The sequence below is a fragment of the Anaerosporobacter mobilis DSM 15930 genome (genome assembly GCF_900142955.1).
Classification (GTDB): domain Bacteria; phylum Bacillota; class Clostridia; order Lachnospirales; family Lachnospiraceae; genus Anaerosporobacter; species Anaerosporobacter mobilis.
The window spans coordinates 57,672-173,014 of record NZ_FRCP01000014.1 but is presented as its reverse complement, the minus strand read 5'-3'; the positions used below and the strand labels follow the sequence as shown (position 1 = coordinate 173,014).

Annotated in this window: 111 protein-coding genes, 1 tRNA gene, 1 riboswitch and 1 other annotated feature (2 of these 114 cut by a window edge); of the genes, 12 read left to right on the top strand and 100 right to left on the bottom strand. The window is 35.0% G+C overall.

Annotation, left to right across the window (positions count from 1 at the left end; all coding sequences use genetic code 11):
* From BUB90_RS14405 to srtB, 10 genes are all read right to left on the bottom strand, one after another.
* Positions 1-753, bottom strand: partial view of an adenylosuccinate synthase gene (locus BUB90_RS14405; RefSeq protein ID WP_073288972.1) — the 5' portion only. The gene continues 525 nt to the left of window position 1, outside the view; the window shows 753 of its 1,278 coding nt (coding positions 1-753); it begins with the start codon at positions 751-753; the stop codon falls past the left edge of the window.
* 405 nt (positions 754-1,158) lie between these two features.
* A complete protein-coding gene (locus BUB90_RS14400) occupies positions 1,159-2,046 on the bottom strand; it encodes a LysR family transcriptional regulator (protein WP_073288970.1) in 888 nt (295 codons plus the stop codon).
* 199 nt (positions 2,047-2,245) lie between these two features.
* Entirely contained in the window at positions 2,246-3,256 is a 1,011-nt protein-coding gene (ilvC, locus tag BUB90_RS14395) for a ketol-acid reductoisomerase (protein ID WP_073288968.1), read from the bottom strand.
* 133 nt (positions 3,257-3,389) lie between these two features.
* A complete protein-coding gene (ilvN, locus tag BUB90_RS14390) occupies positions 3,390-3,893 on the bottom strand; it encodes an acetolactate synthase small subunit (RefSeq protein ID WP_073288966.1) in 504 nt (167 codons plus the stop codon).
* A 420-nt stretch (positions 3,894-4,313) separates the two neighbouring features.
* Positions 4,314-5,048 (bottom strand): hypothetical protein, encoded by a 735-nt coding sequence (locus tag BUB90_RS14385; RefSeq protein ID WP_073288963.1) that lies wholly within the window; start codon positions 5,046-5,048, stop codon positions 4,314-4,316.
* A gap of 132 nt (positions 5,049-5,180) precedes the next feature.
* A complete protein-coding gene (locus BUB90_RS14380; RefSeq protein WP_073288961.1) occupies positions 5,181-5,828 on the bottom strand; it encodes a hypothetical protein in 648 nt (215 codons plus the stop codon).
* Positions 5,816-7,234, bottom strand: coding sequence for a sensor histidine kinase (locus BUB90_RS14375; RefSeq protein ID WP_073288958.1), 1,419 nt, complete (start codon positions 7,232-7,234; stop codon positions 5,816-5,818). Before BUB90_RS14375 ends, BUB90_RS14380 begins: the two co-directional genes overlap by 13 nt.
* Positions 7,231-7,887 (bottom strand): response regulator transcription factor, encoded by a 657-nt coding sequence (locus BUB90_RS14370; protein WP_073288956.1) that lies wholly within the window; start codon positions 7,885-7,887, stop codon positions 7,231-7,233. Before BUB90_RS14370 ends, BUB90_RS14375 begins: the two co-directional genes overlap by 4 nt.
* A 308-nt stretch (positions 7,888-8,195) precedes the next feature.
* The gene (locus BUB90_RS14365) at positions 8,196-13,133 is read right to left on the bottom strand and encodes an MSCRAMM family protein (RefSeq protein WP_073288954.1); all 4,938 of its coding nucleotides are present in this window, start codon (positions 13,131-13,133) and stop codon (positions 8,196-8,198) included.
* 40 nt (positions 13,134-13,173) lie between these two features.
* Entirely contained in the window at positions 13,174-13,893 is a 720-nt protein-coding gene (gene srtB / locus BUB90_RS14360) for a class B sortase (protein WP_278277298.1), read from the bottom strand.
* A gap of 350 nt (positions 13,894-14,243) precedes the next feature.
* Between srtB and BUB90_RS14355 the strand changes: the two genes are divergently transcribed.
* The gene (locus BUB90_RS14355; protein ID WP_073288949.1) at positions 14,244-15,689 is read left to right on the top strand and encodes a helix-turn-helix domain-containing protein; all 1,446 of its coding nucleotides are present in this window, start codon (positions 14,244-14,246) and stop codon (positions 15,687-15,689) included.
* Between the two features lie 85 nt (positions 15,690-15,774).
* Here BUB90_RS14355 and secD read toward each other — a convergent pair whose 3' ends face one another.
* The 4 genes from secD to BUB90_RS14335 form a co-directional block, all read right to left on the bottom strand.
* Complete coding sequence (secD, locus tag BUB90_RS14350) at positions 15,775-17,910, bottom strand: protein translocase subunit SecD (protein ID WP_073288947.1); 2,136 nt, start codon at positions 17,908-17,910, stop codon at positions 15,775-15,777.
* Between the two features lie 156 nt (positions 17,911-18,066).
* Complete coding sequence (gene scfB, locus BUB90_RS14345; RefSeq protein ID WP_073288945.1) at positions 18,067-19,458, bottom strand: thioether cross-link-forming SCIFF peptide maturase; 1,392 nt, start codon at positions 19,456-19,458, stop codon at positions 18,067-18,069.
* Positions 19,459-19,619: 161 nt separating this feature from the next.
* A complete protein-coding gene (scfA, locus tag BUB90_RS14340; protein WP_073288943.1) occupies positions 19,620-19,763 on the bottom strand; it encodes a six-cysteine ranthipeptide SCIFF in 144 nt (47 codons plus the stop codon).
* A 71-nt stretch (positions 19,764-19,834) separates the two neighbouring features.
* Positions 19,835-20,209: a TIGR04086 family membrane protein gene (locus BUB90_RS14335; protein WP_073288940.1), complete on the bottom strand. Its 375-nt coding sequence runs from the start codon at positions 20,207-20,209 to the stop codon at positions 19,835-19,837.
* 254 nt (positions 20,210-20,463) lie between these two features.
* Between BUB90_RS14335 and BUB90_RS14330 the strand changes: the two genes are divergently transcribed.
* Entirely contained in the window at positions 20,464-21,330 is an 867-nt protein-coding gene (locus BUB90_RS14330; RefSeq protein WP_073288938.1) for a PHP domain-containing protein, read from the top strand.
* Between the two features lie 244 nt (positions 21,331-21,574).
* Here the strand turns inward: BUB90_RS14330 and BUB90_RS14325 are convergent, their stop codons facing one another.
* The 9 genes from BUB90_RS14325 to BUB90_RS23555 form a co-directional block, all read right to left on the bottom strand.
* Positions 21,575-23,563, bottom strand: coding sequence for an ABC transporter permease (locus tag BUB90_RS14325; protein WP_073288936.1), 1,989 nt, complete (start codon positions 23,561-23,563; stop codon positions 21,575-21,577).
* Positions 23,556-24,323, bottom strand: a complete 768-nt coding sequence (locus BUB90_RS14320) for an ABC transporter ATP-binding protein (RefSeq protein ID WP_073288934.1) — start codon at positions 24,321-24,323, stop codon at positions 23,556-23,558. The genes BUB90_RS14325 and BUB90_RS14320 overlap by 8 nt, the downstream gene beginning before the upstream one ends.
* A gap of 169 nt (positions 24,324-24,492) precedes the next feature.
* Positions 24,493-25,020: a GNAT family N-acetyltransferase gene (locus tag BUB90_RS14315; protein WP_139241774.1), complete on the bottom strand. Its 528-nt coding sequence runs from the start codon at positions 25,018-25,020 to the stop codon at positions 24,493-24,495.
* A 222-nt stretch (positions 25,021-25,242) separates the two neighbouring features.
* On the bottom strand, positions 25,243-26,124 hold the full coding sequence (locus tag BUB90_RS14310) for a sensor histidine kinase (RefSeq protein ID WP_170865503.1): 882 nt from the start codon (positions 26,122-26,124) through the stop codon (positions 25,243-25,245).
* Between the two features lie 454 nt (positions 26,125-26,578).
* Complete coding sequence (locus BUB90_RS14305; RefSeq protein ID WP_073288928.1) at positions 26,579-27,253, bottom strand: response regulator transcription factor; 675 nt, start codon at positions 27,251-27,253, stop codon at positions 26,579-26,581.
* A 6-nt stretch (positions 27,254-27,259) separates the two neighbouring features.
* Positions 27,260-28,180, bottom strand: a complete 921-nt coding sequence (locus tag BUB90_RS14300; RefSeq protein WP_073288925.1) for a sugar phosphate nucleotidyltransferase — start codon at positions 28,178-28,180, stop codon at positions 27,260-27,262.
* A gap of 228 nt (positions 28,181-28,408) precedes the next feature.
* Entirely contained in the window at positions 28,409-28,726 is a 318-nt protein-coding gene (gene yajC / locus BUB90_RS14295) for a preprotein translocase subunit YajC (RefSeq protein WP_073288923.1), read from the bottom strand.
* A 52-nt stretch (positions 28,727-28,778) separates the two neighbouring features.
* A complete protein-coding gene (gene tgt / locus BUB90_RS14290) occupies positions 28,779-29,915 on the bottom strand; it encodes a tRNA guanosine(34) transglycosylase Tgt (RefSeq protein WP_073288920.1) in 1,137 nt (378 codons plus the stop codon).
* A gap of 319 nt (positions 29,916-30,234) precedes the next feature.
* Complete coding sequence (locus tag BUB90_RS23555; protein ID WP_073288917.1) at positions 30,235-31,824, bottom strand: L,D-transpeptidase family protein; 1,590 nt, start codon at positions 31,822-31,824, stop codon at positions 30,235-30,237.
* 518 nt (positions 31,825-32,342) lie between these two features.
* Here BUB90_RS23555 and BUB90_RS14280 point away from each other — a divergent pair.
* Positions 32,343-32,951, top strand: coding sequence for a DedA family protein (locus BUB90_RS14280; RefSeq protein WP_073288916.1), 609 nt, complete (start codon positions 32,343-32,345; stop codon positions 32,949-32,951).
* Positions 32,952-33,093: 142 nt separating this feature from the next.
* Here BUB90_RS14280 and BUB90_RS14275 read toward each other — a convergent pair whose 3' ends face one another.
* From BUB90_RS14275 to BUB90_RS14265, 3 genes are all read right to left on the bottom strand, one after another.
* Positions 33,094-34,032, bottom strand: a complete 939-nt coding sequence (locus BUB90_RS14275; protein WP_073288914.1) for a hypothetical protein — start codon at positions 34,030-34,032, stop codon at positions 33,094-33,096.
* A 189-nt stretch (positions 34,033-34,221) separates the two neighbouring features.
* Positions 34,222-34,968 carry a tRNA pseudouridine(38-40) synthase TruA gene (truA, locus tag BUB90_RS14270; RefSeq protein ID WP_073288912.1) on the bottom strand — a complete coding sequence of 249 codons (747 nt, stop codon included), beginning with the start codon at positions 34,966-34,968 and terminating at the stop codon, positions 34,222-34,224.
* Positions 34,969-35,152: 184 nt separating this feature from the next.
* A complete protein-coding gene (locus BUB90_RS14265; protein WP_073288910.1) occupies positions 35,153-35,707 on the bottom strand; it encodes a manganese efflux pump in 555 nt (184 codons plus the stop codon).
* A gap of 155 nt (positions 35,708-35,862) precedes the next feature.
* Between BUB90_RS14265 and BUB90_RS14260 the strand changes: the two genes are divergently transcribed.
* Positions 35,863-38,502 (top strand): calcium-translocating P-type ATPase, SERCA-type, encoded by a 2,640-nt coding sequence (locus tag BUB90_RS14260; RefSeq protein ID WP_073288908.1) that lies wholly within the window; start codon positions 35,863-35,865, stop codon positions 38,500-38,502.
* A 108-nt stretch (positions 38,503-38,610) separates the two neighbouring features.
* Positions 38,611-38,943: a hypothetical protein gene (locus BUB90_RS14255; protein ID WP_073288905.1), complete on the top strand. Its 333-nt coding sequence runs from the start codon at positions 38,611-38,613 to the stop codon at positions 38,941-38,943.
* Between the two features lie 130 nt (positions 38,944-39,073).
* Here BUB90_RS14255 and BUB90_RS14250 read toward each other — a convergent pair whose 3' ends face one another.
* From BUB90_RS14250 to BUB90_RS14210, 9 genes are all read right to left on the bottom strand, one after another.
* Positions 39,074-40,075: a siderophore ABC transporter substrate-binding protein gene (locus BUB90_RS14250; RefSeq protein ID WP_073289076.1), complete on the bottom strand. Its 1,002-nt coding sequence runs from the start codon at positions 40,073-40,075 to the stop codon at positions 39,074-39,076.
* Between the two features lie 165 nt (positions 40,076-40,240).
* On the bottom strand, positions 40,241-40,999 hold the full coding sequence (locus tag BUB90_RS14245; protein ID WP_073288903.1) for an iron ABC transporter ATP-binding protein: 759 nt from the start codon (positions 40,997-40,999) through the stop codon (positions 40,241-40,243).
* A gap of 18 nt (positions 41,000-41,017) precedes the next feature.
* Positions 41,018-41,995 (bottom strand): iron chelate uptake ABC transporter family permease subunit, encoded by a 978-nt coding sequence (locus BUB90_RS14240; RefSeq protein WP_170865502.1) that lies wholly within the window; start codon positions 41,993-41,995, stop codon positions 41,018-41,020.
* On the bottom strand, positions 41,985-42,965 hold the full coding sequence (locus BUB90_RS14235) for an ABC transporter permease (protein WP_242952549.1): 981 nt from the start codon (positions 42,963-42,965) through the stop codon (positions 41,985-41,987). Before BUB90_RS14235 ends, BUB90_RS14240 begins: the two co-directional genes overlap by 11 nt.
* Positions 42,966-43,184: 219 nt before the next feature.
* Positions 43,185-44,102, bottom strand: coding sequence for an orotidine-5'-phosphate decarboxylase (pyrF, locus tag BUB90_RS14230; protein WP_073288901.1), 918 nt, complete (start codon positions 44,100-44,102; stop codon positions 43,185-43,187).
* Between the two features lie 24 nt (positions 44,103-44,126).
* On the bottom strand, positions 44,127-45,401 hold the full coding sequence (locus tag BUB90_RS14225; protein WP_073288899.1) for a dihydroorotase: 1,275 nt from the start codon (positions 45,399-45,401) through the stop codon (positions 44,127-44,129).
* A gap of 29 nt (positions 45,402-45,430) precedes the next feature.
* The gene (locus tag BUB90_RS14220; RefSeq protein ID WP_073288897.1) at positions 45,431-45,829 is read right to left on the bottom strand and encodes an NUDIX domain-containing protein; all 399 of its coding nucleotides are present in this window, start codon (positions 45,827-45,829) and stop codon (positions 45,431-45,433) included.
* A 132-nt stretch (positions 45,830-45,961) separates the two neighbouring features.
* Complete coding sequence (locus BUB90_RS14215; RefSeq protein ID WP_073288895.1) at positions 45,962-46,534, bottom strand: GNAT family N-acetyltransferase; 573 nt, start codon at positions 46,532-46,534, stop codon at positions 45,962-45,964.
* 24 nt (positions 46,535-46,558) lie between these two features.
* A complete protein-coding gene (locus BUB90_RS14210; protein ID WP_073288894.1) occupies positions 46,559-47,995 on the bottom strand; it encodes a M14 family metallopeptidase in 1,437 nt (478 codons plus the stop codon).
* A gap of 266 nt (positions 47,996-48,261) precedes the next feature.
* On the opposite strand from BUB90_RS14210, the gene BUB90_RS14205 reads away from it, so the two are divergent.
* Positions 48,262-49,326, top strand: coding sequence for an Ig-like domain-containing protein (locus BUB90_RS14205; RefSeq protein ID WP_073288891.1), 1,065 nt, complete (start codon positions 48,262-48,264; stop codon positions 49,324-49,326).
* A gap of 252 nt (positions 49,327-49,578) precedes the next feature.
* Entirely contained in the window at positions 49,579-49,761 is a 183-nt protein-coding gene (locus tag BUB90_RS14200; RefSeq protein WP_073288888.1) for a hypothetical protein, read from the top strand.
* A gap of 157 nt (positions 49,762-49,918) precedes the next feature.
* Here the strand turns inward: BUB90_RS14200 and BUB90_RS14195 are convergent, their stop codons facing one another.
* The 5 genes from BUB90_RS14195 to lepB form a co-directional block, all read right to left on the bottom strand.
* Positions 49,919-52,522 (bottom strand): ABC transporter permease, encoded by a 2,604-nt coding sequence (locus BUB90_RS14195; RefSeq protein ID WP_073288886.1) that lies wholly within the window; start codon positions 52,520-52,522, stop codon positions 49,919-49,921.
* The gene (locus BUB90_RS14190) at positions 52,510-53,196 is read right to left on the bottom strand and encodes an ABC transporter ATP-binding protein (protein WP_073288884.1); all 687 of its coding nucleotides are present in this window, start codon (positions 53,194-53,196) and stop codon (positions 52,510-52,512) included. Before BUB90_RS14190 ends, BUB90_RS14195 begins: the two co-directional genes overlap by 13 nt.
* A 100-nt stretch (positions 53,197-53,296) precedes the next feature.
* Positions 53,297-54,196 carry a sensor histidine kinase gene (locus BUB90_RS14185; protein WP_073289069.1) on the bottom strand — a complete coding sequence of 300 codons (900 nt, stop codon included), beginning with the start codon at positions 54,194-54,196 and terminating at the stop codon, positions 53,297-53,299.
* Positions 54,197-54,242: 46 nt separating this feature from the next.
* Entirely contained in the window at positions 54,243-54,917 is a 675-nt protein-coding gene (locus BUB90_RS14180; protein ID WP_073288882.1) for a response regulator transcription factor, read from the bottom strand.
* Between the two features lie 314 nt (positions 54,918-55,231).
* A complete protein-coding gene (gene lepB, locus BUB90_RS14175; protein WP_330393799.1) occupies positions 55,232-55,933 on the bottom strand; it encodes a signal peptidase I in 702 nt (233 codons plus the stop codon).
* Positions 55,934-56,249: 316 nt separating this feature from the next.
* Here lepB and BUB90_RS14170 point away from each other — a divergent pair, with 316 nt between their 5' ends.
* The gene (locus tag BUB90_RS14170; RefSeq protein WP_073288880.1) at positions 56,250-56,921 is read left to right on the top strand and encodes a class I SAM-dependent methyltransferase; all 672 of its coding nucleotides are present in this window, start codon (positions 56,250-56,252) and stop codon (positions 56,919-56,921) included.
* A gap of 83 nt (positions 56,922-57,004) precedes the next feature.
* Here the strand turns inward: BUB90_RS14170 and BUB90_RS14165 are convergent, their stop codons facing one another.
* The 26 genes from BUB90_RS14165 to rsgA all read right to left on the bottom strand — a co-directional run bounded on the left by BUB90_RS14165 (position 57,005) and on the right by rsgA (position 85,271).
* The gene (locus tag BUB90_RS14165; protein ID WP_073288878.1) at positions 57,005-57,883 is read right to left on the bottom strand and encodes an SPL family radical SAM protein; all 879 of its coding nucleotides are present in this window, start codon (positions 57,881-57,883) and stop codon (positions 57,005-57,007) included.
* Between the two features lie 137 nt (positions 57,884-58,020).
* Positions 58,021-58,287, bottom strand: coding sequence for a cysteine-rich small domain-containing protein (locus tag BUB90_RS14160; protein WP_073288876.1), 267 nt, complete (start codon positions 58,285-58,287; stop codon positions 58,021-58,023).
* 63 nt (positions 58,288-58,350) lie between these two features.
* On the bottom strand, positions 58,351-59,088 hold the full coding sequence (locus BUB90_RS14155; RefSeq protein ID WP_242952548.1) for an epoxyqueuosine reductase: 738 nt from the start codon (positions 59,086-59,088) through the stop codon (positions 58,351-58,353).
* Positions 59,089-59,213: 125 nt separating this feature from the next.
* Entirely contained in the window at positions 59,214-60,524 is a 1,311-nt protein-coding gene (gene aroA / locus BUB90_RS14150) for a 3-phosphoshikimate 1-carboxyvinyltransferase (RefSeq protein ID WP_242952547.1), read from the bottom strand.
* A gap of 368 nt (positions 60,525-60,892) precedes the next feature.
* Entirely contained in the window at positions 60,893-65,593 is a 4,701-nt protein-coding gene (locus BUB90_RS14145) for a galactose-binding domain-containing protein (protein ID WP_073288873.1), read from the bottom strand.
* 163 nt (positions 65,594-65,756) lie between these two features.
* Positions 65,757-66,269, bottom strand: a complete 513-nt coding sequence (locus BUB90_RS14140; RefSeq protein ID WP_073288871.1) for a ferritin — start codon at positions 66,267-66,269, stop codon at positions 65,757-65,759.
* Positions 66,270-66,327: 58 nt separating this feature from the next.
* Positions 66,328-66,717, bottom strand: a complete 390-nt coding sequence (locus tag BUB90_RS14135; protein WP_073288869.1) for a desulfoferrodoxin family protein — start codon at positions 66,715-66,717, stop codon at positions 66,328-66,330.
* Positions 66,718-66,942: 225 nt separating this feature from the next.
* Positions 66,943-68,880, bottom strand: a complete 1,938-nt coding sequence (gene baiCD / locus BUB90_RS14130) for a bile acid Fe-S flavoenzyme BaiCD (protein ID WP_073288867.1) — start codon at positions 68,878-68,880, stop codon at positions 66,943-66,945.
* Positions 68,881-69,188: 308 nt separating this feature from the next.
* Complete coding sequence (locus BUB90_RS14125) at positions 69,189-69,770, bottom strand: TetR/AcrR family transcriptional regulator (protein WP_073288865.1); 582 nt, start codon at positions 69,768-69,770, stop codon at positions 69,189-69,191.
* Between the two features lie 259 nt (positions 69,771-70,029).
* The gene (gene ribH, locus BUB90_RS14120) at positions 70,030-70,497 is read right to left on the bottom strand and encodes a 6,7-dimethyl-8-ribityllumazine synthase (RefSeq protein ID WP_073288863.1); all 468 of its coding nucleotides are present in this window, start codon (positions 70,495-70,497) and stop codon (positions 70,030-70,032) included.
* Positions 70,497-71,708: a bifunctional 3,4-dihydroxy-2-butanone-4-phosphate synthase/GTP cyclohydrolase II gene (locus tag BUB90_RS14115; RefSeq protein WP_073288861.1), complete on the bottom strand. Its 1,212-nt coding sequence runs from the start codon at positions 71,706-71,708 to the stop codon at positions 70,497-70,499. The genes ribH and BUB90_RS14115 overlap by 1 nt, the downstream gene beginning before the upstream one ends.
* A gap of 9 nt (positions 71,709-71,717) precedes the next feature.
* Entirely contained in the window at positions 71,718-72,359 is a 642-nt protein-coding gene (gene ribE, locus BUB90_RS14110) for a riboflavin synthase (protein WP_073288859.1), read from the bottom strand.
* On the bottom strand, positions 72,341-73,456 hold the full coding sequence (gene ribD / locus BUB90_RS14105; RefSeq protein WP_073288856.1) for a bifunctional diaminohydroxyphosphoribosylaminopyrimidine deaminase/5-amino-6-(5-phosphoribosylamino)uracil reductase RibD: 1,116 nt from the start codon (positions 73,454-73,456) through the stop codon (positions 72,341-72,343). The genes ribE and ribD overlap by 19 nt, the downstream gene beginning before the upstream one ends.
* Positions 73,457-73,607: 151 nt before the next feature.
* Positions 73,608-73,722: riboswitch (FMN riboswitch) on the bottom strand.
* Positions 73,723-73,812: 90 nt separating this feature from the next.
* Entirely contained in the window at positions 73,813-74,574 is a 762-nt protein-coding gene (locus tag BUB90_RS14100) for an aminoglycoside adenylyltransferase domain-containing protein (RefSeq protein WP_242952546.1), read from the bottom strand.
* A gap of 67 nt (positions 74,575-74,641) precedes the next feature.
* Positions 74,642-75,403: a nucleoside phosphorylase gene (locus BUB90_RS14095; protein ID WP_073288854.1), complete on the bottom strand. Its 762-nt coding sequence runs from the start codon at positions 75,401-75,403 to the stop codon at positions 74,642-74,644.
* A gap of 56 nt (positions 75,404-75,459) precedes the next feature.
* Positions 75,460-75,981, bottom strand: coding sequence for a GNAT family N-acetyltransferase (locus BUB90_RS14090; RefSeq protein WP_073288852.1), 522 nt, complete (start codon positions 75,979-75,981; stop codon positions 75,460-75,462).
* A gap of 78 nt (positions 75,982-76,059) precedes the next feature.
* Positions 76,060-76,650 carry a DJ-1/PfpI family protein gene (locus BUB90_RS14085; RefSeq protein WP_073288849.1) on the bottom strand — a complete coding sequence of 197 codons (591 nt, stop codon included), beginning with the start codon at positions 76,648-76,650 and terminating at the stop codon, positions 76,060-76,062.
* Positions 76,651-76,766: 116 nt separating this feature from the next.
* On the bottom strand, positions 76,767-77,198 hold the full coding sequence (locus BUB90_RS14080; RefSeq protein ID WP_073288847.1) for a DUF3788 domain-containing protein: 432 nt from the start codon (positions 77,196-77,198) through the stop codon (positions 76,767-76,769).
* Positions 77,199-77,976: 778 nt separating this feature from the next.
* Positions 77,977-78,375 carry a hypothetical protein gene (locus tag BUB90_RS14070; RefSeq protein WP_073288845.1) on the bottom strand — a complete coding sequence of 133 codons (399 nt, stop codon included), beginning with the start codon at positions 78,373-78,375 and terminating at the stop codon, positions 77,977-77,979.
* 147 nt (positions 78,376-78,522) lie between these two features.
* On the bottom strand, positions 78,523-78,858 hold the full coding sequence (locus BUB90_RS14065) for a hypothetical protein (protein ID WP_073288843.1): 336 nt from the start codon (positions 78,856-78,858) through the stop codon (positions 78,523-78,525).
* 225 nt (positions 78,859-79,083) lie between these two features.
* Positions 79,084-79,632 carry a GNAT family N-acetyltransferase gene (locus BUB90_RS14060; RefSeq protein WP_073288841.1) on the bottom strand — a complete coding sequence of 183 codons (549 nt, stop codon included), beginning with the start codon at positions 79,630-79,632 and terminating at the stop codon, positions 79,084-79,086.
* A 152-nt stretch (positions 79,633-79,784) separates the two neighbouring features.
* Complete coding sequence (locus tag BUB90_RS14055; RefSeq protein ID WP_073288839.1) at positions 79,785-80,657, bottom strand: damage-control phosphatase ARMT1 family protein; 873 nt, start codon at positions 80,655-80,657, stop codon at positions 79,785-79,787.
* Between the two features lie 150 nt (positions 80,658-80,807).
* On the bottom strand, positions 80,808-81,758 hold the full coding sequence (locus BUB90_RS14050; protein WP_073288837.1) for a hypothetical protein: 951 nt from the start codon (positions 81,756-81,758) through the stop codon (positions 80,808-80,810).
* Positions 81,759-81,977: 219 nt separating this feature from the next.
* Complete coding sequence (locus tag BUB90_RS14045) at positions 81,978-82,481, bottom strand: CHAP domain-containing protein (protein ID WP_170865501.1); 504 nt, start codon at positions 82,479-82,481, stop codon at positions 81,978-81,980.
* A 750-nt stretch (positions 82,482-83,231) separates the two neighbouring features.
* On the bottom strand, positions 83,232-84,215 hold the full coding sequence (locus BUB90_RS14040) for a phosphotransferase enzyme family protein (RefSeq protein ID WP_073288833.1): 984 nt from the start codon (positions 84,213-84,215) through the stop codon (positions 83,232-83,234).
* 66 nt (positions 84,216-84,281) lie between these two features.
* Positions 84,282-85,271, bottom strand: a complete 990-nt coding sequence (gene rsgA / locus BUB90_RS14035; protein WP_073288831.1) for a ribosome small subunit-dependent GTPase A — start codon at positions 85,269-85,271, stop codon at positions 84,282-84,284.
* A gap of 928 nt (positions 85,272-86,199) precedes the next feature.
* Between rsgA and BUB90_RS14030 the strand changes: the two genes are divergently transcribed.
* Both BUB90_RS14030 and BUB90_RS14025 read left to right on the top strand, forming a co-directional pair.
* Complete coding sequence (locus tag BUB90_RS14030; protein WP_073288829.1) at positions 86,200-86,385, top strand: hypothetical protein; 186 nt, start codon at positions 86,200-86,202, stop codon at positions 86,383-86,385.
* Positions 86,360-86,923, top strand: a complete 564-nt coding sequence (locus tag BUB90_RS14025) for a tyrosine-type recombinase/integrase (protein ID WP_073288827.1) — start codon at positions 86,360-86,362, stop codon at positions 86,921-86,923. The genes BUB90_RS14030 and BUB90_RS14025 overlap by 26 nt, the downstream gene beginning before the upstream one ends.
* Before the next feature lie 27 nt (positions 86,924-86,950).
* Here BUB90_RS14025 and BUB90_RS14020 read toward each other — a convergent pair.
* The 27 genes from BUB90_RS14020 to BUB90_RS13890 form a co-directional block, all read right to left on the bottom strand.
* Positions 86,951-87,022 (bottom strand) — tRNA-Gly (locus tag BUB90_RS14020).
* A gap of 120 nt (positions 87,023-87,142) precedes the next feature.
* Positions 87,143-87,811 carry a rhomboid family intramembrane serine protease gene (locus BUB90_RS14015; RefSeq protein ID WP_073288825.1) on the bottom strand — a complete coding sequence of 223 codons (669 nt, stop codon included), beginning with the start codon at positions 87,809-87,811 and terminating at the stop codon, positions 87,143-87,145.
* A gap of 265 nt (positions 87,812-88,076) precedes the next feature.
* Positions 88,077-88,457, bottom strand: a complete 381-nt coding sequence (locus BUB90_RS14010) for a YbaN family protein (protein WP_073288823.1) — start codon at positions 88,455-88,457, stop codon at positions 88,077-88,079.
* A 130-nt stretch (positions 88,458-88,587) separates the two neighbouring features.
* Complete coding sequence (locus BUB90_RS14005) at positions 88,588-89,922, bottom strand: CoA-disulfide reductase (protein WP_073288820.1); 1,335 nt, start codon at positions 89,920-89,922, stop codon at positions 88,588-88,590.
* Positions 89,923-89,954: 32 nt separating this feature from the next.
* On the bottom strand, positions 89,955-91,307 hold the full coding sequence (locus BUB90_RS14000) for a cation:dicarboxylate symporter family transporter (protein ID WP_073288818.1): 1,353 nt from the start codon (positions 91,305-91,307) through the stop codon (positions 89,955-89,957).
* 270 nt (positions 91,308-91,577) lie between these two features.
* Entirely contained in the window at positions 91,578-92,132 is a 555-nt protein-coding gene (locus BUB90_RS13995; RefSeq protein ID WP_073288815.1) for a DUF3592 domain-containing protein, read from the bottom strand.
* 58 nt (positions 92,133-92,190) lie between these two features.
* Positions 92,191-92,622, bottom strand: coding sequence for a DUF6608 family protein (locus BUB90_RS13990; RefSeq protein WP_073288813.1), 432 nt, complete (start codon positions 92,620-92,622; stop codon positions 92,191-92,193).
* Entirely contained in the window at positions 92,609-93,073 is a 465-nt protein-coding gene (locus BUB90_RS13985) for a LytTR family DNA-binding domain-containing protein (protein ID WP_073288810.1), read from the bottom strand. The genes BUB90_RS13990 and BUB90_RS13985 overlap by 14 nt, the downstream gene beginning before the upstream one ends.
* 17 nt (positions 93,074-93,090) lie before the next feature.
* On the bottom strand, positions 93,091-94,143 hold the full coding sequence (locus BUB90_RS13980; RefSeq protein ID WP_073288808.1) for an alpha/beta hydrolase: 1,053 nt from the start codon (positions 94,141-94,143) through the stop codon (positions 93,091-93,093).
* A gap of 179 nt (positions 94,144-94,322) precedes the next feature.
* Positions 94,323-95,798, bottom strand: coding sequence for a permease prefix domain 1-containing protein (locus BUB90_RS13975; protein ID WP_073288805.1), 1,476 nt, complete (start codon positions 95,796-95,798; stop codon positions 94,323-94,325).
* Positions 95,791-96,123 carry a PadR family transcriptional regulator gene (locus BUB90_RS13970; RefSeq protein ID WP_073289057.1) on the bottom strand — a complete coding sequence of 111 codons (333 nt, stop codon included), beginning with the start codon at positions 96,121-96,123 and terminating at the stop codon, positions 95,791-95,793. Before BUB90_RS13970 ends, BUB90_RS13975 begins: the two co-directional genes overlap by 8 nt.
* A 271-nt stretch (positions 96,124-96,394) precedes the next feature.
* The gene (locus BUB90_RS13965) at positions 96,395-97,012 is read right to left on the bottom strand and encodes a DedA family protein (protein ID WP_073288803.1); all 618 of its coding nucleotides are present in this window, start codon (positions 97,010-97,012) and stop codon (positions 96,395-96,397) included.
* 103 nt (positions 97,013-97,115) lie between these two features.
* Complete coding sequence (locus tag BUB90_RS13960) at positions 97,116-97,661, bottom strand: hydrolase (protein WP_073288801.1); 546 nt, start codon at positions 97,659-97,661, stop codon at positions 97,116-97,118.
* Positions 97,662-97,942: 281 nt separating this feature from the next.
* Positions 97,943-99,697 (bottom strand): threonine--tRNA ligase, encoded by a 1,755-nt coding sequence (thrS, locus tag BUB90_RS13955; RefSeq protein WP_073288799.1) that lies wholly within the window; start codon positions 99,695-99,697, stop codon positions 97,943-97,945.
* 107 nt (positions 99,698-99,804) lie between these two features.
* Positions 99,805-100,024: a binding site (T-box leader), on the bottom strand.
* A gap of 72 nt (positions 100,025-100,096) precedes the next feature.
* A complete protein-coding gene (locus BUB90_RS13950) occupies positions 100,097-100,306 on the bottom strand; it encodes a hypothetical protein (protein ID WP_073288796.1) in 210 nt (69 codons plus the stop codon).
* Positions 100,307-100,435: 129 nt separating this feature from the next.
* Positions 100,436-100,966: a GNAT family N-acetyltransferase gene (locus tag BUB90_RS13945; protein ID WP_084139272.1), complete on the bottom strand. Its 531-nt coding sequence runs from the start codon at positions 100,964-100,966 to the stop codon at positions 100,436-100,438.
* A gap of 19 nt (positions 100,967-100,985) precedes the next feature.
* Positions 100,986-101,513 carry a GNAT family N-acetyltransferase gene (locus BUB90_RS13940; protein ID WP_170865500.1) on the bottom strand — a complete coding sequence of 176 codons (528 nt, stop codon included), beginning with the start codon at positions 101,511-101,513 and terminating at the stop codon, positions 100,986-100,988.
* Between the two features lie 8 nt (positions 101,514-101,521).
* Entirely contained in the window at positions 101,522-102,100 is a 579-nt protein-coding gene (locus BUB90_RS13935; RefSeq protein WP_073288792.1) for a histidine phosphatase family protein, read from the bottom strand.
* A 4-nt stretch (positions 102,101-102,104) separates the two neighbouring features.
* Positions 102,105-102,545: an NUDIX hydrolase gene (locus BUB90_RS13930; protein ID WP_073288790.1), complete on the bottom strand. Its 441-nt coding sequence runs from the start codon at positions 102,543-102,545 to the stop codon at positions 102,105-102,107.
* Between the two features lie 113 nt (positions 102,546-102,658).
* Positions 102,659-103,189: a hypothetical protein gene (locus BUB90_RS13925; protein ID WP_073288787.1), complete on the bottom strand. Its 531-nt coding sequence runs from the start codon at positions 103,187-103,189 to the stop codon at positions 102,659-102,661.
* Between the two features lie 20 nt (positions 103,190-103,209).
* Entirely contained in the window at positions 103,210-103,785 is a 576-nt protein-coding gene (locus tag BUB90_RS13920) for a MerR family transcriptional regulator (RefSeq protein ID WP_073288785.1), read from the bottom strand.
* Positions 103,763-104,731 (bottom strand): ABC transporter transmembrane domain-containing protein, encoded by a 969-nt coding sequence (locus BUB90_RS13915; RefSeq protein WP_073288783.1) that lies wholly within the window; start codon positions 104,729-104,731, stop codon positions 103,763-103,765. Before BUB90_RS13915 ends, BUB90_RS13920 begins: the two co-directional genes overlap by 23 nt.
* Positions 104,703-105,359, bottom strand: coding sequence for an ATP-binding cassette domain-containing protein (locus tag BUB90_RS13910; RefSeq protein WP_073288781.1), 657 nt, complete (start codon positions 105,357-105,359; stop codon positions 104,703-104,705). The genes BUB90_RS13915 and BUB90_RS13910 overlap by 29 nt, the downstream gene beginning before the upstream one ends.
* Position 105,360: 1 nt before the next feature.
* On the bottom strand, positions 105,361-106,296 hold the full coding sequence (locus BUB90_RS13905) for an ABC transporter transmembrane domain-containing protein (RefSeq protein WP_073288779.1): 936 nt from the start codon (positions 106,294-106,296) through the stop codon (positions 105,361-105,363).
* A gap of 147 nt (positions 106,297-106,443) precedes the next feature.
* On the bottom strand, positions 106,444-107,478 hold the full coding sequence (locus BUB90_RS13900) for a M20/M25/M40 family metallo-hydrolase (RefSeq protein ID WP_073288778.1): 1,035 nt from the start codon (positions 107,476-107,478) through the stop codon (positions 106,444-106,446).
* A gap of 37 nt (positions 107,479-107,515) precedes the next feature.
* Positions 107,516-107,767, bottom strand: a complete 252-nt coding sequence (locus BUB90_RS13895) for a kinase to dihydroxyacetone kinase (protein ID WP_073288775.1) — start codon at positions 107,765-107,767, stop codon at positions 107,516-107,518.
* A 269-nt stretch (positions 107,768-108,036) separates the two neighbouring features.
* Entirely contained in the window at positions 108,037-108,744 is a 708-nt protein-coding gene (locus BUB90_RS13890) for a hypothetical protein (RefSeq protein ID WP_073288773.1), read from the bottom strand.
* Positions 108,745-108,999: 255 nt separating this feature from the next.
* Between BUB90_RS13890 and BUB90_RS13885 the strand changes: the two genes are divergently transcribed.
* Positions 109,000-109,857 carry an AAA family ATPase gene (locus BUB90_RS13885; RefSeq protein WP_073288771.1) on the top strand — a complete coding sequence of 286 codons (858 nt, stop codon included), beginning with the start codon at positions 109,000-109,002 and terminating at the stop codon, positions 109,855-109,857.
* Positions 109,858-109,873: 16 nt separating this feature from the next.
* Here the strand turns inward: BUB90_RS13885 and BUB90_RS13880 are convergent, their stop codons facing one another.
* The 4 genes from BUB90_RS13880 to BUB90_RS13865 form a co-directional block, all read right to left on the bottom strand.
* The gene (locus BUB90_RS13880) at positions 109,874-110,623 is read right to left on the bottom strand and encodes a class I SAM-dependent methyltransferase (RefSeq protein ID WP_073288769.1); all 750 of its coding nucleotides are present in this window, start codon (positions 110,621-110,623) and stop codon (positions 109,874-109,876) included.
* Positions 110,624-110,773: 150 nt separating this feature from the next.
* Entirely contained in the window at positions 110,774-111,310 is a 537-nt protein-coding gene (locus BUB90_RS13875) for a GNAT family N-acetyltransferase (RefSeq protein WP_073288767.1), read from the bottom strand.
* A 20-nt stretch (positions 111,311-111,330) separates the two neighbouring features.
* On the bottom strand, positions 111,331-111,816 hold the full coding sequence (locus tag BUB90_RS13870; RefSeq protein WP_073288765.1) for a hypothetical protein: 486 nt from the start codon (positions 111,814-111,816) through the stop codon (positions 111,331-111,333).
* A 139-nt stretch (positions 111,817-111,955) separates the two neighbouring features.
* Positions 111,956-112,285, bottom strand: coding sequence for a winged helix-turn-helix transcriptional regulator (locus tag BUB90_RS13865; protein ID WP_073288763.1), 330 nt, complete (start codon positions 112,283-112,285; stop codon positions 111,956-111,958).
* Positions 112,286-112,409: 124 nt separating this feature from the next.
* Here BUB90_RS13865 and BUB90_RS13860 point away from each other — a divergent pair, with 124 nt between their 5' ends.
* Complete coding sequence (locus tag BUB90_RS13860) at positions 112,410-113,030, top strand: flavodoxin family protein (protein ID WP_073288762.1); 621 nt, start codon at positions 112,410-112,412, stop codon at positions 113,028-113,030.
* A 146-nt stretch (positions 113,031-113,176) separates the two neighbouring features.
* On the opposite strand, the gene nagA is transcribed toward BUB90_RS13860, so the two are convergent.
* The 3 genes from nagA to BUB90_RS13845 all read right to left on the bottom strand — a co-directional run.
* Positions 113,177-114,307, bottom strand: coding sequence for an N-acetylglucosamine-6-phosphate deacetylase (gene nagA / locus BUB90_RS13855; RefSeq protein WP_073288761.1), 1,131 nt, complete (start codon positions 114,305-114,307; stop codon positions 113,177-113,179).
* Between the two features lie 104 nt (positions 114,308-114,411).
* Entirely contained in the window at positions 114,412-115,140 is a 729-nt protein-coding gene (nagB, locus tag BUB90_RS13850) for a glucosamine-6-phosphate deaminase (RefSeq protein ID WP_073288760.1), read from the bottom strand.
* A gap of 10 nt (positions 115,141-115,150) precedes the next feature.
* On the bottom strand, positions 115,151-115,343 hold the end of the coding sequence (locus BUB90_RS13845) for an ROK family protein (RefSeq protein WP_073288757.1). 761 nt of this gene lie beyond the right edge of the window; only the last 193 of its 954 coding nucleotides appear in the window; the start codon falls outside the window, past its right edge; it ends in the stop codon at positions 115,151-115,153.

Here is a 115,343-nt window from a genome sequence, read left to right as displayed (position 1 = left end):
CGCTCCAATCGCACCATAAGCTGCTAATGTAGAAGAAGAGGTAACCATTGGATAGATACCAAAATCAGGATCTTTTAATGAACCTAATTGTCCTTCTAATAAGATGTTCTTACCATCTTTGATTGCTTGATGTAAGTAAGCTGCAACGTCACAAACATAAGGAGCAACCATTTCTTTATATTCCATTATTGTGTTATATAATTCATTCTCATCAATTGCTGGTTTATGGTAAAGATGTTCCAAAATAACATTCTTTTGTTCACATACTCTTGCAATTTTTTCTCTAATAACTTGCTCATCAGCAAAAAGCTCTGAAACTTGGAAACCAATTTTGGCATATTTATCTGAATAGAATGGAGCAATACCTGATTTTGTAGAACCAAATGAAGCTTTTCCTAAACGTTCTTCTTCATATTGATCAAATAATATATGATAAGGCATAAGGATCTGAGCACGGTCTGATACTAATATTCTTGGTTTTGGTACTCCTCTTTCAACAAGCCCTTGTATCTCCTTGAATAAAAATGGTATATTTAAAGCTACACCATTACCGATAACGCTTGTTGTATGATCATAGAATACTCCTGAAGGTAATAAGTGAAGTGCAAACTTTCCGTAATTGTTAATAATTGTATGACCTGCATTACTCCCACCTTGGAAACGTACAATTATGTCCGACTCTTGTCCTAACATATCGGTAATCTTACCTTTTCCTTCGTCTCCCCAGTTAGCACCTACTATTGCTTTAACCATGTCTGAATCCTCCTAAAATCGTATTTATAATATCTTTAATCTTTTATTTTACTAGTTAATTTCGACGTTCTCACCAGCACTTAACCATTATACCACATGACAGACATAAGTAAAATCAATATTCATTATACCCTGCATAACAATTACTTATATTGCTTATTGTTTTACCCTGTAATACCTACGGATTATTACGCACTTCATGCTCCCACAATCCTAAAATCACTCAAAAACCACCCTGTTCGGCCTACTTTCTCATGCTCTGCGGTAGCAACGTCATGTTTTTTATGCATATATGAAACACATGACCTTTTGACCCTAGTATCCTATCATATTATTGGTCAGATACGTATTATTATGCTTAGCAATATAGAAATTATCATAGTAATCAACAACAAGATATCTATTTTAACCTTCTTCCAACATAGCTAACAACTTCTTAGATGCACCTGAGATTGAATTCTTCTCACTAGATATAATGCAGATATTTCGCTTGGGTACTGGTTTATCAAAATGCAACTGAAACAACTCGCCAGATTCCAAATATTTTTTTGCAAAATTACTCACTACACAACCAATTCCTAAGTTACGAATTGCAAATTGCACGATAATATCACTTGTAGCTAACTCAAACTCAGGATTAAGTACTACATGATTCCTAGATAAAAACTCATCCATATACCTTCTAGTACTTGTATTATGTTCCAGACAAATAATCGGTAGGTCTTCTAGTTCTTGGTAATGCATCATCTTATTCTTGTATACCCAGAATTTGTTCCCTGCTACGAAGATATCTTCAATCTGTTGAATTTGCGTAACTTTAAAATCCGGTTTAGAAACAAAAGGAGAACTTACACATCCAAAATCAATCTTACCTTCTTTTAGATACGAAATCGTCTCTGGTGTTGGTGCATTAGTGACATTAACTTTTATATTCGGATACATCTCATGAAAACGTTCTAGATAGGGTAACAGACAGAATTGCAACGTCATATCACTTGCACCAATACGAATCTCTCCCGTTTCCAAATCCATCATTTTCTTAAACTTTTCTTCGCCTATCAAGATTGTTTCATAACCTTTTTGGACATAAGAAAAGAGAGATTCTCCTTCTATCGTTAATTTCGCACCTTTTGCCGTACGAACAAACAAGTCACTACCAAGACTTCTCTCTAACTGCTTAATTGCCTGACTAACTGCGGGTTGTGATATACATAATTGCTCTGCCGCAGCAGTTATTCCACCATATTTGGCAACATAATAAAAGATCTTATAATATTCTAAATTTACGCTCATTCTTATATACCCACTTTCTTCCTTAAAAAGCTTCTCCAATTCGTTCTTTCGCTAACTTATCGGGTAAAATCAAATGCCGCTTCGCGTCGCTTGATTTTCTTCCGATAAGTTACATTATAGCATGACTTCTTTGGGGTGCAAGAAAAAAGCAGAAACAAAATCATTCCTGATTCGTTTCTGCTCTTGTTTATAGCAAATCTTAGTTATCGATTAATTTACTTTCGCTTGTCCAGCTCATTAATTTACGAAGTTCAGCACCAACTTTTTCTACTGGGTGTTCTGCTTCTTTTCTTCTCATAGCGTTGAAATTAGTACATCCGATTTGGTTTTCTAATAACCAGTTACGTGCGAATACACCTTCTTGGATATCTTTTAATACTTGTCTCATCGCATTCTTTGTATCTTCAGTGATGATTTTTGGTCCAGTGATGTAATCACCATATTCTGCAGTATTAGAGATTGAATATCTCATTCCTTCGAAACCACTTTGGTTGATTAAGTCAACGATTAATTTCATTTCATGGATACATTCGAAGTAAGCACTTTCTGGTTCATAACCAGCTTCTACTAATACTTCATAACCACATTTCATAAGTGCTGAAACACCACCACAAAGAACTGCTTGTTCCCCGAATAGGTCAGTTTCAGTTTCTTGACGGAATGTTGTTTCAAGAACACCAGCTCTAGCACCACCAATAGCAAGTGCATATGCAAGACCTAACTCATGAGCTTTACCTGTTGCATCTTGGTGTACAGCGATAAGGCAAGGAACGCCTTTACCTTCTTGGTATTGACTTCTTACTGTATGTCCAGGTCCTTTTGGAGCAATCATAACTACATTAACATCTTTAGGTGGAATGATTTGTCCAAAGTGAATTGCAAAACCATGAGCGAACATTAATGTGTTACCAGCTTCAAGGTTTGGAGCTATTGAATCATTGTACATCTTAGCTTGTTTCTCATCATTGATAAGAATCATAATCATATCTGCCTTTTTTGCTGCTTCTGCTGCTGTATATACTTCAAATCCAGCTGCTTCAGCTTTAGCCCATGATTTACTTCCCTCGTAAAGACCGATGATTACGTTAGCACCTGATTCTTTAGCGTTTAATGCATGAGCATGTCCTTGGCTACCATAACCGATAACAGCTATTGTTTTTCCTTCTAATAATGATAAGTTACAATCTTGTTGATAATAAATCTTTGCCATTTCTTTTTCCTCCTGAAAAAATATTGTATAACATACATGAAGCAATAATCGCTCCAAATATTCATTATTAAACCTATGCTTCGTTCTTTGAATTCTTTATGTACCTATGTATTCATCTGACGAAAGCTCAACCTTAATCCAGATAATCTGAGATATCACCAGAACCTCTTTCCAAACCGGTAAGCCCAGTTCGTACTAATGCCTTAATGGTATATCCTTCCAATAAATTTATAAATGCATCTAATTTAGCTTGATTACCTGTTAATTCAACCATTAACGATTCCTGAGAAACATCAACAATCTTCGCTCTGAAGATATCAGCCACTGCAATAACAGCTTGTCGTTGATGTGCACTTGCCTGAACCTTTACTAAGATAAGCTCACGGCAAACGGATTCTCCATCTTTTAATTCTATAACCTCTTTTACATCTTCTAACTTATTTAACTGTTTTTCAATCTGTTCGAGAATCTGATTATCACCTGACACTGCTACTGTCATTCGTGAATATGCAGGGTCTTGTGTTTCACCAACGGATAAACTATCAATGTTATAACCTCTTCTACTGAATAAACCAGCTACACGGCTAAGTACACCTGCAGTATTGTCTACTAAGATAGATAATACCATTCTTCTCATGGATAATACTCCTCCCTACTGTCCTTATTGAAACAAAATGCCCGACACCACAAATACATTTGCGACGGGGCATAAACTGCTACTTCATAAGTTATTTCTTTGATTATTTGTTCATAATCTTGCTTGTATTGTAACAATTCCCATCCTTTTTGTCAAGCTTAGTTAAGTTATAACTTTACCAGTTTAAACGGCTATAATCAGCCTTTTTTACCAACTTTATGTACAGTATTTCCCATCTGTTTTTCTTCTTATTCTGACTACAAACTTAAGCAAACAAAGGAAACACAACATATTCTATGGTTTTGCTTTATTATTAAAACAAAAGAGTTGCATACATATTATTCCACTTCTATAACTCCTTTGATTACCTTATATAATTAATTCGTATGGGAACGACCTTGTTTATCCTTATACAATTGGTTATTCAGCTAGCAAATTCATACCTGTAATTCCCTTATCCATCTCTGCTACCAAATCATTGGCTATAATCGCATTCCCAGTAATCCCTTCTAGATCCTTGCTCATCTTACCATCGGATACTCTTGGATAACCATCCCCTTGGAATTCAAGAATAGAATATTGGCTTTGTGCTCCACCTCCATAAAAAGGAACAATGAGGTCATGAACTCCATTGGTTACCTTATCACTTACAATAATCGGAGTATTAACAATCGTAAAATCCTGTTTAACATGTAATTCTCCTCCATTGTTAGTAACCCATAAAGCGTTGCTTCCACCTGAACCACTTGTATAAGGTCCCATAACAATCACAAACAATTCTTCTTCTCCATCGTCATCGAGGTCGACTCTATTATAATAATACTTTGTTGATTCATGATAGTCTTTCGGTATCTCATAATAAGTAATAATAAGTTTTCTCAATTCCTCCAGTCTTTGCGTCTCTGCTTTCTCTCCTTGAATACCCTTAGGCAACTCCACCATAGGCACATCATTCTTAACTTCTTCCTCTTGCGTAATCAATGCTGCTGCATTTTTCTCCTCATCTGATAGTTGATTTAAAATGCTCTCCGCAGATACTACTTCTTGTGTATCGTTTGATGTTTTGGCGATCTTGTTGCTACACCCTGTTATTGCTAGAAACACTGCTGCTAATAAGCAAGTAACAAACACCTTTTTCTTCTTTAATGTAATCATACAAACTCCCTCCTACAATGCATCTTATGGTTACTATTCAGCCTCGCTTTCATAGCAACAAATCTTAGAATGTGTTCCCTATTGGTATCGTCGTCTTTTATATTCTAGAGATAGATTATATCGAACGGTATCCTACTCTTCCTTTTTTAAATATCCCTTCCATTCTTCAAGGATTTTCTTATTTAATTCATTGTTACTAAAAGAATCTGAGTCCAATGCAATTATTTTTCCCGATTCCTCGTCCAGTACAATTTTATATATAACCTTATCTATTTCTAACTCACCTTTCCACAATACAAATGCCTTAGATGGTACCTTTACAGGAATCATTAAATATGGCTTTATATCAATATCTTCTTTAACGGGTCCATACAAATCCATCTTCAAAGATGGTATTTTACTCAATTCCCGAAAGCATTGTAATCTGGCTTCATACAAACTAAAAGAACTGCCCGTATCCAACAGTACATATTCCATATTACTGTCATCGCTAAGCATATTCCCCTTCTCTTCTATTCCATATTCTTCCTGATTATACAGCTCCTTATCTTCCATTACTACGTTCTTCTTTTTTTCATTTCCTATTGTTTCTTCATCTTGTATTCTAAAGAAAATCCTAGGGGTAATTACTGTAATTAGCGCAAACACTAAAGCGATTGTACTTCCTACAAAATAACGTAAGATTCTTCTCATATTAATAACCATGCCTTTCTCAAAGCCTACAAAACTTTGGACCGTAAGTACAAAGTTACGTGTGAAATCTCCTACTAATTCACACAATCCTCCTTCCAGATAACGGATACCTTTGTTCCCTTGCCAACTTCACTTTCAAACAGCATCTCTCCTTGATGCATCATCATAATTTGTGAACAAATACTTAGTCCAAGCCCAAATCCACCTTCAAGCCTCGACCTAGACCTATCAACTCGATAAAAAGCTTCCTCAATTTTCCCAAGTTCTTCTTTTGGTATACCTCTCCCATTATCTTGAATACTAATAATATTCCTGTTATTAATCTGTTCTGCACTTACTCGAATTTCTCCATTTTCCAAAACTGCCTTTCTCGCATTTTCCAAAAGGTTGCTTAATACTGTTTTCATAAGTTCAATATCTGCAGTTACGAAAAAGGAAGTATCCTCTATTATAACTTGTACATTCTTTTCTTTCATCTTCTCCCTCACTATATAAAAAGAATCATCAAGTAATTGTTTCATTGATACCTTTTCCAACATAATAGCCGTATCCTTCTCTACCAAAAGCTCTAACATTTTAAAGGATAGACTTTCCAACCTTTTTCCTTCTTCAAATATATAATTGGCAGCAAGAAAATACGTTTCTTCATCCAATTTCCTCGTCCTCATTAGATCTGCATAACCTATTATGGAGGTTAATGGGGTTTTTAGTTCATGAGAAAAGCTTCCCACGAAATTATCTTGTCTTCTTGCATACTCTTCCAAATCCAGAATGTTTTTTTGAACATGTTCCGTCATCAGATTAAATCTCCTGGCAAGCATCCCTAATTCATCTTTACTTCCTTCCTGAACTCGAACCTCCAAATCTCCCTGAACAATCTTTTCAGTTGCATCCGTCATCTCACTAATAGGTTTAAGCAATATCTTTACAATTCCAATATTAACTGCCCCAAAAACCATAACCATGCATAAAGTAATAATCGAACTAACATGTAACATTTCTTCTCTTAATGTATAGGTTTTGGTTATATCTTGCGTGTTTATAATTAAAATACTATTCTCTTCTAGATTAAGCCTAGTACACATTTGAATATAATAAGACTTGCCACTCTTATAAGTCTTATATATCAATTCCTGTTCATCTTTTGGTATCTCTCTTACTGTTCCATACCCAGCAAACAACCGATTGCTGCTAATAACATTACCGTTCAAATCAATTACCGCAAACTGTCTTCTCTCATTCTTCCAGTTAATTTCCAAACGCTTAAGAACTCTTTCAAGAACACCCACTTGCACACCATACATAGATTTATCGTACTCTTTCACAAGAGTATGCATTCCCATTCTCATCATAGTATTTTCATTTTCTGCTTCCGTAATTTCCTTTTGCATTTCATTATCAAACATACTGTATATAAGAATTGTAGAACTGGCACATAGCGTAATCAATACTAGAATATAGGTACTTATTAATAACTTCCATGAAAATCTCATACGCACTCTAAACGATAGCCAACTTTATGAACGGAAACTATTTTCTTCTCCCAATTCAACTTCTTTCTTAACCTTTGAATATGCAAATCAACCGTTCTACTATTGTCGCTAAGTTCTCCTTCCCAGACTTTTTCGTATATCTGATCCCGAAACAGAGCAATATTTTTATTTTCAATAAAATACAAAAGAAGCTGATACTCCTTCTCTGTCAGATGGATTTCTTCTCTCCCTTTTGTTACAGCATGAGCTTGTTGATCAATTAGTAAATCTTCATATTCAACAACCTCCTTGGTTTTATGATATCTTCTCAGAACACTTTCTACTCTAGCTATTAATTCAATTACTTCAAATGGTTTGGTTATGTAATCATCGGCTCCTGTTTTTAATCCTTTTACCCGGTCTTCAACCTTACCTTTGGCAGATACAAAGATAACCGGAATTTCCATTGGCTTGATAAAGTTAATCAGTTCATAACCATCCACCTTTGGTAGCATAATATCTAGCAATACTAAATCATATTTCCTTTCCAACAATTTATCAGATGCTTCCATACCATCATACACGGCTTCACAATCGTATCCAGATGTACAAAGACTTATCCTAATTAAATCTGCTATTGGTTTTTCATCTTCTACAATTAATATCTTATACATATCTATCTCCATCAATCCTTACTAGCATCATTATAATACCACCATATTGTAAACAACTTGTATCATCCTTACAAGATTATTTTAAGTCATCCAGTAATTACATAGATTAAAACCACACAAAAATCCCAAAATGTTGCATACCTATAACGTTTTTTATATATTCATCATAGACACACACCATCTCGGGATTATCTTTTCATGTACTATTTACTTTTAACTAAAACGAATTACTCTCTTTCCTTCAACTATTTCTTGTATTCAAAGGATTGGTAGAATCTAGATTACTCCTTATCAAATTGATTTATTGTTTACTTTAATTGATCAGAGGATTTATCTTGCTTCGGCGCTACCTGTTTTACATTCATTCTTTTATTCTGACGCTTCCAAAATACCACTAATCCAATTGCAGTAACAATAGAGAGAATAATACAAGTAATCCACAATACATAATGTGATTTAACACCTGTTTTTGGAAGTGAACTATTGGAAATTGTCTGTGAATCTTTTTGGTCACCTTTTCTATTATTGGCTTCCTTCTCATTCAAGGCAGAGTTATCCTTTTGGTCATTTCCCTTCCCAGACTTTGAATTGTTTGGTATTTCATTATCCTTACCACCATTTGATTCCGATCCATCATCTGATTCATCAGGCACATTTGGTTCATTAGGATTTGGTTTCGTTGGTTTCGTTGGTTTCGTTGGCTCTGTCGGTTTCGTCGGTTCTGTTGGTTCCGTTGGCTCCGTCGGATTTGTTGGTTCTGTTGGATTCGTTGGCTCAACTGGTTTTACTGGAGTTTTCTTATTTGTTATCGTAAGTGGTACAGCCTCATTTATTCCAACTGGTACCTCTATCCAGTTATTAGAGAGTACATATCCTTCTGGTGCGGCTACCTCTTTTACATAATATGTTCCTTGACTGAGTCCTGTAAAACTGCAGACACCATTTTGATCCGTTGTTTGTTCTCCCAAAAGTGTAACCTTGTTCTGCCCATATAGAGCAAAAGTTGCCTTCTCTAGAAATTCAGAACCATCTTCATTTGTCTTGGTAATTTGAATGGACGCTTTTTCATCCCAGCCTATGAGATAATTGCCTATCTCTTTTGACAAAACTTCACCATTAATACCTGTAGTTATGGTGAAAACGTCTGAACTTAATATATACCCTTGTGGAGCAGTAATCTCTTTTAGATAATAGGTATGATTAGGATATAATCCAGTAAAGCTAAGTGTACCATCAGCGATGGTAGTCTGCGCCCCGCTCACGTTCGTCGTACAAGTTTCATCTTCATAAAGTTGAAACTCTGCTCCGGAAAGCTTCTTCGATGAGTCAAGTGCATCTACTTTCGTAACCTTTAACGTAACATCGGCCTTATCATTGGTAACTGCACTGATATCTGAAATTGCCCATGTTTTTTTGGCGATTACTTTGATTGTTTGTTCTGAGAATACATATCCCGCTGGAGCTGATAATTCTCTTACATAATATGTTTGTTCTGGATACAGACCATCAAATGTAATAACACCATTACTGTCACTTGTACTTGTTAACGGTTTCCCACCATCTATTACTGGTAAAGTACATTCTTTATCTGTATAAATTGCAAATACAGCACCCGGCAATACTTTTGAAGAATCTTTACTATCTATCTTTTTCAACTTAATTTGCGCACTGGCAGCATCCCCAGTTGGAACATTAATAACATCGATAACCGCTGCTGGATCATAATTCGTTATATCCAGTTCGTGCCACTCTGAGTTAAGTTCATACCCTAATGGAGCCGTAATTTCTTTCCAGTACAAGGTTTGAATACCTTTTACTAGACTTTTAGGAATGGCAAGTGTACTGATTCCAGTAGCACTATCACAAGTAGCACTTACTAATGGAGTAGTATCCGTTTTCTTTGCATAAAGTCCAAAAACAGCGCCTCCTAAAACGTTTCCTGTTTCATTCACCTTTTTAATTTGTAAGGAAACAAAACTTGTTTTTGGCAATACCATTTTTGCATTTCCGTTGGATGCGACTTTCATAGTATTGTAAGTATTCTTAATAGAACTGGTATCTGGAAGTACACTTCCTACCAAACGAATATCGTTTTTCAGGTCTACACCAGTTCGAACAATATAGGTTTTATAGGTAAGAATATATCCTTTTGAAGCATCAGGAATATCTACTGTAAGTGTACGTGATGCCGCATCATAAGAGATAGCAGTATCAATTGGCGCTCCCACCGGTGTCAACTCCACCGTATATGTGTTAGAGGAATTTGTCGTCTTCAATACACCTGCATTATATAACTTCACACTATCAAGATCTAGATATAAACCATCTGGTAACGTATCTTCTAACTGAAGTTTTTGGCCTGCTGGTAATCCGTTCAAAAGATCCATACCCAAAGGATTTAACTTCACGGTGTAATCTGCAGTTAAACTCTGTTCGTTTTTAATTGCCGTTTTACTAAGCGCTTTATTAGATAACGTTAAAGAAGTCTCACTTTTAACAATTTTCGGATTCGTCTGACTTGTCAACTTTGCAGTGTTTGTAAAATCAACTTTGTCTTTGGTTCGAAACGCCTCCGTATCTACATCTACTGTTGTAGTAAACGTAATCGTTTGTTTAGTTTTTACATTGGACAAATTAATCGTAATGTTCTTTGTTCCATCTACGGTAAATGTATTCGCTCCAGTAAAGCTTCCGCCGTTAAGTGTTGCATCCTCAGCATTGCATGACAAACCATCTACAAGATCATCGGTAATTATAACATCACCTAAATCCGTTTCATTAGAATTAATGATCAAACGCCATGTTAGTTTTTTAGTAACCGGATCGTAAGATACATGTTCTTTGGTCAAAACATTACTCGATGCAGGGATTGATGCCGTAGCAGAAACATCTGCCGCTATCGGAGTGCCATCTACTGTTGTGCCCGCCTTTGTCATGGTAACTTTGTTTACAAATGTCTTACTGGCGTTTCCTGCGTAGAAACTTGGATCAGTAGCATAAGTTTTCAATTGAAAAGCGAAACTATTTTTTCCTAGATTACTCATTTTAATTGTTAATTTATTCCCAATTAATTCAACTTGCACACTATCTTGTACCGTGCTACTTAGCCCTGCATCATTTAAACCTTTCTTCACAGCAGCTAAGATGGTAGCTTTAATTCCATCAACAATTGCTACATCCATACTTTCTTCTGGTACAAAACTATGTTTTGGATCCATAGCAGACAAATCATCCACCAATTCAACCTGAGTTAAATTAACCTTATTTGGATTCACCTTAATTTCCCATGTTAATGAATGATCTTTTTTATTATAACCTTTCCCAGACTTTACTATCATCGTGTTGTTAATACCATCTGGTTTTTTCGAAACCGATGGCGGAGAGAACATACCACTTATTCCACTACCATCTGGCCATTCATATTTCAGTTCAGCATAGTTTTTAATACTGTTATCATTAAGATTTGAGGTTTGATCAAAATACTCCTGTTTTACCGTTGTCGTATATGTAATCCTATATATCTTTTCTGAGGTCGCTGGTACTTCTGCTTTCACCAAATCAAGCGTCATCTGTGTCTTACCACCAGTAGCAGGAACAACCGATTTTATAAAGGAAACAACCACACCATTCTCATTAACTACCTCAATACTATTTTCATCCAAAACCAAACCTTCACCCATTGTATCGATTAGAGTAAGATTCTTAAAATTACGACTGGCTGTCTTTACCGTTACTTCCCAATTAATCTTCCAATCAGTTTCTCCACCAGAAGGAGCTATCGCGTTTCCGTCTTTGTTAATCATGATACGTCCAGACCAATTGTTTGAAGATACCGTCGCCGTACTGCTTCCTTGCACACCTTTTGCATCTGTATTATTTACTTTCGCAACGATGCTATTCGTATAACTTATACCAGAAGTAGTATTAGTCCAGATTTTCTGCAATTCTCCATCTGTTAGCTTGGTCTTATAGGTAAATGTAAGCGTTTGACCGCCTTGAATATTCGTAAGGTCACAGATTAAGGTTTCGTCTTCTTTTGTGATCCAGTTTGTTTTGTCTACTCCATTTACCATTACTTTGGCACTATTCTCTATATAGGCAAGCCCTTCTGGAATAGCATCTGTAAGCTTAGTAGGTATATCACCTGTATAAGCACTAACCGGATGCGTGTAGGTAACCGTCCATTCCACTTCACCTTCCTCATTCCATGTGCCAGCTACTTTATCTAGCTTAGGAGCTTTTGGAACGAGTTCACTTACAGTTATCGTTACACTATCAGAAAGTAAATCGATAGTGATCTTTCCTTGATCATCTGCTTTCAGACTTTCATCAAGCTTGCATTCGTAATCTATGGAAGCATCTCCAAGTAAAGAAAGAGCATCATATTCTTCACCCTCTATCGTATATTTACCCATATCCATAAATTCAATATGTAACTTGTTGATACCTGCCTTCCATGAAATAGTTGCAAATGGTAAATCCGGAAAACCAACCGGAACATTCTGCGCTTTTATCATGGCTGAACCATCTGCAGATGGTATACCAAATTCCTCAGGCAAGTCAAGGTCGTAAGAATCTAAAGCCTTCACATCCGCAAGACTTTTCCAGTTCATTCGTAATATGAAGCTATCTTTCATGCTAACAGTAGCTCCAGATGTGATTGGTGTCTCACCCGCATCCGTCTTCTTAATCAGTTCTATGGAGTCGGGAGCAGCACCTGTATTGCTTGTTTGTACAATACCTGTAACATTTAAGTCTATTCCAGCTATTTTAATCTTTCCAGCTGCCACTTTTCCTTGATCAATTTTACAAGGAATACTTAACGTTTCTATAACACTTGCTGCATTTACAGCAGAACCCGTTGCTATCTCCCCTGGATTTTCCGTATCTCCAGATTCTCCACTACTTTTTGAAGTCACGGTAATCGCATTCCCACTTACTGTGATATCATATCCTTCTAAACTTCCAGAAGAAATATTCGGAAGAACACCATCTGGAAGTGTAACGATAACACCAGTTTCCAAATCATTCTTATCCACGGATACTCGCCATGTCAGGCTGTCATTAACTTCTATAGAATCGTTAGCTGTTAAAATTTCATTGCCTTTTAACAATTGACCAGTTATATCAGCTCCCGTCTCTGCCGCCTCCACACTATATCCCAAGAATGTAAGACTATTAATTACCATTAAGAACACTAATATAAATGAGATTGCCTTCTTTATTTTGTGCATTATTCTCACCATTAAAACTAACCCCTTTTCCTTTCTTTTTATTAATAATTTGTTAAGGTGAAACATACCCCACAATCGCTAAACGTGCATCCTCAAAATCGTATGCACAAGTTGACAATATGACAAGCTTATCACCTGAAACTGCCGTTACATTGCTCTGAAAAAAGGATTTGCTTTGTATCTCTTCTATATAAGAATAAAATGATTCCGATGAATCAAAGTCCTTTGGATAAGGATTTGATGAACCATCTACAAGATATGCTGCCAGCAATACAATACTTTTTTTCCCCTCCAATGTATAAAGCTCAAGTTCTGAATGTTCCTCATAGAAATCTTGTTTTCGATAGTTTTTTAACTCTCCAAACATTTCACCATCTTGCACCATATGTCCATATATGATAGAAACTGGTGAAGAAAAATCACTATTGACACTTCTGTCTAGAAAAATGGACCCCTGTTTGTTAGCTGATCCATCTGGAAGGTGATTCAAATAAAAACTATTATCATCCGTTTGCATAATTGGATAATCAATCTGAATATCCTCACCTCTTATCCAACCAACCATGTTTGGGTAAGCCTTCATCATTTGCATAAGCCATTGATTTTTTCCCACCAAAACTTTACTAGAACTGTCATTCTCCTTTTTCTTCTCCTGTAATATTGTTTCTTCTTCAGTGAGTAATTGTTCCCTTTTCGAATTCATATTTTGGTAAAACTCCTGTGCTTTCATTTTAGGCCTCATTTCATACCATAGCCCACATAATCCAATCATAGCAATGATAAGACACAAAGATAATAACCACAAATATTTCTTTTTCGTTAGTATCACGTTTTCTCCCCCAAGAAAACCTCATTTCGTCTCACTTCTTCTAATTGGGAAACAATCGTAAATTGGGATTTTCCTTAAAATTATTAATTACGCATTTATTATACTTGAACTAATAATGAAAAATTGTTCTATTTTTACGTTAGATTAAGCAAAAATTGATAAAAGCTTGTTCTAAACTATTTTTAATGATAGAAATCTTAAGAATATTTTGGCAAAACATAATTGACGTACTTATGTTGAATTGATAGAATACTAATAATATTCAGAATTGATATTAGATTGGAGGTGTTACATTGCGCAAACTTTTAGATGCGTCTTCACAGAGAATGATTCGAATTCTTGAAACTTTTGCTATACACGAAGAATGGATTACTCTTTCTGACCTCTCTTCAGCAATTGGCGCTAGCGAACGAACCGTTGCCGAAGACATCTCGAACCTTCAACAACGTTGGGGGAAGAGTCTGCACATTGAGGTTTCCAGAAAAAACGGTGTAATTATGCATAACCGAAATATAGCCTCTGTTGGTCGAGTCTTCACGGATCTCTTTAACGACTCAGTTGCCTTACTTTGGGTGAAAGAACTGCTATTCAATCCGAATATGCCAATTGATTTTTATGAAACTAAGTTATTTGTGAGTCGCTCTACACTCATACGACTTATGACCAGAATAAATCATTTTTTATCAGACCGGGGAATAACTATTCAGTGTGTTAACAATAAATATCAGCTTATTGGAAAAGATGAACAATACCTCCGTGATTTCAGTGCCAGCTTCTTACTTGAACTATATGGATTTGATCTGCAAAAATACGAAATAACTATAGATATGAAGGTCATGGGTGAAATAGTTATGTATCCAATCTCTCAATATCTTGAGCCGAGAGAACTATCTTGGGTGCTCAACGATGACATAACTATCACCTATTGGTTAATGTTTTATATCATTTCTCTTGTACGAGAAAATCAGGGTTATACAATCACTTCTCATTATCCAGTAGAGAAGGAAATTGACACTCAAAAATTAACTTACTTACAAGGTAACTTTCCTAACATTACATTAGATAATCTACGACCAATTCATCAATTAATCTACAATCGTTCCTGTGGTTGGGATTCTGCCTCAGAGAAGTCTCTGGTATCAAAAGAAACCGATGCATTTTTTCAACGGTTTTTTTCGATTATTCCAGTTACACCCAATGAAGACACAAAATATTTAATGGGATTTATGCTTAGATTGTTGTATTTGAATAAAAAATACCGCCCGATAAAGACCTCTACCTTATTTAATCGGATTTACTATTTTTCTCTTTCGCTTAAGAAGACCAATGGCCTCTTATATCAAGTAGTGGAAGACAATCTTAAACCATTCTCCCAGAATGTACATATTGATTTATGCCCGAATGTGGACGACGCATTATTTTGGTTGTGCTTGATCTGTCCAGAAATGAGCTATTATACACAAGCTAAAAGAGCTTTGCTCATAACTGATTTTGGTATGCCACATGCCAAATTCTTAGTAAATACATTATCTTCCTTTTTCAACACAAAGTATACAGATTCTCTTCTAATCGACATTGCTCACACTCATTACCTCTTAACTGCAGCTGATGTAAAAGGCTTTGATATTATCATTACTACCATACCAGATTTGCACTTGCATCATAAGAAGATATTTTTGATCAATGATTATCCAAGCTATACAGATTTCATGGAAATCTGCATATTACTCAATAAATAAAACCTTACTATTATAATACTAAAAAAATAGACAGCCGCTTTACCTTAGGTAAAGCAAGCTGTCTACATAGTTCTCTAAAAACTAATTATGCAATTTTTTTCTTGCCAATCTTTTTCTTCATCACATACCATAAAGTACCTGTAATACAGATAGAAGAATATGCTCCACAGATAATTCCCGCCATTAATGGCAATGTAAATTCACGAATGGAATCAACGCCAAGAATAAATAATACAAATACCATAATGAATGTCGTTAATGACGTATTGATACTTCTGCTAATCGTTTGGCTTATACTTCGGTTAACGATATCTTCAAGCACATCGGTTCTCTTCATAGCCGCTTTGTTTTCACGGATACGGTCAAAGATAACAATGGTAGCATTGATGGAATAACCTACAATAGTTAACATACATGCAATGAATGTATTACCTACGGATATTCTTGCCACAGCATATACCATTACCACTACGAGTACATCATGAATCAAAGCTAATACCGCACTTGTTGCGAAGTTGATATCCTTGAATCGGAACCAGATATAGATTAACATACAGATTGCCGCAATGATAACAGATATAATAGCATCCGACTTCATTTCATTACTAACTGTTGCTGAGATACTTTCCATAGTAATCTTGGTTTCATCTGCTTGATATGTTTCTACGAAAGCGTCCGTTACAGCTTTTCTTTCATCAAGATTTAATTCTCTAGTCTTAATAACTACTGCTTTCTCTCCAACTACTGGAGAAACTCCAACTTCTGCTTCGCCTATTAGATCCCCAACGAATTTTTCAAGTTCTGTATTCGCTGGAACTGTTTCAGGGAAAGTAACTTGAGTCGATGTTCCACCCTTAAAATCAAGACCATAATTAAGAATATTTCCAGTTGACGCTTTATTCACAAACAAGGCAACAACTCCGATTGCAATTAACACACCTGAAATTGCGAAGAATTTTTTGATATGTTTTGTAAAAGCAAATACTTTTACTTCTTTTTGAATACCATAGAATCTTTCTTTGTCAAAACCTAAGTTATACAGTGCAATTAATGTATACTTTGTAACTACTAAAGCGGTAAACATAGAGATAACAATACCAATCGCTAATGTTTGAGCAAAGCCTTTCACGGTACCAGAACCTTTGAACCATAACACAGCTGCAGCAATTAACGTCGTAACGTTACCATCAACGATTGCTGATAGAGCTTTATCAAATCCGATTTTAATAGCCGAACGAACTGTCTTACCAGTTGCAAGTTCTTCTTTTATTCTTGTGAAGATAATGACATTCGCATCAACTGCCATACCTATGGATAAGATAATACCAGCTATACCTGGTAATGTTAAGGTTACATTCGCCCCATTCAAAACAACAAGAATCGCTGCAACATATAGACTTAGCGCAATACTTGCTGCAACGCCTGGAATTCGATAAAATACAATCATAAAGATGATTACAAGTATGAAACCAATAACCGCTGCTATTATACTTGTATCAAACGCCTCTTCCCCTAGATTAGCACCTACTACGTTGGAACGAATCTCTTCTAACTGAAGTGGAAGTGCACCGATACGAATTGTTGACGCAAGGTTTCTAGCTTCATCATATGATCCTTGTGAGATTTGCGCTTCTCCATTCGTAATTGCAACTTGTACAACTGGAGCAGAGATAACTTTGCCATCATATACTATCGAGATGGTTTGTCCAATAAATTTTTCTGTTGCTTCTTTGAATAATTTTGTTCCCTTCGTATTCAAAGTAAGATTAACTACATATTTGGTTACTCCATTTTCTTGAGTAGTTCCTTCTTTTGCAGTCTTAATGTGAGAACCATTGATAACCTCATTACCATCTGGGTCTACGAATGAAATTGATCCAGCTTTACCAAGCTCTGAAAGAACTTTGTTGGCATCTTGAACCCCAGGGATGTCGATATTAACTCGATTATTCCCCTCTTGGTATACACTTGCTTCCGTGCTGTAGTTCTCAACACGTTTTTGCATCTTATATACCGTATCACTCATTTCAGTTGCTGTTGGATTCTCTTTAACAGTTTCATACGTAATACTTACACCGCCCGCTAAATCAAGACCCAAACGAATGTTTTTCGCACTACCTTTGTGCTCTTTGCCAAGACCCACTAATGCAACAGTTGATAACCCTACTATTACCAAAAGTACAATTAGTAGATGTACGACACCTTTTTTCTTGTCCTTCATAAAACTAAATTACTCCTTTCCTACGTGTGGAGACTTTGTGCGTAGCACAATTCCCCGACTGAAAATGTAACTTTTCAGCCTATTCACCTCAGTAAATTTAGTAGTAGTGACCTGCACAGTCACCAAGCTCGCCTAGTGGCAAACTATTGTTTATTCTTATTCTGCTTCAGCTGCCTTAATCATAATCGCACATTCCACGCGTTTTCTTTGCAAATCACAACCAATGTCATAAGCATCGTCAATTTTACCATGGAATTTATATGAATTTGCTGCACAACCGCCACTGCAGTAGAATCTAGCAAAACAATCTCTACATTTATCCTTTGCATACACATTACAAAGTTTGAATTCATCACAGCATGTTGTATTCTTAATCCCTTCGAATACATTACCAAGTAAGAATTCATCTTCACCAACGAATTGATGACATGGATATAGGTCTCCCCAAGGTGTTACCGCAAGATATTCTGTTCCCGAACCACAACCTGATAAACGTTTTGCTACACATGGTCCACCAGTTAGGTCTATCATAAAATGAAAGAAGTTAAATCCCTTTCCTTCTTTCTTACGTTTAATCATCTCTTTTGCTAACTTATCATATTCTTCGTAGATTTTAGGTAAATCTTCTTCACGAATAGCATATGGCTCTTCTGGAAGCGATACTACAGGTTCTACTGAAATCTGTTTAAATCCTAAATCCGCTAGATGAAGTACGTCTTCTGAAAAATCAAGATTATTTCGTGTAAATGTTCCTCTAACGTAGTAATTTGTTTGATTACGTGATTCTGCAACTTTCTCAAACTTAGGTACAATAAGATCATAACTTCCCTTACCATTTCTTGATGGTCTCATATAATCATGTACATCTTTTCGTCCGTCAATACTTAATACGATATTTGCCATCTCTTTATTAGCAAATTCCATAATATCATCATTCAATAACACACCGTTTGTAGTTAATGTGAATCTAAAATTCTTATTATGGATTTTCTCTTGTTCACGTCCATACGCTACCAAATCTTTTACTACTTGCCAGTTCATAAGTGGCTCACCACCAAAGAAATCGACTTCTAGATTTCTTCTGCTGCCAGAATTCTCAATTAAGAAATCAAGAGCCTTCTTACCAACTTCGTAACTCATAAGTTCTCTATGTCCCTTGTATTCGCCTTCTTCTGCGAAACAATATTTACAAGCAAGGTTACAGTCATGAGCAATATGAAGACATAGAGCCTTAACAACTGTTTGACGTTTCTTAAAATCTGTAATGTATTCCTTATATATATCTTCCGAGAAAAGAGCTCCTTGTTTCTTTAGCTCTTCAATCTCTTCAATTGCTTCAATTACATCATTAATGTTGATTGGAGCTTCTAATTTTGCAGCATTTTCAGGTTTTGAATATTTGTCCATCATAGCTGCAATAATAGTATCTGTATCATTATCCTCGAACAATTCAATAATATCATAAACTAAATCATCCACGACATGAATCATTCCGCTATTAACATCTAATACAATGTTATAGTCATTATTTTTATATTGGTGAATCACTTTGGTACTCCTTTCAGTTTTCACACAAAATCTTGGCGAAAAATTAACTTCCATACATTTAATAAGCAGCGACAGTGGCCGCTGCTTATATTTAGCAAGTTTTGAATAGTTACTAATTATTTGATTAGGACTTATACTTATGTTAACCTCTAGTCACTAGATTAGTTATTATTCTCACAACTTTGGTTTCCTACAGTACATGAAGTCTTACAAGCTGATTGACATGAAGTTTGACATTCACCACAACCGCCTTTTTTCATAGACTCTTTAAGGTTTCTAGTGTTTAAAGTCTTGATACGTTTCATTATGTAACCTCCTTTGCTTCTTAAACTCGATATATTATATCATAAGTTATATTACTTGTCAAAATTACAAATCAACTAATCATCCCACCTAACATGCCACCAAGTAGGCACATTCCAAGTACGGTTACTATACTGCCCGCCGAACCAAAAGCAGCTTTGTTCATGACGATTGAGATAATAATAACAAGCAAAAAGTAAATAGCTCCGATAGCAAGCCCCCACAGAAATTTCCTTGCTTCAACCTTTTTCCCAATAAAAAAACCACCCACAAACGTGGAAAGTATGTATGCAAGTATAACTCCTACGCTAACTACTCCACTTGGAATCTGAACTTTAAATAGGATAAAAGATAGCAGAAGTAAGATAACAGCTGTAACAATGTACGAAAAAATCAACGCTTTAGCAATATGAATTGGAAGTGTATTTTTCCCTGCGGCCTTATTCATGCCTTTGTCCTCCTGTCACTATGTATAGTTCATATATATTACCTCTCGTAACGTATTATGACAGACTACAGGCAATATTTTGCAGGAATTCTTTTATATTCTCCTATTATATCAACTTTATTAATCAAGAATAGGCTTTAAATATTCATGATTAACGTTATACAAATATGGCTCTCCCCTTGTAAATTTAGCAGTAATCTTGTATCCTAGTACATAAGAATTATTATGAAATCTACAAACGAAAGGAGAACTCCATGAAATATATTGACTTACATGTACACTCAAACATATCTGACGGAACTTTAACACCTACAGAAGTTGTTGATAAAGCAGTCAGCAGTGGATTATCTGCTATTGCATTAACAGACCACGACACGGTGCTTGGCATACAAGAAGCAAGACAAGCCGCCGCAAAACATGCCTCGAACGGTTATGAGATTGAGATTATCCCAGGTGTTGAAATCTCTTCTTCTTACAATGGGAAGGATCTTCATATTCTCGGTCTCTATATTGATGATACGAACGAAATCTTAATCAAAACACTCGAGAATGCAGTAAAAGAACGTGAAGAACGAAATATCAAGATGATTCATAATCTTAATGCTGCAGGAATCCCTATTACTTTAGAAGCCTTAAAAGAGTCTGAACCAGACGCTGTTATTACAAGAGCCCACTTTGCCAAATACTTAACTGAAAACGGATTTACTAAAACACGTAATAAAGCCTTTGAAAAGTATTTAGCTGCTGACGGCCCTTATTATGTGCCTCGTCAATTCATAACTCCAGAAGATGCAATCAAACTAATCTTGCAAGCAGGTGGAATACCTGTTCTTGCTCATCCTCTACTTTATCGTTTACCTGCCGATGAACTATCTGAACTAGTGAAGAATCTTAAATCACTTGGTCTAGCCGGAATTGAAGCTATATATACTTCCCATACCGGTTGTGACGAAAGCGATGTACGTCGTTTAGCACGTCTGAATGATCTATTATTAAGCGGTGGTTCTGATTTCCATGGAGATAACAAACCAGATATTGCAATCGGAAAGGGACGGGGAAACCTCAAGATTCCTTATCAATTGTTAGAAGTCATGAAAGAATATAAAAACACTATTAAATAACTTCACACTAACGTAAAATGAACAGAGGTTGTAACAAGTGGATTCTATGTTATCCACCAATTGTTATAACCTCTTTTTCATGTCAGCACAGTACTGACTACGTATTAAGTTAAGCGAGAACTTGTTGCGAATTAACAATGGTTTGCATTACATAACAATCTATAAACAGTGCAAATTGATGAATCAAAATATTGATCGATCTTTTGACACCCGAATCATTATATAATTTATTCTACAGTTAAACTTAACGATTAACGATTCTATAATACGCTTTTGCAGTCATCTTGAATACAAATATATAGATAACAGCAAATATTGCTATTGTTATCAATGTACAATAAAATATCAAACTTGTATCTGAAAGATTGAAAATTAATAGCAGCTTAGTAATCATCTTGAACGCAAACGCAACATGTATGATCGCACCTAGTAACGGTAAAAAGAATACTTGAATAATCTGTTTATTGATCGTTTTCTTTACGTCTTTTTTATCCAATCCGACTTTATTTAGAATTTCAAAACGTTTGCGATCTTCGAAACCTTCTGAGATTTGTTTGAAATAGATAATCATAACCATTGCTAACAAGAATATGATACCTAGGAAAAATCCTAAGAAAACCAAGCCACCAAACAACTTATAACCATCTTCTTTGCTTAAATCTATATTGGCAAAATAACGCCCCTTCACCATATTGTAAGTTACTTCTTTCATTTCACCTGCACAAGCTAATCGGTCTTCATATTCTCCCTCTGCGTCAAAGTAAACATTGTATTCTAACATATCATGAGAATTGGTAGTAAACTCCTCACTCATCTTCATCACAATATCAAGAATACGATTTTCATTCTTAAAGACCATATATATACTGTCATAGGCTGTAACATCTTGCCCCATATTGATCCCTATGTCATCGCAAGCACCCTTTACAGTATAATTCTCCTCCAAAACTTTAACATTTTTCTTCGTAGATTTATGGATTGCAAAGGACATTAAGACTTCATTCTCTTCTAGGTTTACATTCTTACCTGTCAGCTTATTGTATTCTGTAAGTGGGATAAAGATAACTGAGTAGTATTTGGAGTTTGATCCAAGCATAATTTCACGATCAACTCCTTTCATAGTACCATCACTATACGAAGCTATCGCCCCTTTAATACGTATATCCTTATAATTACTTATAGTAACATTATGTTTTTGCGCCACTTCATAAACAGTTTCTTTTAACTCTACCTGAGAGACCGTTCCTTCCTCCATATTTAAGTAATAGTCGGTAGGATTGCTCTCTTCAATCATCTTTTCTTGACCTACAAACAATGCAATTGTTGTAGATAAGGTAACGAGTACCATGGTAGATAGTATACAAATATTCGCAAGTCCAGTTGCATTCTGCTTCATACGGTGTATCATTCCTGATACCGTTATAAAATGATTGGTCTGATAATAATATCTCTTATTCTTCTTTAACAGTTTAAGTATAACTATACTTCCTGCACGGAACGTATAATAGGTTCCTGCGATAACTAATAACACGGCAATGAAAAATCTATTAATTGCGGCTAACGGATTCACTATATTAAGTGCCATATAGTATCCTGCAGCTAATAAACCTAATCCAATGATTGCAAGTATCGGTGTCGAACGTTTTTCTTTCTGTCCAATCTCCTCCCCCTTTAATAATTCAATTGGCTTACTAAGTCTTACTTGTAGTTGATTCCATAGCAACGTAGCTAGATATACCGCCATAAAGAATAAGAAAGTTTTTGTGAAAACACTCGTATCTATAATAAATTTACTTCCCTCAGCAATTCTCGTTATCTTCATTAATAGCATGAAGAACAGCTTTCCAAACAAAAGGCCAAGTACCATACCACTAATAACACTTATTAAACCGGCTATTAAACTCTCATATAGCATTACTAACCCAACATGTTTTCTCTCTAACCCAAGGATTCCATATAGAGCAATTTCTTTTTTTCTACGCTTCATTAAAAAACCGTTGGCATAGAAGATGAATATCACGGAGAATATAGAGATTACCGCAGCACCCATCTCAAACATAATCTGTAAGGTCTCAGCACCTACAACATTGGTAATACCTTTACCTTCACTAAGTAGCAGGAATAAAACATACGTAAACACCATACCCATCCCCGCTAGAATATAAGGAATATAGGCATTCCTATTCTTCTTAAGATTGGTAACTGCTAATTTCAGATAGAATGACTTACCCAATATCAACACCCCCATCTGCTAGTACTGTTAATGTGGATACTATCTTACGAAACATCTCTTCCTGTGTCTGATTGCCACGATATAATTGATTGTATACCTCACCATCTTTAATGAACAATACCCTCTTTGCATGGCTTGCAGCCTGTGTACTATGAGTAACCATTAATATTGTCTGCCCCGATTCATTAATTTGGTCAAATATCTGCAATAGATTCTGAGCAGCCTTGGAATCCAATGCTCCGGTAGGTTCATCTGCAAGTATTAATTTGGGATTTGTGATTAGCGCTCTTGCAACTGCAGTTCTTTGCTTTTGCCCACCTGATATTTCATAAGGGAATTTATCAAGTAACGAATCGATTTGCAGACGTTTAGCAAGTGGCATTACTCTTTCTTCCATCTCTTTATATTGTTTTCTTGATAATACTAATGGTAATAAGATATTATCCTTAACAGAGAACGTATCTAGCAAATTGAAATCCTGGAATACAAACCCAAGATTCTCTCTACGAAAGGCTGATATCTTACTATCACTAATCTTAGATAAGACTGTCCCATCTAACCGTACTTCTCCAGCTGTTGGTTTATCAAGTGATGCTAATATGTTAAGTAGTGTAGTCTTACCTGAGCCTGACGCTCCCATGATTGCTACGTACTCCCCTTCTTCTACAGAAAAATTCACTTGACTAAGAGCCTGACACTGCTGCCCTCCAAAACGCGTTGTATATATTTTCTTCAAATTATTAACTTCTAATAATGGCATTATCTTTCTCCCTTTCTACTCGATTGTATATATCTTATGCAATTATTATAATAAAAAAAGAAATATAATGCCTTAACTAAAGCTTACATTTCTTTTTCTATATCTTACACTTGTGTAAGATTGCTGATTAATTTATTGTTGTCCGGTTACATTACACTTGAGAAAATGTTTAAATTTTCTTCTCTAAACATACAAGTTGAACATTGGTAATACCATTAAACTCACAAGATACAATCCCAATCTCCTCATACCCTAATTTCTTATACATTTTTCGTGCCAATGTGTTAATTTCATTTGTATCAATTCTAAGATAATGGCAATTGTGTTCAAGAGCATGCTGTTCATAGAAGTCTATAAATCTTCTTCCATATCCACTGCGCAAGCAATTAGGATCAATTACCAAAGTATGAAGTACCATGACCTGCTTATCATCAACATCATATATCCAATTAGCATCCGCATATTCTGGAACCTGATTTTGGTCTATTCTAGCCGATGCAACTACTTTCCCATTATCCTCACAAACATAAAGGGAGTGTCGATTGAAAGCCTCCAATGCCGTGTTTTCTGTGGGATAAACACCACGTTTCCAACCAATTCTTAACTCTCCTGATTCTTCTTTTTCTATTATTGCATCATATATTTTGACAACAGCATCAATATCTTCTTTTGTTGCAATTCTAACCTTACTATTCACACCTATACCTCACTAAAATCCATATTGGTTATACAACTAGTTTTTATTATACACATATTTATCTCAAGTATAATCTTTCACATAAATCATGATACGGATTATTATTTAACGTAGTTATCTTATTTATCGTCAAGAACTTTACCAACTTGTCCACCTAATACGGTATCCACTGCCGTAGTAAATGTAAAGTAAATAACATAAGATAAGATTAAACATTTATATCTAAAAAATCTCCAAATCATCCTTAGGAAAAATAATAGAAACTTTCGTTCCTTCCCGTACCTTTGAAGTTACGGAAATACTACAAGACAATCGATCTGCTACCTTCTTTGATAAATATAACCCGATTCCTGTAGCTTTCTGATGCATACGCCCATTCAAGCCAGTATATCCACGTTCGAATATCCTCGGTATATCTTCTTCCTTAATTCCGATTCCGGTATCCTCTATAACAAGTACTACTCTACCTATATAGTCTTTCTCCTCATAAATTCTTATTGTACCCTGATTTGTATATTTTAGAGCATTTGACAAAATCTGTTCAAGCAAAAAAGCCAACCAACGCTCGTCGGTTTGTACCTTACAATTCAGTTCATCCATTACTAACGAGTTTTTCTTGTGGATAAATATTGTCGAAAACTTCTTAACAACTTTCCTTACAATACCATCAAGCTCATACGGGCTTAATATAAAGTCATTGCTCATATTATCAATTCGAAGGTATTCAAGAACTAATCCTGCATACTGTTCGATTTTAAATACTTCCTGCTTCATTGACCCCTTTGAACTTGATTCTATCTCTGTGTTATCGAGTAAGAGAGATAACGCAGAAATTGGTGTCTTAATCTGATGAACCCACATTGTGAAATACTCGATTTGTCCTTGGTGGCGAGTCTCAATCTGGTCTGATGACTCTTTTGCCTTTTCTTGAAGAGATTTAATAATCCACTCATATCCTTCTTCCATACAGTTACTAGGAGTTATCACCTGGGTTTCATAGACCGATATATTTGAATAACGCTCTAGCAACTTCAAGTATTTCATCTTCTGAATTCTATAATCGATACAGATAATTATAAGAGCAACAAATAACTCAATCTCCACACAATACCAAGCAGCCTCCACTTTGTATCCATATAAATATTGAAGGAAAGGGAATAGAAAACAGGTAAGTGCCAACAGCAAGAAAAAAGGAATTCTAAGTTTTATATAATCTATACTACGAAACGGCTTCATATTAAAATCAGCACCCCTTCCAAAGTCGCAAGATTTAATAGTATTAGAGTATCAAAAGCACTCAAAAAACTTACCTTCGTCAATTTGCACATTCACAAACCTGGCTAATGTGATGCAGAACATAGTTTGATGAGCAACTGTATGAAGTCGTTGGTACTTAGGCTCTGTACTTTGGAGCCTTATGTACCACTACGAACTTCATCCAAGCGAGAGCGGGTTGCGAATAACTATGATTTGTATCGCATACTGTTCTATAAATTGTGCAAATTGATGAAATAAAATATAAAACGTGATTTTGAAGCCCTAATACTTATGACATAAGTTAGTCCCCTATTCGATAACCTATTCCCTTTTTTGTTACAATAAATTGCTCAAGACCGATTTCTTCCAGCTTCTTACGAATTCTCGTCATATTAACCGTCAATGTATTGTCATCAATAAAGCAATCGCTATCCCATAATTTCTTCATAATCTCTTCTCTAGAAACTACTGTATTCCTCTTCTCCATTAATAATTGCAAGATACGAAACTCGTTCTTTGTTAAATCTAACTTCGTATCTTGATAATATAATGCTGCTTCACCAAGGTTAAGAATTGCTCCTCGATGTTCAATGGTAGTAACTTGATTCATATACGAATATGTTCTTCGAAGTAACGCTTGAACCTTAGCAACTACAACAGATAGGTCGAAGGGTTTCGTAATGAAGTCATCTCCTCCCATATTCATCGCCATAACAATATTCATGTTATCGGTATTGGAGGATAGGAATACAATTGGTACATTGGATTCTTTGCGAATCTCTGCACACCAATAGAATCCATTATAGAACGGCAAGGTAATATCCATTAAAACCAAATGCGGTTCAAAATCTCTGAATTTTTGGAGTACCAAGTCAAAGTCTTCAACATAAGCGGCTTCATATCCCCATTTATTTAGATTCTCCGCTAATATCCCTGCAATCGTTTCATCATCTTCTACTATTAGTATTTTAAACATGAAGATTTACCTCCAGAGTTTTGTAGGATATATTCCACTCGCTTTCAGACTAGCTATTGCGTTCATAACACTTTCTTTATCTTCTTTGTATGTTACACCATACCATTTGTCTTCTGAGTTTAGTACCTTAACTGTTGCTTTTTTTGCTGATAACAATTGATCTACCACACTTGGTAAAAAGTATTCTGCTTTCTCAGGATTGTTTCTAACTTCTTCATTCATGAATAGTGCAAAACGTTTCTTAAGCTCTTCCATTATGCTAGCCGTAAATCCCCACATATTCATAGATACAATTGTCTCTTCAGAAAGTGGGTTCCAAGTATTACCGCCATCTTCGGAATATGCAATTCCCTCTTCACGTTTCTCGATTCTAGTACGTTCCACTATATCTAGTAACATTTGATTAGAATCGGTATCACACACGCCTCTAGATACATAACCATTGTCTGTAACTGTATTTTTCAAACGATAACCTACCATTGTATAACGATAACTGGAATCTTCTTTCACTTCTGATAAGAAATCGTAAATCATCTGAAATGCGCTTGCTCCATAATAATCATCTGCATTGATTACTGCGAATGGCCCATCTATTACGTCATAGCAACTAAGCACCGCATGAGCAGTCCCCCAAGGTTTTACTCTACCTTCTGGAACCAAAAAACCTTCTGGAATATTATCTAAGCTTTGGAACACATATTCTACCTCCATATGCTTCGATATTGGATCACCCACCAACTCTCTAAAATCGTCTTCTAATTCTTTCTTAATGACGAAGACTACTTTTTCAAAACCGGCTCTTTTCGCATCATATATTGAAAAATCTATAATCTTATGTCCTTCCTTATCCACAGGATCCATTTGCTTTAATCCGCCGTATCTACTGCCCATACCTGCAGCCATAATTACTAATACTGGTTTGTTCATGTTATAAACTATCCCCTTTCAAAGGCCTAGAGACTTTGTGTAACATACAAATCTTACTATCTCCAAACTACTTCTATCATTTTATCATATGCATATCGAATGATTGCTTGCAATATACATTGTTAATCTTTATTGACACTTTATTATAGTACCCTTGAATTTAATATTTGTCTATAGAAAAAAGGAGTTGTTGGATACTTTTGTTATCCGCCAACTCCTTATTATCTATTATTTAGTTTCTTCTGGTTTTTCGATTTCAATAATAGCTGATTTTTGCATTGGAATTCTACAATTTTTATTGTTACCAAACTCGACAATTACAACGTCTTCCATTACGTCAATAACAACGCCATAGAAACCACTTGAAGTTAAAATGCTATCACCGTTGGCTATTGTTGTTAACATAGCTGCATGTGCCTTTTGTTGTTTCTTCTGTGGTCTGATTGCAATAAAGTAGAATGCTGCACCGATGACTACTAAATAACCAAGTGTAAATATGATACTCGTACCCCCTGTTGGTGCTGTAGTTAATACTGGTAAGTTCATTATAATTCCTCCTATACATATCTTCAAAATCTATGACTTTTGTCAAGAAATTTTAGCTTTCTCCATTAGCTTCAAATCCAGCTAATTTGGCTTTCTTATATTCTTTATATCTGCCTTGTTCAATTGCTTCTCGAATCTCTTCCATCATTGTATTATAGAAATACAAGTTGTGCATTACAAGTAATCGAAGACCTAACATTTCTTTAGCTTTCAATAGATGTCTTATATATGCACGGCTATACTTTTGACAAGCCGGACAATTACAACCTTCTTCAATCGGTCTTGTATCTAATTCAAATCTTGCATTAAGTAGATTAAGCTTACCTAGATTCGTATAGGCATGACCATGTCTTCCGTTTCTTGTTGGATACACGCAATCAAAGAAATCGACTCCTCGATCAACTGCTTCTAGAATATTAGCAGGTGTACCAACTCCCATAAGGTAAGTAGGTTTTTCAACTGGTAGATATGGTACCGTTTCTTCAATAATACGATACATCTCAGAATGTGACTCACCAACTGCAAGTCCACCAAGTGCATATCCATCAAGATTAAGCTCTGATATACGTTTTGCATGTTCAATACGGATATCCTCGAAAGTTCCACCTTGATTAATTCCAAACAACATCTGATTTTTATTAATTGTATCTTCTAAAGAATTCAATCTTGCCATCTCTTTTTTACAACGTTCTAACCATCTAGTTGTACGATCAACAGAATTCTGCATATATTCTCTAGTAGCTGGGTGCGGCGGGCATTCATCAAACGCCATTGCTATTGTTGATGCAAGATTCGATTGAATCTGCATACTCTCTTCTGGACCCATGAAAATCTTACGCCCATCAATATGAGAGTTAAAGTATACACCCTCTTCTTTGATTTTACGAAGCCCTGACAATGAAAATACTTGGAATCCACCTGAGTCTGTTAGAATTGGCTTATCCCAAACCATAAACTTATGAAGACCTCCAAGTTGTTTAATAACTTTATCTCCCGGACGAACATGTAGATGATACGTATTGGATAACTCCACTTGTGTCTTTAATCCTTGTAAATCTTCTGTAGATACTCCGCCTTTTATAGCTGCGCAAGTACCAACATTCATAAATACAGGAGTTTGGATAGTTCCATGAACAGTGTGGAATTCGCCACGTTTTGCCATGCCATCTCTCTTTATTAACTTGTACATCTGACCTCCTTGTCAAACTTGTACACCTATAAATTCCAAACTTATTGTTGTACAACTGACATTCTAACATGTAAATCTTTGTAACTTAATGCACTCTTTAACCTGAAATCCATTAACATTATTTCACGGATATCATTCACGAGTGAGTTACAGTCAATATTTAAAGTATACCTAGATTATAACCTTTTTTCAACTTATTTTTTCATATTTAATAAATTTATTAGATTTATTCGTTGTAGTGTCATTGTATATCTAGAAAACTTAAGGAGCCCATGCTAAAACCTTAACTTTAGCATAAGCCCCTTTCACAAGTTTGATTTTATTCTTCCTTTAATACTGTGATTTTAGCAGTAGCTCGTATATCATTATTAACTTTATCACGTATAATATAGGTTACCTCATATTCTACGATAACATCTTCTTCATCATAAACAGGTTTGAAACGTACTTCGATTGCATCTGTAACATCTTTCTTGTTGTAATATGCCTTTACTCCCTTTAATGCAAAAGCACGGTCTACTACTTCATAACTCTGAGCAACGCGATCTACAATTCCTTCAAATCGAAGATAATCTTTTTTCTTGAAATTCACAGTGACAGAAGTTTTGTTACCTACATCGTCGTTTGCTGCATATGTCACAATATAACGGTCTTCTTTATCTTTAATCGTTACCTTAATATCATCAATAGCCATCTTACTAATATTATCAGAAATCTTCACACCTTCTAATGCCATCTCACGATTCACTTCTACATCCCAAGGAATTTCTTTATTCACTGCTCCTTCAATGACTGGCGCTTCTTTATCAACAATGATCGTAGCCTTTTGTGTATCTGATTTTCCATTAGATGATACTAAATCATACGTTACAGTGTACGAATCATCTTTGTTTTCCTTAATTGTAACAGTCACCATGCTATTGTCGACTTTCTTATCATCAATCGTCGCAGTAACTCCTTTTAGTGCAAGTTCCTTTGTAACTTCGGTATCACCATTAATAACTCTATCTACTACACCAGATATCTTAGGTGTTCCTACTACCACTTCTACTTCTTCATCTTTATCTTCTCCACCAACAACGGTGTATGTAACTGTTTTCTTAGCACTTCTTCCTATCTCATCGGTAACCGTATAGGTAATCTTGTATTTACCTGATTTCTTCGTATTAACTTTACCAGAAACTTTAATACGTGCTGTTATGCTAAATCCAGTTGTATTCTTAGCCGTAACACCCTTTAGTAAATCCACATTTGTACCATATTTAACTGTCTTGTTCTTTGCTCCAGTAATAGTTGGCTTCTTACCATTAAACGGATTATTCTTAGAATATACATCTGTTGGGTCCCAGCCGGTGTTTGTCGGTAATTTAATTGCGACCGGTTTTCCAAGTGGCCCTGGATCTTTGCTATTATATATTGTAACTGTTGTTCCTATCGGACAATTATCATATATCCATTTGGCATCCGCTACAGTCAAACGTATACAGCCGTGGGAACACATTGTTCCAAGCTTATTATATTGTACTGCTGATAGTGTCGATGGGTCTTGTTTATAGTACCAAACGGAATGGAATAAGATTCCCCCTGTAATTCTTGTGCTATATTGCCCCCACACATCGTCTAGTAGTAACTTCCATCTATACTTCGCTGGTGTACGGTACGTCCCTAATGGAGTATCCACACCGGTAGAACAAATCATAGCTTTAACTGGTACCGTATATTTGCCCTTACTATCTTTACCATAGATGGTTACACAATTCTGTTGTTTATTGACCTTAATCATATATGGATAATTAGAAGCAGCATCAGCTTGTTCTTTATATCTAACTCCAAATAATATCAATAAAATTACAGAGAACATCAGCAAATGCTTACTCCTCTTTTTCATTCTTAGTATAAGCTCTTTCATTTTAACCTCCAAGTGTCATGCTGTAATTCCACTTATTTCATTTTATGTATAAATCTATAAGTGTTTTGTGGTAAATTTGTGTCATTAATATAACAATATTATTACAAGCCACTACCATATATATGATGTACTTGTCCTTTTTATTCGTAAAGCTAGACTGAATATATGGTTCGAGTGTCAACAGTCATTCAATAAACTTGCCTTCGTCATTTTGCACATTAACAAACCTGACTAATGTGATGCTGAACATAGTTTGGTGAGTAACTGTATGAAGTCGTTGGTACTTTGCCTCTGTATTCTAGAGCCTTACGTACCACTACGAACTTCATCCAAGCGAGAGCGGGTTGCGAATAAACTATGGTTTGCATCACATAACGATTTATAAATTGTGCAAATTGACGAATTAAATATAAAGAGGACTTTTGACACCCAAATCATATATAGGATACTATCATTTTATTAACATTTTTTCTAACTACCAGTAATATACTTTCAAAAAAGAATTCATGGAGCGGATTATGGAATTCCTCACCAACTTAATAACCGATTATGGGTTAATCGCTATGTTCTTAATTATCATGCTTGAATACGCCTGCTTTCCTGTATCTAGTGAGATTGTCCTACCATTCTCTGGAGCAATCGCATGTTCTCAGAATATTCATTTCTTCGTAATATTAACTGCAAGCGTGATTGCAGGTCTTATCGGTACCACATTCTGCTATGTAGTTGGATGTTACGGTGGTTCAGCAATACTGGGACGTTTAATCAAGAAGTTCCCTAAAACAGAGAAAGGTCTTAATTCTTCTTATCGTAAATTTGAGAAATATGGTGCCTCTGCGGTTTGCTTCGCCAGAGTTATTCCTATATGCCGGACTTACATAGCATTCATAAGTGGAACTATGAAACAAAGTTACTCTGTATTCCTATTATCTTCTTTCATTGGTATCACCATCTGGAATACCATGCTAATTGGAACAGGATACTTCTTACAGGATAATTGGCAATTAGCCTACGGTTATTATGATAAATATAAACACATCCTAATACCTTTAATTATCGGTATTATTGCATTCCTTCTGTTCAAAAAACTTTCTAATCGCCAAAACAAACCTTCTGAAATCGAATAGATTGAATTTTATTACAATAATAGAAAGGGAGCTTTCAAGCTAAGAAATTACCTGTTAGCTGATAGCTCCTTTTCTTCTTTTTCTTATTCCAAACAGCTACATAATTGATTCTAAGTGATCTATGTAATCTTTGTAATCTCCATTAATTACCTATCAAGCTGGAAATATAATAATAGTAAAGGTTTTGTCCTTCTAGATATCCGCCTTGTACTTCATAATCTCCGCAGATTTCATCAACATAGTCTGTTGAACTAACAATGTTATCGTAAGTCTCTTGTAATTGTTCCTTGGTTAAGCTTGGATCAATTGTTTCAAGACTCTTTGTAATTAGCTTTATGGCTTCTTCTTTATCTTCTCTGTATACCCCGACATATAACAATTTACCTGTAACTGTATCCGAAGAAATTAAGTATAATTCTGAATCATCCTCTTCTTTAGACCACATAGAGAATGTCTCATAATATGTGACTTTCTCATCTTCAACCATTTCATATGTGTTGTCCATATCTGTATCATATTTCATATTAAGACCCTGTTCTATAAAATATTCGTCTATTAATGGTACAACATCATCTTTCGTCGCTGCGAATAACGTATATGCATTAGTTGGCTCGCCCGCTTGCATTATTTCCTCATAATCAGCTTCATATACATACGACGCTTCTGTATCCTCGTCTGTTTCTTCCTCACCTAAGACATCATCAAAACTCGTTTCATCCTTCCGTTCTATTTGCGCTTGTCCAAGAACTTCCTCCTGATATGCACCTGTATCGTCATTCGGATTCTTCTTATCTAGCCTACCTGTCAATTTAGTTACTACAAAGATCCCTGCTACTATAATTACTACTAATATCATCTGCGTAAAATTAAATTTTGATTTTCGTTTCAATTGTAGTTGTTGATTCGGTATCTGTTCATATGCTTTCAAATCGCCATCAGCATATGGTTGATCCTTTATTACAGTACGGTTACTTTCAGTTGTTTCTTTCATTGTTTCATTTTTCTCAGCAAATTCAATACAATTCAAGCAAAATCCATCTTTTTCCAATATTTTTCCGCATTTTAGACAACGATTAGCCATGGAATCTCTCCTTTTTACATTTCTACATGTTAATATTACATTAAATACTTACCTCTGACAAGCTTTAACTACTATATTTAGATTGTTATTTACCTATAAATAGCGTGATTTCAAGTAATATAGTACTAATTTACCAAAAAAGCCAGAAAGTATATTCAATTGAATACACCTTCTAGCTTTTTGTCTGTCTTACATATATCTTACTTCAACTAAGAATAGACCTTTCGCTTCTGCAGCTTCTGGTGCTATCTCCCTATTCTTACTTTCTATAATCTCTTGAACACGGTCTGCCTCTAGTCTACCTGTCCCTACCTCGATAAGTGCACCTACAATTATTCTTGCCATAAACGGCCAAAAATCATCAGCATGAATTGTAATTATTACCTCATCACTATCTCCATATATGTCAAGTTCATATATTTCACGTTCCGTAGATTTCTTTTGCTTCTTATTATCAGCAAATGCCTTAAAATCATGCTTCCCAATCATATAAGAGGCCGCTTTTCGCATTCCTTTTAAATCTAATTTATCAAAACAATAGTAACTGTATTTGCGATTAAACACATTAGGCACTTCACCAATGCCAATCTTATATTCATATACAAATGACTTTGCATTAAAACTACTGTGAAAACGTTCTGGAACTTCTAACACTTCTTTCACTGCAATGTCTCTTGGTAAAAATCGATTCAGATAATGTTTGATCTCATATGGTTTCATGTTAGAGTTAGTGACAAAGTTCGCAACTTGTGCATGCGCATGTACGCCAGCTTCTGTTCTTGCCGCTCCAATTAATTCAATTTCTTCTTGTTCCATTTTATGCAAAACCGATTCAATTTTTTCCTGTATTGTCACACGATTAGGGTACTTCGGTTGTTTTTGCCACCCGTCATAACGGGAACCATCATATTCAACTACCAACTGAATATTTCTCATTGTATTATTCTACCTCATCTTTGCTTTAACTTAGGTCAACATCGCCGTCAACCTTGTAACTGTTCAGTTCCCAATTATAACACGTTACACCAAAGATTTAAAGGTTTATTCTTCATAATCTCGGTATGACATCCTTGCCCCTTATATGGTGCTGTAACAAACTTATATACAATATGGTCACAACTCATAGACATCGTAAAATTGCTATTAATATTAATAAGGCTCCAGAAAATACTCCACAAACCTTACTATTCAACTTCCTGATTCGAGAGAATTTTACAATCAGTAGATTCCCTATTGTTAAAAATCCAACTTGTGTCAAACCAACCACAATAGGAACAAATGTACTTTGCATTCCTATTGCAACAACTGCAATTCCTGCACTTATAGAATCAGCAGATAGGGCAAATCCTAAGATAACTGCTTCAAACAAATCAATCTTCTTCGACTCATCTAAATCGTAACTTGCATCTTCATCACTAAACAAACTGTTACGAATATAGATTACTCCCATTAATACTAGTATTGATGTTCCTATAATCATCATCACATCAGCTGGTATATACCTTGTCATCTGTTTTCCCACTAGAATAGATACGAACATTACTCCACAGGAAATTAATCCAATCATCGTCTTAGCTAACGCTCCAATTTTAACACCACGTAGCGGGTATGCAATTCCAATTCCAAGTGCATCTATACTTAACGAGATTGATATCACAATAATCTGTAATAACAATTTCTTTTCTCTCCTTTCAAGGGGAATCTACAAGCCTTTACAGACACGCCCCTAATAACAAGGTATGCAAACCTAGGGATTCTGGCTACTTCTATCTTTCATAATTTCTGTGTCCATGCATATATATAGTAAAAAACCTTATAAGGAGTCTGTACATGAATTATCATAATCTATCCTCACAGGATACAGCTAAAGTACTACATACGTCTATTGATTCAGGACTCACCAACAAAGAAGCAGGCAAACGTATCCATGAGTATGGAGAGAATGTTTTAGAATCAAAGAAAAATAAGAGTATCGTATACAAATTCTTTGCGCAGTTTAAAGATTTTATGATAGCTATTCTAATTATTGCAGCTATTGTATCCTTTGTCATATCATTGTTAGAAGGTCATGCTGATTTTGTCGACCCTATCATCATCTTTACTATTATAATCTTGAATGCAGTACTTGGAGTTTTACAAGAAACAAAAGCCGAAAAATCCTTAGAAGCACTGAAGAATATGTCTGCACCTACTGCCACCGTACTACGTGATGGCAATCAAAGTGTTATTGCCTCAAAGGATTTGGTACCAGGTGATATCATTCATCTAGAAACAGGACATTTTGTCCCAGCGGATGCTAGATTATTGACCTCTATTAACCTTCGAGTTGATGAATCTGCTTTAACTGGCGAATCCCATGCAATTGATAAAAACGCGGAAAAAACATATGCAGAAGAAACACCTTTAGCAGATCGTAAGAATATCGTATACGCAACTAGTATTGTAACCTATGGTCGAGGTAGCGCAATTGTAACTGGTACAGGAATGCATACCGAAGTCGGTCATATCGCAAAACTGATTATGGTAGATGATACTCCCGATACTCCACTTCAGAAACGTTTAGCTAGTACCGGAAAAGTATTAGGAATTGTCGCTTTACTCATTTGTCTTGCAATCTTTCTATTAGGAACGATACAAGGCCGTCCACCTTTTGATATGTTCATGACTAGTGTATCCTTGGCAGTAGCCGCGATCCCAGAAGGGCTTCCCGCAATTGTCACTATTATGCTATCTCTTGGTGTTTCCCGTATGGCAAAGAAGAATGCTGTAATCCGCAAATTACCTGCTGTTGAGACGTTAGGCAGTGCAACGGTTATCTGTTCCGACAAAACTGGTACCTTAACACAGAATAAAATGACAGTCACTGACGTCTATTCTGTTAGTGGCAGAGAAGCCTTTGAGTCGAAGGAGGCTCATCACATTCTCACTCTTGGCTCTCTTTGTAATGACTCAACATTAAAAGTTACAAAAAAAGAGATAACAGCAACTGGAGAACCAACTGAAAATGCAATTATACTTGCAGCTTGTAAAGTAGGTATCAACAAGGCTAAATTAGATCTAAATAACAAACGACTATCAGAAATACCTTTTGATTCTTCAAGAAAATTAATGACTACAGTTAATAAGATGGAAAGCGATAACATCTATTGCATAACCAAAGGTGCCCCCGATGTACTTCTATCTAAATGTACCCATTACTATGACAAAGGCAAGATCTCCCCTTTAACAAACAACAAACGGGCAATAATTAATAAATACAATAGCGATATGGCAAAACGAGCACTTCGCGTTCTTGCTGTTGCTTATAAAGAAACTTCAACGGTTCCAAAGGGTACTGCTCTTACGGAAAGTGCTCTGGTATTCACTGGTTTAATCGGTATGATTGATCCACCTAGAGAAGAAGCCAAAGAAGCCGTTTCCATTTGTAAACATGCTGGTATAAAACCAGTCATGATTACTGGCGATCATATCACAACCGCTTGTGCAATTGCTAAGGAACTAGGAATAATGGAAGGTCATGACAAAGCAATTACTGGAGCTGAAATATCAGCCATGTCTGATGAGAGTCTTGGTAATAATATTGACGACTATAGTGTATTTGCAAGAGTAACTCCAGAACACAAAGTAAGAATTGTTAAAGCGTTTCAGAAAAATGACAATGTTGTTGCAATGACAGGTGACGGTGTTAATGATGCACCTGCATTAAAAACTGCTGATATTGGCTGTGCAATGGGACTAAGTGGTACTGATGTAGCTAAGAATGCTGCTGATATGATATTGACAGACGATAATTTTGCTACGATTGTCTCTGCCGTTCAAGAAGGTCGTGGAATTTATCAGAATATTAGAAAGGCAATTCATTTCCTATTATCAAGTAATATAGGGGAAATCCTTACCATATTCGCTGCAATATTATTAGGCTTACCATCACCATTACTCGCTGTACAACTCTTGTGGGTAAACTTAGTTACTGACTCTTTGCCTGCAATATCTCTTGGCGTTGAGCCCGCTAGTAAAGACATTATGAACAATAAGCCGATCTCTCCCAAGACCGGAATGTTTGCGAATGGACTTGTATTCAAGATTCTGTTTGAAGGTCTTCTTATCGGCTCCTTAGCCTTAACTGCTTTCATACTTGGATACCGATACGACCTTGGTGGTTCACCGGATTCCTTAACCTTAGGTCGTACTATGGCTTTTGCTGTACTCAGTTTGTCACAATTATTCCATTCCTTCAACATGAGAAGCGATAAATCCATATTGAAGATTGGCATATTCAGTAATATGAAACATGTGTTATCTTTTATCGTTTGTTCCATACTACTTTCAGCCGTTATTATGTTGGAACCTTTAGCAAATATCTTCAAAGTAGTTCCACTTAATCCCAAGCAGTGGATAGCGGTTATTATTCTATCTTTCGTGCCAATTCTAGTCGTTGAAGCACAAAAAAGGGTAAATAATAATCATTGAATTCATTATATAAAGGTTGTATACTGTTAATAAATATAGTGGTAGCTGTAAAACTACCATTAACAAGATCGATAGCGACATCGACAAAGAAATAAGGAGGCTACACGATTGGAACAGCAAAACAAAGCTACTAAACTCAAGCCATTTGACAATACCCTAATGGACGATTTATGTATGTACGATAAGATGCCATACTCTAGTAATTATGACTTGTGCAACTCTAATACCGTTTGTTTAGAAAGTGGTAACTTACTAAAATCTTATCGTGTCAACGAGAAAGAACCCTACATAGTTAAACAAGATGAGAAACGCTTCTATATAAATATTCCTTCGGTTAATCCCAAACCGGAGTCTTCGGATTCAGACAATCTTATAGTTGATTCCGAAGGTCTTACACCAGATCAATTAGAAAGTTTATTAGAAGATTCATCGGATGTATAGTTAAGAAATGGATTTTGCATAATTAGATATTCAAATATATTAAGATTAAAAAAAATGTTTGAAGTGTGTTAAAACATACTTCAAACATTTTTAGTTTAAAAGAATATAGATGCAGTAGATCTAATATCCCTTATTGTATAGCAGCTACTACTTCATCTATCATCTCTGATACCGATGTCAACCCACCACCTGATAAATACCATAAATCTGGATCTAATGAAATAATTTTATTATTTGTCGCTGCACTTGTTTCATTAACTAACTCATTATCTAACGTTGTCGCTGCAAGATTAGTACCTCCAGCAATAACAGTTCTATCAACTACAAATAAAATATCTGGATTTACTTGTGATATATATTCATAACTAACTTCTTGTCCATGTGTAGATACTTCAATAGTATCATCTGCTGCCTTTACTCCTAATAAATCATGAATAATTCCGAATCTCGAACCTGCTCCATAAGCACTCATACTTCCGTCATTCGTTAAGATAATTAGTGCTTTATCATCTGTTTTAGCAGATACAGCCTTGGCTGCTTCAACTTTCGCTTCAATGGCTTTTATTGCTTCATCAGCTTCTGTTTCTTTATTGAAAATAGATGCAACGATATTCGTATTATTTTTAAAATCCTCCATGTATTTAGCAGAATCTATCGATACATAAATAGTTGGAGCAATTTCACTTAATTGATCATAAAAACTTTCCTGTCTTCCACTGATGAAAATTACATCTGGTTCAAAATCAAAAATCGCTTCTAGATCTGGTTCCTTAATACTTCCTATTGTAGTAGAATCAGAAAAATCGGAAAGAAAAGAAGGAGTTTCTCCCGATGGAATAGCGACTTCAACATCAATTTCTAAGGCCTGAATGGAGTCTAAGATACCATAATCCATAACAACAGCTTTCTTAACATCTGCAGGAACTGTCACTTTATTGCCCTTAGCATCTGTTACTGTCGTTTCTGTAGTTGTTGTACTAGAAGCTTCATCTTCATTTGATTGTGTAGGAGATTCCGCATTGGTTCCCTCTGTTGCATTTGTAGTAGTAGTACCATTTTCTTTTGTTGCACATCCTGTTAGCATTGCGATTGATAGCACTGATGCAAGCGCTAAAGTTACTATTTTTTTCATAATATCCTCCATATAATTGTTATTTATAATAAGTTTCTCTAACTTCCACATAAAGACTTCATTTAGGGTAGGTAATTGCTCTACTCATAGAAAAAAATCTCTGAACACATCAGCACTGTACTGACTACATGTGCAATTTGTGTAAGTTAGTTAAAAAAGTACACATTAATCATAATATAAGCAAATATTCTTACCATTAATTTGGTGAATACCGATATCCATTCCATACACTTCTTTTAGAACATTACTTTTTAGAATATTCTCAGTTGCTCCCTCTTCCACGATCTTTCCATCTTTCATTGCTACAATATAATCTGCATAGCAAGACACAAAATTAATATCATGAATAACCACCATAACGGTCTTCCCCAAATCATCCACTAATTTTCTTATGATTTTCATAATATGAACAGAATGGCGCATATCCAGATTGTTTAACGGTTCATCTAAGAAAACATACTCGGTATCTTGTGCAATAATCATTGCAATATAGGCCATTTGTCTTTGACCACCACTGAGTTCGTCAAGATAACGATCTTGTAAATCTTCTAATTTCATATAAGAAATTGCATCATCAACTATCTTCTCATCTTCCTTCGTTAATTTACCATTGGAATAAGGAAACCTTCCAAAGCTAACTAATTCTTTGATCGTTAATCGAATGTTTAGATAATTCGATTGTTTGAGTATAGATAATCGTTTTGACAACTCCTTACTTTTCCATTCCTTTAATTCTTTTTCATCAATATATACTTCGCCTGAATTTTTACTTAATGTACGACTGATAATTGATATTAAAGTACTTTTACCAGCTCCATTACTGCCTATAAAAGCAATAATCTTTCCCTTTGGGATATCTAAATCCACATGATCTACCACATGTTTCTCACCGTATTTTTTGCTGATATTTTTTATAGAAATCATACTTTCACCTGCTCTTTATTACTTCTTACTTTCCTTTAACATTAAGTATATAAAATATATTCCTCCAACAAAATTAATTACTACACTTATGGTGGTCTCATACTTAAAGATACGTTCAATCATTAATAGTCCACCAAGTAATGAAAGACATCCTAACAAGGTTGAAACAGTTATTAAGATTGAGTGTTTATAGGTAGGTACTATTTGTCTTGCTAGACTAACGAGTAGAATTCCTAAGAAGGTAATCGGTCCCACAAGCACTGTTGAAACGGATATCAAAACAGAAATAACCATTAAATTCCTTAGTACCAAACCTTTATAGGATATCCCCAGATTAATTCCATGATCTACGCCTAAGGATAGAACATCAAGCGAGGAATAATCTTTTATTGTAATTAGAATACAAATACCTACAATCAAGACACATAATCCTAATAAATCGTTGTTAATATTACTAAAGCTTGCAAACATCTTACCTTGCAGAACCAAAAATTCGTTTGGGTCTAATAGAACTTGCATAAAGGTTGATAGACCACTAAAAAAACTACCAAGTATCATACCAGCAAGTACTAGAAAATAGACATTTTTACCTTCACCTTTAAACAGCAAGAAAAAGAGTACCCAAGATGCAAACACCATCGCACCAACAGAAATCAAGAAATTAACTTGACCTGTCATCATTGCAATTTGCCTTGATCCAAAGAAAAATACGACAACTGTTTGAATAAACATATATAAGGAATCTAGTCCCATTACACTTGGAGTTAAAATCCGATTATTGGTTATAGTTTGAAACACTACCGAGGATGAGCCAATACAATAACTAACCAAAAGTACTGCCCCTACTCTTTCTAGACGTCTTGGCAAATAAAAATGTATATTCTTTTCGGTTAATCCCACGAAAAGAAATATTGCTGCAAAACACAATGTCATAAATACTAAAATTAATATAGCTAATTTAGTTTTTCTTTTCCTATCCGTAAGTTTATCTAGCATGCTTATTCCTCCAAAACAGTATTACTAAGAATATGATACTTCCCACAACACTCACTACAACACTGATGGAGACTTCATATGGGTAAATAATTATTCTACCTAAAATATCACATACCAATATAAAGATAGAACCTAATATGGCAATATCAAAAAGAGTGTTTTTAATATTATCTCCCTTATAAATGGCGACAATATTCGGAATAATTAACCCTAAAAAAGGAATGCTTCCAACTGTTACTACAACAGTTGATGTAATAAAAGCGACAATTACCATACCACCCATAACTATCCTTTTATGATTAAGCCCTAGGTTTTGTGAGAAGCTTTCTCCCATACCTGCAATGGTAAATTTATTGGCATATACATAGGCGATAATAAAGAATGGTATTCCTATATACAACAATTCATATCTGCCTTTAATTATCAAAGAAAAATTTCCTTGTAACCATGAAGACATATTTTGCATGATGTCATATTTGTAAGCGAAAAAACTAGTGATAGAGCCGACAACATTTCCCATCATCATACCAACTAAAGGTACTATAATAGCGTTTGTAAATTGTAGTTTTGTAAGTAACTTCATAAATAATAAAGTTCCAAATAGAGCACAGATAAAAGCGACTCCCATCTTAACTAGAGAACTTCTACCACCAAATAACAATATGGCTATCATCACCCCAAACTTGCACCACTCCATTGTACCTGCAGTAGACGGAGAAACAAATTTGTTATTGGTTATGGTCTGCATAATTAATCCTGCCACACTTAAGCTTGCACCAGTTACAATGATACTTATCAGTCTTGGTAATCTACTAATTAATACAAGATTAACGTCATCAGCATTACCAGTGAATATACCTCGTAAACTAAAATCTTTCACACCTATCATGATGGAAATTATGGATAATATTATCAGTACGACAATCCATGAAATTCTATGTAGCAGAATGCGTTTCATTTTGTTAATCATATCTATCTCCTGTTTCACTTTGTGTGATAGTTAGTATTAACTAACTGTTTTAGTATGTTAACACAAGAATATTGATACGTCAATATAGAAAATGATAATCATTATCAAAACAATATTGCTACTTTTTGCTATTGCTGAGAAAAAGGCCTGTTTCAAGCTTACTCGCTTAAAACAGGCCTTCATCTTATTGATATTTTTTTAGAGATTACATATTTTAATTTAGATTGCTGATTTAATATCAGTAATCATATCTATAACTGCTTGTCTCGATGCATCTGCGTATGCCTCTTCACCGTATTTCTCATATCCAGGTTGCTTGTATGCAGCTATAATACCACGAGATGAATTGATGATCGCTCCTAATCCATCTTTATTAAAGTAAGGAGCCAAATCAGCAGCTTTGCCACCCTGAGCACCATAACCTGGAACTAAGATATATGTCTTAGGCATGATTTTACGTAAGATCTTGCCCATCTCTGGATAGGTTGCGCCAACTACTGCTCCAACGTAGCTATAAGCATCTCCCATATGAGATTCTCCCCAGCTTGCAACTTTCTCACCAACTAATTCATAAAGTGGTCTTCCATTAACAAGTTGATCTTGGAATTCTCCACTTGATTTGTTCGATGTCTTAACAAGAATGAATAACCCTTTGTTTTCTTCTTTACACACTTTAATAAACGGATCGATACCATCTGAGCCTAGGTATGGATTTACTGTAACGAAATCTTCATCAAATCCATAGAAAGAGTTTTGTCCAACTGTAACTTTTCCAAGATGACCAACAGCATATGCTTCTGAAGTTGAACCAATGTCACCACGTTTTACATCTCCGATTACAATAAGACCTTTTTCTTTACAGTACTCTACGGTTTGCTTGAAAACTTTGAGTCCTTCGATTCCAAATTGTTCATACATAGCAATCTGAGGTTTTACTGCTGGAATTAAATCATGTGTTGCATCAACTATTGCTTTATTGAATTGCCAAATCGCTTCTGCTGCTCCTTCTAAGGTTTCCCCTTTTTCAGCAAATGCTTTCGCTTTCACACACTCCGGTATGTACCCTAACATCGGGTCCAAACCTACTACAATCGGTGCTCCTAAGTTTTCAATTCTGTTAATTAACTTGTTAATCATGGTTAAAAATTCCCCTTTCCTATCCTATGCTTGATAAACAACTTGACCATCAACTAGAGTATACAAAATCTTTCCATATACTTTCTTGCCTTGGAATGGTGTATTCTTGCCTTTTGAAACAAAATCTTTCGTATCTATTGTATATTCTTCATTTGGATTGGCAATTACAATATCAGCAATTGCTCCTTCCTTTAATGTTCCTTTGTTAATTCCAAGTACTTTCGCTGGGTTGTAGCTCATCTTCTCAACAAGTTGTCTTGGAGTAAGATATCCAGTCTTAACAAGCTCCGTCATTGTTAATGCAAAAGCAGTTTCTAAACCAACAATGCCAAAAGGTGCTTCTTTTATAGATTTTTTCTTCTCTTCTTCACTATGAGGTGCATGATCGGTTGCAATTACATCAATAATATTGTCACGTAATGCTTCTTTAAGTGCTTGCACATCTTCTTTACTTCTTAATGGTGGATTCATCTTATAATTTGCATCATCTTCCACAATATCTTCATCCGTCAAAGCAAAATGATGTGGGCAAACTTCGGCCGTTACTGGCAATCCTTGTTCTTTCGCTTTCCCTACCATCCACGCACTATCTTTTGTAGAACAATGGCATAGATGTAACTTAACACCAGTTTCTTTTGCCATTAGTATATCTCTAGCGGCAATGACATCTTCAACTGCATTCGTAATTCCTGGCATTCCTAACTCATTTGCCTTCTTACCAGCATTCATAACTCCGCCTTGTACGAGACTCTTGTCTTCGCAGTGAGCAAGTACAACGATTCCTTCTTCTTTTGCAATAGCCATGGCTTTCTTATATAAGGCAGTATCCATTACAGATTTACCATCTTCACTTATTGCAACGATACCTTCTTTAGCCATACCAGTAATATCTGCTAGTTCCTTGCCAGTTTGTCCAATTGTTACAGCACCAACTGGTAATACATTAACTACTGCTTCTTTCTTAGATTTGTCATTAAGATAAGCTACCGTCTCCTTACTATCTATAACAGGATTTGTGTTAGGCATTGGGCAAATACTTGTAAAACCGCCATGTGCTGCTGCTAATGCACCAGATTCGATAGTTTCTTTGTACTCAAAACCTGGTTCTCTTAGATGAACATGTAGATCAATAAATCCTGGCATAACATAACAATCAGTTGCATCGATAATTTGGTCGGCCTCTTTTGTTATCTTCTGTCCAATCTGGGCAATACAATTATCTACAATTAGAATATCGCAAATTTCTTCTTTATCTGTCGCAGGGTCAATTACATACCCATTCTTAATTAGTGTCTTCAAAGGAACCACCTTTCTATATTAACAACAAGCTACTCTAAGCCAGCGCACTCTATATCATTGAGAACATCTTGATTATCAATATACTGTTCGAATTCATCTTTGGTAATCCATCTATAATTATGTAGTTCTTCTGACAATAATACATCTTCCATACCAGTTAAACATAGATAACTAATACCAATGGTACACGTATCCCCAGCCATAAAAGACCACGTATATAGCACGCGATCAATCTGAACGCATAATCCTGTATCTTCCGCGATAATTCGAACAACTGCACGATCAGGTGATTCGCCAAAATTGATTGCACCATCTATAAATCCCCATTGATATGGATCTTGAATTCGATCATCAAACCATTTTTCAACAATAAGATATTTGTCTAGACTTTTTACTATTCCCTTAACAATAATTCGATATTTATCCATCCCAACATCCTCCTTAAGTCTTTTCTTAGCTATTATAACATACTCATAACCAATCATCAAACCATAGTATGAATTTGTTGGTAACTATTCAGAGCCCATGAGAAAACGTTTGGCAACTTAATAATTAGAATTTTATAACAACTCGATTGTAGTATGAACTCTATATCTTTCTTCACCAAACATCTGTAGATATAAGGATTTTAGTTCTTCACATAGATGTGTGTCATCTCCATCCCAGCGAAGAGGTAGATATAATATGTCAAATTCTACACCATAGACGCTAGCCCGTATTGCTGTTTTTCTAAGACCATTCTTCTCATAAAAGGCAATTCTTCGCGTTCTTTGTATCTTCTCTTCCTCATTCTTAGCTGTTCGTACTGTTTCTACTTCAATAATGTAGCCTTCTGAAATTGTATCTTCCTTCTTAAGAAGCTCTAATAATGCTGAACCATATCCTTTACTTCTATACTTACGATTACTTGCGAAATAATCTAACAATTGAAAACCACTGTCCTTATTATGCATAAACATAGCATATGCTAATAATTCCTCTCCTTCATACAAGCCATAGATTGTATAGATTCCTTGTTCCATATAGGATTGGAGCATTGATAATGACTTCAATTCGCTCTTTGGAAAATCATGTTCTAGATGATTTTCATATAAATTGATAAGTTGTTCCGTGTTAATATTCTTTACTTGCATTTTTTCCTCCAGTATAATAAATCATTAATTATCTTCTATAACCTGCAAGACAACTGCAGGAATTATAGTTTTGTTCTGTTTCCATATTGTATCAAATTGTGAATGGTTAACAGGTGCATATAGTATACCTGTCTCAAGTGTAACAGCCGGTATTCCAAGCTCTCTAACTACATAATCACTATAGCCACCGTATGGAATACTTTTACTACTTTGCGTTACTAAACGATAACCAGTAATATCTTTTACAAGATTTACAAGTTCTTTACTCTTTGACATCAATTTACCTGTTTGTCCATAATTCCAATAGATAATATTCCCCATAGAGTGATAACTTAGTACAGTCTTTAATCCTTTTATGCTTTTAGTATACTTTACCAAGACTTTCGTTTCCTTTTCGGATTCAGCCTTAGCTCCAGCATAATTCATGCTTCCTCTTTTTGACGCTCCAGCTTTCTTCGTCCAGCCAAAAGAAAAGTTCCTATTCAAATCAACGCCTTTTGCATTCGCTTTCCATCTTGCAAAATTACTTGATTTTTGCATACCTTTTAGTGACATAGCCAACTTTTTATCTTGAATTCCATTAAGTCCATACTGGCTTAAAGTAACACCATCTGGATTTGCCATGGGAATAATATGAACCGCTACTTCATTAAACATCTTCTTATATGAGACTCCATTATATGTCCCATTCTCGTATCTAATTAGATAATACTCCAGTTGTGACATAAGTAATTGCGTATTAATATACTCTCTTGCATGCATACTTCCTTGTATCAGTATGTGCTTCTTAGCATCTGGATTACCTAAAACCGCACTATAGATTTCTCTATTATCACTTGATTTACCGATGGATTGCACCGTAACATAATCTGGATAATATACATTCAGCTGTTCTAGGTCCTTTTTCATCTCATTATAATCATACTTCTTATCTTCTATATCCACAATATCGGTTGGTACAGATGGTTTTTTCGTTGTAACATTACTTGACGCAATATATGCAATACCCCCGTCGAATTCGATCTGATCGTAACCATTCTCACCAATACCTACTCTTGTATACTTCTTATATAATGTCGCTGTACCAATTTTCTTACTGCTAGTATCTGGCTCTTCATAAACACTGCTTTGTTTCTTAACATATATCGTATCCTTAACTGCCTTATATATCGGTTCCTTTACTTCTTCCGTGTTATTGTCATCTGGATTATCTAAATCCGGATTATTTTCCGGCACATTATTGTCTTGGTTATTATTTTCTTGGTTATTGTCTTCTTGCTTGTTATCTTCTTGCGTACTAATGTCTATAGTATTATTTTCCTCTGAATTCACATGTTCTGATGCCACATTAATTAAAGTTCCATTCATAGCATGTGATGGTATTGAAGTAGATAAACTCGTCAGCAAACCATATGTACAAATTACTCTCGTAATTCTACTAATCTTAACTTTCCTCACCATTATACTTTCCCTTCTTCGTTATATTGACATTATATACTAAGAATCTTAATATTTCAAATTCAGGACAACTTGGTAGTGCTTATTTGATAACTTATTAGTTTATTTACAATTTAACACAATTACTTGTCAAAATTACAAATCTGTTATATACTTACCTTATGTTTGCAACACGTATTCTACGTAACATTTATTCCTCTTACTTTATTAGAATCTTAGTTTTATACTCGTAACTTAAGAATCTTAAATTTAAGAATGGAGGAACTTCTATGCAATCAAACAAAAATTCAAAAAAGAAATCTTGTATTGCACGTACAAAACAATCTCTTATTATTCTTGTACTTCTCGCATTATTCACTAGCACACTCTTTTATACGAAAACTCAACGTATTCATGCCAAAACCACTTCACTTAGCACCTATCCTTTTATAGTACTCACAAATTATGATGAAACTCTTGCAATTGGTGATAGCATATATCTAGTTGCACTTACTTCCACAGGCGCGCTTCCTACATGGAAAAGCAGTGATTCAAAAATAGCATCTGTTAATACATACGGAAAAGTACTTGCCAAAAAATCTGGCAAAGTCACAATAACCGCCAAAATAAAAGGTGCTGAATCGAGTTGCAAGATAACAGTCAACAAAACCACAATAACCTTGAATGAAACAAACATCTCGTTAGAGCATGGCGAAACCTTTTTGTTAAAATCAAGTACTTCAACTGGTGCTCCTGTAACCTATAAAGCTAATAAAAAAAGTATCGCTACCGTTGATGAGAACGGTTTGGTTACTGGTATGAAACCTGGAGATGCCATTATTACAATATCTGCTGATGGTACTAGTGAGACTTGCAAAGTGAAAGTCAAATCTCCGCAAGTGTCTTTGAATAAAACAACTCTATCTCTATATCGCGGCCAAACCTATCTTCTAAGTGCCAAAATATCTTCAAATCTAACTCCCAAATGGAAAACGAATAAGAAAAGTGTAGCTATTGTTGATGAAAAAGGTAGCGTAACTGCTATAAAGCACGGAACAGCCCTTATATCTGCTACTATTGATGGTGTTACAAAGACTTGTACCGTGATTGTTAATTCTCCAACCATTGAATTAAGTACAACGACAGTATCGTTAGTAGTTGATCAGAGTACCAAACTCTATGCAACAGTGTCCTCTGGAAACACTCCCGTATGGTCTTGTAGTAATTCTAATGTTGTAGAAGTAACCAATAATGGTACAATTACAGCATTAAAGAAAGGTACTGCCTACGTCTATGCATCTGAAGATGGTACCAAAGTCAAATGTAAGGTTATAGTTACAGAACCTAAGAAATAACATTAACGACACAAAAAGAGGAATAAATGTTGCAAACATTCAACCCCTCCTGATAATTTGTTACAGCAAAACTCCAACCATTTAATTAATCACTTCTGGCTCTTAAGCATATTAGTCAATTACGAAACTTTTAAATGCAAAAATATCTATGTTTTTTTGCATTTTAAAAGTTTCGTAATTAACTAAATAAAATATCGTTTTTTACAGATACTACGTATGTAAAATATAAATTTAATACGAAAGGAGAATCTTATGTCAATCAATAACAATCATAGTTTAAGAGAAGACCAAGTAATTCCTCATAGTCCAGTTAAAGGTGAGGTTACAGAAAAAACTGCTGCCGAAGCGGGTTATACTGAAAACAGTCATACGGAAAGCAAAACAACGAATGCATATAAAGACAGTCAAAATACAAATAATTCAAAATATAAATAATACCTTTCTTACGTAATTTGGTATCACAGTTTGTTAATCAAGCTATCATAAATAGTAAAAAAACCAAATACATTTCTTTGCATTTGGTTTTTTACTATCAATTTTTATTTATATTTATTTTTTTATTATTTAAAATAGCTCCTCATATGCGTTTCTTCTAATCCGTTGTTCTCATGCGTTCTACTAAACTCTTACGCACCATACTCTTATATACGATAGCCGGCAAACCAACACCTAACAGAATGAATACCGGTGCTAATGCTACAATAGCTACAATACTATATTCATATTGATAAAACCATAACATACTCTCGAAAGATTGTAATACTACCACATTAACAATACTTCCGATTATACATGCTACTATTAGTGCTGCACCCGTATAGAATAGTCCTTCTATCATTACCATCATGCGGAGTTGCTTTCCCGTCATCCCAATACTTTGCAACACTGCAAATTCCCTCTTTCTGGTCTGGATACTAGTAATCATTGTATTCACAAAATTCAAAATTCCTATGATTGTAATTACAACAGTGACACCACCACCCACAAGTAAGAACATATTCTTATAATTACTGAATTCATCCTCCATGTATTTCTTTGATTCATAGTCCATATCCTTTTCAACATTCTTCGTATAGCTACTTATGAACTCTTCCATCTCCTTAATCTTGGTATCATCAATATCAAGCATATAAGCCATTGTCGTGGAATTCCCAGCGTCTTTTAGGTAAGAATTACTTGGTAAGGCAAATTGTGGGCTACCATAACTACGTGTACTCATGGCATTTGGCATCATCATAGTTGCGACAATTGTATACTCTACATCATGTGATCTCTTTTCAATTAAGTTGTTGTCTGCATCATATTCCAATTCATCAACATAATGAATTATTAACTTTTCGCCTACATTTTTTATTATAGTTTCTGTTTCTGGATTTCCGTAGTCATCTTCACCAACAATTTGGATTATTCCCTTCGTATCAGAATCTTCAATCTTTGACACATCTCCCTCGACTAATGTCATCTTCTCTAGTGGATAATCATCTAATCCATATATGTCAATATACCAAAACATCTCGTTATCCCCTGAAGCAAAAAGACTCTTAATATATTCCACATACTCAGAACCACCCCATCTTGCACAATATTCTACTAATTCATCTTGTGTAAATCTTGCTTGTGCTATTCCATTACTTTGATAAATACGTCCACTTCTGGTTGTATACCCCTTCGACTCTACTTCCTCAATAAAGCTTTCACTAACCCCATCATCATCACTACGAAGATTTGCTTGAAAATATTTCGCACTACCTAGTAAATAATCCGAAATAACGAATCGATCCAGCAAACGATCCATACTAAAGCCTTTTGTAAAAGAAAAGATGGTATTGAATAGAACCAAACTCAATGTCAAAGAAACAATGACTAATGTTGTCTTACCTTTGTTCCTTCTTACGTTCGCAATTGCCATTCGATAAATTCGAGCCCCGTGCTTTCCCTTCTTCTCCTTCTTCATTCTTTTATTACTGTTTTGGTTTCCTTCTGAATATCTCACCGCTTCAATCGGTGATACTTTCGCCGCCATTTTTCCCGGTTTACTACAGCTAATCATTACAGTTAGTAATGCGAAAAAGGAAGAACCAATGAATATCCATGAATTAAAGGTAACATACGTCGTCTTATTCGATAAACTTGACACCATTATCTTAACAAACGAATTACCCAGTACGTATCCGAAACACAGTCCAATTGGTATACCGATAACGGAAAGCATAAGCCCCTGATATCGAATAATTCTTTTGATTTGCCTCTTCGTTGTTCCAATTGTTTTCAACAATCCGTAGAAATGCATATCATTCATAACCGAGATTCCAAATATATTATAGATTATCAGATAACCAACAAAAATAATAAATCCTAGGCCTGCTATTAGAGCTATGGTCATCTTCATTTGTTCACCATTCTCATAATGAGTTGATGTATACGCCCAGTTCACGCCATAATCCAAAAAATTATCGGTAGAACTATCGTCTATTGTATATCCATTATCTTGGGCAATCGTTTGAAGACTTTTCTCGATATGTTTTGAATTAGCAAACATTATATCAAGCGACCACGTACCAAACATATTGTTATCTAGAGAAGGATTATATCCATCTAATTTCTCTAAAACATATTCCTTTGATAGCCATACTTCACTTGCCCTTGCTACTGGATCAGACTCCCAATACCCACTTAACGTGAAAGTATCCACTACCGCTTTGCCTTCGAATGTATAAGGTAGCGTAATCTCTTCGCCTACCTTATAAGGTACACCGAGCAGATCAAGGACAGCGGTATCCATGGCTATTTCCTTTTTTTCTCTTGGCATTCTTCCAGTTGTAGGATTACAAAAGTACATCTTGGCTGCTGTATCTGTGCCATAACGCATCTCAACTTGTCTCTTTGTGAAAGGCTCTTTATCTGGCATTGCTAACATCACACTATAACCGAATTCTTTCACTAATGGATGTTTTGACAGCTGTTCTACCTGTTCAAACGTAAGATACTTAAATCCACCGTGAGAATAGCCCCCTACCATACGCATCGTCTGTTGTTGTGATGTATAATTTAGAGAGATTATAACGGTGAATAAAGTTGTAAACAGAATCGTTGTTAATGCTATCGCTAATATAGCCACCATATTTCTGGTACGACTTGCTGTAAATGAGCGAAAAGATAGTCTTCGTACTACTTTTTGATTCCTTACCTTGTACATGCCTGCTCACCTCCGACAATTTTACCATCTTCGATTCGGATAATACAATCGGCTAACTGTGAGATTTCCTCGTTATGGGTAATCATAACAATGGTTTGCTTGAATTTGGCTGATGTAACTTTTAACAACCCCATAACATCCATACTGGTCTTGCTATCTAAGTTACCCGTTGGTTCATCCGCTAGAATAATTGCCGGTTTTGAGGCAAGCGCTCTTGCTATTGCAACTCTTTGTTGCTGTCCTCCAGATAGATTATTAGGAAGACTATTTAGTTTCTTCTCTAGTCCTAATGTCTTGATAATATCATTCACATACGACTCATCAACTTTGTTTCCATCTAATTCAATTGGTAAAACAATGTTTTCATATACATTTAACACAGGTACTAAGTTGTAATTCTGAAAGATAAATCCAATCTTTCTTCTACGAAAGATTGTTAGTTCTTCATCTTTCAATCTAAAAATCTCTTTCCCGTCTACGATCACACTTCCGCTAGTCGGACGATCCAAACCGCCTAGCATATGTAATAGAGTTGACTTACCACTTCCTGAAGTTCCTACTATTGCCGTAAAACTTCCCTTCATGATTGATAAATTCACTCCATCAAGGGCTCTTACTTCATTCTCATCTTTCCCATAATATTTTAATAGATTCATTGTCTTTAAAATCTCCATGTTCAAACCTCCCAAATGATATTCCGACGATACATTCAAGATACCACTCTCTTCTTACTACATTCTTTCTGAAATCTAACAGTTTAGAAAGATTTCAGTACTAGCAAGGAATAAACACAGAGAAGGTTGGCTCTGTTCCAGGTTTCACCTTAATATATCCACCTTGCAACGTAACAATCTCTCTTGCAAGATATAAACCTAAACCAACTCCATCTTCATCTCTAACATTATCCGAACGAAAGAATCTACCGAATATGGCATTCACTTCTTCTTGTTTCACTTCTATTCCCCGATTTGTTATATCAATACGATAGAACATAGGATACTTGATACCAACAACTTTAATTATGGTTGCTTCATCTGCATACTTGATAGCATTATCAAGTATATTAAGTAATGCCTCACTCGTCCATTTAGCATCTACCTGCAATGAACATGGTTCAATCTCTTTTGTTATTAAGATTCCTCTACTCTTTGCTTTTTGATCACAATGATCACATATCTGCTCTAATATATCTTCAATAAGATGTTCCTTTGGCAAAATAGACACAACTTTCGTCTCTAATCTTGAAGATTTTACTAATGCTTCAATTAAGAAATTCAGTTTCTGTGACTGCTCACGTAATCGTTGTACATATTCCTTACTATCCTCTGGTAGTTCTTGCTCCGATAACAATTCCGTATATATTGAGATATTAGAAATTGGAGTTTTCGTTTGATGTGAGATATCCGATATGGTTGTTTTGATACAATCTCTTTCTTTCTCCAATTGATTAGAAGTTGTAATAGAACTAGCAATCCATTCCTTCATCTGGCCCTCTACCGATGATAGTTTCGTCTCATCATAACAAGATTCAATAAAGGTTCCATTCTTTGCCTCTAATAACATGTTCGAGATATGATTCAATATTCTTCTTGTTCTACTGATTTCGAAAACATACAGCACTAAAATAACAAGTAATAGGATTGTAAATACTACTATAATATATGTATCGCTCATAACGATTCCCCTTTTATTCCCATTTTCCTCATGAAACCTTTCTTCCTTACACCACCCATGTATAACCAATCCCATAGACAGTTTTAATATACTTTACTATATCCTCTTTATCTTCTAACTTGTCACGTAGTCGCTTCACCGTTACCGAAAGGGCATTCTCATCTACATACTCCGCTCCATCAGTCCAGATTCGGTCCACCAAATTAGCACGGCTTAAAGTAATTCCTTTATTCTCCACTAGAATTCGCAAAAGTTTTTGCTCCGTTTTGCTTAACACAATGGCTATATTGTTCTTCTCGTATCTCATATTCACAAAGTCGAATGCAAACGGACCAATCTTCACTATATCCGTTTGATTTACTTGTTTCTTTCTCAATTGCGTATTAACTCTTGCTCTTAAGACCATTAAACTAAAGGGTTTTGCTATATAATCGTCTGCCCCCATCTCTAACCCTGCAACAATATCAGTCTCCAAATTATTGGCTGTTAGTAGAATAACAGGAACAAAGGAATGCGCTCTGATACTCTGCAAAATATCAAAACCATTCCCATCTGGTAGATTCACATCCAAAATAATAAGTGAAAAGTTCTCCTTTTCCAATAAATCCATTGCTTCTTTGCAACTATATGCTTGCTTAAATGTTAACTCATCTGACTTCAGTGCTAGGGTAATCCCTCTACTCAAAGCCATATCATCTTCAACTATTAATATTTGATTCATCATATTCTCCGTATGTACCATCTAAAATTAATTTCGTTTAAGTGTTGTCATATTACTTCAATTATACATATTTAAGATAATTTTACAAGATGTAGACATTCAAGCCCTACTAGTTGCATTGATACCATCGGCAGGACCTGTCCACCATCAATTATAGTTGCAATTGTAAAAAAGCTTTTGCCAAATAGACAACCTATGATATCCGCGGCATTTATAAAGATGAGAAGACAACATAAAAAGCAGATTCCCTGATTTATATTAATCCTTGAATCTGCTTTCACAATTATTTATTCACATAATATCATAAACTATAATTAATCAATACTACCCAAATGATCGATTGGCCATACTCTTAAAACAGCTTTACCTTTGATAAGTTTTCTAGCAATTGGTCCAATATAATCAGCGCGACTATCGTCACTACCGTTTCTATTATCACCCATTACAAAATACTCATCCTCGCCAAGGGTAAGCGGTTCTTTTGCAATTCCACCATCTATAATTGACTCTTTACCATAATTCTCTTCTAAAACTTCCCCATTAATATAGATCTTTCCATCTTTGATCTGAATTGTCTCACCTGGTAAACCGATCACTCTCTTAATAAAGTACTCATCTACATCTTCACCATATGGCATAAGAACAACTATGTCAAAACGTTTTGGATCAGAAAATCGATAGGATAATTTCTCAACCATTAATTGCTCTTCATCTTGTAATGTATTCTGCATTGACGTTCCATCAACAACTGTTCGTTCAATTATGTAAGCTGGGACCACTTTCCATAAAACTAAGAAGATACATACATAGATGAGAAGTTCTTTCAGGAAGCTACCTTTATCTTTCTTCCTCCCCTTCTCTAGCATTGCCTTATCACTTTTCTCTCTATTTTCAATTTTATTGTTTTCATCTGTTTTGTTTTCAACTTCATTATCTTCAACTGTATTATTTAATTCTATACTCTCATCTTTTGCTTGTTGTGTCATATCAATTTCTTGTTCTTTCGCTGTACTCATCTGGCTTCCTCCATAACTTCTGTCGCACAAGACAGTTTACAATTTCTGTACTTAATAGATTAATTATAACAATCTATTAAGTAATAAGCTACATGAAATTCAATTAGTTTTGATAATTAACCATTTCTTAAGATTTATTCTTCTCCTCAACTTAATATAATTAAACATGGTCATCAAACTACTTTATATAATAATTCTCTTTATCATCTTCAATTAACTTTATTATTTCACCAAATAAAATGCTTCATTATTTGACATATGTGCTATTATATATACATAACATTATACTATTAATATCAGAAAGCTGGTGATTCTAATGGAACAATATGATGCTTCCACAGAATTATGGGATCAAGTATACTCCGAATGTGAACTTGTAGACTTAAACGGTGAAAAGCTCAAGGTAGAGCCAACCTTTGATGCTTGTCTAAGAATATTCTCGCAGAATACACATCGCGTACTAGATTATGGTTGTGGCACTGGTGATATTTTATTCCAATGTGCTGATTTTGGCTATCTTACATATGGCATGGGTATTGACCGTTCTGAAGTCGGGATACATTACGCTGAGAAGATGGCACATCTAAATCATTACCAACAATTAGACTTCGTTACTGGTGATATCGATAACCTTAAACAGATGGATGATGAATGTTTTGATGGTATCTTACTCTCCAATGTGCTAGATGTCACTCCAAAAGATATCGCTCACACAATCTTTACTGAAATCACAAGAATACTCCAGTCTGGTGGTTATCTTTTTCTTAAATTAAATCCTTACATAAACAAAGATGACCTCATACAACTTGGACTCACTCCAATCGGTGATAACCTCTACGCAGAAGACGGTGTATTAAGACTCCGTGAATTAGATACACCAACTTGGTATCATATATTGGAGCCCTCTTATACCGTAGAACGATATCTAGAGTTTCCTTATCCGTGGCAAGAAGGAATGAACCGATTATTTTTGTTAAAAAAGAAATAAAAAAAGAAATAACATAAGATATAAAATAACATAAAAATAACAAAACGATAGCATCGTGTATACCACCTACGCTATCGTCTTTTTTAGAGAAAATCAAACAAACTCATCTGTTCTATATTAACTTTCGTTTCAAATTGCTTCATGTAAGAAAACAAAACATCACTTCCACAAACAATACCATGCTTCTGACATTCTTCTCTTACTATTCTCATTAACTTGTTATTATTTGGACTCGTAATCATATATTGATTGCCATACGTGTTGATATATCTTCTTTTCAGCCCAGGAAAATGTTCATCTAATTTCTTATAAAAATATTCTCGATCTCCTTCACGCAAAGTGACACCCATATCCCACAACAAAATTCCATATACCTTTGCTTCTACACAATATTTAATCAAACCTCTTATATTCTCTTCTGTATCGTTAATAAATGGTAGAATTGGTGTCATCCAAACTATCGTAGGAATTCCATTATCTCTCATACAATTAAGAACTTCCGCTCTTTTGCTTGTCACGCATACATTCGGTTCAATAATCCTACAAAGTTCATCGTCATAGGTTGTCATAGTCATCTGCACTACACACTTTGTCTTCTCATTAATACTCTTTAGTAAATCCAAATCCCTAAGAATAAGATCTGATTTTGTCTGTATAGCAAGTCCATATTCATATCGATCTATTAACTCTAAACACCTTCTAGTATGCTGTAATTCTTTTTCTATATGAAGATATGGATCTGACATTGCCCCCGTACCAATCATTCCTTTGATTCTCTTGTTTGCCAATGTCTTCTCTAATACTTCTACCGCATTCGCCTTCACTTCAATATCTTCAAAATCATGTTGCATGTTATAACATGTACTTCTAGCATCACAATAGATACACCCATGAGAACACCCTCGATATAGATTCATACCATTGCTTGGCGATAAGATTGCTTTTACTTCTTTATAATGCATATTCTCTCATTCCTTACTACTAATTTTATATCAAGAGTAGTATATCTTACTAAAACTGACACAGTATGTCATATTTAATAAGGTGTGGGATAGCTTTTACTACTTTCACCATAGAAGAATGTTGCTTTAATATTTTCCTACCTCTTTGTATCTAGTTTCCCTAAATCTAAAACCTCTTTGATATGTGACATTACATGCTCATACCCTTTCTCACCATGTGGCGCAAGGCAATTCGTACAATCTTTAATTCCCTTTTCATTATATCGAAAATTCCCACCACATTTATCCTTTAATGCATATAAAGGACAATAGCAAAACAAACAATTAAATTTGTCAGGATTGTTTGTTTTATGGCATGGGAAATATTCACACTTTCTGTTTTGAGAAAATTTATAGTTTTCCATAACATAACTCCTTATATTTCCTTTGACTAGGTAGATGGCTCTACTAATATGACCATAACCTAATTATATCACACAAGCCCCAAATCTCATAGGACATACTGTTCTACAACGATAACAATCAACAGTATTAAATTCTTTTTCCCCTTTTCCATACGCTTTCATTCTACACTCACTTTGTGCTGCGCTACCAACATGCAATGCTCCAGAAGGACAGTTCGTTACGCATTCGTTACAATTAGGCAAACAAACTGGTTCCGCATATGAATCAGGGTTAACTACAATATTGGTCAAAACACATCCTACTGTTAATCGATTCCCATATAATTGATTCAAAAATAATGTATTTTTACCCAATGTACCTAATCCAGCTTGCACCGCCACATGCTTCATTGATAACCAACCGCGTCCATCAAGGTTTTTCGTATCCCAATACTCATAAGGTCCATCTGCCGGAATTGGTACTGCTATTGCACCATATTCTTTCTCCATAAGTAAGGCAATCTTATAAGCAATCTCATTGACTTTATTACACACATCATCATAAAAATGGCCATAGATTAATCTTGAATCTACCATATATAATCCTTTGGGCAAGGATACACCGAATGCAACTACACTTTTACAGTCGGAATAGATATCACATGGATGAGAACCTTTCGGTGCGTCTTCAAATCTCTCGATATCTGCAAACCCACATACTTGTGCGCCATAATCGAGAATAATCTTCCTAAGATATTCCTTCGAGACGTTACTAAATACAATATCTCTAGCAGCCTCATTACCATTATATTCCTTATTCATATACTACTACTCCTTCCCCTAACTCATTTGCTGACACTAAATAACCCTATATTAATAGAAGGCCCCGATGTTAATACCCTATATAACTTCTAGCCTCTTCTAATAATTACTCTCTTTAATAACCACTACTTGTTCCTTTCCAACAAATCATCTAATACTTTAAAATATTCTTCGAAAGTTTTCTTACAACAATCTGGATTATCTATTATTATCCCTTCACTCTTAAGACCTAATAAAGAAAATGCCATCGCTACACGATGATCTTCGTACGTTTCAATCGTGGTAGGATTAATCTCACCCGGAGTGATTATTAAATTATCACCTTCCTCTATGCAATAAACACCAGCACGATTTAGTTCATTAACAATCGCTGCCATACGGTTACATTCTTGTAGTCGAATATGGCCTACATTGCGTATTACAGTCGGTGTGGTTGCATATGCTGCTAAAACTGCCATAGTCATAGTTTGATCGGAAAAATCATTCATATTAATGTCGATTCCCTTATAAACCCCTTCTTTTGGTCCAGTAACCGTAATTCCTTCTTCCTTCTCTTCGACCTTGCAACCTAACATCTTCAAAACATCAAGAAACTTCATATCTCCTTGCATAGAACTATACAACACATTCTTAACTGTAATGCAACCTCCTAATAACGCTGCAATTCCATAGAAATAACATGCAGCAGATACATCTGGTTCAATATAATAATCCCCTACAACTACCTCCTGCCCACCAGAAACCTCATAAATTTCGCCGTCAAACTCTACATCAACCCCAAACTGTTCCATCATCTTTCTGGTTATACGTATGTAAGCTCCATCTTTTTTCTCACTTGTTATCTTAATTTTCAGTCCATTCTTAGTTAGAGGTGCCACCATAAGTAAAGCACTTAAAAACTGTGTACTCTTACTAATATCCATCGTTACATCTTTACATGTTCCGCCATTACCAATAACTCTAGCTGGTAAGAATCCCTCTTCTTCAAGGAATGAAAACGATGCTCCCATCTCAGTTAATGCATCGAATAACGGTTTCATCGGTCTCTTCTTCATCTGTTCAGAACAATCTATTATATATTCACCATCCGATAGCGCTAACAGAGCTGTCAAAAATCTTGCTGCGGTTCCTGCACTACCAACATTAATGGTACCTGTCTTATTGGGAATATTGCCTCCTGTACCTTGCATAGTAACGGTTTTATTCTTCTCGTCTATCTGCAGACTAAAACCTAGTTGCTCTAAACACATAAGAAAATGTCTAGAATCGTCACTAAAAAGTACACCGCTTAACTTGGAATCTTTCTTTGATAATGCAGCCAACAAAAGAGCTCGGTTGGTCATACTCTTAGATCCTGGTACTTTAACGACACCACTAATTGTCTTATTTTGTTTTCTACATTGATATATTTTATTATTTGCACTATTCATTTTCATTTTCTTTTTCCTATTTCTTCATTATACTTTATCACTTTACTTTACGACATTAATATAATAATATATAATATCTTACTTTACAACCATTTTATAAAATAATTGCAATTACCTTTATATAGTAACTTTACGCTACACAGCATCTCTTCTTGTTTGCCATATGATAGATATCTACACGTCTATGATGTTCGCTAAGTATTCAGCCAATCAGTTACTCCCCTTTTCTTACACTAAAACACGTATTAGTATTTCTTTATTAATTGTATCAATATTAATCATTCAAGACAAACAGAAAGAAACTCCAGCTATAACTTTGCTGGAATTTCTTTTTGTTTTAATTAACTAACAATAATCTACTGTATCAAGTATCTTTATTTCCCGTAAACTGTGAACTCCCAAAGCGAATATCCATATGGTAGCGCACGTTCCACTCCTTGTAACTTAATATACCTAGCTTTCGTTACTGGTAGTTCTATGGATTCTACCCCGCCAGTACCATTCTGCTTAGTATATACAGTATTCCAATTTGCTTGATCTTCCGATACTTGAAGGCTATATGCTTTTCCATAAGCATTTTCCCAATTAAGAACAACTTTGTCTACAGAATATACTTTTCCTAAGTCAACTATAATCCAAGCATCATCAGAAAAATTAGAAGACCAACGTGTCCCTTCGTCTCCATCTACCGCATATGATGAAGCAAACACTGCTACTTCGTCACCAGAAGAGTACGTATCTTTTCCTTTAGATAAGTTGGTTTCAGGTGTTTGCTCACCACCCTCTGATTCACCAATAACATATGTGATTTCCGCTACTTTTGAAGGGACCATTCCTTTGCGGAATGCTATTGCTTTAATTGTAGTTGTCTTATCCACTTTAATAGTTGGAACATATAGTTTTGAATTCTCTGTTGGTATTGAACCATCAGTTGTATACCTAATCTCAACTCCAGAAGTATTACAATTAATAGCTACGTTCTGAGCCTCTTTGAAAGAACCTCCCTCTACGCTAAACTTAGGTTGTTCTACTTGAACTGCTTCATAGACACCAAACTCCCATATAGAATAACCATAATCTAAGGCCCTCTTAATGCCTTGGAATCTTACATATCTACATGTTACAGCATCAATAATAATCTCTTCCTTACCACCAGTACCGCTCTTAGTTTCATACACGGTTGTCCATGTTTTACCATCATTAGAAACCTGGAGATTATATGCAGTTGCATAAGAGGCTTCCCAGTTAAAGGTAAATTTGTTAACCTGGAAACTAGCTCCCAAATCAACTTCAAACCATTCATTATCACTAAAATTCGATGACCAGCGAGCAGAATCCTTTCCATCTACCATATTACTTCCAGCAGTACCTGCATTCTCAGTAGTGGAAGTAACTACCTCTTTCCCATAAGCTAGATTTGTTTTGTTAGAGATCTCCGCGCCCTTAATTGTAATTGTACTGGCTACCATAGGTGAAGTAATCATTTGCTCTACAACTGCTATGGCTTTGACCGTTGACGTACTAGATACAGCGAATACACCATTATAAACCTTTGAATTCTTAGTAGGCATTGACCCGTCAGTTGTATAGTACATTGTTGCGCCCGGTGTGTCTGTTTTGATTTCTACATACTGCGTATCTCCATACGTGCCAGTAGGTACTGATATAACAGGTGTAGAAGCTTGTGTAACTGTGAAATTCTTATCTGTATATACTTCAAAACTAACCAATGCTTTTGCTCCAACGGATGCTGTTCCTTTTATTCCTGAATTCGTCATGAAACTTACCAACCTAGTTTCATTCGCTGGATTCCATACCGTAGCCGTATACTTCTTGGTTGTTTCGTTGTAATAAACAGATGCTGATACATCACCTACTGCCCAGATTTTATCCGTCTTATATCCAAGTTCTAACATACTGTTAATAAACCAATATGTATTAGCTGTATCGGTATTTTGGATACGTGAAACATTAGAATTAAACTTATCTAATGCAAGTGCAGGATTGGTTTGAGATAAGAATGGCCATGTGATGTGTTGCCAGCCAGTATCTGCTTGTGGATAGCTATCTAGCATAGCTTGGATTTCTTTATCTGATTTACCTTCCTTCTTCGCAACCTTAACAGCCTTATCCATTGCAATCTCTGTATCCTCTAATAATCCCTTATATATGTCTGTAGCTCTTTGCTGATCCATACCGTAATATGTTAAATACTCAGATATTGGTAACCATTGTATTCCATATACATAAAGCGGTTGTCCACCAAAGAATGTCCCATAGAAATTAATGCCACCGTATACTTGCCCTACTACCTCATATGGCCATTCTTCAATCCAGTTATCAAGATCATAATTGAACCAATATTGTTTTACTGTGTCCATTTCGTTGGTAAAGCCGAAGACACCTGCATCCCGGTAACTATTATTTTCTGTTAAGATTCCCCACAGATAAAGTGATACCCAACTAAATAAAGATTCACTCGCTGACTCTTGATTGTTTCCTGAGTCATTATCAGCGTAACCACCAGCCCATGAGTGCCCTTCATATAAGTCGTAACTTCGAAATCTACAATACTCGTTATCATTATCAGATGGATTAGCATAATCTCGAATCATCATCTCAATCATTTCTTTATAATCATTATAGAATTCATTATCATAAGTAGCTAGTACGGTAGCTGCAAACATAAAATATCCATAGGTAAAGTGATGATCACATATAGCTGAATTTGCTCCGAATTCGCTGTTTAGATAATACAGTGTGCCCCAGTTCTTATTGTAGATAAAGAAACTCACATCACCTTCCCCATCGTACGTGAACCAATTTATTAATATTTCTTTGATTCTACCTAAGAAGATATCCCGTAATTCTGTCTCTCCCAGCTGATCTGCCATAAGAACTCCCATACCAAGTGGGTGAAGGTTTTTGCCCTCCCAGTATGCATCACCAGCAGGTTGCAGGTTTCTAGTTGCGACTTCTAATTTTTTCAGATATGCATTAGCTTCTTCACTATTAAATTCCTCATTACTCGGCATTGCAAATGTAGGTAATAAGCCTAAGAATGTCTCTGACGTGTGAAATACATTCGATACAATTGCTTTCATGTCCCCACGAACAGACGAATATATTCCAATATTAGCTTCATCATCTTGTGATTTTTTCCACTGATGTGGTAATAAACATTGAATCGTCTTGTCAGAATAACCATTTCGTTTTACCTCTGTTGTGATCTGATACTCCGTGGTGATATTCGATGTATTCTCATCATACACATAGGTTACACTAGTATCTTTAACAAAAGCATATCCATGTTCATGAAATAACTTAAGTTGCTTCTTCTCATTCATGGTACCAATAGACATGTATCCATTGGTTGATTGGAATGTTACTTTAATTGAACTTCCTACTTTTTTGAATACGGTACCTTCTGGAACTGTGATACTATAATAACTCTTTGCTGTCTTGTTCTTATCCTTATTATCATTGTCGACTACTTCTAATCCGATATGATCAGTAGTTATCGTATTAGAATTTAAGAACAGTTCATTTCCGTTATTATCAAAGACACTAGTAATATTGGCACCTGACAAAAACGTTGCCTTTCGTTCCCCAAATTCGGTAAATATATATGGTGATCCTTTCACAAAAGTAGACGTCATTGCAACACCATTTTTATCGCACAAATCTAGATTTACTGCGTAATCACTATAACCAGCTACTCTATCATAAGAAGATAAGGAATCTAGATTTTCTGGTAAAACATACAGATCTGGAAGTGTTTCCGATTGCACAGAAACATTAACATCTGTCTCACCCATTGTTGGAAGCCAGCCTTCGGTAGCAGTCAATACCGCTAGTCCCTTTGATGTGTATTTTGCTTTCAAAGGAAGTATGCTCATAAGATTACCGTATTTGTTAATAAGAGAGGATTGCCACCAATCATTAGAATCTATAGGAGCTGTCAATCCTTCTTTTAGATATGTAGGTAACTTAGCTTTTTCGTAATACATTGCATCCGTTACATAAGAACCTTTTCCTGTCTTTGATTGTTCAATTTGTAAAGTTGGTAAATCTTCGATGGTATAATTTACAATAGCATCACCAGCTTTATACGAATATACTTGAAATTCATTGATAGAAAATCCACTTCCTGATTCCACTCGTGTATATCCATACATACGAACATATCGACCTTTGACATGCATAGGCACGTTCGAGTCTTCATGTGCATAACCCCTTAGCTGCCTATATACTGTGGTCCAATTCTTACCATCTTCTGAAACTTGAATATCGTAGATTTTTCCTGCATCAGATGCAAAGTCAATAACTACACGTCCAATGGTATAACTTCTGCCAAGATCAACACAAATCCATTGATTATCTTTTTCCCCAGAAGTCCAATATGTATTGCTTTTACCATCCACCGCATTTGTAGCTTTTACTGCATCCTGATTAATTACGCCATTCTCATCATACATCCACCAAACATCACGAAGAGATGAAGCGGTAACACTCTTACTAAGTGCGATATTCTCACCGTAGTCAACAGGCCTTTCTGTTAAACCTCCCTTCCCATAAACTTGGAATTCATACAAGGAATAACCATAAGCAGGTAAGGCTTTCTTATCCATATATATTCTTACATATCTTGCTTTGCCTGTAATATCTACTGTCTGTACTCCTCCTTTACCATCTGTAACTTGATATCTGTCAATCCATTTTTCTTCATCCTCTGAAAACTGAATTTTGTAAGAAGTTGCATAAGCACCTTCCCAGAATATCTTGATGTTTGATATGTCTGCTGTTTTTCCTAGATCTACGTACAGCCATTCCGAATTACTCTCCCACGTACTTTCCCATCTTGTACTGGTATCCCCATCAACAACCAAGTCTGCATCACTATTTGCCTGTGATGAACTAGCGTATACCGTGCGACCTTGTGATATTACATAAGGTGACTCATCAGCTGCTTTCACCATATCCCCACCATATGGTAAAAGTCCAACAAGCAGCGTTGTCGCAAGTACTGTGGCTAAACTACGTCTTACATAAGTTACAACTTTTCTTCTAAACATTAAAATACCTCCTTTTTTACCCCTTACTATGATTTTAATAGAAGGTATTTTATGCAACAACACTACTTTTTTATAATTTAGTATATATATTTTAGTAAAATTCCCCATAAGTATTTGGGCAAAAAAAATCCAGTAATAAATCATACTGGATTTTTTGTTTTTGTTATATAACTAAAGATGGTGCTGTATATACACGAGTACTTAATTCATTATCTAGCATGAATAATCCCTTCGCATCACTGCCGAATAGATCATATCTCTTGATATTATCACCAGAATTCTTCTCTTCTTCACCTTGCTCCTTAACAAACCAATCTAAGAACTGAGTCGTACGGAAATCATTCAATTTATAAGCTTTTTCATATATATTATTAATTGAACTCGTTATATACTCCTCATGTTCTAATACTTTTGCTAATGGTTCACGGAAATCTGTGTACGTATCAAATTTCGCAGAGATTTCCGCTGAGATAACTGATTCACCATTATTTAGAAGGTATTTTCTAAATAAAAGTGCATGATCTAATTCTTCTTTGGCTTGTATATAAAACCAATTTTCAAAACCATTGAGACTTTGATCTGCATAATAGTTTGCAATATCTAGATACAAATAAGAAGAGTATAATTCTTTGTTTATCTGCTCGTTTAATAACTTAACAATCTCTTTATTAAGCATGATACCACTTCCCTCTCTTTATACTTCTTTTAAAACCCACATTAGTTATTAATTATTATTAATACTCTTTTTTCCATAAACCATGAAGATTACAATATTCATATGCTCTTATTACTTTATCATCTTCTGTAAGGGAGAAAGTAACTGATGGTTTATCATTAGGTTTTAGTTCTTTGCGTTGACCGCCTTTTTCAGTTTGAATATATACCCAACCAATAAAATGTTCCTCAGTCATAGGATGCGCTACTGAACCAATATCTACTGTAACCTGATTACCATCAACAGTAATAACTGGTACATGCTTTTCAGTTGCTGCATCTGTAGTATTTGGTACTAGCTCTGACATCTTCTCTCCACAACATGATATTGGTGCACCTGAACGGTTCACAAATGAAATAATATTACCACAGTGTTTACAAATATAAAACTTTTGTTCTTCTCGTTCCATTATTATATCCTCCATTTATATTTTTTATATCAAAAAAGTATAAAACTCTTTTAATAACTGAAAATAATAATATCTATGTAAAGCTTTCTAAAATTATAACTCAATTTCGAATCAAATTCAATGTTTACAAATAGAATATCGAGGATTATTATAAAGTTTTAAGATTAGTTCTAACATATATTTTATATCTGTCTATTCTGCATTGTTCTTTTATATGCTTAAACTCTAAATTGCTCTACCAATAGCTGCTGCTTCCGTTGTTGCATTAAGCGCTCTTCTAGCACGTATAGCATCTCCAATAACATGATATGCGATACCTTGTTCACTGCAATAAGCGGCAATACCTTCGAAACTACGTGCTTTTGCGCCAATTGCAACAACTACATAGTCACAAGGTATACTTTCTGTGTGTCCTTCTTCTTCCACAACAACTGCATTTGTTAATATCTCAGTACATTTGGCATTAGTTACTGTCTGAACACCTGCATGATAGATATTTTCCATTACCGATATTTTACGAAGATCACCTAAATCTTTACCTACTTGATCAAGCATCTCTACAACAGTAATTTCTTCTGCCTTACCTTCTAGATATTCTGCAACTTCTAATCCAACAAGACCACCACCTATAATAACTACCTTTCCCTTCAACGAAACATTCCCCGCTAGTACATCATGAGAGTTTGTAACATGTGGTAAATCTGCTCCTGGAATACGAAGTTTCATTGGTGCTGCTCCAATTGCAATAATTACATCTTGTGGAGCTTCCTTCTCAATTAATTCAGTCGTAATCGGTGTAGATAAACGTATCTCAACGCCTTCTCTATTAGCCTGTTCTCCCATCCAGATAGCAGCTTCTTTCATTTCTTCTTTCCTTGGTGCTGCACCTGCTAGGACAAATTGACCACCTAATTGCTCTGCTGCCTCACAGACAACCGGATGATGTCCACGACGCTTAAGTGTGATTGCCGCTTCTAGACCAGCAACACCTCCACCTGCAATCAGCACTTTCTTCGGTGTTGTAGTCTTAACGAGTGCATACTCTTGTTCTCTTCCAAGCGCGGGATTTCTCATACAAGTTATGTAAGGTACATCTTGTGCAACAAATCCATCGTAGCATCCTTGGTTACATCCTATACAACGAACGATACTCTCATCGTCTCCATTTAATGCTTTATTGCAAAAATCTGGATCCGCTAATTGTCCACGACCAATTACAACCATATCTGCTTTATCCTCTGTAAGGATTTGCTCCGCTAATGCAGGCTCGTTAATTCTTCCAACCGCTACTGTGATAAGTCCCGTCTCTTTTCTGATTCTAGCTGCATTCTCTACATTAAAGCCTCTAGGTAGATCAATTGGAGGCACTTCATACTTAATTGCAGCTGAAGAGAAGTTACCTCTTGATACATCAACTACATCAACACCAGCTTCTTTTGCTAGTTTGCAGAACTCAATTACTTCCTCAATAGTAAGCCCGCCGTCTAGATAATCATCATGTGCATCTATTCTCATGAAAAGTGGCATATCCTCTGGAATATTACTACGAATGGCACGAATACATTCAAGAGCGAAACGCGCACGATTCTCAAAAGATCCGCCGTATTCATCTGTTCTTCGATTGAAGAATGGACTGAGGAAGCTATGTGGAACATAATTATGACCTGCATGAAATTCTAAGGTATCATATCCTGCCTCTACTGCACGTTTTGCTGCAGCTCCATAAGCTTCTACAGCCTCTTGTATAGTATCAAGATCTGCACCTTTAATCACATGGTCTGTTCCTTTAATTGGTGTATCACTTGGTACAATTATCATTGCAGCTGGGTCACTTGCTACGGCGAAGCCACCAAGCCAAAGCTGAACGCCTGCCTTTCCTCCTGCTTCATGAATTGCATCTGCTAATTTCTTCAAACCTGGAATATATTTATCTTCAGATATAGCAAGAAAATGTTTTGGTGCAGCCTTACTATACACACTGCAAACTTCAGTAAAGTTAAGCCCACATCCTCCTACTACTCTTGCTACATGATAGTCGATAACCTGATCCGTTACATATTTATCCTCTGTTGCCATCTTAGTACCCATAGCTGGAAATACTACGCGATTTTTTAATTCTAGACCTCTAATTTTTATTGAACTAAAAAGATGATTGTACTTCATAAAATCCGCCTTTCTTTTGATAATTAAATTTTTAACAATGTCTCACAATATCATTATATCTCATCTCCAAAATTAAATCAATCTGTTTCAAACATTTTGTTTGAATTTATATTCAGAAATTAGGAGCGTTAAATATGAGACATAATTAATCTTTCTATTAAACAAAGAAAGGGTTACAATAAAATGAAGGCTACGAACGCAACACTCTTTACTAAGTGTTTCACTCATAGCCTCCATTTGTAGCAAGTACCTTGGTATTCATACACCAAAGAATTCGTTTTCTTATATTCTTGCTAAATACTCTTTTGTTACTTCTTTATTAGATTAATAATGTGTTTGATATATTCAAGTCTTTTCTCTTTACTAGTCAACAAGGATTGGTCATTACCGAAGGTATCTTGTTTTTCTGCTGGATAGGTCAACGCGGCCATAAATATCATACTATTATATTGAGACATCGACGGACCACTCTTCGCAACAGAACTTAAAATCCGATCCATCTTAGTATGTAACTCTTTGGTCACCTCGATAATGGTTTTTGATATTTCATCTTCTTCTTTTAAACGTTCCGCTTCTTTAAATATTGCTGACAATCCAGAATAATGTATGGTATATTCCATGATCTCATTGGCAAACAAGATGAGTCGTTCCTCTTCTGAATATTCCTCTTGATCGAGAATAGAATAGATTTCAATCGAATTATTAATAAAGAATTCTTTCGTATTGCGAAGCATCTCTTCTTTCGTGCGAAAATAATAATTGATTGCACTTACATTAACCCCCGCTTCCTTTGCTATTGCGCGAATCGGAACATTACAAGTGCCTTGTTTACCAATTAGATATAATGCACAATCTAGTATTTTTTCCTCAATACTTTTAAGTTCTCTCATTTACTAACTCCTTAATATTACTTATTGGGCTGTCTAATCTCCCTTAAGTTGGTTTTGTATGATAACATTATACCAATATAGTTTAAAATCACAATATTTTCAAGAAAATAATCTTGCTGACTTTTTCTAATCTATTGCTCTTTCATAAAAATCAAAGTAAACAGTTGTTAATATACCTAGTACGCATAGTCAAATTAATGCCAAATTTGCTGTACTTAAATTTGACTATACTCCGTCTCCAAAAATAAACTTATGTTTTTCACGCCTCAAAAGAACGGCATAAATTAACCATTTCAATAGCACTTTGTGCACAATCAAATCCTTTATTACCCGCTTTCGTTCCTGCTCGTTCAATTGCCTGTTCTATATTTTCAGTAGTAAGAACACCAAACATTACTGGAATATCACTAGCAAGTGTTACCTGTGCAATACCTTTTGAAACTTCACTACACACATAATCATAATGGCTGGTACCTCCTCTAATTATGGCACCTAAGCAAATCACAGTGTCATATTTCTTACTTTTCGCCATCTTAGAAGCAATTAGCGGAATTTCAAAGGCCCCAGGTACCCATGCTATCTCAATATCTGATTCTTTAACATTCAATCTTTTCAAAGCATCAAGGGCCCCCGATAATAATTTAGAAGTGATGAATTCATTAAATCTAGCAACTACGATTCCTACCTTAATATTTTCTGATACTAAATTACCTTCATATGTTTTCATTATTTTTCCTCCTTATAATTCAATATATGTCCCATTCTTGCCTGCTTCGTTTTTAAGTAAAAAATATCATAAGAATTCGCTTCCATTTGAATTGCTACACGTTCTGATATCTCTATTCCGTATTCAGATAACTGATAGACCTTATCTGGATTATTGGTTAATAGGCGAAGTGTCTTCACCCCCAAGTCTCTTAAAATCTGAGCTCCAATATAATATTCACGTAAGTCTCCTTTGAATCCTAACGCAACATTGGCATCTAATGTATCAAGTCCCTTATCCTGTAATTGATATGCTTTTAACTTGTTTACTAAACCTATTCCTCTTCCCTCTTGTCTCATGTAGAGTAGTATACCTCGCTCTTCTCTCGCTATTTGTTTCATAGCGGCTTCAAGCTGTTGACCACAGTCACATCTTAAAGAACCAAAAACATCACCTGTCAGACATTCCGAATGTACCCTGCACAGTACATGGTTCCCATTATCAACATCACCCTTTACTAAGGCGATATGGTGTTCCTTGTTTAACTTATTGATATAACAATATGCCATAAACTCTCCGTATTTTGTTGGCATTTTAGTAACAGAAACACATTCCACTAAATGATCATATATTTTTCGGTATTCTTGTAAATCTTTTACGGTAATACACTTAATATTCCATCGTTCCGCAAATGATTTCAATTCAAGACTGCGCATCATCGTTCCATCTTCTCTCATGATCTCACAGCATAAGCCACATTCTTTTAAACCTGCTAACCTCATCAAATCAACAGTAGCCTCGGTATGTCCATTTCTTTCTAATACTCCATTTGACTTAGCGACCAGCGGGAACATATGCCCAGGTTTACGAAAGTCTGAGGGAACTACAGAATCTTCCACACACATACGTGCTGTCAATCCTCTTTCTTTAGCTGAAATTCCAGTTGTTGTAGTTTTATAATCAACGGAAACTGTAAAGGCAGTCTCGTGATTATCTGTATTATTACTTACCATTTGAGATAAATCCAATTTCGCAGCAATATCTGGGCTCATGGGCATACAGATTAATCCTTTCGCATATGTAGCCATGAAATTAACATTTTTAGTTGTAGCAAATTCTGCTGCACAAATTAAATCTCCTTCATTCTCTCTGTTTTCATCATCGACCACCATAATGATTTTACCTTGCTGTAAATCTTTTATGGCCTCCTTAATAGAATCATACTTTTTCATGACGTCCTCCTAATATCCGAATTTTACAAGAAAGTCTCGCGTGATACCAGATTCTTTCTTATCTTTATTAAACACTAATCTCTCCACGTATTTTCCGATACAGTCATTTTCCAGATTAACAAGTTCATTCACTTTCTTAGATGACAAGCTTGTGTTTTCTATTGTATGCGGGATAATAGAAACGCTAAAATCATCTGGTGAAACTTTCGCGATTGTTAAACTAATGCCATCAATGGCAATCGAACCTTTTTCTATGATGTATCTCATAATTGATGGCGATGTTTTTATAGTGTACCAAACAGCAATACTGTCCTTTCGTATCTGCGTAATTGTACCTGTTCCATCAATATGACCTGTAACAATATGTCCACCAAATCTTCCGTTCATCGGCATTGCTCGTTCTAGATTCACTTTTCCTCCATCTTTCAAGCTAGAAAGAGATGTTCTAGAAAGTGTTTCCTGCATTACATCAACTGAAAAATCTGTGTCTGTAAAGGAAGTAACCGTGAGGCAAATGCCATTGACCGCTATACTATCTCCGCGTTTGATATCCTTTAGAATCTCATAAGCAGAGAGGGTTAAGCATATGGCATGATTCTTTCGCTGAATTGACTTTAACGTGCCTACTTCTTCTATGATTCCTGTAAACATGTATAAATCACCTCACTTTCTAGTAATAAATCTTCCCCTAACCTTGTTATCTTGGGCTCCGTTAGTTTAATAGCGTGGTTTGGATCATCTATCCCTAAACCACCTATAGGAGACTGGGCACTAACCCCTCCAAGTAATTTAGGGGCAATATAAACATGGATACAATCTACAATATGATACTTAAGAGCACTCCAATTTAATGTACTTCCACCTTCCAACATAACGCTATCAATATTCATATTGCCTAGAACTCCAATTAGTTCCTTAAGATTAACATGGTTATCTAATCTTCCAACTACTATAATTTTGCATCCCGCCTTTTGATACGCTTCATGTCTTAAGGTATCTTCTTCACAGGTTACTATAATGGTATCTACCTCCTTTGCCGTCTGTACTATCTTAGATGTTAATGGCGTCCTAAGATTGGTATCACAAATTATACGGATTGGATTCTTAGAATTCTCTAATCGGCAGGTTAATAGCGGATCATCGTTAATAACTGTATTAACACCTACCATAATAGAACTATAGATATGTCTATTACTATGAACATGACCACGTGCTTTACCTCCAGTAATCCATCTTGATTGATTGGTGTAAGTTGCAATCTTTCCATCCATTGTCATAGCGTACTTCATAACGATATACGGTCTTTTGTTAGCTATAAAATGAGTGAAGATCTTAATCAAATCCTTACACTTCTCCTCTAAAACACCAATATCTACCTGTATATTGTGACTGCGCAAAATCTCCACACCTTTTCCCGAAACAATGGGATTGGGATCTAACGTCCCTATAACGACTCTAGCAATTCCACTCCTAATGATTGCTTCCGTGCAAGGTGGAGTCTTTCCATAATGACAACAGGGTTCCAGTGTTACATAGAGTGTTGCGTTCCTAGGTGAATCCGTACAAAAGGCTAGCGCATTCCTTTCCGCGTGCAAACCACCGAATTTCTCGTGATATCCTTTTCCGATAATAATCCCGTCTCTCACGATAACTGCTCCTACCATAGGATTCGGATTGACCCATCCTGCTCCCTTTCTTGCAAGCTCTAAAGCAACTTGCATGTACTTTAAATCCTCTAAATCATCCATTCTTATCACCTCCCAATAAAAAATGCCTTGAATAAAAAATCCAAGGCATGCACAAAAAAGCTATTCTAATACTCTTATTAATAAAAAAACTCTGAAATGATAAAATCATTCCAGAGCAAATAACATAACAAAAGCATAAAATTCAACACTTTTCTCTCTTCTTTCATCCAGACTATACTGTCGGCTTCGGAATCACACCGAATCATGCCTTGCGGCTCGTGGGCTATACCACCGGTAGGGAATTACACCCTGCCCTGAAGATATTTATTCAATTGACTATATTATAGGGAGTACATCTATGGTTGTCAAGAATGAAAATGTTCATAGTACTCCCCTCTGCTAAATCTATCCCATAGCTAAGTGGTAAATATGTTCTCAATCATGTAATTACAAAAAATTAATGATTCTTCTCTATCAAAACTTTCTTCTAATTCTTCTGATTTGTAATTATTCAGTGCTTTTGATACCAATGCTGTATGTTGCTTAGGTAGATTTTCTATTCCCCATAATCCACCTTGCTCCTTAGATAAAATTAAATCATTGTTTTTATATGCAAGAACACGACATAGGTTTAATATTATGTAAACGGGATTCTCTATGACATCTTCTTTTGAATCCACTATATCACCTTTAATGCTATCTATATAATCCTCCTTAGGAACCTCTCCGAATACGTCCGATACTTGTTTTCCAATAAGCGTATATCCCACATGTTTAATAACTGTAACATGTGCCGCCAAATCCTTATCTGTTCCGTTCATTGATGTACAATAATCTCTCAAATCATCTTTACAACGCTGTAAATGAGCAATTGAGTAATGCAATTCAAATGGGGTTGGGTAAATAAAGTTTTTGCATACACTTGACAAAACCAAACTCATCTCAAAACCTTTGGGTGGTGCATCTGCTGATAAATCCAATAAAGTTTCTATTAAAGCAACTTTTTCTTCAATTGTTGGCGGTTTATCTACAACTACTATAAAATCAATATCACTTTTAATTTGATTAAAACAACCGAATGCTATCGAACCATGTACATATATTCCAACTAAATTATCTCTTAAAATACCTTGGTATTCATTAGCTATTTTATCTAGAATTTCATTATAATTCATCATATTGGTTAACCTCTTCTCCCCATTATTATTTCAATTTAATACCGATTTTCTGAACTTACGCTGTAACTTAAAGTTTTTTTGCTAATTCCATTGCCAACATAGCTATTCTATCTTTTTCTAATACGTTTGATTCGTTACCTAAACTCCTAGCATCCCACGTTTCATTATCTAGATTATCTGCCGCGTAGAAGAATTGAAATACTTCCTTCTCCCTAAATTCTGCGAGAGCTGCAACAGCAGAACATTCCATATCTACACACAAACAGCCTGCTTGCTTTCTAGAATTGACCTTTCCTCGTGTTTCTCTATAGATTCCATCTGTGGTCCAAACTTTTCCGATGGTATAATGGCATTCAAATTCCTTTAATATATCAACAAATTCATCTATGTATTTCTTATTTACTTCGATTTCATCGCTTGGTTTAGCATAATGGAAGCTTGTTCCTTCGTCTCTAACTGCTTTATTTGGGATAATAATTGAACAATCTTCTATTGATGCATCTAACACTCCACAGGTTCCAAATAGTATCAATTTATCTGCACCCATTGCAAAAACTTCTTCTATTACTGCCACACAACCAGCCGCACCAACATATGACATAAAAAGTGCTACTTCTACACCATTGTATATTGCTTTAAAGATTGGTATTTCCATATTAGCCAGATTGGACTTAGCAATTACTTTTCCATTTAGTTCATTGACCAATCTTTCAAATGTTACACGTGAAAAACAAGATACTGCAATTTTAGGGAAACTTTCTATCGGTTTAACTAAATCATACACATCTACTATAGCTTTCTTATTACAATCAAATTCTTCTAAAATCATACAGCTTTTCCTTTCCTGAATATCAAATACCATTAGTTAATTAAACTATTTCATGGCTACATAGTATCTGTACTTAACGCTCCATAAACATAGGTATCCCAATATATTGGATTACCTGCTTCATCCTTATGAAAGGATACATTCTGCCTAAGTTCAGCCTCTCTCTTTAGTCCGATTTTCTCCATCGTTTTCCAAGAGTATATATTAAGCGGTGTACACTCAGCAAATACTCGATGAACTCCTTGTGAAAAAGCCCACTGAACTACTGCTTTAGCAGCTTCGCTTCCATATCCTTTTAAATGATAATTTTCATTTAATACATAACCTAATTCTTTAGAATTAAAATCTCTGATACCCAAATAAATGTTACCTATCACTTTATGTTCGTCTTTTAACTCAACAGCAAAAAATTCTTCACTTCCACAACGATACTTAATTTCATCTTCAATTTTATCTTCATTAAAGTCGGGATATCCTTCAAACACTTTATCAACCCTTTGGAGCATATATTCTCCTAAATCATCTCTATCCCTCATTTCAAAATTTCTAATGATTAATCTTTCTGTTTCAATTCTCATTTGTTTACTAACTCCTCTTGTTTTTGAATAAATCACAATCAATTTCACTTTTGCATCTATGATGCCATTTTCTCAATATCAGCCTTCTTTAGCAAACACATCTTTACTACAATCCTCATTCCAAATATATTCAATATGATTTGCAATATCTTTGGCTTCTTGTTCTCCAAAACGGTCTTTAATAAATCCTAATGTCATGTCGATTCCAGCTGAAACACCTGATGATGTATAATATTTTCCATCAACTACCCATCTCGCACTCCTAATCCAGTTAACAGAGGAATTTACAGACGCTACCCAATCAAAAGCCTTTTTGTTAGAAGTAGCTTTTTTATTATCCAATAATCCTGTCTTTGCCAATAATGCTGATCCAGTGCAAACGGATAAACAATAGTTTGATAATTCCGCAGCCTCTTTTAGTGCCTGAAGTAATTGTGAATCATTCACTAACGTTCTCGTTCCTTTCCCCCCTGGTATAACTAATATTCCGCCTTTTGTAGCTGTTTCAACTTTCTCAGTAATGATTGAAGTACCTTGCGTACTCATAATAATACCGCCGTTCAAAGAATAATATTTTAATTTGTATGTATCAATTTTTCCCAAAATTTCAATTGGACCAAACGCATCTAATGTCTCAAAATCTTCAAATAAAAATATATTTACGTTCATTACGCCCTCCATTAATTCTTCATATATCAGTTCATATTTGCTAATTATAACAATAAAGTATGAGAACAAACATACGCCTGTTTTGCGCCAAAAACGCACTTTAATTCACAGGTAATTTATAAAACTGGCTTTTGCTTTACATTAAGTAGCTTAATAACATCATTTAATTCTTCAACGTTAAAAACACGATAGTGAATCCAACCACCTTCACCACATGGATATCGGTCTTCCCAATAACTCTTTGTTTTTGGTAGACACTCAAGTAACACTTTCTCAAGTTTTTGAACGAAATCTCCACCAATCTGTAGCATACATGTAATTGCATCTTTTTCAAAAAAAACATAACATAAATGTTTTGTTTTATGCGAGTACTTATATCCCCAACCATACTTGTTGCCAAAAGGGAACTTCAATTCGCGTTTTAAATCATAGTGCTCATTCATAGTTTCCTCAAAAATATTAAGTAACAAAAAAGTATTTTCACCAATATATTCGTGAATTTCAGTAATTGATGGTTTATTCAATTTATTTAGCATTCTTTCATACATGTTTTTTCCTCATTGCTAGTATCCTCAGCATTTAATTCTAGTTCATATGTGTAGTCTGAAAACTCTACATTAGTCCCACTCTTTTTATAGGAGTTTTCTCCAACTATCTTAAATCCAAGTTTTTTTACAACTGCATTTGATGCTACATTTTCCTTATTAACATCAACTGTTATTTTTTTAGCACCACATTGCTTGGCATATACTATCAGCCAACCGAATCTGATCCTTAACTAAGAAAAAAAACAAACGTAATACCATAATCATACGTTCGAAAATAATAATTCTCATAGGTACCGAAATAGTTCGAGGATTGTGTAATCCTAGAACTATTTTGTCTACAATCTGAAACTTACCCATTAGCAAGTCTGTTTATACAGTATCTTCAAGAGGTTTCCTTGAACGCAAACACTTCCACTTAGTGACTGTAGTGAATGGGCGTAGACCAATATTGTAATAAAACTGTTGCGATGAACTTACCACAACAAATTTCACACTTCCCACAATCCAATTTTTGAAATACTTTCATTATCAAAATACGAATGCGTAATCATCCAGTCCTACTTTGCATATATAAATTCACAATAGCCACGCTTAATAAATCTCTAACTTTAAAATAATCGTCTGTTATCATTGATTTCAATTATTGTTTGATATTTTTATTATATAAAAATTATACATTTTTTATATACCGAAAATAACTATACTTATTTACGGCAGTAATAGAAATCCATTATTTTCTGTAAATCCCTCATAAAAACACATGAGAATCGTTTACATTTTATTCTATGTTTCCCTCAAACGAAACATTATACCTGTTAAATTCCTTTCCTTCTGCATCAAATGTTATCTTTACTGAGTCTAGGTAATCTTCATAATTATTGTATAAAGTTTTGTTGTATATTCCAATAACATCATCATTCATCCAAAGATAGACTTTAGCTTCTACAACAGGAGGATTTTCTGGAACTGTAACGTCATTCCTAAAACTGAATGTTAAATACAAATTTTTGTTATCATTTAAATCACCCTTATATTCAATATAATCATCTAGATTTTTTAGTAATGTTAGTGAATCTACATTTTTATCAATAATCGCTTCATTCGTCGATGAATTATACTTCTTACTGCACGCAGCACAACATAAGGTTAGCATCAAAAAAAAATAACCTTTTTTCATATTCAACAATCCTTTCCATTAACTATTGATAAAAAATAAGATATTTAATAACCATTCATAATGGTCAATTCAAAACCAGTTTATTCCTTCAACTCAAATAATAATATCTTCAATTAATATATTCTATACTTACCTATTCTAGTTGATTTATTCAATACTTTCTCCACACATAATATCAAAGGGCATTATTAGCAATTTACTTAGTCGTTTCTCAAATTCGCTAAAAAACCAAGAAGTCGCATTGGCATAGTTTTCAATTGTATCAAATTGCCAATATGAATAATACTTAACACACTTAACTATTTTTGTTAACGGTCTTGGCGCTTCTCCTATTTTATCAAATACAAAAAATCTTTTCATGTATTTAATGTCAATGTATCCAGCAAGTTCTTTTTGTAGTGGTAGCATTTCTTTTACAAGATTTTCGAATTCATCGAGTTTATCAGGCTTAACCTGAAATAATTTAACCTCAGAAAATGACATATTTATCGTCCCCCCAAATTTATTTTATATGTTGTGTTACAACCTAAATTATTCCATATATATGTTACAACCTAAATTATAACATATATATGGAATAATCAAACATTTTTCTATAAAAGCAATTAAAAGTTCAGATATCAAGTATCGCATTCTGTCATAATATTTGTATAAATTTTAAGGGGGTTACCGCTATGAGTAACAACATTGAAGTACCTAAAGAATTTATCAAACAAGCTCCACTCTCATAAGGATAAGCTCCTGCCAACCAACATTGCGAGAGCAAAATCCTTTGGGATTTCTACCATATTCGCTGAATCCAACACTTTCATATAAAGCGATTGCATTGTGATTTTCACTTACAACATTCAGTTCCAGTTGAGCATATCCGGCACTTTTGGCACATTCAATACAAGATGTAACTAATGCACGCCCTATACCCCAACTCCAGTAATCTTTTTCTACACTGATACCTAATTCAGCACGATGTTTAACCTTATATTTTTTACCTACAGCTTCAATACCGGCAGTTCCGACAATTCTACCATCCAAAACGGCACAAAGTTCAACTTCTTTACTACTGTTTTCTTTTTCAATTAAAAACTGCCGTTCCTTTTCAAGATTAAAGCTGTTTTCTTCTGGATATGTCAACAAAAAATCTGTTTGTCCATGTGTTAGATTAAAAATGTCGTATACTGCTTTTGCATCGGAATATTCTACATTTCTAATATGACATATTAGATTGTTTTTTAACTCTACCATCTTTTTGTATTTCATATTTCACCCTCACCAAATTTAGGTTTTCCAATTAGTTCCATATCCTATTTTATTATATAAATATAAATAATTCAACTTATCTATCTTATCAAAGTAGAACAGGATTAGCGATACTTATCAATGAAGCGCGAGACGGAACTCAAACCATAATCCTATCCTACAAATACAGAACTTTTCATACAAATCATTTTCTTTTCCTCAACACCAATATCATTTGCAATTACATCACATTTGGTCATCAGCAGGAAATAGATATTTTTATTTTCTTCACTCAAACATTCATAGTTTGCTTGACCTTTGGCAATTACTACATCAGCCTTTTTATAAACATCTTTGAAAGAAGGACTTGTTCTTTTAAGGACAGTACCAAGAGAACCATCTCCATTATCTATCACCTCTGCGTATTCATCAATTCCTACAGAATATGCGTCTTCAGCTATAGAATCATTAACCACCGATTTCCCACGTACTCCAAATAGTAATTTAATATTAGGATTCAGTTCTTTGATCTTTTTTAAAAGAATCTTGTCCAAACAGATTTCTCCACAATTATCACCTAAATATAACAAAGTTTCTCCATTTCTAATATCTTTCAATAGTAAATGCGAATCATCAATTGCTAATTCTAATAATTCCATTTTATCGAAACAATCATAAACTTCCTCTAATAATGTATTATGTATAGGATTGAAGTCAATAATATTCCCAACAATAGCATATCGAATTGCTAACATATACGAATCTTCAGCCTGCTCAATCTTTCTCTCGAATTCGGGTAACAAATTTAAGAACATAGTGTTGTAATAGTTCCTAGTTTCTTTATATGGGTCTGGATTATTAGTATATCTTTTTATCATGTCAAAGATTTCACCAATAATTTCCGGAGTGGTTGTATCATAATTCATTTTGCTGAGATAAGAAAAAACTTCTCTCAATAACTCTTCCTTTGTATTAACTCCGGTGATATTTGCTACTTTAATAACTTGATTTACTACACATGGTAAGCATTTATCATGCATTCTCATAATATACCTCTTTTTTTATATTTTAAAGTTCTGCTCAATCACTTTTATTTGCTAATTTCAAATACCATAATATCATGCTTAATAATTGAAATTAACTAAATTTTACAGGAATCTGTGTGCCCCTTTATCAATGTGTATCTACTACACTTCTTAACAGTGTGTAGTCTTCGTACTATGTTCATCTTGTGTAAATAGTAGATGAAAATCCAATCTATCAAACTTCCTCAATATATCCAAATTGGATGTAATATTATGAGTACCCCAATAATAATTTCCAATTGCTTGCTCAGCGACACACCATCGTTTGCCATCTGGGTGTGGGTTGTTTTGTTCAAATGCGTTCAATTCTTCCTCTGGTGCTAATTGAATCTCATTTGTATTTTGTAGTGTATTAATAATCGAATCCAGATTTATATCCACGACATGTTTAAGTTCTGGATAATACTTGCTATTTGGCGAACCAACAAAGTACACAGGCAACGGCAACCAAAAGGGCCATGTTGCAGGGTTAAACGATTTCATTTCCAAAGATACAGGGTCATAATCCGGGACGCCATTAAGTAAAATTTGCCCACTCAACTTATACTTGTCTTTTAAAACCACTGCCTTGTGGTAGATATCACTGCTTTCGTCTGCATATTTGAGTATAAAGTCTGAAAGACGCTTGGTTACTCCAATATCAGCTTCCGTGGCTTTATTTGGGTCGAAATGAAACCATGGCAAATGTGCAAAATCATTGTTACTGGGTATTCCTTGCATTCCCACCCAGCCGTTTTCCAACAAGTATATACCGGAAGCAAGGTATTTGATTATACCCATTATAATCGTATCTTTTGTACTGCTAACATAATCGCCTGTCGTGTCCAAATAATCTAATGCTATGCATACCGTATAGGGGGAAGAATTAGGGTTCCAGTTATTACACTCAATGTTGTATCCAAAACCTCCATCCTCATTTTGATAGCTGGACAGAACCGAAAGGAAATCCTCACAGCTCCCGTTCTCAAAAAGATATTTCCACTTGGTAAAATCAAGCGGTCTTGCATTGCGATAAACCAGTTTTCTTAATCTTATAAAATGATCTTTAGATAATTTTTTCAAGGTCATTACCCCCATGTATTTTATAAATAATCTTCGTCTTCGTTACAAAATCATAATACCATATTGAAAATAAAAAGCTTTAAGAATTTTATTGATTAATTAAACTCGTTACTCTTGTGACACTAGGCACCTCCACAAATTGAATTTGGCTAATTAAACAGTTCTCTCATAACCACGATGATAAATCAAAATTATAGGCTAACACTACAATTAACTTTCTTAATAATACGAAAAATTATTAGGTATCCGAATATAAGCGCGGATGTGTTCATCTTTGTTTCGTTCGAGGATACGAGAAATATTGTCGTTAAAGGTGTTGCCCTCTGCTACAATAATTGAATTTGTCTTATTTTTAATCACAATGCCGATATGGTCATGCTCAAGGTTGATAAAAACTCTGTCATATAGGACTATATCTCCTGCTTCAGGAATGAATTTCTCATCACTACCAACGTGATATTCTATTCTTTTATCACCTTTAGCGAAATCTTCCCAACCACCACAGCCAGCAAGGCTACATGATATGCACTCAGCAGGGCTATATGGAAATAAAAAGCCAGCTCTCACACAGCAGTAATAAACGAACCCTGCACACCAATTTCTATCCGCTTTTTCAACGCTCCATTTAGGAAATAAATCGACAATCGGGTGGATATTTGATTCCTCATTTAATAGAGTCCCATGGAAAGGACGCAATGCTTCTCTATTTGCTATTTCTGCCAACTTAGTCCTAGTGCACATAACAAACTCCTTTCTAAACCATTGTTTGTTCAGTTAAATTATATTAATAACCTGAGGTACAATTTCTATCTATCAATTTCCAATACCATATTAACATATAAAATATAATAAATAAATGAAATTCATCCATAATATGTATACATCAAACATCAAAGAGTATCATCTAAACTTCATAAAAAAGTGTAAACTTTCATGTAGCATTAGTAATTGTAATGACTATTCTGCTTGTAAAATAAATTCAATTAGAATAAGTAAAAAACTATAATTTTAGACATAAAAGTTTTGAATAATATACTCCACTTCATAGAAGCTGGAAATCAAAACAACGAAGGCCCATGCTACGCATGGATCCTTCGTTGTTTTGATAAAGCTTTTACTCCGTAAAAAGATATTACAAATAGAATATTATATATTTTACCACCTATCAATATTCTGTTTCCAATGCCCCTTTCTTCATTAAATTTAATTTAGCGCACAAATCTCTTAATTTAAAACTATTAAACTGAATAATTGATCATTAAAGCTAGCTCCTCTCCGCAGACAAAGCAAAAGCCCGGAAATGCTGATAAAATCTAGCTTTTCCGGGCAAAAATATTAAGCGCGAGACGGGATTCGAATTCTATCCCCTCTCAAAAATGCTGATAGAAAGGGACTTTCCAGCACATCCGATTTTTACGTACTCAATAACGTACTCATCAAACCAAAGTACTGTTTTAAATAATCTCCGATTTATTACTTAAATCTTGTCATACTTATTTCCAAATTTTGAATACTGTTATTTAGTTTCTTTCTCAATTCAATTAACCAATTGGGTTCATTTGAAGAATTTACTGCTACACATCGAGTTAAACGAGCATAGCTATACAAATTAATAAACCGTCTCATGAGTGGACGTGAATTTTCCATCTCTTCAGAATAGTAATACTCAGTTTTATATCCTTTCATAAATTCATCCTTTGCATTTTGAAGAATGGAGGCACCCAGTTCCTCATTAAGAGAGTCAAAAACCTGTTCGATATCAAGCGCATACCAATGATACATACCATCATCAAAATCAATTACAGCACACGATTTAGTTTTATCATCATAAAAAACATTGTCAGGTTCAAAATCATAATGAATCAAGCCATAATTATCATCTCTTATCGAAAAATCAGCTAGTTTTTTTTTTACTTCCATCAACTCTAAAATGACATCAGCTGGCACACTGTATTCTGCAAGTACTTCTTCAATCCATTCTAAAACCTCAACATGTGTCCATTTTTTAATTCTTGGTTTAAAGTCTGATGACAAAGCATGCAATTTACCCAAAGTCTTTCCATACTCGTACATGATTTCTTTTGACATGTCTGTTGCTTCAATTTGAACCCCAGCAACTTTTTTGAAAACACATGCATAATATTTCCCCCATTTGGTGTCCAGCTTAATGACCTTTTCTCCCGATAGTGTCATTATTGGCTTCAATGCTGGATAATCATGCTGGGACAGATATTCAATAAATTCCAATTCACCCACAATATTTTTTTCTATTTTTTCATCAATTGGAGCGAGTCGTAGGAAGCAAACCTGGCCGTTATGGCAAAATGGATATATTGCGTTTGACGAAATGCGAAAATAGGATAGCATTGTCTCAAGTGTATCGGCATCATAGTTCCAATTTTTTATAGCTTCTTTGGCTAAATCAAAGTTTTCAAACAGATATGTTAATTTTAGCATATTATTTTCCTTTCACATAAAACTTAATCTTGTTTTAAGAGTTATAATTTTTAATACAATTTTGTTTTATGTCCTGCTAATTTTATTCTTTAATTTTTGTTTGGATGTATAAATAGCTTTATTTTTACCCCATTCATCTTCATTTTTTAATTGACAATATAATTTCCAGCGTTCATTTGAAATAATCTTGTTTTCAATTGCTTTTTTTACAGCACAGCTAGGTTCTGTTGTATGTGTACAATTACTATATTTACAATCTCCAAAAAGTTCCGTTATATCTGAAAATGTATCATCAATCCCTTCGCTTGCTTCCCACATACCTAATTCTCTTATTCCCGGTGTATCAATAATTGCAACTCCTGATGGAAGCATTATCAATTGCCTATGGGTGGTAGTATGACGTCCCTTTGAATCGTCTTCTCGTATCTCACTTACTTTCATTAGTTCTTCACCTGCAATTTCATTTACAAGAGTAGACTTTCCAACACCTGATGAGCCAAGAAGTACAATTGTACTACCACGTTTCAAATAAGAATCAAGCTGCTTCATGCCAATTCCTGATTTTGCGCTTATGATACAGATATCAATTTTTTCTGATATGCTTTTGACTTCTTTTATATAATAATCAACGTTGTTGCATAAATCAGCTTTTGTTAAAATTACTACTGGTTTTGCTCCACTTTTTAATGCTAAGCTTATATATCTTGTGATACGATTCACATTAAAATTCTTATTGAGTGAATCAACTATAAAAACATAATCAAAATTTGCCGCAAGCACCTGCTCTTTTATTGTTTTTACATAACCTGCCGCATGTCCTGAAAAATCCGTTCTTGAAAACTTGCTTTTTCTTTCAAAGACTTTTTCAATAATAGAATCTCCATTTTGATTAAAGTGAATTAATACCTTATCCCCTACAACTGGGAATATGCTATTTTCTTTATAGAATGCTCCTCTTAATTTCGCATGAATCTCTCCCTGTTCACATATTAAAGTAAACAATTCTCGTTGAACTTCACAAACAATAGCATGCATTTGTGTTCCGTTTTCTTTCATTTTCAATGGTTTTCCTCCAATTTTGGGTACAAAAAAACTTGCCCATTAGCAAGTCTGTTTATACAGTATTTACAAAAGGGTTCCTTGTACGCAAGAAGCAAAAGCTTTTTGCATACTTCAATATTAAATTAATGATTTATCACCATATCTACTTTTCTCATAATTTAATCAGCCCCTTTCGTAAGCAAATTGAAGTCGTTTATACTAACTTAATTATTATAAATCTAATCGTATCTAAAATCAAGTATATATTTCCATTTCTAAAATTAACCATTAAATACCGATAAATTAATCTATTTATCTATCGTACGCTAACTCTCTGCCCGTTTGTTTTTTTATTGTGTCTGTTACAACCTCCTTTTCTAGTCAATAAAACTTATAACGGTTACACATCACATTTATGTATGGGTAAACGGTTATTGGCTTTTTTATGTCATTTTTTCAGATATCGATGAAGTGATTAATTCATATTATGTTAATCAAAGATAAATGGAGAAGAAAACAGAATCATATTTTAAATTGATGTGTTCTAGTAAACAGACCGGTTGATAGCACAAAGTGAGTCAAAAGAATGGAATGAGTTCATAGAACCTATCCGTTCTTAAACAAAACGAGTGAAGGCCCGGTCTGGTCAGAAAAAACAGTCATTAAAAAACATGATTTGTCCTAAGGAAAGTCAAATGTTGTTTGGCAATCCTTGTATTTATAAAAAAAGAAAAGATTCCATGCAATGATGCCATCTGGGCATGGAACAAAAAATAATAGACAGAAGGAGGAAGGAAAATAACAAACGGGTAATTGGTGGCAGACAATCGTCCATAAGATTGTAAGGAATAGGATTCCTAGAACAAGAGTGGGTTGTGCTTAGCTTTAACAGATACCCGTTGATTTTATTATATTACACAAATATTTGTGAGAAAGGATTCCTATGTCACATAAAAATAAATTACCGTTGGTAGACCAGGTAAAACAAGCCTTAGATAGTAAACTTGCGATTGGCCGTTCCAAACATCAGGATAAACTCTCTGAAAGTGAGAGAAAAGAAATAACCTCGAAATATATCTATAGTTGGGAGAATTGGAGAAGCTGTGGCGCTGAAATGGGCGGATATTGATTGGGAAGCCAGCGAAATACATATACACCGGATGGAAAGTCGTGTTGAAGATGATAATGGGAAACTCAGAGTAGCCATCTGTGAGTATACGAAGAAGAAAAGCCCTGCTGGTGACCGGTATCTCCCTTTAAGTGATTATGAAATTAATTTGTTTCAGGTGGTTAAGCGTATCAATGAAGAAGCAGGATATTCAGATGGGGATTTTATTTTCTGCGATAAAGAAGGCAGAACCAAGATTCGTGAGGTCGATAACTGTATCCGTGCTCAGTGCAGACGCGCAGGAATTGAAGTGAAATCTGCCCATGATATTCGCAGAACGGTAGCATCTAAAATGAGAAGAAAAAAAGTGGAAATCGAAGACATTCAATGGTATCTTGGTCACAATGATGAAGCTACTACTCGAACCTACATAATGAATAACCAAGGGAAACAGAAAACATCAAGACAGATTGTAAACGCTCTTTCAGAGATGAACGGAAGTGACGTACTCATGGGTACTCAAAATTCCAGAAACGAAAAATCGCCAGAAGCCTATTAAACAAAGGACTTCTGACGAAATTAGTTAAGCGCGAGACGGGATTCGAACCCGCGACCCTCGCCTTGGCAAGGCGATACTCCACCACTGAGCCACTCGCGCATATATTATATTATCTGTCTTGCTTAAGACACTATATATAATATATTAAATCTATCAATTTGTCAATACTTTTTTAATTTTATATATTATTAAGAATATTAAGATAATTTAATGGACGGGCTACAATCTTTCTTCTTCAGCAATTATTTTCATATGCTTCTCTCTTGCTTGTTCTTTACTTCTATCTTCTCTTACACTTGCGACCAATACTAGACCGAAAAGAATACCAATTATCAAACCAGTTTCATGGGCGATTAACGTGTTAACTCCACTTAGATTCGGAACAATTAGATACGCAACAATTATTAACTTCTTCAATAGCGGCTGTGTTGACCAACTATTCTTTCGATCCTTTATTATTAGGATCAAAAGAGTTCCTCCTATACCATAGATAGCACCACTTGCTCCAACACTTCCATATGTAACTAGCATCGTGATCATTGCAGATCCGATACCACTAAGTAAATAAATCATTAGTAATTTCTTTCCGCCAAATCTCTGCTCAACGATAGATCCGATGCTATATAGTCCGATACAATTCACTACTAGATGTGGAATACCCGCATGTAAGAACATGCATGTTAATAAACGCCACCATTCTGGGCTCATGGCAGATACATTAAGTAATCTTCCATACTTCGTTAAATACCCCCACTGATTCCCCAGCCATAGATGATCGACAGACAATACCTTCGTTCCTTCTTGATTCAATACAAGAAAATCTATAAGAAATACTACTATTATTAAACTGATTATTCTATATGTACTTTTACTATTTCTTCTCTTCATCGCATTATACCTCACATTTAGTACTTCTAACTTAATGTCTTACTTTTTATATCGGCATTAATAATTTTTTTCTCCACCATAACTTTGTTTTCTGATTTTTTTGACTGTATTACAATATTACCATATATTTACATGTATTCCAATCCCATTTTTAACTTTTATTAAGTAATTATAATAACTATTTTCACTATAACGGTCGATATAAAAAAAGGGAATGTGACTTCACACATTCCCTCCTTAAGTATAATCACTGAAGCGATATATTCTACTGTTCTTCCTTGATTGTTTTAATCTTTAATAAAAAATAATAGTAATGAAACATAGCCACCACCACTAATATTCCGCGTATCCACCAATTAGAGGCTATAATCATGGCAGCCATCAAGACGAGAGTTACCATTCCTAATAGACATGCTTTAGACCGAGCTGTCATTGCTTTAGATTGAACTAATGAAGCTACGTGTTTTCGATACAGACTTGTCGTAACAAACCACTGATAAATCCCCTTAGAACCTTTACCAAACATTACTGCTGCAAGCATATAGAAGGGGGTAGTCGGCAGGATTGGTAACACAATTCCAATACTTCCAAGTGCCACACATAATAAACCTATTGTGATAAATATGCCGTCTTTTAACTTCTTCATATCTCTCCCTTGATTATAATTTTAATCTATTATATGTGACCTTATAATAATACGCCAACAAAAACTTCGCACATAGCAGCTAGCTACCCCAAGGAATCTTCAAGTGCGAAGTTTAAATACGACAATCTAATTATTTAGCTACATTTCCCGCATTATTCAATGCATCCCAAGTTCTAGCAAATGGTGGTGCATAGCATAGATCTAACATACCTAATTCTTTCGTTGTCATTTTTCCATATATAGCTGCTGCTAATACATTAGTTCGTTGTACAGCATCATGCTTTCCTACTACTTGACCGCCTAGAAGCACTTTCGTATTCGCATCATAGATTAACTTAATTCCTAATGCTTCTTGACCAGGATAATAAGACGTATGGTTTTTATCTGTAATGAAAACAGTTCCGATTTCTATGTCCAAAGCCTTTGCTTCCTTTTCTGTTAAACCTGTACGGCCTGCTTCCATTTCAAGTACTTTAATACAACTAGAGCCAAGGGTTCCAGGGAACTTCACATGTTTTCCTGCAAGGTTTTCTCCAACGATTCTTCCTAACTTATTGGCATTGGTTGCTAATGGAAGGTAGGCTGGCTTATCTTTTAGTCTATGAGGTACCGTTGCACAGTCTCCGGCTGCGTAAATACCTTCGATAGATGTTCTTCCTTCCTCGTCAATAACAATAGCACCATTAGATATCATATTGATATCCGTATCTCTTAAAAATTCTGTATTAGGCTTTACTCCGGTTGCAAGGATTGCAAGATCAATTTTAACACTCTTATCTTCCGTAATAATTTCTTCTACATATTCATTTCCACTAAGTGCTGTTACTTTTGCATTCAAATGAAGATGTACTCCCTTTTCCACTAATTCTTCTTCTAAAACTTTAGTAATCTCTTCATCAAATACGTCTTTCAGAATACGGTCCTCTAACTGGAATACATGTACTTCTTTACCTAACTTCTTCGCCGCTTCTACTACTTCTAATCCGATAAAGCCTGCACCAATAATGCCAACTGTTTTAATAGAAGAATCCAACATTTTCTCACGAATTCTCTGTCCATCTTCAAGATTACGAAGAAAATACACATTTTCTATATCCAAGTTTTTAATTGGCGGTTTCACCGCTCTTGCTCCAGTTGCAATCATTAATTGATCATAGGAATCCCAATGCAATGATTCATCCTCTAATTTCTTAACTAGTACCCGTTTTTCTTTTGTGTCAACTTGAATCACTTCATGTTTTACCAGCACATTAATTCCAGTAGAGATGGCTTGTTCTGGTGTTCTAACAAGCATACGCTCATGATCATTAAAATAATCGCCTACATAATAAGGTAACCCACATGCTCCAAAAGATATATAATTTTCTTTCTCATAAATCGTTATACTTGCTTCCTTATCCATACGGCGGAACTTTGCAGCTGCACTCATACCAGCTGCAATTCCACCAATTATAATAATCTTCATAATTACACTACTCCTATCTGCAATATAACCTATTATTCCTTCCTTATCGACTTGTTAACGGTAATTGCACTAACCATTGTACCACTAACATTCAATAAAGTTCTACCCATATCTAATATAGGATCGATAGCAACAATTGCTCCTATTAATGGGAAATAAGCACCTAATCCCATTCCTGATATAACAACAGATATTGAAATTGTAGCCGCTCCTGGTATTCCTGCAATACCAAAAGAACTGACAGCGATAATGATTGCAAGCATTAGATAGAAACTAAGGTTCATATCAACCCCCAACATCTGTGCTAACATAACCGTTGTCATAGCCGGATACAGACCTGCACAACCATTCATACCCATATTCGAACCTAAGCTACCAACAAAACTTGCAACGCCTTCATCAATCATAAACTTTGTACGCAATGTTTCAATTAAAACCGGAAGTGTTCCTAAACTTGAACGGGAAGTGAATGCAAGTAATAATGGTTCTAACCCATTCTTAATATAGGTTGATGGTTTTACTCCTTGTATAGCTGCTATAATTAGATGCACAACAAACATACAGATAAGTCCTAGATATAATACTAATATATAGCGTAATACCGATGTCAATACACTCACACCTCTTGATGTAATGGTATTAGCTAGTAATGCCACAACTGCATAAGGCATGAACTTGATTACAGTCATTGCTACACTTACAATGATTTTATAGAAAGCTTCCACCCACTTTGTGAATGGTTCAATAACGTCTTGATACTTCTTGCTAAGTCTACGAATCGCTAACCCTATAAATCCTGCAAATATTACAACTGCTACAATATTTCCCTCGGCCATAGCATTCACTACATTAGAAGGTAGCAAACCTCTTAGTGTATCTACAATTGGAACCATCTCACGAATCTGAGCATCCCCTTCTTCAATGACCAAAGCGGAACCTAGATTAAATACGCTTCCAAGCGCGGTACCTATAATAGCAGCGATTAAAGTAGTACCAATAAGCATCCCAATCGTTCTATACGTAAGCTTTCCAAGATTCTCACCTTGCATATTCATGATGACACGTACAATTGATAAAAAGATCAAAGGTACAACGAGCATCTTTAATAAATCCATGAAGCCATTACCAACGAGGCCATACCAACTTGATACCTCAGATAACCATACTACTTCACTTGGTTCACTTGGAAACCCTGCTATTACTTGAATAATAATTCCCAAAACCAGACCAACTACTGATCCTATAATCATGCGATAAGAAAATTTCATTTTCTTTTTCTCAATTTTATGAATACAATAAAACACGATAATTAAAACAGCTATAAATAGATATGTCCTAATGTCGCTTAATTGTAAAAAATCCGTTAAAAATGTGCTTTTTTCCATATAAAACATCCCTCTCTTTTTGTTCATCAGAACTATTTTTTAATATCATACTATTCAACTATGAATTATATGTTATTATATTTTACCATACCTGTTTTGTAAACACAATTTTAAAATTTACCATAATTTACATGGTTTTGCGTACAGCTTTCGTTATTTTTAATATCACTAATAATAGTATCTCTAATTACAGCAAACAAAATACGCTAGTAAGACAATTCAAAAATTGTTTTACTAGCGTATTAACTGCTAATTCTATTACGTTCCAGGTTAACGATAGTCACAAAACATTGCACCCTTGGAACTTGATAATTCATCGACAGCAACATAATATTCCTTTGGTTTATTCGGATTTACATACACAGGGACTTGTAATCCTATGTATTGATCAGGATTTTCCCAAACATTTTCACTACGATATAGATACGTTACTCCAGTAAATTCATCAATGTATCTACAGTCCAGGCGATATGGATTCCTGCGATTAACTTGAATACGATAATTGATTATCGCACCGGTCACTTCAGCATAATATTTACGCCCTGTTTCGATGAGCTTCTTCTTTTTCTTCTTACTTCCTAATGTAACCAAAAGAAACGATACGCCAATAATCGTAAACACTCCACCAATGCTACAATATACAATTTTAAATATCGGAACACTCGTATTAGTCATTGATTCAATAACCCATTCTCGATTTTCTAAAACACGTGATATAATTAATTCACTAACTGCACCACCGATTATTAGTAATACACCAATTACAAGAAAAATCCAACCTAATAAAACAATTGCGTAATTCTCCTTCTTTTTCTTTCCATTCATACTAATTACCTTCCCCTCTTTCAACGCGATTGGTACTTTCAAACCTATTTATCTTAACTTATATTTCTTCATCTTTATCTTTAATAATATCCTGTAATAGTTGGTTTTGTCTACGTACACTTTGAAATACACCAATATAGTATACAACTGCACCGATTACATATGGTATGGTAAAGGATAAGAAGGCATCTTTGTATCCTCCTTTTGCAACAGGTTCAAATACTCCTCCAATAATCATAGTAAGAAAAACCAACGAAAGAGCAATGATATACTGTATTAAAATCATAGCTAAAGGGGACCATTCATCAAACAAATGATGAATACTTAGTATAAAAACAGCTATACTGGTCCATAAAAGCATCATTATGTTATTGGTACATAGACTACTCTCCTGATTGACAATAGCCTCAAACACTGACCCTCCAATATTGATAATTGTATAGGATATACATATGGCAATCGGAATTTCTATTCCTTTAATTATTCGCATGCATGACACCTCGCATCTTAATTAAATACTTCTCAAAACCAGTTTTATAATGGCGGCTTATAATAATCTCCTCTTTGTTTAGCAACTGTGCTTGCACTCTCATATTAAGTTCTGACCTAATTTTCTTAATCTTGAAGATATTAATAACTACCGATTTATTAATTCGTATAAATCCCTGTTCGCTAAGCCTATCTTCAAGTTCTGCTAGGTTATACTGAATCTGATAAACCTTTGTCTTCATATACGCAAACGTTCGCTTTTCAACCGATTCAAAATAATAGATATCTTGAATCGATAACAATTGCTTTTCTTCGTTATCTATACCATATAATTCGAATTTCTTCTCCCCAAATATAGAACATATATTACGAATCTCTTCTGACATCTCACGATAATAGATATCCGCATATTCTTCGCACAGTTCCTTTTTCTGAAAAAGATTAATCTTCACCGCGTTATCACCTATCCTTACTTTTCTAAAAACTCCATAACGGCATTCGTATACTCCTCTGGAAAATCAACAAATCCTTCTACATGTTCTGCGTCTACACGCCACAATTCCTTATCCCCTGTAGCGATTGCTTCATAGATTGCTTCATTCATCTCAGGTGTTGCAACGTTATCTCTCATTGACTCTATAACAAGACTCTTTACATGATTCTTCTTTGACATATTAACTAAATCGGTATCGGCAAAGCTAAATTTATAATTCCATCTTAGATACCAATCACCACACCAGATTATATAGTCATCAGGAATCCCTTCCGTATCTTCCATCTCATGCCATACTCCTAAAAACATACTCTCCATGGAATCAAAAGCGGAATCCATAATAATAGCATCTGCATGTTCACTAGCATGTTTGGTTGCCGCATATAATCCAGCTGTAACAGCACCCATAGATTGCCCATGAATAACAATCTTCTTATCAGAAATTAAATCTTCGACATAGTCAACAATTGCTTCAACATCGTATTTTTCAAAATAACCGAATGTCACCCATTCATTCTTAGATTCACCACTTGCCCTTTGATCATAGGTTATTACATTCCAGCCTTGCTCTATATACATCTTCGCTATTGGTTCCATACAAACACGGTCACCACCTAGACCATGAATTAATATAACCGTATTATTATCTACATTATTATCTGCAATAAAATGTGTACCATAGACTATATTACCATCTTTTGCTGTTACTGTAAATTCATTCCCATTATTATTCTTCTCAAAATTCCTTCTCTCATATTCTTCTTCGTCATAGTTCCATTCAGCTAATTGTTTAACACTATTTCCTTTCGTATCTAAACCTTCATTTTGATAGAGCAATCCATAGGCAACTTGATACCCGAAGAAATAACTAAAACCTAAAATTGCAATAATTATAATTGCAGCAATACTTCCTAGTGTTATCCCTATGATTTTCTTTTTCTTACTCTTCTTTTTTAACCTATTACTCCTACTTACATGTGATTTGTTTTTTAATTCCTTGCTTACTTCCTTACTAGTTTCCATATCCATATCCATATCCTCCTCATATTTATTGACCTCAGTCTTCTAATCTCTTTTCCTCAATTTATCTGAGATAAAAGCTCCTTATGAGGTTTATTATACGGATATGAAACTTGATTTCTACTAAGTTTTCCTATGTTGCAATTTTGATGGAATAAGTTACAATAGCCCATCACATTGAGGCATTATTAAGAAGTTATTTTCCATCTATAATCCCAATGATTCCATACATGATCATAACGGTAGGCTCCCAGAATACAGGCAAATAGTATTGTATTAACGATAATACTGCATAACCCATCTGAGATCAAAGGTAGGTTAACACTGTTCCCGTATAGGTATCCAAGATTGGAAAGCAAATAAAATATAAACTGTAATAATAAACATATAGAACAAGAAATTGATAACATCTTAGCCAGTTGATTCTTTATCCTGGCAGACATTACAGTTAAACTAATAAAGAAAGCTGCAACTACAGCTATCAGTGCCCCTCCTATAATCCAACCATATTTAATAATCCAATATGCAATTCGATAGTTTTTATTATAATATTGTGGTAAGGTATCTTTTATAAAATTATCCTTTTTAGTCACAGGATATCTAATAGCCACTCCATCTTCTGCTTTCGATTGGATTGCATTTAAATCCTCTTGAGATACTGTAACACTTCCGAATGGTTTTGCCTTACTTAATAAATCTCGTATGGTAATGCTATCATAAGCATAGTCAAATTCATCATGTTCCACCGAATCTGGATTCATAAACCTTTCTACATTATAAGAAACACTAGCATACGGTAATGTATTATTTATTACACCATAACTACCAAGTAAGGATACTGCACCAATACAATACCATATCCACAATTGCTTCATTTTTCCCTTTAATATATCTTTACCAATCATGATTCCGAGAACAATAATCAAAGTAAATATTGCTATTAGTTCGTTTGTAACAATCCTAAAACCTAGATGTAATCCACTCAAAATCAAAAACAACTCCATGGTTATATATGCTAACCAAATAGCAAGCTTTCCTCGTAGCCTAATTCCATAGATAACAATCACGATCAGGGGAACTATTACTAATAGTATAGAACCAACTACAGACGGACTAAATAGTATTGGATATATCCGTCTCGAAAAGACATTATATTGCGTCACTATCGATAACTTTCTTAGCAAAAATATAATAGCTTCTAAAGCAATAATCCCACACAGAATATATAGAATCACTTTAGTTTTCTTAACAAGTATCTCATAACCCTTTAGATAAAAGAAAACAAATAAGACAAGTCCTAACGGCAAATAAAATGTACGGAATAATCCATATACAAAACCTTTTTCTGACCATTCACGCATACAGCCTAAAACTGCTAGCATGATAGCTATTATTCCAAATCCTATCCCCCACCAATTCTCTCTTGTTCTTCGAACTGAATTTAAAGACATACCAATATTAATCGGTTCTCCCATCTGTAAAACTGTGTTCTTAATAGCATTATCTCGGCTATCTCCTGCATTCTCATACTCATCTACACGGTCTTCTATATGAGATAGCAACTCTTCCTTTATCTCACGTCGTATCGGACGATATTGAATCTGTTCTGTAACGTCTTGTATGAAACTTTTGACTTCTTCATATTCTTCAATCTCTCTAGCCAAAGGTAACACCTCCCAACACTTTATTGATTCCTCTCTGATAAAGCTGCCATTCTTTATTCTTCTCCTCAAACATGTTACTTCCTACTTCTGTTATCCTATAATATTTGCGCATCCTTTTATTCTCTGCTACCTGTTCATAGCTCTCTATTGCACCTTGTACTTCTAAGTTGTGCAATATTGGATACAAAGTACCTTCCTTCAATGAAAAAACCTGCTCACTTTGCTCTTCTAATTCTTTTATTATTTGATACCCATACATATCTTTCTCTTTAAGTAATTTTAGAACCATCAGTGAAGTCCCAACTGACATTAATTTTTTATCCATAAGCATTCACACCTTTCTCTTCAATTAGGCAATTAACTTCTAACTTTTCGAAAAATATTGCAATAGAAATAATACCTAGATTTTCTAGGTATTATTATACTTAGATAGTCTAGGTATGTCAATGCTTTATGTAAATTAATTCCTTACTCTATTCAACAAATTTTAGTAACCTGTCACAATACTCCGTATCATCAATTACATTCCTAAAATCACAGCCATTTACAATAAAATGTTCCCATGATTCTATATAAGCAAAAAAAGAACTCGGAAACTATTCACGTTCCCGAATTCTTTTTTTGTAGAAATATATAACACCTACGGCAAATACTATCACCAAAACGAATAAAGTAACAAACGCATATTCATTCACAATCGCTACAATCTTTTCCCATGATTCACCTACAATACTTCCAATTACAACAAGTATTGTATTCCAAATCGCTGATCCAATAGTGGTTAATACTAAAAATCGTCCTAATGGCATACCACTCATACCTGCTGGTATAGATATCAAACTACGTATAATAGGAACGCATCTACCAAAGAAAACTACTTTATCTCCCTTTGTTCCAAACCAATGATCTGCTTTTTCAATATCATCCGCTTTAAGAAATAAAATCTTGCCTATTTTACCAGATACGATTCTCATCAAACGCTCTTTATTCAAGATACGTCCAATATAATAAAGTACAATAGCTCCTAAAATAGCTCCCAATGTAGAGAAAATTATTACTCCAACGATAGTTAACTTAGAATAGGTGGTCATAAAACCACCAAAAGTTAATACTACCTCTGAAGGAATTGGTGGAAATATATTCTCTATCGCAATTAATAACATTATTCCTATGTACCCGAATTTATCCATAAGTTGAATTATTAAATCTTGCATCGTGAATACCTTACTCCTTTAACTATATAATTCGGTGAATCCTATTAATCTTAACATAATGAATAATGTTATTCTATTAAGAAACAATTAAGATTACTAAATTCTATTCTTTAAACGTCCGTAATGCCTCTATAGTACGTTCTATTAACTCGTCTAAAGTCCAACCAAGCATTTCTGCTCCTCGCTCAATAACTTCTCTAGAACAGCCTGCTGCAAACCCTTTACTCTTATATTTTTTCTTAACCGATTTCAACTCTAAATCCTGAACACTCTTCGATGGCCTCATAATTGCAACCGCGCCAATTAGTCCTGTTAGTTCATCAACTGCATATAATACTTTTTCCATCTCATGCTCTGGTTTAATATCTACAGTTAACTCATATCCATGACTTGCTGTCGCATGAATGATTCTCTCACCCACACCAAAATCACGCATGATTTCTTGTTGCTTAATGCAGTGTTCCTCAGGGTACATCTCAAAATCTAAATCATGTAATAGACCAACGATAGCCCAAAAATCTGCTTCCTCTCCATAGCCAAGCTTATTAGCAAAGTAGCGCATCGTATTCTCTACAATCTGCGCATGTTCTAAATGGAATTCATCTTGATTGAACTTCGTAAGTAATTCCCATGCTTCTTCTCTTGTCATAATATTCCTCTCCTCATCTACTTTAATAGTAACCGATTTGTTACCTTTGCTTGATTATAGTATATCCAAACAATAAAACCTGTAACATCCAGTTTGATTATATGTACAATATATTTTTCATACAATGTATATTTTTAGTATACTATACCACATTCCATAGTTTGTCAATAGGATTAAGTAAGAATGCATAAACACCAGTAGGATAGGCTCTACAACTACATAATCCTTCCTACTGGTGTTTTTATAAAATATACTAATAACAAGCATTTCAAATAATAACTTTACTCTACTTCACTCTTAACTTTTTGAATAAATGCTTTAATATCAAGAGAACCTAGGTCTCCAGCATCTCTACTACGAACAGATACATGATTCTCATCTTTTTCTTTCTGACCAACTATTAGCATATAAGGAACTTTATCCATCTGTGCTTCTCTTATCTTATAACCAAGCTTCTCATTACGATCATCAAGCTCTACACGAATTCCTGCGTTTCTCAATTCTTCTAATACTTCCTTCGCGTAATCTTTGTATACATCAGATACTAGTAGAATCTTCGCTTGCATTGGTGCAAGCCATACTGGAAACTTACCTGCATAATGTTCGATAAGTATTCCTATGAATCTCTCAATAGAGCCAAATACAACACGGTGAATCATAATTGGTCTATGTTTCTCTCCATCAGCTCCAACATATTCTGCTTCAAAACGTTGTGGTAATTGGAAATCTAGTTGAATTGTTCCACACTGCCATGTTCTGCCAATAGAATCTTCTAGATGGAAGTCAATCTTAGGTCCATAGAATGCACCATCACCTTCATTTACTACATATTCCATCTGTAAATCATCTAGAGCACTTTGTAATCCATGTGTAGCAACTTCCCAATCTTCATCACTTCCCATACTATTCTCAGGACGAGTTGATAATTCTACATGATATTTGAAGCCAAACTTAGAATATACTTCATCAATCAACCTAACAACTCCCTTAATTTCATCTGTAATCTGTTCTCTTGTCATAAAGATATGGGCATCATCTTGAGTAAAGCATCGAACTCTCATTAAACCATGTAGTTGACCTGATTTTTCATGACGATGAACTAACCCTAATTCCCCCATTCGAATTGGTAGTTCACGGTATGAATGTGGTTGCATCTTATATACTAACATACCACCTGGACAGTTCATTGGCTTAATTGCATAATCAGTATCATCAATCACTGTAGTGTACATATTCTCTCGATAATGGTCCCAGTGACCAGAAGTTTCCCATAACTCACGGTTTAATATCATTGGTGAGGATATCTCTACATACCCTTCTCTAGTATGAAGTTTACGCCAATAATCAATTAATAGATTCTTAAGTACCATTCCTTTTGGAAGGAAAAACGGAAATCCTGGCCCCTCATCTAATAGTGCAAACAAACCAAGTTCTTTACCTAACTTTCTATGATCACGTAACTTTGCTTCCTCTACTTGTTTCAGATAATCATTCAACTCACTCTGCTTTGGAAAGGAAGTTCCATAGATTCTAGTTAACATCTTATTCTTCTCATTTCCTCTCCAGTATGCTCCTGCTACTGAAGTTAATTTGAAGGCTTTTATTAAGCAAGTATTCGATACATGTGGACCCGCACATAAATCCACATATTCTCCTTGGCTATACATTGATATCACTGCATCTTCCGGTAGTTCCTTAATTAATTCTATCTTATATGATTCCTTAAGATTCTCCATTTGTTTTAAGGCTTCCTCACGACTTACTTCTAATCTTTGAAGTGGCAAGGATTCTTTCACAATCTTCTTCATCTCTTCTTCCACTGCTTGTAGATGTTCTGGCATAAATGGAAAAGAGAATTCAAAATCATAATAAAATCCATTCTCGATAGCTGGCCCTATGGCGCACTTAGTGTCTGGATAAAGGCGTTTAACTGCTTGAGCCAAAACGTGTGCTGTTGTATGGCGAAATGCCTCTCTACCTTCTGCTTCTTCAAATTTTCGTTCTTGAATTGAACCATCTTTGCTATTTACTTTCATTTTCATGCTCTCCTTTCAAATGTTTAAATTATTTAGGAATAACATAAGAAAACTTACTGTACGAAGGGTATAAAAAAACACCCTCGCAATTATGGATGTACCATAATCGTAAGGGTGCAAGTATACTACTGCACGGTTCCACCTTAACTTTTCACTTCAGATTCAAACAAATCCTATCCTTTAACGCAGGCTTACGGTAATGCTTACTAATTTCAGCAATACAGCTCTGGAATGGTTTTCGTCTAACTTCCTTCATAAAGAACTCTCACCGAACGTCCTTCTCTCTGTATGTTTCCATTAGTCTACTCTTTCCGTCTTTGCTTTTCTTATGCTATTTACTTTATTATAATCCTATATTCACATATGTCAAGTAGTTATTCGTAACTTATCACAATACTTTTACTTTTTCTTGGATTTGCGCATACAATATGGCTCATACTTCGTCTCTTCCTTCTTATGATGTTCTATACATTCCTCACACTTTCCATGACGTTCACATTTCGTCCGCTTACATGGACAATTGCTTTCTTCAGTGGCAGATTGTCTAACCAATTCTGAATTTTGTTTCTCTTCTTCTTTTACTTTATTACACGCTAGATTTTCTAACATGTTTATACCTCACTTATTATATTAACAATACTGCGGTTTACAGTTTGTAGAAATCGCTATAGGTTACATCCTTAGCATACCTTGGTCCATTATTTACTATTCTAACTAAACTAAATTAATTTCAAACCCTCAATTACCAATATCACCACTTTGCAATAAGTATATATAAATACTAATTAATAACGGATTTCCTGCCGCATCATCCTTATAGGACTCATTGTCAATTTGCTTTATTCTCTTAAAATCTAACCGTTCAAGAAGTTTCCACGAATTAACGTTTCGTATATCGCAATCTCCATAGATTTGATTGATTCCAACTTCATTGAAGAGATACTTTAGTAATTCTTGTCCAGCTTCTGTTGCATATCCTTGCTTTTTATAAGCAGGATTAAAGTCATAATCTATTGAATAATCTCCATCTTCATCAATCCAATATCCGATACTTCCGATAACCTTATTAGATTCTTTTAGTTCTACAACTAGTCTGTTGTCCATATCCTTCCATTCTCTAATTTCTTCCTTTACTTCTTCTACAGTCATAGGATCAAAATCTTCATATCTTGCAACTTCTTCATTACTGAAATAATCATGTACGTCATTCAAATCAGTGTCTCGGTAATTACGTAGAATTAACCTTTCTGTATCTAATTGAATCATCATCTTTTCCCCTTTTACTTATTTACTTGCTTCGCATGCGAATCTCTATGTAATATCTTTCTTCGTTCTCACGAATTATCCTACCCTTATTATCTAATGCAACTTTTAATGAAGATATATTGTTTTTGCGGATTGTTAGTAACACACGCTCTAATCCCTTCTTTGTAGCCTGATTCGCTAACTCTCTCAGTATTATCTTACCATATCCCTTATTTCGTTGAGCTTGGAGTATCACGTATCCGATGTTACCACCTTCTTCTTGCAATTGTTTTGTAAGAAAATGACGTAATTTTCCCATCCCAACTGGCTTATTATCAACGTATAACCAGTAAACTGTTGTTGGAACTTTCCATCCATCAATCAATTCTTTTTCACATGATATATGATTACTTTCATCCAGCCATTCTTTAAATTCTTCGAATGTTTTACCATGAACCGAATTTATAAATCCATTTTCTTCTTGATCAATATCCTGTAGCATATTATAGATATCTAGACCTTCATCGCCCTTTAATTGTTTTAATTCAATATGTATACTATATCCCCCCATATAATTCATTACTCATTCAACATTTCAAACACATTCACACTTTCCATATCAATTAATTTCTTTCCTACAAAAGTAAGCTTCACAATCCAAGGCATTAACTGCCTTATCTTATCAAACTCCTCAAACCCATATGTAGGGTCATAATAATTAATAATAGTACTTAATGCTGTTCCGTGGCTTCCAATCACAATATTCTTATTCTCATATTGTTCAAGTACTTGTTTAAGTGCTGAGATATTTCTCTTTTGAACTTCTGCTAATGTTTCACCATCCGTATATTTATAATTAAAATCTGCCCACTGCCTCTTGCAGAATCCAATAAAATCTTCTATCCACTCGCTGTCTACTTTTCTTTCTCTAAAATCATATATTTTCTCTATTGTCATACTATAATAACTCGCAAAATCCATGACTGTATCTACAGCTCTTTTATATGGGCTTGATAAAACAACATCTATCGATTTATCTGATAAATATTCTGTGACAAGTTTACGATCTTCTAGACCTTTCTCTGTTAGTTCACGTAACTCATCATCATGATTATTATAATTTGGTTCTGCATGTCTAACAAAATATACAGTTGTCAAAATTTTATCCTTCCTTTACATAGTTATTTTCTTGTAATTTCTTTAATAATACCGGCTGTATAAGTGGATAGGTTAATTCTTGTGGCAAGTCTTTAAAGAATCTCACTTCTTCTATTTCATAACCAGGTAACTCTTCGAAACGGTAAATCTCCGCATAGAAGAGCTTTCCAAAGGATTCATCACCACTTTCATTTACCCTTGTCTTCCCTTCCACCGAATATACGCAAATAGGCTTGATATCATATTCAACTGCTCCAGTTTCTTCATATAATTCTCTCTTTGCTGCCATCTCGATTGACTCCCCTAATTCCCGATGTCCGCCTGGTGCCTCATATGTATCTCTATCTTTATGTCTACAATAAACCCATTTACCTTGGTATCTTGCAAACACCACTGCAAATTTGAGCAGTGTATCATCAATTTGATGATAAAATTTTACTTCCATAACTTGTCAACCTCTCTATTGTCACAATGCTATCTTTCTCTATGCGTACGACTAAAATACCAAATAAATTGTTTTAATATTCTTTCATCCCCATAACCTTTTCCTAATAAAATTTAAGCTTTTACAAACTTATCCCTATAAAAATCATCTTGCTCATTCATCAAATTCTTAATCTCTTCCATCACAGTCTCATCATAATCAACTATGGCTATTAACTCACGCCCACAGCGAAAGACTTTTCTTCCATCTGGATAGATATATGTATATCCTTCTAGTTCTCCCTCACATCTACCACAACCATAACAACCCGTATATTTACCATCGAATGCTTCTATTACAAGTTTAATACCATTCTGAAAGATCTCAGAATAGTCTTCAATCGCGAAAAATCGAAGGCGTAAATCTGGGTTGTCTCTTTCCCCACAACCAAATCCATCATGTTTTGGTTCTTTTAGTCCAAACTTCATTATGGTTGCTTTATATTTATTCTTTTTGAAATCAATTGTTAAATCTTGCGTTTTATTACGTATAGGATTATATCCTAGGGACACGGCATACTCCGCTAACTCACTAAATAGTTTTCTAAAGCGTTCTGGAATTAATGCAATATATTCTTCTATTAACTTAGCTTGCTTATCATTCATACAGTTCTCCTTTAAAGTTTTTATAACCAAATCGCCTCACTTAACAAACTCTGTACTTTCACATCTTCCACACATACCATCTTCACTAAAAGCCATGCTCTTTGTTCTTCTGTTAACTCTTGTAGCCTCAATGCTTCATTCGAAGTACTTAATCTTCCTGTTATCTTATCAATGGCATCGATTTTATTCATAGCAGAACTAATTGTATCTTCCCAAGCCATTCTCTTACGAGTCAATGCTTTTATTAATTTCTCATTGGTAATTCCACCAACCACAATCTCTTTAATTTCATCTAGAGAAAAACCTAATGCTTTCAGTTCAACTAAGGCATTCAACTGTTGCACCTGTTCTACTGTATAATAACGATATCCCGTGTATGTGTCTACTTTCGCAGGTTTTATAATCCCTTTCTTTTCGTAGATACGAATTGCTTTAACTGATACACTGAAAAACGCAGCTACCTCACCGATCCTTAGTAACGTTTCTTCCTCGAGTTTTTCATCTACTCCTTTTTCATCTACTCCTTTTTCATCTACTCTTTTTTCAGTTACTCTTTCTTCAGTTACTCTTTCTTCAGTTACCTTCTCTTCCGCCATATGTCTCCTCCATTCGTCTCAACCCAACTGCGTTCATACGAATCTCTGTCATTGAATTTATGAACAACATAGTCCCCATGAGAATTGCTCCTCGATATTGTAGTGCTGCTGTTAATGTTCCAAACGTTAGCAAACTCCTACGAATCATAATTAAACCTAATAGTAAAATCACAATATAACCGCTCATCCCAAACAACGGGATAACTAAGCTGTTAACTGCCTTCCTAATATGTATACGCATATTAGCTCGGACCATCTCTATGCTACTCTGTTCATACGCATTCATTACAAAATCTTTGGCATCATATAAACTTACTATATCTGCACAAGTAATAAGAGTTGAAAAACAGGTAAGATTCCTCTCTGTGTATTCTTGTGATTGTTCCATTAATTTAGTAACCTTTATATATACTAACTTTCTGTTTACAACTACATGGGGTATTACAAACAATAAAGTTACTACCATGAGTGTAGGATTAATACGTAACAAAAGCAACGCGGATACCGATATATTAACCACAGATACAACCGCATGTGGTATATTAAATGGTGCATTCAACAGATTAATGGTCATCTGCGCATCTGAATTCAACCGAGTCATCCATTCACCCGAGGTTTTCTCATCAAACTTCTTGAATGGCATATGTACAATAGAGTAAAATACCATCTTGCGTAGTTTTCCTGTAAAGTTAGTCGCAAATCTTGCATATAGACACCATATACTTCCATTATAGAGAAATAACAGTAAACTTGCAATTGCAAAATACACGCAACCATACCTTAATTTAACTTCACAGCCTTGACTAATTGCCTCAAAGCTATGTTGAAGAAACCATGCATTCGCGGTAGTTAATGCTGCATCAAATGGGCAACGTAGAAGCAACAATCTGATGTAGGTAGGAAATTTTCCTACTTGTTTAAATACTCGACTTAGACTTCGTATCATATAGCTTCCCTCCACGCAAATCATAGATACAATCACAATCCCATAAGGTTTCAACTCTGTGTGTCACATGTACAACCGTCTTTCCCTTCGTCAAGTTTTCTAGGGCAAGCATTACTGCTTTCGCTGTCTCATCATCTAATGCCGATGTCGGTTCGTCTAACAAGATAATGGGTGCATCTTTTGCAATCGCTCTGGCTATGGCAATTCTTTGTGCTTGCCCTCCCGATACTTTGCCCCCTCTCTCCCCCACATAGCTATCAATCCCTTCAGGTAGAGAATCAATCCATGACTCTAATTGCGCTGCTTCTACTGCTTTGCTTATTCTCTCTTCACTCATGGAATGTCCACAAGTGATATTATCCCGTATAGACATCGGAAAAAGACTCGTATTCTGCATAACAACTGCAACTTGCTTTCGAATAGAATCTAGATCCTGACACCCCGAAACGATACAGGTCCCCTCTGTTATCTCATATAACCCTGCGATTATCTTCAATAAAGTACTTTTCCCGCCACCGCTACTACCAAGAATACCAACATGTTCTTGTTTCCTAACTGATAGATTAATTTCATCCAATATCTTTTTTTCTCCATATGTAAATGTAACCTTATTCAACAAGATTTCCATTCTATAACCCTTCTTCCTCATTCAATATTCGATTAAGATTTCCTATAAATCTACGCAATCTCGCAATATGTCCAGGCATGTTCATCATAACCCCTGAAACATTTCCGGATAAATTAATAAACATATATACAAGACCAATAGAAATATCACCACGTATAACAAGTGTTCCTCCTACTAAAAGAAGTAATATCAAAGGAATGCAAGATAAAACTGCTGATAAAGACATCAATCTAGCCTTGGTCATCTCCTCACGAATGGTAATTTGCTGCCATTCTTCAACTTTATTATAATATCTATTCTGTAATAGATCACATGCTTCGTAAATTCGAATAACAGGGAAAAGAGTAAGGAGGGTGTCTGTGAAACCATTCAACTCTTGTTGCTTTCTTTGTCCTTGTTTGGTCAAGCTCTCAATAACCTCACTAGAAAAGACCACATAGATAAGGATTACTAACACTGGAAGATTGCTAAGAATCGCGAGTTTACTATCTAATATTAGCAACCAGATAAAAGTAAATAGGAAACGGATTCCATCATTAATTAACAAGAATAAATTTCCGATTAGATACTGTGACACTTCGGTTACTTCATTCTGCAACTGTGATAACTGTTCACCTACATTTAATTGTTCCACTTCATAATATTTCTTGGTAAATAATCGTTGTGCAAGATGCATTCTAAGGTCATGTGTTAGATACTCACCCGCATACCCGGACAGGTACGTAAATCCCCCCTGACTAAGTGCACTTGCAATCATAAGAATAAGTATCACCACAATCTGCGTACTTGTTATGAATATACCAACTTGAACTTGATTAATCATCTGACTTAATTCATAATTCCAATATAACGTTATAATAATGGATAGGATACTGATTAGCAGTGTGAATATTATATACAATTTTCTTTTTTTGCATAGATGTAATAGACTGAACATAGTTGCTACCTCTTTTATAGGATTACTTTTATATAAATACATATCTATAATTGTATTTTAAACTATGTCCTTGGGGCAGAGTCAAGAAGACGAATAAATATAAAAAGAGAACCTTCCCTATACTTTTAAGTACGGGAAGGTTCTCTTTTATCCTACCATATATCCTAACAACAATTGATACATATTATTCAATCCATCAATATGCGTTCTTTCATAACCATGACTTCCTATTGTACCTGGCCCAATTGCTGCATGTCTCACATTGTTACCAGCTGTAATTGCGAAATCAGAATCTGTTCCATACCTAGGAGTGAATACATCAACTTCATAAGCAGCTCCAACTTTCTCTGCTGCCTCCACAAGTTCCGTTAACATCTCGTAATGATATGGGAATCTGGAATCTTTTGCGAATAAGCTTACTTTCTTCTCGCTTGATACCTGCGTTGGTGATACCGGTGCAATATCAAGTGCTATGATGTCTTTGGTTCCTTCCGGTAACCATGCTCCACCATGTCCTATTTCTTCAAACATTGTAAAGAATGCCTTAACATTTCTCTTACAAGTTAATGAATTGTCCCTAATATGTTTCATAACTCCAAGTAAAACAGCGATACATGCCTTATCATCTAGAAACCGGCTGGTAATATACCCTTTGTTCATGTGAAAACTTGGATCTAATGCAATTATATCTCCTACGCGGATGCCAAGATCTAATACATCTTGTCTACATTTCACATCTTCAACTAATACAAATTCCACATTCGTCACATAACTTAATGGTGCTGTATTATCAGAATCTGGTCTTACATGAGTACAAGAATGAACTCTTCTTACACAACCAGTGTACACATCACCTTTTCTTGTGTGTAAGCGACAGTATACTCCGGTAGCATCTTCCTCACGAAGTCCACCTACATTCGTAACAACTAGTGCTCCATTGTCCTTAATATAACGCACCATTAATCCGATATCATCCCCATGTGCCATAATAACGAGAGAATCTCCCTCACCGCCAAGATTTGCAATTACGCCACCCTTATGAACTTCTTCACAAGGAAAATCTAATTCTTTCATCTCCTTCACAAGATAATCTTGTATCTCACGGAAATATCCTGTTGTACTATCAATAGCTAATAATTCTTTCAATTTACTAATCACATAAGTTTCATCAAATTGGTACATCGTATATCCTCCATCTTTTGTGTAAAACTTTTTTAAACTAACCTTGAAGTCCGTTAGATTGACGCTCCATGTTTTCAACGACAACATCATAGATATCGCCTAATGAAGCGCAATACTCTAATAATACCCACGGTGTATTGGTATGAAAATGAATCTTAATTGTCTCTTCATCACCTACTGCAAGTAGACAATCACCTTCAATATTATTTGTTATATAATCATTAATTGCATCTTCAGAAAGATTTTGTCCATCAATCAAAAGTTGTGTGTCGAATCTATATTCAATCATGTTAATACCTCCTTATAATATATATTATATAGTCAATTGCGAAACTCTTTGTAATGGCGATCAACATATCAATGTGTTTTCTTCATAGGGAAGAGTTTCTCAATTAACTAATATATTAATACACATTATAGCAGTTGTTACACGCTCTCGCAAGTGTTCCTAACTAACCGTTCAAGGGTAAGTCAGTCTTTTTATATACTTGTATCCTAACTTAATTATCAGTACTATACTCTTCCATCTTGATAAGGCTCAAATATTCTGTCGCATGATTAATCAATTACTTCTGGAACAACCGCCTCCACATCGTTTGATGTAATCTTTGTATTTATAGTTACTATTCCGCTCTCATTATTCGGATTCAATTGAATGTACACCTCAATAGAGATCACAATAACTGTAATTATTAGAAATGCTACGATTGCTTTTACAACACTATTCTTTTCTTTATTTGCAGTCTTATATTCTAGACTTAAATTCTCTGTCTGATTTGCCGAGAATAACAAAACGGTTTCCTCATCCTCATCATTTATGATTTTATCGTCAAGAATGGATTCCTCTGCCTTACTTTCAATGTTTTCGTTTTCTTCAAACGAGAATGTATTCAAACAAGTCTCCATACGGATTACTATGTAATAACCAATCCCATCTTCTTTTCGAATAATCATATGGTCATCGAAACTTACTATATTGGTCCCTTCCTTCAGCCCCTCCATGATCTGAATCTCTTTATAAATAACTTCTGCAATTTCACAAAAATATTGGGTTGCTGTATCTTGATCTGTGCTTTCATATAAGATTTCTTTGGCTTCCTCTTCTGCTTTTGGTAAAGAAATTATCTTTAGTGTACTATAATATTTCTGTCCAAACTCTTCTTTGTATATCTTATACACATATCCAATGCTACCTTCGTCAATTAAACTATCAATATACCAAGATCCCCAAAATGGTTCAAATAAACGTGGGTCAAAATTATTCATACCAGTACACCCCCTTAATTGATTCTAATTTTATTTTCACTACCATTGCTATTATTTAGGCTTCTTCTAAACAAACTTAGTCGCTCTCAATTATTGTATTATACTATATATTTTTTACATTTTAAACCATTTTTATAATATATTGTATGCTTGTACTGTATTTTAATCTTTTATCCTATAACACAAAGCCTTTTTCTCTTTATCTTTGTTATATACTTGGTTATAATGTAATTAATATATTAATGAGGTGATTGTATGCTTTACTTAGATTCCTTTTCCTTTCCTGATGATGGTCGTGAATTCGACTTTATCCTTTCCATAAAAAGAAACTGCTATAATAGCTTTTATCCATTCAAGATCCTTTCTAAAAGAGAACTTACTATATTGAATTTTGAGCCAATTACCATTCTATACGGAGGCAATGGTTCCGGGAAAACAACTGCTTTAAACGTTATATCAGAGAAGTTAAATCTAATGCGTGATTCTAGATTTAATCAATCAAATTTCTTTCCTTATTATGTGCACCTTTGTGATTATTCGCTTATACGCGAAATTCCTAGTCATAGTAGAACAATTACGAGTGACGATGTATTCGATTATATGCTAAATGTACGTATGATGAATGAAGGGATTGATACCAAACGAGAAAATTTGTTTGAAGATTATCTAGATGCGAAATATTCTTCTTTCAAGTTCACCTCTATGAATGACTATGAACAGTTAAAAAAGGTCAATCAAGCTAGAAGTAAAACGCAATCAAAGTTTGTAAGTAATAACCTGATGGAGAACATTCGCGAACATTCCAATGGCGAGAACGCCTTTCAATATTTTATGGATAAAATCGAAGAAAATGGGCTCTATCTATTAGACGAGCCCGAAAACAGCTTATCACCCGAACGTCAACTTGAATTAGTACGATTCATTGAAGATTCCGTTCGTTTCTTTGGCTGTCAATTTATCATCTCCACGCACTCACCATTCTTATTGGCAATGAGAGATGCTAAGATATATGATCTTGATGAAGTGCCAGTAAAGCCAAAACCATGGACTTCTTTAAAGAATGTCCAGATATATCACGACTTTTTTGAGGCACATCGAAAAGAATTTGAGTAAAATATTATCTACTACTCTATTTAACTGCTTTTATTCGTATTCTAACATAATCAGCATACCAATTACCTTCTTTGTATAACATTGGTCTAAGTTCATCAACGGCACATTGTATAATATGTTCTTGCACCACTTTTTCTAACCCTTGAAAAGGCAACATATTAAACATACGAATCCAGTTTGCAAGCCCATCTTCCCCAACTTGCTTTGTAGGACGATCGAATAAGGTTGCGTATTTTACTTGTAACCCATGTGCCTCTAATCGAGAAGTATATTCACCAATCGTAGGGAAATAGAAGTTTCTACTGTACTGTAAGCCTCGTTTATGAAATTCTTTCTCTAGTGTAGCATGAATTAATTCCGTGTTTCCATACCCACCAAATTCACATACGAGTTGTCCGCCTTCTTTTAGTTGTTCCACTATATTCCTAATCAAATCATCTTGATTATCAATCCAGTGGAATACAGCATTGGAAAAGATAGCATCAACCTTCTTACCAACTGTAAAACTTGTGGCATCTGCACATATAAATCTTATCTGCGGATAACTCTTTCTTGCCAATACAAGCATTTCCTCTGATTCATCTATCCCTATTACTTCCATTCCTTTATCCGATAACAGCTTTGTTAAATGTCCATTCCCGCAGCCTAGATCTACAACCGTCATACCAGGCTTACTATCAAGAAGGTCCATTACTTCCTGTCCATATTCATAAACAAAGCTAAAATTACTAGTATAGCTTTTTGAATCCCACTTAATATTTGCCATAATAACTACCCTCCAACTTCCAAAGTCTTGATACTTTGTGTGTATTTAACCCGAGTATATCACTTGCTTTTACATAAGTAAAATTCATATTAATTATGTGTTTCATATCTGATAGTTATATATTAATCTAATTGCCTATTCATTATAATCCTAATGTTGTTGTAAACCATCTCTATGTATCTCATAGTATCGAAGCATATCATCTTCATGAGTGTATACAAAACCCTGTTTTTCTAACACATGTTGACTTCTCTTATTGCGGAGCACAGTATCTGCACATACAGTACTAAGACCTAATTCATTAAATGCATAATTAAGTATCTGCTCTTCTGCCTGCGAACCATAACCATATCCCTTTACTGTATTATTGGAAAGTACAATACTTAAAGTACCACTGCTTTTCTCAAAATCAATGTATTTGAGTTGAGTCTCTCCAATCGTCTTCCCCCTTAGGCAAATAGCAAAATATCTCCTAGTTGGGTCAAGCACCTTTGTTTCATAGTATTGATTAACCTTATCTTCATGATAGGTGTATGGTATTATGTCTTCGTCTTTAGAAAATATCATAGCATCAGAAACATAATCCTTGAAAAATTCATGCACTCTCTCTTTTGTATAGGGTAATAAACATATCTTATGCCTTTGTGCAACTACGCGAAAGTAATTCCAATCTTCTTTCTCCTCCATACCCGACCTCCATGATAGCTCTACAATTTATAATAAGAGCTAATGTTATCGTATGTATATTGATTGCGTGTATCTCGATTAAGGAATTGCATCTTACCTGTATTATGTTTTGGCACTGCGCCAACTGTTCCTAAATCAAATGCATCTTGAAGTTCTTTCTTTAATATATTGGCACATTCCGGACAGTATTTACCATAACGAATATCTGTACCACAACGTTTACATTCTATGTACGTATCGGAATCTTCTGGTATTTCTAATCGTCCATTTCTTAAAAAGCTATGGATTTTTCCTATCGGTACTCCTGTTGCTCTTGCGATTTCCATTGCTGTTGCATTACCATTTTCATCTAGAAACGTTCTTACTTTTCCATAATCGGTAGGTTCTTGGTGTCCACATTTGGGACACTCATAAGTCTGACTATCCTCTTCATGACACTCCGCATTGCACTTTGGACATTTAACTAGCATTGAAAATCGGGAATTATTATTTCCTGTTCCCCCCATCATACTATCTCCTCTTTTCTCTAATACTGTTCATAATTAGTATATATTTCCTTATATAGGTATATAGATTATACCGTTTCTTTTCACTTTTTTCAACACATATCGACGAAATATATCAAGTACAGGAACATACCTTTACTCAGGCGTCGTTCTCATAATGTAAATGTCCCCATTGACATAATTCCTCTAAAACAGGCATTAAGGATAAACCTAATTCTGATAAACTGTATTCCACTTTCGGTGGCACCTGAGGATATTCATTCCTTATAATAATTCCATCCCTCTCCAGTTCTTTTAATTGATTTGATAGCATCTTATGAGTAATACCTTCTAACGCTCTTTTCAATTCGCTATATCGCAATATATCTTTGTGCCATAACCAAAATAGTATATGCATCTTCCATTTTCCTTCTATTAAAGACATAGCATATGCAAATGGTCTTATATCAACATTATTTTCTTTCTTCATTTACGCTCTCCTTTAAGATAGTATCTCACTTCAAAGTGCATACTATTCAATTGAATATATTTAGAATATAATTCAATTCGTCTGATGTCAAATAAATTATCCATCTAACAAGGAGGCAAGTATAATGAAAGTTTTATTAATTAATGGAAGTCCAAATGAACATGGTTGTACTTACACAGCTCTACACGAAATCCAAGAAACACTACACAAGCACGATATAGACACTGAATTAATTCAAATAGGTAAAAAGCCGATTGCTGGTTGTATTGCATGTAACAAATGTCAAACAACTGGTAGATGTGTATTTCCAGATAAGGTAAACTATATCCATGACCATATTGATGAATATGATGGAATTATTATTGGTTCTCCTGTTTATTATGCAGGTCCATCGGGTCAGTTATGTGCTTTTCTTGACCGTTTATTTTATTGTAAAGAATCTAGTATGGCAGGCAAATTTGCTGCTGCAATTGTATCCTGTCGTCGTGGTGGTGCAAGCTCTGCTTTCGACCGATTAAATAAATATTTCTCCATCTCCAACATGCCTGTTGTATCTTCGCAATATTGGAATCAAGTACATGGCAACACCCCAGAAGAAGTAAAGCAAGATCTAGAAGGTTTGCAGACGATACGTACTCTAGGAGAGAATATGGCTTGGTTAATCAAAAGTAAATATGCAAGTTCTAACGCTGGTATACCAACACCAACATATGAAACAATGATTGCAACTAATTTTATACGTTAATATGTTGCGCAAACTGCAAAGAGTTCCAGACCTTATATCATATAAAACAACAGTGGAATATGTCAAAACACGGCATATTTCACTGTTGTTTTATATGATACTAACTTGAAATTTGTAATTATAAGCGTTGTAACAATTATACATATTTATAGATATCTTTCACCCTTAATATATACTGCCTTTATATTAAGATCCTTATCCAAAATCAGAACGTTGGCTAACTTATCTGGTTCTAAACTTCCCATCGTATCAAACACACCAATTGATTTAGCAGCATTCTGTGTGGCACATAGTACAGCATCTTCTAGAGGAATTCCCATATCTTTAACAGCAGTCTGCATACATTTTAAAAGGTTCGTAACGGAACCTGCTAACGTTCCATCTTCAAGCTCTGCTCGGTTTCCACGTACGATAACCTTCTGACCGCCTAACTCATACTCTCCGTCAGGCATTCCCGTTGCTTCCATACTGTCACTAATTAAGACAATTCGCTCTTTTCCGAATAATTTAAACGTACTTTTCACCGCACTAGGGTGAATATGTACTCCATCACAAATCAATTCCACATAACAGCCTTCATATTCTGCTGCCGCACCTACCACGCCTGGTTCTCTATGAGTAAAGCCAGTCATTGCATTATATAGATGGGTAACATGACTTGCTCCCTGTTCAAATGCTTTCATAGCGATGTCATATCCTGCAGTCGTATGCGCAATGGAAATATTGGTGCTTTTTTTCGCTTCCTGAATAAACTCCATGGCACCATCGATTTCAGGAGCAATATCTACAAGCTTAATCATATTACCAGAGAGCTCTTGTAATTTATTAAATTCTTCTACACTGGCTACTCTTATGTACTGTCCGTTCTGAGCACCTTTTTTCTTATAAGAGATATATGGGCCTTCCATGTTAACGCCGCAAAGAATAGCTCCTTTTTCATTGGGATATTCCCTTACCGTTTGGAAGATTGACTCTAGTTTCTCTCTCGAGAACGTCATTGTAGCTGGACAGATAGCGGTTACTCCCTGGGAAGCCTGATATTCAGCAATGGTTTCAAATACTTCTTTCGTTCCATCACAAAAATCAACTTTCTTGCAACCATGAAAATGAATATCAATTAATCCAGGTATTACATAGCAATCGGTTACATCAACTACTTGATCAGCTTCTTTTTCGTCAAACTCTTGTTCAGATGCAATTTTACTCCCAACTACATACAAATCTTTTTGTTCAAATGTTCCTTCTGGTGTAAATACTTTTCCATTCTTGAATTTCATATCCCAGCCTCCTTTTTAAGTTTTTGTTACGATTCAGTCTTACGACTTTATGTAACATTGTTGTCAGTTATATATAATTTCTTGCTTGTCAAACCAGAGCTCAGCTATATACTGATTTTTGAAAATGCTGCCTCATCTCCAATAACAGTTACATCATTATGCATCTGCAAAATAGAACCCGGTACTTTCGGTGTAACAGGACCAAAGAATACTTCTTTTACAATATCCGCCTTGTCAACTCCAGAAACAATCACGACTATTTTCCTCGCTTGCATAATGTTTTTAATTCCCATTGTGAATGCATATCTAGGTACCTGGGATACTTCTTTAAAAAGTCTGGAATTTGCCAATATCGTATTCTCACTCAACTTAACAATATGTGTTTCTTTTTCAAACGCATCATCGGGTTCATTAAATCCGATGTGTCCATTGTGTCCTAATCCTAATAGCTGTAGATCAATCCCTCTTGACTTAATTATCTCATTATACCTTGCGCATTCTTTATCATCATCTTCTGCTAGTCCATCTGGTACAAAAGTTTTACTTTTCTCAATATTAACATGGTTAAAAAGATTCGTATTCATAAAATAACGATAGCTTTGCTTATGTTCACCAGATAGTCCTTTGTATTCATCTAGATTAATGGTACTAACCTCGGAAAAATCTAAGTCTCCCTTCTTATACCAATCAATTAACTGATTGTACGCTCCAATAGGAGAGGATCCCGTTGCTAACCCAAGCACACAATTAGGCTTCATTATAATCTGTGCAGATATAATATTCGCTGCTTTTCTACTAGCATCTTTATAATCTTTTCCTTTAAGAAACCTCATAACTTTCCTCCTATGAATCCTTTTCATTCTGTTGAATAAAATAATAAATAGCTCCAACAAGTCCTGCTTGATTGCCTAAAGCAGCACGTTCTACGATCAAAGACTTCTTGAAATTACTCATAACTCGATTACTTAGTTTACTACGCACTTTGTCTATGAATAACTCCTGCTGAACACTTACTCCTCCACCAATTACGATACAA

Excerpts from the sequence above, each read along its gene's own strand:
- BUB90_RS13895 (WP_073288775.1), bottom strand. The coding sequence starts at position 107,767 with ATGATTGAATATAGATTCGACACACAACTTTTGATTGATGGACAAAAT.
- BUB90_RS14170 (WP_073288880.1), top strand. The coding sequence starts at position 56,250 with ATGGAACAATATGATGCTTCCACAGAATTATGGGATCAAGTATACTCC.
- scfA (WP_073288943.1), bottom strand. The coding sequence starts at position 19,763 with ATGAAACGTATCAAGACTTTAAACACTAGAAACCTTAAAGAGTCTATG.
- BUB90_RS13960 (WP_073288801.1), bottom strand. The coding sequence starts at position 97,661 with ATGACAAGAGAAGAAGCATGGGAATTACTTACGAAGTTCAATCAAGAT.
- BUB90_RS14005 (WP_073288820.1), bottom strand. The coding sequence starts at position 89,922 with ATGAAGATTATTATAATTGGTGGAATTGCAGCTGGTATGAGTGCAGCT.
- BUB90_RS14240 (WP_170865502.1), bottom strand. The coding sequence starts at position 41,995 with ATGCTAGATAAACTTACGGATAGGAAAAGAAAAACTAAATTAGCTATA.
- BUB90_RS14400 (WP_073288970.1), bottom strand. The coding sequence starts at position 2,046 with ATGAGCGTAAATTTAGAATATTATAAGATCTTTTATTATGTTGCCAAA.
- BUB90_RS14300 (WP_073288925.1), bottom strand. The coding sequence starts at position 28,180 with ATGAACAAACCAGTATTAGTAATTATGGCTGCAGGTATGGGCAGTAGA.
- BUB90_RS14095 (WP_073288854.1), bottom strand. The coding sequence starts at position 75,403 with ATGATTTTAGAAGAATTTGATTGTAATAAGAAAGCTATAGTAGATGTG.
- BUB90_RS23555 (WP_073288917.1), bottom strand. The coding sequence starts at position 31,824 with ATGAAAGAGCTTATACTAAGAATGAAAAAGAGGAGTAAGCATTTGCTG.
- BUB90_RS14010 (WP_073288823.1), bottom strand. The coding sequence starts at position 88,457 with ATGAAGAAGTTAAAAGACGGCATATTTATCACAATAGGTTTATTATGT.
- rsgA (WP_073288831.1), bottom strand. The coding sequence starts at position 85,271 with ATGAAAGAAAACGGAACACAAATGCATGCTATTGTTTGTGAAGTTCAA.
- BUB90_RS13880 (WP_073288769.1), bottom strand. The coding sequence starts at position 110,623 with ATGGCAAATATTAAGTGGGATTCAAAAAGCTATACTAGTAATTTTAGC.
- BUB90_RS14210 (WP_073288894.1), bottom strand. The coding sequence starts at position 47,995 with ATGGTGAGGAAAGTTAAGATTAGTAGAATTACGAGAGTAATTTGTACA.
- secD (WP_073288947.1), bottom strand. The coding sequence starts at position 17,910 with ATGAAGGACAAGAAAAAAGGTGTCGTACATCTACTAATTGTACTTTTG.
- BUB90_RS14370 (WP_073288956.1), bottom strand. The coding sequence starts at position 7,887 with ATGTATAAGATATTAATTGTAGAAGATGAAAAACCAATAGCAGATTTA.
- BUB90_RS14085 (WP_073288849.1), bottom strand. The coding sequence starts at position 76,650 with ATGAACGTAAATATATTTTTATTTGAAGATTTTGAGACATTAGATGCG.
- truA (WP_073288912.1), bottom strand. The coding sequence starts at position 34,968 with ATGAGAAATATTCAGTTGGTAGTTGAATATGATGGTTCCCGTTATGAC.
- BUB90_RS14190 (WP_073288884.1), bottom strand. The coding sequence starts at position 53,196 with ATGGAGATTTTAAAGACAATGAATCTATTAAAATATTATGGGAAAGAT.
- nagA (WP_073288761.1), bottom strand. The coding sequence starts at position 114,307 with ATGAAATTCAAGAATGGAAAAGTATTTACACCAGAAGGAACATTTGAA.
- BUB90_RS14055 (WP_073288839.1), bottom strand. The coding sequence starts at position 80,657 with ATGAGAATGCATGATAAATGCTTACCATGTGTAGTAAATCAAGTTATT.
- BUB90_RS14220 (WP_073288897.1), bottom strand. The coding sequence starts at position 45,829 with ATGGATAAATATCGAATTATTGTTAAGGGAATAGTAAAAAGTCTAGAC.
- BUB90_RS14145 (WP_073288873.1), bottom strand. The coding sequence starts at position 65,593 with ATGTTTAGAAGAAAAGTTGTAACTTATGTAAGACGTAGTTTAGCCACA.
- BUB90_RS14205 (WP_073288891.1), top strand. The coding sequence starts at position 48,262 with ATGCAATCAAACAAAAATTCAAAAAAGAAATCTTGTATTGCACGTACA.
- ribH (WP_073288863.1), bottom strand. The coding sequence starts at position 70,497 with ATGAAAACATATGAAGGTAATTTAGTATCAGAAAATATTAAGGTAGGA.
- BUB90_RS14065 (WP_073288843.1), bottom strand. The coding sequence starts at position 78,858 with ATGTCATTTTCTGAGGTTAAATTATTTCAGGTTAAGCCTGATAAACTC.
- BUB90_RS14160 (WP_073288876.1), bottom strand. The coding sequence starts at position 58,287 with ATGGAAAACTATAAATTTTCTCAAAACAGAAAGTGTGAATATTTCCCA.
- BUB90_RS13905 (WP_073288779.1), bottom strand. The coding sequence starts at position 106,296 with ATGTTCAGTCTATTACATCTATGCAAAAAAAGAAAATTGTATATAATA.
- BUB90_RS14250 (WP_073289076.1), bottom strand. The coding sequence starts at position 40,075 with ATGAAAAAAATAGTAACTTTAGCGCTTGCATCAGTGCTATCAATCGCA.
- BUB90_RS13945 (WP_084139272.1), bottom strand. The coding sequence starts at position 100,966 with ATGATGATTCAATTAGATACAGAAAGGTTAATTCTACGTAATTACCGA.
- BUB90_RS13920 (WP_073288785.1), bottom strand. The coding sequence starts at position 103,785 with ATGGCGGAAGAGAAGGTAACTGAAGAAAGAGTAACTGAAGAAAGAGTA.
- lepB (WP_330393799.1), bottom strand. The coding sequence starts at position 55,933 with ATGAGTACAGCGAAAGAACAAGAAATTGATATGACACAACAAGCAAAA.
- BUB90_RS13930 (WP_073288790.1), bottom strand. The coding sequence starts at position 102,545 with ATGGAAGTAAAATTTTATCATCAAATTGATGATACACTGCTCAAATTT.
- BUB90_RS14280 (WP_073288916.1), top strand. The coding sequence starts at position 32,343 with ATGGAATTCCTCACCAACTTAATAACCGATTATGGGTTAATCGCTATG.
- BUB90_RS14385 (WP_073288963.1), bottom strand. The coding sequence starts at position 5,048 with ATGATTACATTAAAGAAGAAAAAGGTGTTTGTTACTTGCTTATTAGCA.
- BUB90_RS14260 (WP_073288908.1), top strand. The coding sequence starts at position 35,863 with ATGAATTATCATAATCTATCCTCACAGGATACAGCTAAAGTACTACAT.
- BUB90_RS14365 (WP_073288954.1), bottom strand. The coding sequence starts at position 13,133 with ATGGTGAGAATAATGCACAAAATAAAGAAGGCAATCTCATTTATATTA.
- ribE (WP_073288859.1), bottom strand. The coding sequence starts at position 72,359 with ATGTTTACAGGAATCATAGAAGAAGTAGGCACGTTAAAGTCAATTCAG.
- BUB90_RS13910 (WP_073288781.1), bottom strand. The coding sequence starts at position 105,359 with ATGGAAATCTTGTTGAATAAGGTTACATTTACATATGGAGAAAAAAAG.
- BUB90_RS14140 (WP_073288871.1), bottom strand. The coding sequence starts at position 66,269 with ATGCTTAATAAAGAGATTGTTAAGTTATTAAACGAGCAGATAAACAAA.
- BUB90_RS13865 (WP_073288763.1), bottom strand. The coding sequence starts at position 112,285 with ATGAAGAAAGAAAATAATGTTGATATAAGACCATTTGCATATGCTATG.
- ribD (WP_073288856.1), bottom strand. The coding sequence starts at position 73,456 with ATGGATGATTTAGAGGATTTAAAGTACATGCAAGTTGCTTTAGAGCTT.
- BUB90_RS13875 (WP_073288767.1), bottom strand. The coding sequence starts at position 111,310 with ATGGAGGAGAAAGAAGATTGGAATTACTTTCGCGTAGTTGCACAAAGG.
- BUB90_RS13890 (WP_073288773.1), bottom strand. The coding sequence starts at position 108,744 with ATGAATAATTTTGACCCACGTTTATTTGAACCATTTTGGGGATCTTGG.
- nagB (WP_073288760.1), bottom strand. The coding sequence starts at position 115,140 with ATGAGGTTTCTTAAAGGAAAAGATTATAAAGATGCTAGTAGAAAAGCA.
- BUB90_RS13885 (WP_073288771.1), top strand. The coding sequence starts at position 109,000 with ATGCTTTACTTAGATTCCTTTTCCTTTCCTGATGATGGTCGTGAATTC.
- BUB90_RS13980 (WP_073288808.1), bottom strand. The coding sequence starts at position 94,143 with ATGGATATGGAAACTAGTAAGGAAGTAAGCAAGGAATTAAAAAACAAA.
- pyrF (WP_073288901.1), bottom strand. The coding sequence starts at position 44,102 with ATGATTAACAAGTTAATTAACAGAATTGAAAACTTAGGAGCACCGATT.
- aroA (WP_242952547.1), bottom strand. The coding sequence starts at position 60,524 with ATGAAAATGAATAGTGCAAATAATAAAATATATCAATGTAGAAAACAA.
- BUB90_RS13970 (WP_073289057.1), bottom strand. The coding sequence starts at position 96,123 with ATGGATAAAAAATTAATGTCAGTTGGGACTTCACTGATGGTTCTAAAA.
- BUB90_RS13900 (WP_073288778.1), bottom strand. The coding sequence starts at position 107,478 with ATGTACCAATTTGATGAAACTTATGTGATTAGTAAATTGAAAGAATTA.
- thrS (WP_073288799.1), bottom strand. The coding sequence starts at position 99,697 with ATGAAAGTAAATAGCAAAGATGGTTCAATTCAAGAACGAAAATTTGAA.
- BUB90_RS14015 (WP_073288825.1), bottom strand. The coding sequence starts at position 87,811 with ATGAAGAGAAGAAATAGTAAAAGTACATATAGAATAATCAGTTTAATA.
- BUB90_RS13995 (WP_073288815.1), bottom strand. The coding sequence starts at position 92,132 with ATGAATGGAAAGAAAAAGAAGGAGAATTACGCAATTGTTTTATTAGGT.
- BUB90_RS14135 (WP_073288869.1), bottom strand. The coding sequence starts at position 66,717 with ATGGAACGAGAAGAACAAAAGTTTTATATTTGTAAACACTGTGGTAAT.
- BUB90_RS13965 (WP_073288803.1), bottom strand. The coding sequence starts at position 97,012 with ATGCAAGATTTAATAATTCAACTTATGGATAAATTCGGGTACATAGGA.
- BUB90_RS14165 (WP_073288878.1), bottom strand. The coding sequence starts at position 57,883 with ATGCATTATAAAGAAGTAAAAGCAATCTTATCGCCAAGCAATGGTATG.
- yajC (WP_073288923.1), bottom strand. The coding sequence starts at position 28,726 with ATGAACTTACCAGTATTAACTACAGCACCAACAGGGGGTACGAGTATC.
- BUB90_RS14180 (WP_073288882.1), bottom strand. The coding sequence starts at position 54,917 with ATGAATCAAATATTAATAGTTGAAGATGATATGGCTTTGAGTAGAGGG.
- BUB90_RS13860 (WP_073288762.1), top strand. The coding sequence starts at position 112,410 with ATGAAAGTTTTATTAATTAATGGAAGTCCAAATGAACATGGTTGTACT.
- BUB90_RS14195 (WP_073288886.1), bottom strand. The coding sequence starts at position 52,522 with ATGTACAAGGTAAGGAATCAAAAAGTAGTACGAAGACTATCTTTTCGC.
- ilvN (WP_073288966.1), bottom strand. The coding sequence starts at position 3,893 with ATGAGAAGAATGGTATTATCTATCTTAGTAGACAATACTGCAGGTGTA.
- BUB90_RS14125 (WP_073288865.1), bottom strand. The coding sequence starts at position 69,770 with ATGAGAGAACTTAAAAGTATTGAGGAAAAAATACTAGATTGTGCATTA.
- BUB90_RS14030 (WP_073288829.1), top strand. The coding sequence starts at position 86,200 with ATGTCACATAAAAATAAATTACCGTTGGTAGACCAGGTAAAACAAGCC.
- BUB90_RS14335 (WP_073288940.1), bottom strand. The coding sequence starts at position 20,209 with ATGAATAAGGCCGCAGGGAAAAATACACTTCCAATTCATATTGCTAAA.
- BUB90_RS14375 (WP_073288958.1), bottom strand. The coding sequence starts at position 7,234 with ATGAGATTTTCATGGAAGTTATTAATAAGTACCTATATTCTAGTATTG.
- BUB90_RS13915 (WP_073288783.1), bottom strand. The coding sequence starts at position 104,731 with ATGATACGAAGTCTAAGTCGAGTATTTAAACAAGTAGGAAAATTTCCT.
- tgt (WP_073288920.1), bottom strand. The coding sequence starts at position 29,915 with ATGTACAAGTTAATAAAGAGAGATGGCATGGCAAAACGTGGCGAATTC.
- BUB90_RS13870 (WP_073288765.1), bottom strand. The coding sequence starts at position 111,816 with ATGGGGGGAACAGGAAATAATAATTCCCGATTTTCAATGCTAGTTAAA.
- BUB90_RS14235 (WP_242952549.1), bottom strand. The coding sequence starts at position 42,965 with ATGATTAACAAAATGAAACGCATTCTGCTACATAGAATTTCATGGATT.
- BUB90_RS13925 (WP_073288787.1), bottom strand. The coding sequence starts at position 103,189 with ATGAATGATAAGCAAGCTAAGTTAATAGAAGAATATATTGCATTAATT.
- BUB90_RS13990 (WP_073288813.1), bottom strand. The coding sequence starts at position 92,622 with ATGCGAATAATTAAAGGAATAGAAATTCCGATTGCCATATGTATATCC.
- BUB90_RS14330 (WP_073288938.1), top strand. The coding sequence starts at position 20,464 with ATGAAATATATTGACTTACATGTACACTCAAACATATCTGACGGAACT.
- BUB90_RS14000 (WP_073288818.1), bottom strand. The coding sequence starts at position 91,307 with ATGGAAAAAAGCACATTTTTAACGGATTTTTTACAATTAAGCGACATT.
- BUB90_RS14090 (WP_073288852.1), bottom strand. The coding sequence starts at position 75,981 with ATGAGAATTGAAACAGAAAGATTAATCATTAGAAATTTTGAAATGAGG.
- BUB90_RS14185 (WP_073289069.1), bottom strand. The coding sequence starts at position 54,196 with ATGAGCGATACATATATTATAGTAGTATTTACAATCCTATTACTTGTT.
- srtB (WP_278277298.1), bottom strand. The coding sequence starts at position 13,893 with ATGATTGGATTATGTGGGCTATGGTATGAAATGAGGCCTAAAATGAAA.
- BUB90_RS14275 (WP_073288914.1), bottom strand. The coding sequence starts at position 34,032 with ATGGCTAATCGTTGTCTAAAATGCGGAAAAATATTGGAAAAAGATGGA.
- BUB90_RS14200 (WP_073288888.1), top strand. The coding sequence starts at position 49,579 with ATGTCAATCAATAACAATCATAGTTTAAGAGAAGACCAAGTAATTCCT.
- BUB90_RS14320 (WP_073288934.1), bottom strand. The coding sequence starts at position 24,323 with ATGCCATTATTAGAAGTTAATAATTTGAAGAAAATATATACAACGCGT.
- BUB90_RS14070 (WP_073288845.1), bottom strand. The coding sequence starts at position 78,375 with ATGAAAAAAGGTTATTTTTTTTTGATGCTAACCTTATGTTGTGCTGCG.
- ilvC (WP_073288968.1), bottom strand. The coding sequence starts at position 3,256 with ATGGCAAAGATTTATTATCAACAAGATTGTAACTTATCATTATTAGAA.
- BUB90_RS14100 (WP_242952546.1), bottom strand. The coding sequence starts at position 74,574 with ATGATGAATTATAATGAAATTCTAGATAAAATAGCTAATGAATACCAA.
- BUB90_RS14080 (WP_073288847.1), bottom strand. The coding sequence starts at position 77,198 with ATGTATGAAAGAATGCTAAATAAATTGAATAAACCATCAATTACTGAA.
- BUB90_RS14115 (WP_073288861.1), bottom strand. The coding sequence starts at position 71,708 with ATGAAAAAGTATGATTCTATTAAGGAGGCCATAAAAGATTTACAGCAA.
- BUB90_RS14155 (WP_242952548.1), bottom strand. The coding sequence starts at position 59,088 with ATGAATAAGGAATATAATGGTAATGAGGCTGCTAGAGATATTGTATTT.
- BUB90_RS13950 (WP_073288796.1), bottom strand. The coding sequence starts at position 100,306 with ATGTTAGAAAATCTAGCGTGTAATAAAGTAAAAGAAGAAGAGAAACAA.
- baiCD (WP_073288867.1), bottom strand. The coding sequence starts at position 68,880 with ATGAAGTACAATCATCTTTTTAGTTCAATAAAAATTAGAGGTCTAGAA.
- BUB90_RS14215 (WP_073288895.1), bottom strand. The coding sequence starts at position 46,534 with ATGCAAGTAAAGAATATTAACACGGAACAACTTATCAATTTATATGAA.
- BUB90_RS14040 (WP_073288833.1), bottom strand. The coding sequence starts at position 84,215 with ATGCTAAAATTAACATATCTGTTTGAAAACTTTGATTTAGCCAAAGAA.
- BUB90_RS13940 (WP_170865500.1), bottom strand. The coding sequence starts at position 101,513 with ATGGGGGGATATAGTATACATATTGAATTAAAACAATTAAAGGGCGAT.
- BUB90_RS14305 (WP_073288928.1), bottom strand. The coding sequence starts at position 27,253 with ATGTTTAAAATACTAATAGTAGAAGATGATGAAACGATTGCAGGGATA.
- BUB90_RS14060 (WP_073288841.1), bottom strand. The coding sequence starts at position 79,632 with ATGAAATACAAAAAGATGGTAGAGTTAAAAAACAATCTAATATGTCAT.
- BUB90_RS14245 (WP_073288903.1), bottom strand. The coding sequence starts at position 40,999 with ATGATTTCTATAAAAAATATCAGCAAAAAATACGGTGAGAAACATGTG.